Genomic DNA, 115,343 nt, shown 5'->3' on the forward strand with positions numbered 1-115,343 from the left:
TGCATGTATTAGGCCTGCCGCTAGCGTTCATCCTGAGCCAGGATCAAACTCTCCATTGTAAAGAAGTTGTTTGAGCTGACTAATTTCTCTCGAAATCAGACGTTTCAATTATTAATGTTTTCGCTAACATTACCTGTATTTACTTCGTTACCATTGCTGGTAACTTAGTGCTGTTGTTTCCAAACTTTCAAAGACCTTATTCGACCTGGTCAACACTTACTGTTGTCCGTTTGATCTAATTTGCAGATGATAAGGATCCGATCCTCCTGGCCTTGCGCCCTCATCTCTTTATTACTTTTTGAAGAACTTTTTGATCACCCCGTTTCGATGGGAGTGCAAAGGTAGCTGAGTTTTAATTCTCTTCCAAATTTTTCTGCGGAAATATTTTAATCTTTCTTCTGATTAAGTAACTCCGGAAAACCAATACTGTTAAGGCTTTGAAACCCAAGTGAGAGGAAGAAAATCGTGCAAAGAACTATGCGTTTTCCGTCGTTAGCGGGATGCAAAGGTAGATACTTTTTTCCGTTACTTCCAAATGTTTTGAAAAGAAATTTTATCTATTTTTTTGAAGAGGAATGAAACCCTTACTCAGAAAGACTTCCAGCATCAAAGGTCCCCTCCGGGTACATCACCTTCATCAAACACAAACCCTCCGGCGGCACCGCAAAATCTGCCTGCGTGCAATCCTTACTTTCTATCGCAGCCCTGAATTCCTCCAACGTCAACTTACCACGCCCCACCCGCAACATCGTGCCCACCAAGCCTCTTACCATGCCCCGCAGAAAACGGTTCGCACTCACGTTATAGACTATACGCCCTTCCTCCCGCGTCCATTGTGATGTATATATATTGCAGTTATAGGTCTTCACCTGCGTATTCCTCTTAGAGAACGTACTGAAGTCTGTATACTCCTTAAGGATCCCCGCCGCTTCCTGCAACAATCCCATGTCCATACGATACGGATAAAAATATCCGCGATCCCGCAGAAAAGGATCCTTATACGTATATAAAGTATACTCATATGCACGACCCGTGGCCGCAAAACGACTATGCAGATCATCCGGCACCGGGTACACCCCCTTCAATACAATATCCGGTGGCAGTATAGCATTCACCTTATACCGGAACTGCGGATGCAACGCAGTACCGGTATCAAAATGCAGGAAATTCTGCCGTGCATGCACTCCCGCATCCGTTCTGCTGGAACCAGTTGTAATGATCTTTTCCCGCATCAGCAACCCCACCGCACGATCTATCTCAGATTGTACGGTGATCCCGTTATCCTGCACCTGGAAGCCACTGTAACGTGCTCCCATATAAGCTACTTCTAAAAAATACCTGGCCATGATGCGCGAAAGTAAAGAAATTTAAAACGACAAATGGTGAACAACGTCTGTCATTCACCATTTGCCATATATATGATGTACATGGAATTATCGCTTGATCATCGCTTTAAAGCGGCCCTTATAGTAATCCTCCTTCAGCAGATCGCTCAGGGTAGCAAAGTTCTGCGTGTCGTACGTTCTTGCATAAGCTGCATCCAGTAATTGATACCTATTCTCTTCCGTAGCAATTAACTGTGTCAGCGCACGGATCTGTTCTGTGCTCACACAAACGGAACGTGTGCCTTTCCTGAAAGCATCCACCATATCTTCATCGCTCTTCTTGCCATTCATTGTACGCAGCAGCTTGCGGAATGCATCTACTTCCAGGATCTTCTCACAATCCGAGTTCACCATTTTTATCGTTGGCTTCTTTTCCTCAACAGTCACCGGTGCATTGAATTCAGCATTCGCAATGCTATCCTTCACAAATGCAGCCCGCTCTGCCGCTGCTCTTTCTTCCTTACGCTTCTGACGTTTGGCATCCCGTTGATCTTTTGCACTCAACCCTTCTTCCTGGGCAACATTCTCTGTTACTGCTTCCGCTGCTTTCTCCGCAACAGGCGCAGCAGCGGATGAAGTTTTATCAAAGTCTATAAACTCAGGCTCAGTCTGCCCTTTCTTCTTCTTTGGTTTACGCTCTTTCTTCACCGGCGTTGCTTCTGAAGATTCATCTGTTACAACCGCCACCGCAGAATCAACCATTGTTACAGCAGAACCACCCGCCACAATAGAATCACCCCCTGTAGCCGCAACCGCCTCATCAGCCGCTGCTTTCTTCTCATCTTCCATTACACTGCTTAACAAATGCTGTTCTTCTTCCGTCAAAGCTTCCCGCTCTTTACGGTTCTTCCTGCCTTTCGGTTTTTTTGTCGCAACCGGCGCAACATTTTCTACTACAGGAGCAGGATCAGCAGCTACCACAACCGGAACCGGTTTAGGTTTCGGAGCTTCCAGCGGCATATCCTCGGGACGGTCGTCTGTTACCACCCTGTCCAAAGCCTCCGCAAAACTGCCTTTCTTCTTAGGGATAACAGTATCGGCCTTTTTAGCCAGCGCCGCTTCCACATCCGCCTGCACATTATTGATCAGTTCTTTCTGTTCCGCTGTAGACCCTTCGCTGGAAATACGGGTAACCGTTACATTTTCCTGCAAAGGCGCGCCGCCACCGGATTTCAGCGTAGCAAATGTTTGAAGATCATACAACGCGTAATCATTGTCTCCTGTATTCTTCAGCAAAAACCCATAATCCCGCTGCCCCGTCAGCCGCAGCACATAAGATTGCTCAGGTGCTTCGCTTTTCGGAAAACCAATGGTAACAGGTACTTTGCCCTGGGGCAATTTAGGCAGGATCACATATCCTTTCACGGAAGAACTCAGCATTTTCCCCTCCAGCTTTACATAAAAGGGCAGCTGCTTCTCGTGCTGAATGTACACGAAATACGACGCATCCTGCGCTGCCAGGCCAGAACTCACCAGCAGGCAACAGAACAGGTATAATAATTTCAATTTGAATCGATCCATAATGCTTCTTCTAACAAATATTATTCCAGCACAATTAAAACCTCTCCTTTCTCAACGGCTGTGCGCTCCGTTACTTTCACTTCTTTCACCACGGCATCCACTGTTGCTTTGAACACATTCTCCATTTTCATGGCCTCCAGGATCAGCACGGGGTCTCCTTTATGGATAGCCTGGCCAGGACTCACCAACACTTTCAGTACCATCCCCGGCATGGGTGCCTTAATATCATTCACTTTCCGGGAAGAAGCTTCGCTGATGCCCATGGATGCCAGTAAACGGTCCATTGGTTCCTCCAGGGCCACTTCATACAGTGCCTGCGCAACCTGAAAGGTAAGCGTTTTGGTATCCCGGTCTGTTTTCACCACCTGTGCTACAAAACTTTTCCCGTCCATTAAGATGCTGAATCCACCGGAAGGCAGTGCCACCGCGCTCCAGTTTGTTTGCTTCCCGTTACATTCTACACCGCCGGAACCATCTCCGGCCGGGGTTATCTCAAACGGCTGGGTGCCGTTAACTGTTGCTTTGATCATAAATAACCTGTCCTGGTGCTACAAAAATAACAATTTTAACCGCTTGCGTTGTATTTGGGCCATTTGTTTAAATTTGACCCCTGCCCTCATGGGGAGGGCCTATTTTTGTCTTAAACAACAATTCATGCATCTGCAACTCAAGAACACATTCAGCATTTTGCTGGCAGGATTCGCTGTCATAGGGCTTTGCGCCCCTGTGCTGGCTCAATCCGGCGAGCAGTCGAAAGAAGACCCGGCACTACAGATCTACCGCTCATCTCCCACTAAGATCAACAACCTCGTTCACACCAAGCTGGATGTACGTTTTGATTATGCTAAGCGCCAACTCAACGGAAAGGCCTGGATCACCCTCCAGCCGCACTTTTATCCCACGGATAGCCTTACGCTCGATGCAAAAGGCATGGATATCAAACAGGTTTCCCTGGTTCAGACCAGTGGCGCCGCTGTACTGAAATTTCCCAGCGAGGCCATGCTGAAAACTGCCAAGACCAGCCCCCTCAAATATGAATATGATGGCAAAGAACTCCGCCTGAAACTCAATAAAACGTACAAAAGCAGCGAATCTTATACTGTTTTTGTTGAATACACTGCTAAACCGGACGAAGCAGAGGTAAAAGGCAGCGCAGCGATCACTGATGCCAAAGGCCTCTATTTCATCAACCCGGATGGCAAAGATCCTAAAAAGCCCATCCAGATCTGGACGCAGGGCGAAACAGAATCTTCTTCCGTATGGTTCCCTACGATCGACAAAACCAATCAGAAAACCACTTCCGAGATCAGCATGACGGTGGATAAGAAGTACGTTTCCCTCTCCAATGGTAAACTGGTTAGCCAGAAACCCAATGCAGACGGCACCCGTACGGATACCTGGCGGATGGAACTCCCCCACGCTCCCTACCTCTTCATGATGGCCGTAGGTGATTTTGCTGTTATAAAGGACCAATGGCGCGGAAAAGAAGTGAATTACTACGTGGAAAAGGAATACGCCCCTCACGCCAAAGCTATTTTCGGCAACACGCCTGAAATGATGACCTTCTACTCCAAGATCCTCGGATATGATTACCCCTGGGTGAAATACTCACAGATCATTGTACGGGATTATGTTTCAGGCGCAATGGAAAACACCACTGCCACTATCCACGGCGATTTCCTCCAGAAAACAGACCGCGAACTGCTGGACGATGACGATCGCCAGGGGGAAGCCGTGATCGCACATGAACTGTTCCACCACTGGTTTGGCGACCTCGCCACCTGTGAATCCTGGAGCAACCTCACCATGAATGAATCTTTTGCAGATTACAGTGAATACCTCTGGTTTGAGCATAAATTCGGTAAAGATGCAGCCGATGAACATGCCTACAGCGCTATGAACAATTACATGGAATCTGCCGAATACCAGGGAGATCACCACCTCGTACGTTTCCATTATCACGATAAAGAGAACATGTTTGATGCCATCACCTACCAGAAAGGTGGCCGCATCCTGAACATGCTCCGTAATTACGTGGGCGACGAAGCCTTCTTCAAAGCCCTCAATCTCTACCTGAAACAGAATGCCTTCAAATCAACAGAAGCCCACCAGCTCCGTCTTGCCATGGAAGAAGTAACCGGCCAGGATATGAACTGGTTCTTCAACCAATGGTACTTTGGCGAAGGTTATCCCACGCTGGACATCAATTATGATTATAGCCAGTCCGGCACCGCAAAAGTGATCATCTCCCAGAAAGGCGATAAAGTATGGGACCTCCCCATCGCTATTGATGTATACGCAGGTGGCAAAAAAGAACGCCACAACGTGCGCGTAACGGAAAAAGAAAACACTTTCTCTTTCCCCGTTAGCGCTAAGCCTGACTTCATCAACATCGATGCAGATAAAGTGCTGATCGTTAAAAAAACAGACCGTCGTGACCTGGGTACCTATGTGTTCCAATACAAGAACGCACCCAATTACCTCGATCGCAGAGAAGCCATAGAGGCCTGTCTGAAACAGCAAACCAGCAATCCCGCAGCCCGTGCTACGGTAATTGCCGCACTGAAAGACAAATACGAAGGCCTCCGCTCCCTCGCCATCGGTGGCCTGAAATTGGACAACAACGACATAAAAACCGCTGCCCTGCCCATCCTTACAGACCTCGCAAAATCTGATGCACACTCCCAGGTACGCGCAGCTGCTATCAAACAACTGGGCCGCCTGAAAGATGTTCAATACACTTCCCTCTTCGAAGGCGCATTAAAAGATCGCTCTTACCTCGTAGAAGGCACAGCACTCAATGCTTTGGCGGAACTGGACATTAAAAAGGCTTACCAATTGGCTAAGTCCATGGAAAAAGACGCCCGGGGCCTGTTGGGTAGTGGTATTGCCAGTGTTTATGCCAAAAACGGGGATGTAAGCGATGTACCTTTCTTTGCACAGAAACTGGAAGAATCCACCGGCCAGGATAAGATCGGCGCCGCCATCATGTACCTCAATATCCTCGGCAGCGTGGACGATACGCAGATAGTAACCAAAGGCATCGACGAAGTGGTTGCCGTTGTTGAGAATTTCAATAACAGCTGGGTGAACAATTACATTATCAACCTGCTCACGCCCATGGCCAAAAAGAAACAGGAGAAAGCCGCCACCGCTAGCGGAGATGCCAAAGCCGCGCTGAATAAGCAGGCAGCATACATCCAGCAGGCTGCGCAAAAGATCAAAGAGAATACGAAAGAAGAGTAAAACGGGGTAGCCGGCGGCGGCCATACTATCAGCCGCCGTTGTGTCACTCACTTCAACGATTAGTTCGCTATTGAGAGGCAGTTCTGAAGGGACTGCCTCTTTTTTTGCCCCTAAACGTCCCAAACCCATTCATAATCAGTGCCATAGCACTGTATTCTTATATCATTCCTATATCGCTCCTATAGCATTCCTATAGCATTGTAGGCACATAGGTATATCGAAACGATATAGGAATGCTATAAGAGTGCTATAGGAATGCGCCTTCAGCGATATAGGGATATAGGAAGAAGGTACTTTCATTGTACTGAAACAGGGGTATGCTGTGCCGTCCTTTGAAATTCGACCCACTTTTCCCTATCTTGAGAAAACCTTTATAAATTCCACCTCTGCAGCCCATGATATCACCCTTAATTCTCGTCACAGCAGCTATCCTCATCCTGATCGTACTCATTGTATGGGTAAAACTGGATACCTTCATTTCCTTCCTGGTGGTCAGCATCCTGCTTGCTTTAGCCTGTAAGATGACAGGTCCGGCAATAGGCAAATCCATAGCCGGCGGAATTGGCTCCACTCTTGGTTCCCTTGTAACCATCCTGGGTTTCGGCGCCATGTTGGGAAAATTGGTAGCGGACAGTGGCGCAGCCCAACAGATCACCTCTTCCATGGTAAAGATCTTCGGCATTAAACATATCCAATGGGGAATGGCCCTTGCCGGATTGCTGGTAGGTATCCCCATGTTCTATACTGCGGGTTTCGTAGTAGTAGTACCCCTTATTTTCGCAACGGGTATCTCTACCCGTTTACCCATGTTGTACCTGGGTATTCCCATGATCTCTGCACTGTCTACCGCTCATGGCTTTCTTCCCCCACATCCGTCTCCTGTAGCTATCAGCCAGCAATTAGGAGCAGACATGGGAAAAACTTTATTATACGGCCTCATCATTGCCATCCCTACCATTACACTGGCCGGGCCATTATTCGGCAGAACACTGAAAAAAATGCAGGTCACCCCGGAACAGGGCCTGCTGAACATCTCCTTCAAACCAGATGCAGAACTACCCGGCCTGGGCATCAGCCTGGCTACCGCCCTGCTCCCATTGATCCTGCTAACCATCACTACTTTACTGGACCCGGTTTTACAAGCCGGTACTTTCATGCATCTGCTGGTTGGTGTAATTGGCGACCCCAATATTGCCATGCTGCTTTCTGTACTGGTGGCCATCTACTTTTTAGGCATCCGCCGCCGGCAATCCATGAAAACCCTCATGAAATCTATCGAAACAGCTTTCAAAGACGTAGCACCTATCATGCTGATCATTGCAGGGGCCGGTGTTTTCATGCAGGTGATCAAAGATGGCGGCATCAATGTTTACATCGGTGAAGCCCTCAAAGGCCTTCCCGTTTCACCATTGGTATTGGGCTGGATCATCGCAGCTGTTATCAGGGTATGCGTAGGATCTGCTACTGTAGCAGGTTTAACCACGGTAGGAATTTTATTGCCCTTAATTAAAGACCAGGCTGTACATCCTGAACTGATGGTATTATCCATCGGAGCCGGCAGCCTCATGTTCTCTCATGTGAATGATGGCGGCTTCTGGCTGTTCAAAGAATATTTCAACCTCACACTGAAACAAACTTTTGCAACATGGTCCGTAATGGAAACCATTGTTTCTGTATGTGGATTGATCGGAGTGTTGGTATTACATCAATTTATTGGATAACTTTAAGGCAAAATTAAGAGATGACCAAAGAAGGGATATCATCCTGGCATCAGATAAAAGATACCGCCACCATCGCCTCCCCGGCCCTGCTGGTTTACAAGGAAAAAGTCGCAGAGAATATCAATAAGATGATTGAGATGGCCGGAGGCACAGCCAGGTTGATGCCTCACGTCAAAACCCATAAAATGGGACCGGTTATCACCATGCAACTGGCAAAGGGCATCACCCGTTTTAAATGTGCCACCTTTGCAGAAGCTAATATGTTAGCAGAAGCCGGCGCCAAAGACATTGTGGTGGCCTACCAGCTAAACTCTCCCACAGCTGAGAGCTTCGTAAAACTGGCCCGTAAATATCCGGATACCCGCTTCGCCTCTTTGGTAGATAATCTTACATCTGCTCAATTATTAAACGATCTCTTCCAGCCGCAAACGGCAGAAGTATACATAGACATCGACAATGGTATGCATCGCACAGGAATTGCACCTGAAGCGGCTTTCGCGCTTTATGAGCAATTACGGCAACTGCCCAATATTCTTTGCCGGGGCCTGCATGCATATGATGGTCACCTGCGGGAATCCGATCTTGGCATCCGCACGGAACAATGTAATGCAGCGTTCCTGCCAGTAGCCGCTTTAGCGGAAAAGATGGATAAGCCGGAGATCATTGCCGGTGGTACGCCTACTTTTCCCATTCATGCCAAACGCAAAGAGGTGATCTGCAGCCCGGGCACCTGTATCTTATGGGACGAAGGTTATGGCAGCTCCTTACCTGAGCAGGATTTCATTCCTGCAGCATTACTGCTCGCACGAGTGATCTCCAAACCACGGGAAGGCCATCTTACTTTGGACCTGGGGCACAAAGCCGTATCCGCAGAAAATCCCATTACCAAAAGGGTTTTCTTTAAAGACTTGCCGGAATACGAAGTGATCTCTCAAAGTGAAGAACACCTGGTACTGAAAACACCGCTGGCTGCACAGTTTAAAGTAGGTGATATCTTATACGGCACACCGTGGCATGTTTGCCCTACAGTGGCATTGTATAACGAAGCACAGATCATTGAAAACGGCGCCCATACAGATACCTGGACTATCGCCCGCGGCCGCCGCTTACTGAACTAAAATAATCCTTTCTAATAAATCACCTATGCAACCTTTAATCTTCGACGCGCACCTGGATCTTAGCATGAATGCACTGGAGTGGAACCGCGACCTGACTAAATCCCTGCAAGCCATACGCGATCGGGAAAAAAATATGAATGATAAACCAGACCGCGGAAATGGCACCGTGTCTTTACCTGAAATGCGCAAAGGTCGTGTAGGCATCTGCGTGGCTACGCAGATCGCAAGATATGTAGGGCTGGATAATCCTTTGCCGGGCTGGCATTCACAGGAACAGGCATGGGCACAGACCCAGGGCCAGCTGGCATGGTACCAGGCCATGGAGGCAAGAGGTGAAATGAAACAGATCACCAATGCCGCACAATTAACAGAACATCTCAAACTCTGGGAAAACGCCACTGACACAAGCTCCCTCCCGGTTGGTTTTATATTGAGCCTGGAAGGCGCTGATTCTTTCTTTGAACTGGCCTGTGTTGAAAAAGCCTACGCATCTGGTTTACGTGCTATCGGCCCTGCTCACTATGGCCCGGGTGTTTATGCATACGGCACAGATTCGAATGGTGGCTTAGGTACCAAAGGACGTGCATTACTCACAGAAATGGAACGCTTAGGCATTATCCTCGATGCTACACATCTTTGCGATGAAAGTTTCTATGAAGCCATGGATCATTTCTCCGGTCCTGTATGGGCCAGTCATCATAACAGCAGAGCGCTGGTGCCTCATAACCGCCAGTTCTCAGATGAACAATTCTCCATCCTGATTGAGCGTGGTGCTGTAATAGGTACTGCTTTTGATGCATGGATGCTGATCCCTGGCTGGGAACGTGGTGTAAGTACGCCTGCCGGAACAGGTGTTTCTCTTCAACATGTAGCAGATCATATTGATCGCATTTGCCAGATTGCAGGTAACAGCAAACATGCTGCCATCGGTTCTGACCTGGATGGTGCATTTGGAACAGAACAATCTCCTCACGACCTGGAAAGCATCGCCGGCCTGCAAAAACTGCCTGCTATCTTAAAAGCGCGCGGATATAAGGAAGAAGATATCAACAACATCCTGCACAAAAACTGGATCAGGTTTTTATTGGAGACCTGGGGTTAAGAGCGTAGCGCATCAAAAGAAAAGTGACTAACACAGGCCTGCTCACTGAAAACCTTCGGTTAAACCAGGCCTGCCAGAAGCAGCGCTATATAGCCACTGAAACATCCTGCAGTAAAAGAAAGGCGGGCACCAGAAAACACCGGCCTGCTTACTCGGCTAAACCAGGCCTGCCAGAAGCAGGGCTATACAGCCACTGCAACATCCTGCTAAACAAAAAGCGGGCTACAAGAGCCCGCTTCTGCCCGCCACGACATCGGAATGGCGGTTGGCGGATGTTGCATGTTCACTGCTTCCTGGTCTAGTAGACCAATTCTATCTGCCCACGGATCTCTCCGCCACCGTTAGCTGCGGTATGGATATTCACATACCATTTACCAGCTAACAGATCCTCCTGCGTTTGGGTAGTTCCGTTGATGACAAAACTCGTGGTAAAACTTCCTGCCGGGGTGGGCGTAAATAACGTAGCGAAATTTTGTATCACCCCTATATTAGTACCTCTTGCGGCAGGCCCGTGAATATGCATGAGCGTTGCATTACCACTCAGGTTTTGCCAGCGCACGGTGATGGTGAACTGCTTAGTGTCAGGATTATATGTGGCATCAAAACTTCCGGAACCGGTTGTAGTGACAGCGGGGTTCTCCTGTGCTCCGGACATGGGGGCATTTGTAACAGTGTATAGGTTATCATCCTTATCTTTTTTACAGGCGATCGCCAGCAGACAGAATAAGCCCATGGTGATAAACACCAAAGAATGTATGTTTTTCATAAGCGCTCGTTTTCAACTTAGTACGAGCCATTGCAGCAATTAGTTGCCTGAGGAGCGGATAACCCTTCCTTCTTCCTCATCCCACCGCCAGGGTGTATGATCTAAGGGAATTCCCCCGATCCAGATGTTCTGCTGGGAGGCAAAAGACAGGTAGTTTTCTTCATTATGGAGCACTTCTTCCCCTAAACCGGTAAGGCTCAGCATTTCATCTTCTCTTTTCACCACACCCGCTCTTTGAAGGCGCTGGGTGTAAATATCCAGTTGAAAATCCCCAAAGCCATAGATCTTCAGTTCATCCCAGAATTGATAGTAGAGGTCACGCTCCCGGAGTTTTCCCAGGGCCAGCCTGTCCAGGAAGAAATGTTCAACGGCATTAAGACCATTGGAGGAGCCGGGCAATCTTTGCAGATGGGCCTGCAGGGCATTGCTAAGATAAGGTAAGTGTGTACTGGAACGGCGGCTGAGCTGTTCTAACGCCAATGGGTCTTCCTGGCTGTAAGCCTCCCAGGCAGCATTGGCCAGTTGCCAGTCTTCTTCCTGTACATACACTCTTTTTTCAAATAAGGGAGGCAGGTGTTTGGATTTAAGCATCCCTATGCCACGGAAATTGGGTACTTCCGGGTGTTTATCTAATTGTACGATACTGATAGGAGGAAGGGGAGCTTTGAGTTGCTGCAGGTAATACAGCACAAATAATAAGTTCACCTGGCAAAAGAGGTCAAATTCAAACCAGAGAACAATCTCTTCGTAGGCAGCGGCATTATTCAGCAGCTGGTATTCATGATCAACGTCTGAAAGATAGGCTTTCTGATCAATCCCATATTCCTGCTGCAGGAATGCAGCCCTTTCTTCAAAAAAGCGGGACATATTATGAGTTGCCGGGGCTTTGCCTTCACAAAGCATTTCCCGCCAAACCATCACATCACCGGCAATGCCGGCATTCTCAAAGATCGTACGGGTCGCATCCCCATTCAATACATGCAATATCATAATGATCGAATTATCAATTATACAAGAATGATGATGATCCTCTCCCGATAATTGATAATTCGAAAAGGATCTTTTTACCAACTGCCGCTTGCACCACCGCCACCACCGGAACCGCCGCCGAAGCCACCAAAGCCGCCGCCGCCACCTCCGCCGGACCAGCCTCCGCCGCCGCCGCCAAATCCACCACCGCCACCAAGGCTGCTACCGATCATACCTCCAAGGATGCCCCCAAAGATACTGTCGCCTCTGCGGCTCATTACACGTCCACCACCTCTTCCGCCTCCGCCACCACGGCCAATAATAAAGACCAGGATCAAAATAAAGATAATGACGCCGATCACATTACCGCCACTGGGGCCACGTTTAGAGCGTGGAACACCTTTGTATTCTCCGGCTGCTGCTGCAATAATATCATCTACCGCTTCGTCCAGGCCCTGGTAATAATGTTCTGCCCGGAAGTTTGGTTTAATAACTTTGTCAATAATGCCAAAGGCTACTGCATCGGGTACAGCACCTTCCATCCCATAACCGGTTTCAATCCTTACACGCCTGTCGTTGATGGCAGCAAAGATCAATACCCCGTTATTCTTTTTTGATCCGATCCCCCAGTCCCGTAAGATCTTGAGGGTTACTTCCGCAATATCATAATCACCTACTGATTTAACCAGTACGATGGCAATCTCTGTGGAGGTACTGTCGTTGTACGCCACCAGCTTCCTTTCCAGCTCATCCACTTCAGATTTAACGAGTACGCCTGCGTAATCGTTAACCAGCCGGGGCGGATTAGGTTTAGGAGGGATGCTGATATTTTGTGCAAATACACTTGTACCAACCAGGATCAGTCCCCATAATAATAACCAGCGAGTAAACTTCATTGTTTGTTGCTTATGAATCATTGCTACTTATTTCCCGAAAATGATATCATCCGGCAGTTCGTTCTGATCGCCGGATTCATAAGGGAAATAATGATACAGGGATTCTCCGATCTCCTTCACACACACTTCTATGCCTTCCACGATCTTGTTAGAGGAAAAATGTCTTTTTAAAAGGAGGGCTTCCTGTTGCCAGAAATCCGGTCCTACCTTTTCATGTATACCCTGGTCTCCCAGGATAGCGAACTGATGGTCCAGCATGGCTATATAAAGGAGTACCCCATTACGTTGTTTGGTTTTATCCATTCCCAGGGACACGAATGCTTCCCGGGCACGGTCCATAGGATCAACATATTCGCAGCGGCTTTCCACAAATAACCGAATCTCTCCGGAAGTCAGCCTTTCCGCGTGACGGATGGCATTCACCACCCTGTTTTTTTCCTCTTCCGAGAAAAGCTCCTTCTTTTTAAAAGAAAATAGTTTCATATCAAAGGAAATAGTCAAATAAGGGTTATCCGTCCCGAAACACCTGATTCCGTGATGAATAACCCTTTAAATTATCTAGAACTGCACTTTAGGTGCTTTTTCAGCACCCTTATCTGCCTGGAAGTAGCCTTTTGCCTTAAATCCACCCAGGCCGGCAATAATATTATTCGGGAAAGTACGTACACTGCTGTTAAACTCGTTTACGGCGCCGTTAAAATCGTTCCGGGCAACCGAGATCCGGTTCTCCGTTCCTTCTATTTGCGCCATCAGCGTCTGGAACTGCTCTGTGGTACGCAATTCAGGATATTTTTCAACGGTAACGAGTAAACGACTGAGCGCTCCGGTCAATTCACCTTGCGCTGCCTGGAATTGTTGTACTTTTTCGGGGGTCAGGTCATTGGCATTGATCTGAACGGAGGAAGCTTTTGAGCGGGCTTCAATTACTTTGGTGAGTGTTTCCTGTTCAAATTTGGCAGATCCCTTTACCGTGTTCACGAGGTTGTCAATTAAGTCAGCCCTGCGCTGGTATTGCGTTTCCACATTTCCCCAAGCCTTTTGCACCGTTTCATCCTTTGCTACTAATCCATTGTACTTGCTGCAACCAAAAAAGCCCAGTAGTACCAGGACGATGACAACAATGATTCCTGTTTTCATATTCTATCTTTTTTAAATAATAATGTTAGGTTACGGGTGTAGTCAAACCTACATGAAATAACGGAAAGCGCAAAACATGGTTCAATTAGTTTAGCGGTAAACCGGAAAGTCCTGCCGTTTACGAATTAAGTAGCGGCGGTGAACCAAAAAGTAAAAGGTGAATAACAAAAAATATCTATGTTTGAAATCGAATTCCGGGTATGAGTGCATCAATTATACCGGCAATTGGGAATGCAAGCTTGTGTTTTTTGATTTATAGTTACGGCGGTTTCTGTCGTTGCTAACTCACTTATTTTTATTAACTTACATTTAGTCTACTGCGTTATAATGAGTGCACAACACATTCACATCCTCTATATCGATGATGAAATACATAACCTGAATGCATTTAAGGCATCATTCAGGAGGATTTACACCGTTCAAACGGCAGAATCCGCTGACGATGCTTACAAACTGCTGGAAGATCATGAATTTCACATCATCATATCGGATCAGCGTATGCCGAGGATGACAGGTATTGAGTTCTTCGAATCGATACTTGCTAAATACCCGGAGCCTATCCGCATTCTCCTTACAGGATATGCAGATATCAATGCAGTGATAGATGCCATCAACAAAGGCCAGGTTTATAAATATTTCTCTAAACCCTGGAACGACGAGGAGTTACGGCATAATATAGAAAAGGCATACGAAGTATATGCCCTGCGGAAAGAGAACCGGGAGCTGACAGAAAAGCTGCTGGACGTGAACGAAAAGCTGGAATTCCTGCTCAGGCAGAAATTGATCTCATAAAATCATTTTTCATAGGTGAAGAGGTTGTATCCGTAAAAGGATGCAGCCTCTTTTTTTGTTTATAGATGGTATCCATAAAAATGCAGCGCCCTCTGTGGGCTTTTTTTGCTGAACTCACCCGTTACCTTTAAATTGCGTCCATTGTGAACGTTTAATTGCTCAATCATGCAAGTTTGGAAAGATTACCAGGCACAGAACAAAGACCGTTTCCTGAACGAGTTACTGGACCTGTTGCGAATCCCCTCTGTTAGTGCGGATTCCCGACACAATGAGGATACGAAGCGCTGCGCCGAGGCGGTGAAACAAAGATTAACAGACGCAGGGGCAGACAAAGTGGAAGTTTGCCCGACAGCAGGCCATCCCATTGTATACGGAGAAAAGATCATCGACCCTTCCCTCCCTACTGTATTGGTATATGGCCACTATGATGTGCAACCTCCTGATCCCCTTGACCTCTGGACCAGCCCTCCCTTTGAGCCTGTGATCAAGGACGGAAAGATCTATGCACGTGGTTCTGCCGATGATAAAGGCCAGTTCTACATGCACGTGAAGGCTTTTGAAACCATGAACAAAACCAACACCCTCCCCTGCAATATCAAATTCATGATAGAAGGAGAGGAAGAAGTGGGTTCCAATAACCTGGGCGTTTTCCTGGAAAACAATAAAGAACGCCTGAAAGCAGACGTGGTACTGATCTCGGACACCTCCATGATCAGTATGGACAATCCTTCCATAGACACCGGTCTCCGTGGCCTGGCCTATATGGAAGTTGCTGTAACCGGTGCCAACCGCGACCTGCACAGTGGCGTGTATGGCGGAGCAGTTGCCAATCCGGCCACCATACTCGCCAAAATGATCGCTTCCCTGCATGATGAAAATAACCACATCACCATTCCAGGCTTCTATAATGGCGTACAGGAATTGAGCGTGGCAGAAAGGGAAAGCCTGAACAAAGCCCCCTTCGATGAGGCCGAATACAAAAAAGACCTCGGCGTAGATGAACTTTGGGGCGAAAAAGGATACACCACGATCGAAAGGACCGGCATCCGCCCAACTTTAGAAGTGAATGGTATCTGGGGAGGTTATACCGGCGAAGGTGCCAAAACCGTATTACCCGGAAAAGCATTTGCCAAGATCTCCATGCGCCTGGTACCAGGCCAGGATTGGGTAGCTATCTCAGATCTTTTCAAAGCACATTTCGAAAAGATCGCGCCTAAATCTGTAAAAGTATCTGTAACGGCTCACCATGGTGGTTCTCCTTATGTTACGCCAACAGACAATATCGCCTTCAAAGCAGCCAGCAAAGCCATTGCCACTACTTTCGGAAAAGATCCTATCCCTGTACGGGGAGGCGGAAGTATTCCTATCGTGGCATTGTTTGAGAAAACACTGGGGTTAAAGACAGTGCTGATGGGCTTTGGCTTAGACAGTGATAACTTACACTCGCCGAATGAGAAGTACGGACTGGAGAATTTCTACAAGGGAATTGAAACCATCCCTTACTTCCACCAGTATTTTGCTGAGATGAGTAAAAAATAAAAAAAGCCGCAGTACTTACTGCGGCTTTTTTATGCTTTATTTCTTGATAGCCGCAATACCTGGCAATTCTTTTCCTTCAAAGTATTCCAGCATAGCGCCACCGCCGGTGGACACATAGCTAACTTTCTCTGCTAAACCGAATTTATTCACTGCCGCTACAGAATCTCCGCCACCAACAAGGGAGAAAGCACCATTTTCAGTGGCCTTCACAATGGCGTCTGCGATGGCTTTTGTACCACCCTGGAATGCTTCCATTTCAAAAACGCCCATTGGCCCGTTCCATAAAATGGTTTTAGAAGCAGCGATCACTTCACTGAACTTAGCGATGGATTTCGCCCCGATATCCAATCCCATCCAGCCGGCAGGGATATTATCATTAGAAACCAGTTGTGTATTGGCATCTGCTGCAAACTTATCAGCTGCAATAGAATCTTCAGGGATCAGCAATTGCACACCCAGGGATTTTGCTTTGGCCAGGAGTTCATTCGCGAGGTCCAGCTTGTCATTTTCCACGAGGGAGTTCCCGATCTCTTTGCCTTGTGCTTTCAGGAAGGTGTAAGCCATCCCGCCACCAATGATGATATTGTTGGCTTTGTTCATAAGGTTTTCGATGATGAGGATCTTGTCGCTCACCTTTGCTCCCCCGAGAATAGCCGTGAAAGGCTTTTCAGCACTGTGTAATACTTTTTCTGCGCTAATGGTTTCAGCTTCCATGAGCAATCCGAACATCTTCTTGTCCGCCGGGTAAAAATCAGCGATAATGGCTGTGGAAGCGTGAGCGCGGTGAGCGGTACCGAAAGCATCGTTCACATATACATCGCCCAATTTGGAGAGCTTCTCTGCAAAAGCACGATCGCCTTTTTCTTCTTCTTTATAGAAACGGAGGTTTTCCAGCAGCAGCACCTCTCCCATTTGCAGGTTGAGCGCAGCTTTTTCAGCAGTTTCGCCGATGCAGTCTTCCGCAAATTTCACGGTAGTACCGTCCAGCAGGCTGATCAGGTGAAAAACCAGGTGTTTAAGCGAGTATTTATTGGTAGGTCCGTCTTTCGGGCGGCCGAGATGGCTCATGAGGATCACAGCGCCGCCGTCTTTCAGTATCTTTTTGATAGTAGGTACTGCTGCGGTCATGCGGGTATCGTCCGTGATCTCGAATTGATCGTTCAGCGGCACGTTGAAATCTACGCGGATCAAGGCTTTCTGGCCCTTGAAATTATGATCAGAGAACTTACTCATGAAGGGAGGATTTTAGGAAAGGTAAGAAAAAAACCCTCCGTGTACCGCTGGGACAGCGTTTCGCGGAGGGTTGGTAAAATTATATAATGCGAATCGCTTATTTGCTGATCAGACCGGCAAAATGCTTCACAGTACGTACAAGCTGAGACACATAGCTCATTTCGTTATCGTACCAGGAAACGGTTTTCACGAGTTGGATATCGCCCTGGGTGAGTACCCTTGTTTGGGTAGCGTCGAACAGGGAGCCATAGTTGATACCGATGATGTCTGTGCTCACGATCTCGTCTTCAGTGTAGCCGTAAGATTCGTTCGCAGCAGCCTTCATGGCGGCATTGATCTCTTCAACAGTTACCTTTTTGCTGAGGATGGTAGTGAGTTCAGTTAAGGAACCGGTGATGGTTGGAACACGTTGTGCGCTACCGTCCAGCTTACCTTTCAGTTCCGGGAGCACCAGGCCGATAGCCTTAGCAGCACCAGTACTGTTAGGAACGATGTTCGCTGCAGCAGCGCGGGCGCGGCGCAGGTCACCTTTTGGATGTGGGGCATCCAGGGTGTTCTGATCGTTCGTGTAAGCGTGGATAGTGGTCATCAGACCAGTTACGATACCGTATTTATCATTCAGCACCTTAGCCATCGGAGCGAGGCAGTTGGTAGTGCAGGATGCGCAGGAGATAACCGTTTCGCTACCGTCCAGGATATCATGATTCACGTTGAAAACCACTGTTTTCAGGTCGCCGGTGGCGGGAGCAGAGATCACAACGCGTTTAGCACCAGCTTTGATGTGGGCTTCAGCTTTATCTTTATCTGCAAAGAAACCGGTGCATTCGATCACCACATCAATACCATGGTCTTTCCAGGGAATTTGACTAGGATCCTTCTGCGCGTATATTTTAACCTCTTCTCCGTTTACAGAGATAGAGTTATCGCTATGCTTCACTTCCTGTCCAAATCTACCTTGTGCAGAGTCGTATTTCAGCAAATGCGCTAAAACAGCGGGGCTGGTAAGGTCATTGATAGCCACCACGTCGATTCCTGGCATATTGTAAATTTGGCGGTAAACCAAGCGGCCGATCCGACCGAAACCATTAATACCAATTTTGAGAGAAGTTCCCATTTTACACTGTAGTTTGTAGATGAAAAAATTGAATTGCGAAATTACAGTCTTGGCGGGGATTAATCAATAGATATTTGGGTTAAGTAAATTTATTTTGGAAAATAGACAGGAGATTATACCTTTGCAATCCCAAAACAAGGGTACGCCGCGTTGGTCAAGCGGTTAAGACGCCTCCCTTTCACGGAGGAATGACGGGTTCGATTCCCGTACGCGGTACTAAGGGAAACAAAAGAGTTGTCATTTCTGACAACTCTTTTGTTTTTTACTAACTATACATCAAGCCTAATAAATATCCCAACTAATCAATCGGAAAACCTATATAAATAACTTTTCTACTTAACAATTGATTTTCAACAAAATAACATGCCGCAAAGTCTCGTACGGTATGTTTAACAAAATGTATCTTTTTGAAGTTCATACGGATGATTGAGCAGAAACATTTAAATAATTCTGTTCATCATTTTGTTGGGGGAATATTTATTACCGTCTAAGCAATTAGATTTGCCAATCCAGACTCGACCGATAACAATTTCTCATCTTGTTTAAGTGCCAGTGGATCGTTATTAATACACGAAAGGTTTCATCAGGCCCTTGCCACATGGATCAAACGGAAGTGATCCCACACTCCACTCATAAAATCTCCTTATCAAAGTGGAATATATAGGATGTTCAAACAACCTTTCATTATAGATAAGATTTACTTCGAATATTTTTTAATCCGTTTCTCTTTCGAAGAGAATTACAATTTTTCAATACATTATCTATGAGGAATTGAGTCAGATCTCCGCACTTTCTTTTATTCAAAGAACTTACTATTAAAAACTTCAGGTATAAAATCGTCTTATTTGGCGACGTTTGGGTAAATTAGTAGTATTAACAAACATTAAAACAACTTGGAGAAATGCTTTCTTAAAATAGGAGCACAGGTTCGGGCCTGGGAGTATGGTCCACCGGCTTTTTTGCAATTTCTTTTTGCCGAGGATTCTTTCTATAAAGAGCCAGCTGGCAAAGCGATGCTTACATACAAAAAAATTGGCTATACTTCTACATGCGGTAAGGCCTTGGAACGTTTTAGCAAAGATGGATTTGATTGGCAAATAATGGAAAAAGTCTATGCCAGTTATTACGATGAATTGTATGAGAATTTTGCTAATCTATTGGAATATCATGTTACAACTAATCATACTGATTGGGAAGATGAAATCCAGAAAGATTATATTAGAAACTATTTAAATGGTCTTTCAAAGCTAAGCAAGTCGGATCAGTTGAAGGATTTCAAAGCCTTTTATGTACCTATGTTACTGGCCGAGTCTGGTGAGAAGACTTCCATAGTTAAATCAAAAGATGGGGAAAAATATACGCTGAAGAAGTATGAACACAGAAGAATGCAAAATAATTTCGACTATTTTTTACTGGATAGATATCTTGGGCTGCCTCCATGGATTTTGTTAATTGCCGGATTATTCACAAATAGAAATAACCAGAATTGGAATTTTGATGAAGTTATCTCTGCGATGGATATCAAGTTGCTTTTAGAAGGACATCCACCTGAAACTACAATTGATTTGAACCTCTCTGGAATAATCCACTATGACCATGAAATAGAAGGCCTTCATGAGCGTCTTACCAAGAGATTAGTCAATAAGCTGAACCTCTATGGCAGTCTTTTGAGAACAGTTATAGAGAAGGATGTTACTGCAAGGAACATACATTTAAAAATGCATGTCAAAGAAACTCTAGCTACAATGGCCGACAGAAAAGCTTCAAATGATTTGAAGGGAAAAATTTTGGAAGAGCTTATGAGCAATATTTTTTCTAATGTCAATGGCTTTCATGTAACTAGTACCAGAATATCGCTGGGTGATGAGGAAATAGATCTGGTATTAAGAAATAACATTAATCGGCCTTTTTGGATGGCGTTTGGTAGTCCTCTTATTTTTGCTGAGTGTAAAAATTGGTCTAAGAAAGTAGGAGCTAGTGAATTCAGGGATTTTGAGGGGAAATTAAGGAACCATAAATCAGTGATCAAATTAAGTTTTTTCATCTCTTATATGGGATTTTCTTCGGAGGTAGAGTCTGCTATTAAGCGATCGTCCCAAGATGGTGCTCATATTGTTCTAATACAAGGAAGTGATTTAAAACAATATGTGGAATCTGATGTTGAGGTTCTGGACTGGCTCGAAAACTTGGCGACAAGACTTTATTAGTTGATATATGTATGTGTGGCATACCATAATAGTTCCATCCCGGCTCTTTTCTTCTATTTGAGTAGATGGTGCCTTTATCAACAATTCTTATAATTGGACGCATTAGGTTGTTCGCCCAATTGAAAATATCAATTGGGCGAACTATAATCCCGAAAACAGGCAACGACTATAATCGTCAGGACGGCCTATTAATGTTTTCCTGATTCTATATCGATGGGAAAATCTGCAAAAACGCATTTACGGTAGATGATCCTGAAAGATGGATTGGCCGATTAGCAACCAAATTTCTATCCCATCGGCCGCTGACTTAGAAAATGATGGAATTAATTTAAGCTTAGTGATAGCCTTATAGTGGTCTAATTCCGCTATTCTCGGTCATCGGTAAAAAGGGTCACTCATTCCCGAAAATTGCAAAAAGTAATCAAATCGCGGATCAATCGGTTAGATAATTGTCCCTTTAGGGGTACTATGAAGCAGAAGCTTCAAGAGAATGAAAAGGCATTGGCTCCCGTTGATGCCTTTTTTATTTTAAATTTTTACCTGATGTAAAACCTGGCTATTCCAAATACCGTTATTAATATAAATCCCTTTAAAGCGTGGCCACCATTGTCAAATACCAACTTAGAACGATTATTCCTTCTGATCAGCTAAAGCATGTACTTTAAAAGCCTCTAAATGAATATTTATTCTTATATTCAGTTCGTTAACTAGCCTTAAGGCATTGCATTTGTTTAACCTTTTAATTGCCGTTTATGAAAACCATTTTTTCTGTGCTGGCCATTTTTTTAATAATCTGCCAGGTTTCAAAAGCTCAAACTAATTGTGACGATTTGAAAAAAGAAAATGAGTATCTTAAGAAATCATTACAAATTAATACGCCAACTAAAACTGTTACTACCGACAAAATTGATTTCAACCTGATAAAATGTGAGGGAAATACAAAAGACCAAACAGTTAATTTAATCTTAACCTTGGTTAATCATGCTGCTAACAGGCGCATTCTATTCGATCCTGCCAAAGCTATAGATATTGAAGGTAATGAGTACAGAAGTGACAGGATATCACTTGGTACTCAGGATAATAGTAATGATCTCTATACCGATGTTCCGCTTAAAACAGTGATCAGATTATCAAAGGTACTACCGGCAGCAAAAATTTTAAAAATAGTTCCTCTTAAGTTCTTTGACCCTTCTTCAGGCCATTTTGAGGTGGAGTTAAAAGATCTGACTATCAGTTGGAAGTAATTTCCGCAAGGGAAATATACGCTGAACAGGAGGCACCGCAACGCTGCCTGGCATTGAGCAGCTGACATTTTCAATTTAACACTATAATTATGAAAACGCCAGGAAACATAATACTAATAGCAGGTTTAATATTGGCCTTTAATTTAATCTCCTGCTCGTCAGCATCTTCAAAAGATCCCTTAATGATATTTTAAACAACCAATTATAAGCTCAGAATATTAGCTGAAATTGGTTAAATTACCCTCCCGTTTTGGGCACCAACATAAAAGGCTATTCAATGAATAGCCTTTTATGTTCACATCTCCATATCCAGCAAAATACATCGATCTTTCGTTTACACTAAGCATCACAATCCGTTTTCCATCTATGAAGGCTGCCGTACGGCGACATTGGTTTTTTGTCTGAAATTCATCGATGACATTTGCCATCATGAACAAACAAAATTTAAACAGGATGATCCTGTTGATCGCCCTCTCGCTTTTTTCCTGTAAAAAGAGCAACCAGGGATCAAATCCCGAAAAAAAGCCCATACCCACAGAACATGGCACCGCAGCGGGAATTGCAACAACTCAAATAATAGGTCCATCAGGTGGTATTATCCAATCGCCGGACGGGAATATAAAAATTGAAATCCCTGCCGGAGCTTTAACCTCCGAAGTCAATCTTAGCATACAGCCGGTAACCAGTACTCTTCAGTCTGCAACCGGAACAGTTTACCGCCTTGGCCCTGAAAATGTGAACTTTCAAAAGGATGTGAGGATCAGCTTCAAATACACAGATGAAAACCTTATTGGAACAACAGAAAACGATCTTTACATAGCATATCAGGATGCCGAAGGATATTGGAGAAGGGTTATTCTTACAGATATAGACAAGTCCAACAGGATTCTGTCGGTCAGCACCAGGCATTTTAGCGACTGGACGCTGGAGCGGATCTTTTACATTAAGGTTAGAGGGGAATCCACCCTTTCCGCTAATGAAAATACAAAGCTGGAAGTTCATTATGATGATATAAGTACAATTCACTCCACAGATAATGATGCTCTCCTCGCTCCGGGTGGCCCCGTGCCGGTTAAAAACATTGGTGGATGGTTTATCAATGGTGCCGGGAAAGTTGATAATCCTTCATCAAACGTTGTAGTTTATACCGCTCCTGCCAGCATACCAGCCCCGGCAACAATAGCCGTTGGCGTTAATATAAAAAACATGGTCAACAAACGCCATCCCGACAGGCCGGGCAATACTGGTTTAGTTATCGTGCAAGTTCCTATTCAGCTGGTACCGGAAGAATATTTTATCTGGGAATTTGATGGCAGCTCACATATCGCACTTTCAATCGACGGAGCATTGATAGGAACAACCACAAATATTATAGGCACAGGGCTCTCTGGTGGCGTAAGTCTTTGGTTAAATGAAGCAAAACCCGGTAGTTATGACCAGGGAAGTGCAGTGGCTGCTGGGAATTTCAGCCTCCAGCTATCTGTTTCCAACCAGCCAAGTGTAATATGGCTGGGTACCTATTATAACTGCAATGAAAGTACACCCCGTTATGGAAAAGGTAAACTAAATATTACCAACTATGGTAATATCGCCGGTTTCATTGAAGGTGATTTTACGGCAACCGTATACACGCGGGAGTCCAGCTGTACAAACAGAAGCAAACAGATTTCAGGAAGTTTTAAGATAAGAAGAAAGGCTTAGACAAAAGAAAACCCCAAAAAGGCAGGCTCAAATTGGGTCTGCCTTTGATTTTGCCCCAAAGCTGCGTATTTTTAAATGGTCATTCATCGACGAAAGCGTATGTTCGTCTACGTATCTCCATACCATAGGTACCAAATACTAACTTTGTAATCTGTATAAAAAGGAAACTTGTTGAGAGACTACCCGATATTTAAGCACTTGTTGTATTGGCTGATCGCATTCAGCCTTCTTACGTTTATTTACGGCACGGCGTTCGACAGCTTCAATCTTGGCACAAAAGTGATCCTGATCCTTTTGCCTGTGCATATGTGCTATTTCTATCTGATCACCTACTTTATCCTGCCTCGTTTTTTCTTTCGCGGCAGGTATATACAGGCATTTTTTGCCGTTTTAGCAACGATGATATTCATCGCCACCCTGTACAGGGTCACGGAGGTTTTCATTTCTGATCCTTATATCTACAAATTTTATAAAGCACAGGACGCAAACTTTACCTGGAGCAAGATGAACCACTCACTCTGGGAGCAATTAAACAACCGGTTTGATTTTGTTAATGCAATAGAACGCAGCAATTCTGTCATCTGGATCTGCGTAACGCTTCGGATGTTCATTATGTGGCAAGAACGGAAACAGGCAGCCCTCCAGGCTGAACTGAATTTCTTAAAAGCACAGTTACACCCTCATTTCCTTTTCAATGCCCTGAACAACCTTTATGCGCTCTCTCTGGACAATGCACCTCAAACACCCGAAATCATACTGGGCATTTCCAATATCCTCCGATATGTACTGTACGAATGCTCTGCTGACAAAGTACTGCTGAAAAGGGATCTTGAAGTACTAAACGATTACATCAGACTGGAAAAGCTCCGCTATGAGGAACGCCTGGAATTAAATGTGAATATTCGTAACAACGCCGGTGATCAGGAGATTTCCCCATTGCTGATGCTCCCCCTCGTGGAAAATGCGTTTAAACATGGAGCAGCGGAAACGGTGGACGCTCCGTGGATTAACATCGAAATCTATGCTTCGTCAGTTGATCTGATAGTGAAGATCAGCAATAGCAAACCTGAACAGGCTGTTGCATATCAAAAGCGATCCAATGCCCATATAGGAATGACTAATGTGGAGAAAAGACTGAAATTACTATATCCGGAAATGCACACTTTTAAATGGTACGATGAAGAAGACTGCTTCATCACCGAATTGAAGGTCCAATTAATAAAGCCATGACCATTAGAACACTGATAGTAGACGACGAGCCTCATGCGGTGGATATCATAAAGCGATATGCTGCTAATGTTCCCGGGATAGAAATTGTAGCAACCTGCAACAATGCTATTCAGGCTTTCCAGCTTATTCAAAACACCAAAATAGATTTGATCTTCCTGGATATAAAAATGCCGGGGCTTTCAGGAACAGATCTTGTACGCAGCCTCAAATCTCCTCCACTGGTCATATTCACAACTGCCTACCAGGAATATGCACTTGACGGATTCGATCTAAATGCCATTGATTACCTGGTAAAACCCATTCCCTTGAATCGGTTCCTGCGGGCAATCGATAAGGTAATGCAGTTTATTAACGGTGATAAGAACCGGACAGACACACAGGAACTTAAGCCTGCACCAATAGAACCGGCAAATCATTTTCTGTATCTGCGGATAGATCGCCGTTTAATAAAGGTCAATACGCAAGACATATTATGGATTGAAAGTGTAAAGGATTATATAAAAGTGATCACTACCGAAAAAGTACTGATCACTAAACAAAAGATCAGTGTAGTAGAAAAGCTGCTTCCTATAAGTGAGTTCATGCGGATTCACCGTTCTTATATCATTCCCATTGATTACATTGAAAGTTACCATCCCAATTATATTGTTATAGCAGGAAATAAAATCCCCATCGGCCGTAACTACAAGCAGGCATGCGCCAGAATATTCGACCAGCCAACTGGCAATCTATAATCCCTTTACCTCCCAAAACAACATTACAACGACAAAATCCGCCATATGTCGATCAAATTTGTATAGCCCGGAGAATACCACCAAACTTGCACTCTCAAACTTAAACAGACCTTATATGGATTTACAAAAAGACCAATTCAGGAGCTATCAGGGTGGATATTTCAGAACACTTATTGCTCCCGATCAAACCGGTAATGCTCTGGCATTGCTGGAACTCACTTTACCCCAAGGTGCAGAACCCCCAGCCCACATCCACAACAATGAAGATGAATCTTTTTATGTCGTAGAAGGCCAGGTATCGGTAAGCGTTGCCGGTTCAGCAACCGTGCTTAACCCAGGTGAAGCATTATTTGCACCCAGGAATGTTCCTCACTCGTTTCGTATCCTCACAGAAAAAGCAACGATCATTAACCTGATAACTCCGGGCACACTCTGGAATTATTTCATAGAATTCAGCAGCCCGATCGAAGGGATCCCCCAAATCGCTATCCCCTCAATAGCACCGCCAGAGGATATTTTAAAACAGATGATCAATGTAATCACCGACCGGTATAAAGTAAGTTTTATTTAAATCAATATATCTAAAAATGAAAGCAATTTTATATCTCTATATATCACTCTTAGTTGTATTTGCTGCCTGCTCATCCAATCAACCCAAGGCAAACAAAACATTCCGGATCGTTGAAAACCGTTCTGTCGTGGAATGGAAAGGCTCAGCTCCTACACATTTTCATAAGGGAACATTCCAGGTAACCGGCTCTTTCGAAACCAATGGCGAAGGAAATATAACCAGTGGTCAATTTGTAATCCCCATCGCCAGTATTATCAATACCGATCTTCCTGAGCCCGCGAAGAACGAGCTTATCAATCATTTAAAAAGCCCTGATTTCTTTAACCTTGCACAGCACCCGGAAGCAAGTTTTCGTATTAATAACGTGCTCTATGAGGGCGAGCAAAAACCTGATTCCAACCAGGTTACAGTAGTAGGTGATTTTTCCATGATCGGCCAGACACACCCTATCAATTTTATAGCTAGTGTAATACATGAAGGAGACAGGATTTCAGTAGAGGCAACATTTAGCATCAACCGCCTTAAATGGGGAATGACAAGTTTTAGTGATCCCAAAGCTGAACTTTATATCCTACCGGACGTTGAGCTAAAATTACATATCCAGGCAGAAAAAACAATGCACTAAAGCAGCTAAAACTGTTATCCCAAAACTAAAAAAGCCTGCCAACAAAAGTTGAGCAGGCCTTTTTGATAACTAAAGTTTCATTCAGCATTTAAACAATATTTCGCTATAAGCTTCTTGTCTACTTTCCCGATCCGCGCAAGAATATTGAAAAAGATAAGTAATGGCGACAATAATGCCAGGGCACCAGGTTGGTGCATATCACTCATTCGTGTAACAACGGCCAGATCTAATAAGCTCAGCGGTATTCCTTTGCCATTTGTTCGTTTATCCCTCGCCAGACCGTACAAGATGCAGAGCGCATTTTCAAATCCACTAAATCCTGGTTGTACAATGGTAGTGAAAACTACCGGGGCACCAAACTCATTGGCAAAACGGTGCGCCTGCCCTTTTTCTATTATAAATTTCTGGCCTGGCAGCAACTTCACCACCATATTCTTCAAGTAGAGCGTTAATTCTCCTTCAGTAACTACGAAGGTCTCTGAAAAATTCTTATGATAATGCATAGGTGTTCCCCCGCCAGGCATCAGCTTTACAACTAATGTGCTGATGCGCCCGTTAGTTTCGGCGGCAGTTTGTGTGAAAGTTATTTCGTCCTTTATGACCGGATTAATAATCGTTTTCTTCATCGGATCTTATTATGTTTAATGTCAATTTTAACCGAAGAAAACGGATCTGCAAAGACAGATCGACATAAAGCAACTTCTATATGTAAACACCAAAAATTGTCGACAGTCGTCAATTCTGGCAGAAATCTTGTACTCTACCCTATATGGAAAACCAACACACCCCCTGGTGGCAAAAAGCCATCATCTACCAAATATACCCCCGCTCCTATCAGGACAGTAACGGAGACGGCGTCGGTGACCTCCAGGGCATCCTCAACCGCCTGGATCATCTCCAGTGGCTGGGCATTGATGCCATATGGCTCTCTCCCATCTTCCCCTCTCCCATGGCTGATTTTGGCTACGATGTAAGTGATTATACAGGCGTGCATGAGATCTTCGGCAACCTGGAAGACCTCGAGGCATTAATAGACGCAGCCCACCAAAGAGGCATAAAACTGCTGTTGGACCTCGTCCCCAATCATACATCCAACGAACATCCCTGGTTCCTGGAATCCCGCTCTTCCAGAGACAACCCCAAACGCAACTGGTACATCTGGCAGGATACAATCCCGAACAACTGGCTCAGCGTATTCGGCGGTAATGCCTGGGAATGGGATGAACTTACCCAACAATATTACTACCACGCCTTCCTCAAAGAACAACCGGACCTCAACTGGAGAAACCCGGAAGTACAGGAAGCGATGTTCAACGTAATGCGTTTCTGGCTGAACAAAGGAATAGACGGATTCAGGGTAGATGTACTCTGGTTCATTTTCAAAGATGAACAACTGAGGAATAATCCACCAAATCCTGATTACACACGGTACATGCCGGATTACGACCAGCTGTTGCCTGTGTATTCCACAGACCAGCCCGAAGTACAGGACATCACACGCAAAATGAGAAGTGTACTGGAAGAATATGAAGGTGACCGTGTACTGATAGCAGAAGTATACCTTCCCATCAAAGAACTGATGGTGTATTATGGCGTAGATAACAAGGGCGCTCATCTTCCCTTTAACTTCCTCCTGCTGTCACTCCCCTGGGATGCCACGCAAATTGCCACCACTATAGATCATTATGAAGGGGCATTACCTGCTCAAAGTTGGCCAAACTGGGTGCTCAGCAACCACGACAGACCACGCATCGCCAGCCGTGTTGGTGCAGAGCAGGCGTTAATAGCCGCAATGCTGCTACTAACGCTACGTGGCACACCCACCATTTATTACGGAGATGAAATAGGCATGCGCGATGTAGCCATCCCTTTCAACGAAATAAAAGATCCGCAAGGGCTGAACATGCCGGATAAAAACCTCAGCAGAGATCCCTCACGCACACCTATGCAATGGGATAATACTAAAAACGCAGGCTTCTCGGAAAGTACCCCATGGCTAAGATTAGATAAAGCATATGCCCGCGTGAACGTCCAGGAACAAAAGAACAACCCGCATTCAACACTAAACCTCTATAAAAAACTAATAACTATAAGAAAAACAGAACCCGCCTTAGAAACAGGGAACTACATATCCGTTCATTCAGATAATCAAATGATCGCATACATCAGGAAGGACGAAAATGGCCCTGGATTCCTGATTGTCCTTAACCTCACCCACAGACCCTGTTACTTCAAATCGAATTTCAATGGCGTAATTGAAATAGCTACATCCCCTGAATTGGAAGGCTACACCGTCAGCGGCACGATCAGCCTCGATGGAGACGAAGGAGTAGTAATAAGATTAAAAGGCAACTAAAACTCTATTAACACCGTATATAAAAGAAACAACTCATAAATAACACAAACATACAACGCAACTAATTGTTGTTTACTGCTGTTGTACCACTTTTGGGGTATCACCCACCCCGCCTGGCAATTTATCTTTGATAACCACCTATACTGATAAAAACGAAGGACCATGCCATCATTTACCGACACCGAATTACAGATGAAGTTCTGCGAAGGATTTACCTTCTTTCCTTTCAAGTCTCTTGAGCAACACGGCACACTGATCTATAAATCTTATGCCGGAGACGACAACCTGAAAAAAGTATTGGAATGGAGCAGCAAGGAACATAGTCTCAGCCAATACATTACTAAAATCTCCAAAAAGATAAAACGGCAGGATCTTCCCGCAGCCTCAGAACTCCTCCAAACATTAAACGATGCAGGAGACTGGTGGGAAGCACATCCCCTGTCAAGGAACAACAGCCTCCTTGCTAAAAAGCTCCAGGAATACCACAGCCTCACAAACATCTATCACCAGAAAACGCTGCTGCCAACCATAGCCAAGCTGACGGACAAACATCGCAGCATCAGTGTGAAAGGCATCATGCAAATGGAAGAGGATATGCAGCAGTTTGTACAGGATACAGATACGCTGCTTAATTTCCTGAAAGACCAGACAGGTAAAAAGAGCAGCTACGCTCCCCGTATGCTGGATGCAGAAGACAGGGAATATCTTTCAAAAATGGCCAGCGCAATTGAGGCATTCAGGGCATTGCAGGAAAGGAATGTTTATTTGCTGGATGCCTGGAAAACGCACCAGATGATCCATAATAGTCGCAGGGCAATGAATTAATATTATTTAAAATTCCTTCCCTTATAGAACACATCTTTGATCACCGGCTGCTCGTCGTTCTCCGGAATGGTAAGCCCGCGCAATAGTTTCGTAAGATTGAAACATTGCTGAACGATCACATGCACCACCTCTCCTTCCCGCTGCACTTTGCCTTCTACCATCAGCAGCCTGGATTGCAGGATCTCTTTGCGGTACTTCTCAAACAATGCCTCAAATACTACCAGGTTAGAAAAACTGGTTTCATCTTCAATCGTAATAAAACATACTCCGCTGGCTGTTCCCGGCCTTTGCCGCACCAGCACCAATCCGGCTACTTTTACAATGGTACCGTCTTTTACTTCACTCGTTTCCTGGGTGGTCAATACATGCAGCAACTTTAATTTCTCACGCACAAAACTTACAGGATGAGCTTTCAGGGATAAAGTGGTGGCCGCATAATCCTGGATCACATGCTCTGCATCTGTCATGAATGGCAGGGAAACCTGCACCTCTTTAACTGATTGCCCTGCAAACATCTCAACCGGCCTGTCGTGCAAAGCCGTCACTTCCCATAATGCCTGTCTGCGATCCAGCGCCATCGAACGAAAGGCATCTGCATCCGCCAGTTTTTCCAGCGCTGTTTCTGATACACCGGCTTCCCGTAATGCAGTCACACTTGTATATCCTGTTCCGCGATGTGCTATCAGCACCTGCATATCTTCATCTTTCAGTCCGTTCACCTGCCGGAATCCAAGGCGTAAGGCACGGGAATGTTCTTCCAGCGTATTATCCCACATGGAACAGTTCACATCTACCGGCATTACGGTTACGCCATGTTTACGCGCATCTATCACAATCTGCGCCGGTTGATAAAAGCCCATGGGCATACTGTTCAATAATGCTGCGGCAAATACATCAGGATAAAAACATTTAAGCCAGGAGCTGATATATACCAGCAACGCAAAACTGGCAGCATGGCTTTCCGGGAAACCGTAACTACCAAAGCCTTCCAATTGACGGAAAACGCGGCGTGCAAAGGCTTCCTCATATCCTTTTGCCACCATGCCGTCCACTAATTTTTTCTGAAACTTAGTTACCTGGCCATGTGCTTTGAATGTAGCCATGCTTCGCCGCAATTCATCTGCTTCTGCCGGCGTGAACCCTGCAGCCACGATGGCAATCTTCATCGCCTGTTCCTGGAATAATGGTACCCCTAATGTCCGGTTAAGGATCTCTTCCAATTCCTTGGAAGGATAAGTAACAACTTCTTCTCCATTACGCCGCTTCAGGTAAGGATGTACCATATCTCCCTGAATAGGTCCCGGTCGTACAATGGCCACTTCTATCACCAGGTCATAAAAATTTTTAGGACGTAACCGGGGAAGCATAGACATCTGCGCCCTGCTCTCGATCTGGAATACACCAAGTGTATCAGCATGACTGATCATCTCGTACACCCTGGGGTCATCCTGTGGAATATTGGCCAGCGTAAGGTTCAGGCCATAATGCTGCTTTGCCAGATCAAACGCTTTTCGGATGCAGGTTAACATACCCAATGCCAGTACATCTATTTTCAAAAATCCAAGTACATCAATATCATCCTTATTCCATTCTATACTCGTTCTGTTTTCCATACGAGCATTCATGATCGGGCACAGGTCAGTAAGTTTTCCTCTTGTGATCACAAAGCCACCGGTATGCTGCCCCAACTGTCTTGGGAAACCCAGCATTTGTTCTGATAGTTCCAGCACTTTGCGCAGATGCGGATCAGTAGGGTCCAGCCCCTGCTCTACGATACGTGGTTCATCCAAGCCCTCATCCGTAAAATGCCATGCGCCGCTTAAACGTTCTATAATATCTACGGATAAACCCATCGCTTTCCCCACATCCCTGATGGAGCCTTTATGGCGTTGCTGCGTAACGGTAGCAACAATAGCTGCACGATCGCGGCCATACTTCTCATAAATATACTGGATCACTTCTTCGCGCCGCTCATGTTCAAAGTCCACATCAATATCCGGTGGTTCATTCCTGGCGGATGATATAAACCGTTCAAACAGCAGATCAAATTTTGTTGGGTTAACGGCAGTAATACCAAGACAAAAACAAATGGTAGAGTTTGCGGCAGAACCACGGCCCTGGCACAGGATATTCTGCTGCCGGGCAAATCTTACAATATCATGCACTGTCAGGAAATAAGAAGCATAGTTCTTCTCCTCTATGAACGCCAACTCATAATGGATAGCGGTAGAAATTTTCTCCGGGACCTCATCTCCGAAATGCTCCTTTGCGCCCTGCCAGGCAAGGTAGGTAAGTTCCTCCTGTGGCGTTCGGCCTTCAGATGTAAGCTCTTCCGGGTATATATACTTAAGGCTATCCAGCGAAAACTGGCACATCTCCGCAATCTCCTGGCTACGGCGGATAGCATCAGGATATCTCATGAACAAACGCCGCATCTCATCTATCGGTTTCAGGTATCGCTCCGCATTGCTGTGCAACAGGTATCCTGCATTATGGATCGTACATTTTTCCCGTACACAGGTGAGCACATCCTGCAATTCGCGCCGGGATGGAACATGATAGTACACATCGTTCGTGGCTACCATCGGAATGTTCATCTTCTCTCCAAGGCGGGAAAGCCGGTATATTTTTTTCTGATCATCTCCGTCATACGATCTGTTTGCCCCTAAATACAGGTGGTTACCTATTGCTTCATAATACTCCTGCAAGGCATATTTAAAATCATCATCAAAGTCAAACTGCGCATTGAGCGTGGCTGGTGGCACTACAATGAATTTCATTCCCTTGCTGTGCGCATATACATCCTTCCTGTATAAATAGCACTCACCTTTTTCTGCACGAAGATTACCAATTGTGAGCAATGTGGAAAGCCTGCTATATGCAGGTTGATCTGTGGGATAAGCTAAAAGGCTGGGGCCATCTAATAGGTCCAGCCTGCATGCAGGAATGATGCGGATGCCGTTTTCTTTTGCAGCAGCATGCCCGCGCACGATGCCGGCAAAACTGTTACGGTCGGTAATAGCGATCGCATCATAACCATACTCCACTGCCTGTAATACCAGTTCTTCAGGATGCGATGCGCCCCGTAGAAAACTGAAATTGCTGGTGATCTGTAATTCTGTATAACTCATTACGCAAAAAATCCGTGTATGAACCACTGATAACGATGATCCGCAGTATAGTGCCCCGAACGGAATAACCAGTAACGCTGGCCGGATTCATCTTCCACCATGTAATAGTCCCTGTGTTCTCCACCATCCAGCCACCATTCCCGCTCTATACGTTCAGGACCGTCTGCTTTTTTGATCTGATGTAATTTTCCCCTATACCTGAAAAGCATGGGAGGATAATCAGGAATAGGTGCTGTTACTTCAATTGCTTCCGGTGTTGGCAATAACATAACAGGGCGCGGCCTGTCTAAACGCCATCCACTTTCCGGTTTATCCTGCATAGAAGAGGCTAACTTTACAGATCGTTCCGGCCAGTAATGTTCCGCTGGTAAAAAGCGCCGGATGCTATCTGCTCCTACTTTACCCGCAATACGGTCCAGTAATTCTGCAATGCCTGCTTCTTCCAGCCCCGGAGTGGCCGCCCATAGTTTTTCCTGCTGCTGTTCCACATCTTCGGCCTTTGTTACTTCAAGCACAAAAAGCTCAATACCCAGCGCAGGTTCTATCGAAGCTATTTTTAGTTCAAAGAGTTTAAAAAGATGGGACGCATTATGTGAAGCGCGGTTTGTGCCGATCGCTGCTTCTACAATTTTATTATCTACCCGGTAACATTTGAGCACTGCTGTTCTCAATCCCTTTCCTTCAGTTTCCAGGCGTTTGCAGATCATTTCCAGTAAACGTTGGATAGCGATCTCTATCCCTGCAGCAGTCCGGATCGGCTCCAGGCAGTTCAAACGTTCCTGGTAAGGAGAGATAATATGGATAGGTTGAATAAATTCCTCTTCCTGCCCCAGTGCCTGCGCCAGTCTTGTAAGCAATGGATCTCCAAAACGCCTCCGCAACACCGAACGCGGCATATTGGCAAAGCTGGCTATCTTATGAAATCCCAGTTTATGCAGGCGTAATAATATGGGCGGGTCCAGCCGGAGCGCAGCTGGATGAAGTGGCAGCAATGCGGCTGTTTGTTCTCCCCCGGCTATAATAGGATATACATTGCCATAATGCGCAATTGCCCAGGCTGCTCCAATGGTATCGGCCATGGCAACACGTGCATCATAACCAGATGTACTGAGTTTTGTGAGGATCTCTTTTAAATAATCATGTTCACCTCCCCAGAGATGAGCGCAGCCGCTCACATCCAGCATAAGGCCATCAGGCAGGTCTACTGCTACAACGGGTGTATAACGGATACACCATTCTCCCAGCACTTTCAGCAATTTTTGTTCGAGACCAGGCCTGTTATCCAATACTTTCAGAGAAGGTAAAACAGCTTTTGCATCTGCTACCCGCATACCGGGCACTATATTCTGCGCTTCCGCAATCTTATTGGCGGCGGTGATCTCAATACGCCCATGCACAGTGGCTGCAAAAACAAAAGGGATCTCCTTTAATTCAGGCTGGCGGCGGGTTATCCAGTCCGTCACCAGGTGACGGAACCATATTGCAACATATCTCTTCCCCATCTTATCCTGCTTTTCTTTTTGGAGGATCAGATGTTACAGTGTCAACATGTTCCGGTAATACTTTAAACTGGTCAAATGACCATTCAAGCTCCCATTTCCCGGGCTGCCCGTTACGCACTTTCAGCAATTCTACTTTCCAGCGGGGGAACCCAACACCCGGTAAACCTTCTTCCAGTTGACTGGGCAAAGGTTTGATCCGCCATTGGGCAGTGCTGGCTATCTGGTTTAATTTCCTGGGATTTGTACGCAGGATAAAGGCCGTTACATTACTTTGCTCTGCTGCCAGCTGCAGCCGCCGGGATTGTGTGAAACTGATCTCTGCCAGGTCGGCGATAACAGCCACCAGCCCCCGGCATTTTAAACATTCTTCGATAGTCCAGAGTACATCTCTTTCCCGGTGAAGATCAATAAAAATAAATCTGTCCGGTTCCACACCAAATGCTTTCAATGCAGGAGGAAAAAACCTTCGCGAGGTGCTGGTCCATAAGCAAACCCCTCCTTGCTGCATCAATGAAGAAAGCAGGGCCGCCATAAAACCACCTGATGCAGCAGTATGCTCAGGCGCTTCGGTCAGCAATTCATGAATGGTACCTGTGGGAAATATGGCATTGGGAAAGGAGCGGGTGATGGGTTCTAACCCAACATTCACCACAGCCGTATCGCCTTCTGCTTTATAGCCTTGCAGGGAAAGGATCTCCTTCTGCAAAGCAGCGATAATATCTGCTTTCCCACTGGTCATGTCTAATACTGGTTATTAGCAAAAATACTAAATATTTTAGTATTTTTGCTAAATAGATCAAATGCCGGTAAGAAGAAAGAAACGTATATTTGCCGGATGCGTTGAAACGCACCATCTTGATACTTAATTAAATACATAATGTCCAGTATAGCATTACAAGTACCACATCAGCTTTCCAAAGAAGAAGCGATGCAACGTATACAAAAATTATTGAGCAATCTGAAAGAAGAACAAAAGGACATCATATCCCATGTTGACGAAGAATGGGTAGGAAATGACTGTAATTTTAATTTTTCAGCAAAGGGATTTGATGTTTCCGGTACCTTACAGGTAAACCCTGATCATGTTGCCATTACAGGTGAATTGCCTTTTGCCCTGTCTTTCTTTAAAGGCATGATCTCAGATCTTATCGAACAAAAAGCAAAAGCGCTCCTTTCAAAGTAAGTCTATTTCCTCCGCACAGAAGAAGACAAACTATCAATCTCTCTTAGCGTCATAATAGGTTTAACTGGTAAAGTTCCGCGGTTAGAAACCGCTCCCGGCAAGGCATACCAGTACACCATAGCTGAATAACCCAGGAAATCCCAGGCATTCCTGATATCAACCCCGGGCGAAGCCTCCATATCAAACACCAGGCGCCTGGTGAAAGGTATCGCATCCAAAGCCCGCACCCGTGTGCAGATATTAAATCCGCGAACATTCTGCCTTGTTTTGGTAGCAGTGCCCACTGCTATATTCGCCAGGTAAGGGTGGGAGAACACGTCATCCTTGGTGGGGTTCTCTCCGCCAGCCCAGCCATAATAATCTTCTGTGCCCGTCCCGAAATGCGTAGGGAACCTGGCATTATCCACATAGATCTTTTCATCCCCTTCTCCCCACCAGCCAAGATCAGGGTTCAATACCGTAATAGCATCTCCCACTATCACACCTTTCCCCCTGATATCAATAAAATTCATGTCCTTAAACGAAGATCCTGCAAGTATTTCATCACTCAACCAACTGGCATGGAAATGCATGGAACGTTCATTCCATACATAAGGCTGGTACTTCACAGCCAATTTAGTAACATGTGCTCCGGCACCAGTAAGATAAATTTTTGCAGAAGACTTAAACGGCATCACCCAGGTACATATCATCTGGCCAAGCGCATTCACTGTTCGCGTCCAGGTTTGAAAAGGATTTAATGCATTGGCACTGCCGAAAAAATCCCCCAGCGGCGCCCATATCGTTTGCTCACCATCAAATTCAGCAACCAGGATGGTGGAACGCAACAAAGAAGGATCTGCATTCATCAGGTGAGGATCAAGCATGATCTCTAATTGATGGATAGCGCCCCCTTTCTTAATCTGTATTTCTTTGTTACCGCTTATCAGCTCCCCTGTACTATAAACAGAATGAAGCACACGCGAAACGGAATCCATTTCATCCAGCGCATTCACCAGTTGTGCTTTCGTAAACGTCTTTACTTTAACAGAAGAGGGATACCCGCGATAATTAATGATATTGTAAAAAGGCTTTTTATTAAAAGTGATCTTACAGCTTTTGGCAAACGGAACAGGCAGGTAACTATTCCCGGCCCTTGCTGTAACAGCTGCAAACGGCGGAGGAACAGAGCCTCTGCCTGTAATAAGTTTAAAGAAATTCTCGCTGATCACGAGCTGCCCATCGAGGTAGATATTGATCATGGGGCCTTCAAGGTCATCCAGCCCGCCGTAATAAAAATAAGGCGCCCACATTTTTGTGATAGCACCAGGGCCCTGATGTTCCATCACCACCCATTCATTCCCCTCCTGCCGGATGAAACCGGTACCATCACTATCTGCAAACCATCCCGCACTGTCAGGAGAAACAGAGGCCCGGTTATAACTACTAGCCTGTAAAGAAAGGTAATTGGGAAAAGAAGCCAGCGCCTTCCGGGACGACATCTCCCGTAATAAAGAAGACAAGCTCACTTCCTGCGCATTCACAAGTAAAGAAGATAACAACAGGCAGCTGGTCACTGCCCGTTTGAAGAAGTGTACCATAACGTTTGAATTTACTGTAGTACTGTGCCTACTAAAATAAAAACATTCGGTACACTTTTCAGAAAAGGATAAAATCCGTTGCAAAACGGTTAAAATGCCACCGTAAACTCACTATCCCCATCCCTCTCCGCTACTCCCGTAACCGGAGAGAACGTCTTTACCCTGATCTCTCTACTGGCCACAGCGAATTTATACAACCGCATCATCCCGCCGCCGCCATTCGGGCGGCTCTGGTAATCAGATAAAAAGGTATGGATCGTATGCCCTTCAAATGTATCTGCGCGATAACCTTCCCCGTTGTCCCCATGATGCCCGTTGATCATCATCACAATATTCGACCGGTATTTCAACCGCTCATAAATAGAGGAACCCTGTCCACTGAAATTCCCGCGAGTGCTGTTAGATCCGGCCACAGGGTTATTGCCCATAATAGAATGGCTCACGATGATAGCTTTCCGTGAAGCATACACACCCAGCAGATCATACGCCCAGTTATTCATCGCGCCTGCATTTACCAGCTGATCATCAAACTCAAGGTAGATCACAATAAAATCCATACCGCCGGCACTGAACAGGTCATAATGACTATCATTATTCCCTCCATAGTTCCCTCCGTAATAAGGGCGGCCTTCATAATGTTTCACACCAAAATATTTATTGTAATAGTTGGTGGTAGATGTCAGCGGATTACCGGCAGGATACTGATCATGATTCCCCACAGCTAAACCATAAGGAATACTGACAGGGTTTTCCAGTCCATATATAGCATCCCTGGCCAGTTTCCATTCAGTTGCAGCATAGTTGGGATTATCTCCATGTTCTGATATATCTCCAAGATGCGCAACGTAAGCAATGTTTTCCGCCACCTGGTTATTTTTGATCCAGCTGATCTGTGCATTGAACATCGCAGGCGTTCCACCTAATTGCGGCTGGCCAAGGTAATACTGGGTATCAGGCAACACTACGATGGTGAAATCCCCCGGAGCTGTAGTTGCCGCAGTTCCCGGTGTGTTCAGTTCTGTTTCAAAATTTTCCGGCGGTGTCACTGGCCCGGGGCCGGCATCAGCGCTCTTCTTTCCACAACCGGCCAAAGCCAGTGCAGCTAAAAAAAATGCGTGTCTCATAAATATTGATTAATAGTTACAGGGCCAAGTAATCCGGAGGATAACAATGGCGCATCACTTTTAAATGGAATATTGGTACGGGTTAAACGTTGTTCTGCAGGTAAAGCAGCATCACCGATCAGCCGGTTAGGCCAGAGGTTCACTACTTCTATCTCCAGCAGGTTGGTACCCGGTTTAACGGCAGAAGTTATTTCCACTCTCCAGGGGGCCGTCCACACAATGCCTAATGACTTGCCGTTCAATTTCAAGGAAGCAATATTCTTCACAACACCAAGATCAAGGAATAAACGTCCCGTGGCAGCAACGGTGATCTCTTTCACATAAATGGCTGTACCGGAATAATATTTGATCCCGGTCTCAGGCCGCTTCGTCCAATCCTGCAAAGAAGGAAACTCTACAGACGCAGGTCCGCCCCATGCCGTATCAAACTTCACTTTCCAGGCACCTTTGATCTCCTGCACAGGAGCAAAAGAAGGGAAAGGCTCCGCCTTCAATGAACTGCTGCGTTTCGGGAATACTACAAAGAAAGACTGGAACGCTTCAAACTCCATAGGCACAGATACTCTTCCACCGGCAATGGAGAATGCAGCTCCGCGGGTTTCTCCGGATACAGGGTCCCATATCTCGGGTTTACCACTGGCCCTGAATTGACAGGCTAATTTCTCTATCCTGTTATTACGGTTCGCTAAGAAATAAACTTCTCCTTCATCTGTAGAACGATGAATGAAATCAATAAAAGCATAAGGACTATCATGTGAAAAATCCGGCGCAACACCATCGAGCATGAGAATATCCCGCAAAGGTTTATTCCAGAAAACACGGCCTTTACCATATTTATGAGAAGTCACATCCGCTCCATCACAATTACCCCAAACCTCAGCAGCGATACGGCTCACGGTAGTATCACAGGAGGGATAATCCTTCAAACCAGGATCCATCGAAGGCTTAGGCCCAACAATGGTTGCACCTTCCAGCACAAGCTGTTTGAGGCGCGTCACTACAGCTACAGGCATACGCACCGTTTCAGGTAAAACCAGCAAACGGTAACTCATACCATCCGGTAAAACAAGCCGCCCGTTCTTAACTGCCAAACGGGTAAGTAATACTTCTTCATTACAAACATCATAATCATATCCAAAGCCAAGAGAAGGATCAATATGTTTCGGCATTACAATATTGGGTGCCCAATCACCATTATAGTACAGCACATCCGCAACAAACATACCTTCCTGCAAAAGATGCTGGCAGCGGGCCATATAAGAAAGGAAACCACCTGATTTATCCCACCAGGTAACATTGGGATTAAAGTGTGTACCTGCACCATATTCATAACCCGGCTTTCCATCTTCCGGACGGGTAGAAGTGGAAGTATGGATCACCAAACGATTGATCCCTTCGCAATAAGCCCTGTCTGCTGCCTGTTTTAAATTACCGGGATAATCATTCCAGTGCCGCATTGTGGTGAACGATTCCGCAGGAATTATTTTCTTCCCATAAATATGCCCGGCAGAAGCTGCCATCTTCGTCACTTTATTCTGTCCATTTTCTAAACGGGAAACTCCATATCCTAAATTATCATCCAATCCACCAGGTTCATCATGCCGAAGCCCCAGCCAGAATTCTCCCATCGGCTGATCACTGCGGCCAAGGTTCTTCAAACCATCCATACACATCGTACCGGAACGGCTTGGCCCTGCAGATTCATTCTGCACTTTCAATCCATGCTCATGGCATAACTCTGCAAAACGTTTGTAATGCCCATCCGCCATACAGTCCGCAACCGTTTTGCGATAGTCATGCAAAAAGCGATCAGAAACTTCCGCGGAAGTAATAATGTACCCTGCTATCACTGGTAAATAAGGACGCGCATCATATCCTCTATAGAAAGAAAATTTCTCCAGGATCTTAGCCGTCCAGTTGGGAAAGCCATCTTCGAAACTATCATCACAGAAATATCTCAATGTATTCCCCTTTACTGATCCAGCCAGTTCCAGCAATACTTTTCCAAGATGTTCAAATTGTATATCTACCCCTTCACTACTTAACCAGCCAACAGATAAGCCATCCGCCTCCGGTTGTGCAATCATTAACCGGGAGCCGGTCATTCTATGACCTGTCCGCACAATGGTCCAGGAACCTGCAGGCACTTCCCATTCCAGGTGCCCATCCGCGCGCATTTTTGCAGTAAGGTCTATCACCTTTGCAACCGGCACTGGTTTATCTGAAGGAGAAGTTTCCCAATAATCTAACACCGGTTCCATCAGGTCTTTTTGCCGGATGAAATTACTGGCATCCTTACGGTTGGTTTTAGCAGGGATGAGCTTTGCACGTTCGCCATCTATTTTAGTGCTACTCGGGAAAGCCACCACAGCAGTATCGCGATAGTCCAGCTTTTCCAATGGCAGGTCTATATAATCTTTAAATCCCGGGGGATTAAATACATGATCATAACCGGAACGGTTACCGGGCAACGGCAGCGCAGCAGAGAATTGCTGTGGCCCCACAACTGTAATTTCTGATTGCAGCACCCAGCGCCCTGCCACTTCAGGTGTGATCCATGGGCCACCCATTGCCCAGCCGGAGCATAGGTTTACCCCCACATCAATATTCAATCGTTTCGCTTCCCTGATGGCATGTTTGAATAATTCCTTCCATTCATCGGAAAGGAATTTTGCACCAAGAGGCATTTGCACGCCACCTAATCCACCCGCAGAATTTACGAGTAACACATTCCCGATCCCTTTATCCCTGAACTCTTCCAGGTCTCTTGTTAATCCTTCTTTACTCACGAGCCCATTGAACCACCACCAGTAACAACCCGGCCTTGCACTATCAGGAGGGTTCACAAATAACTGCCGCATATCATTGCCTGCCATGATCGCAAAAGCATTACCAGTGCTCAGGAATCCCGCACTAACACCAAGACCTACCGTTGTGATAAATTTTCTTCTATCCATTTTTAAAGATTTATGTAGCCGGCGATAGTAATACTATCAGCCGCCGTTGTGTCACTCACTGCAGCGGATTGTCCGCTATTGGGCAAAAGCATATTCGTAATGATAAACACCTGAACCAACTGCCAGCTGCTCATCTTTACCGGGTAAAGTAATAGTTGCAGTAGTGTTACAGGGGATGGTGATATCTACCTTAATAACACCTCCTGCTATGCTCCAGGCAGATTTCACTTCTCCATACAATGTTTTGTAAGACCCGCTGGCTGTAGTAAGCCCGCCACCGGGTTTAGGAGCAATCACAATATGTTTATATCCCACCTGTGGATTGATGCCTGCCACCACTTTATACATCCAGTCGCCGATAGCACCATAGGCATAGTGATTAAAAGAGTTCATGCCCACATTCTGGAAAGAACCATCCTGTTTGATGCCGTCCCATCTCTCCCATATGGTAGTGGCACCTTTCTTTACAGGATACAACCAGGAAGGATAGGTATCCTGCAGCAATAATTTATACGCTACATCATTATATCCAAACCGCGTGAGTACATGGCAGAGATAAGGTGTACCCAAAAACCCGGTAGTGAGGTGATTCCCATATGCAGCAATATTATCCACAAGCCGTTTTGCAGCAGAAGCACGCAGCTCCTCCGGCAACAGATCAAAGTTCAATGCCAGCACATACGCCGTTTGCGAACTGGACACCAATCTGCCACTGGGAGCAACATATTCATACAGGAACGCTTTCTTCACGGTATCCAGTAAAGCGGTATATTCTTTCACATCCGCATCATGGCCTAAAACCCTTGCAGCATTAATGAGGTTCTGTGTGGAAGCAGCATAGAAAGCCTGCGCGATTAAAAATTTATCCGTGATCGCAGCCTTCCCATCCTTATCATCATTAGGGATATAGAAGAGCCAGTCGCCATAATGCGGGCCGCTGTTCCAGAGATGATCTTTACTGATGCTGCGGATATAGTTTACCCATGCCTTCATGCTCTGGTACTGTTCCTGCAACAATTGTTTATCACCATAGGTTACATAAAAGTTCCAGGGTATAATGGTAGCCACATCTCCCCATCCGGCAGAACCTGCATTCTTAGGCGTTCTTACATCGGGGATCACCACAGGTACGTTGCCATTCTTATGCTGGTCTACCCGGAGGTCTTTCAGCCATTTGGTAAAGAAGCCCGCCACATCCATATTGTATGCAGCAGTATTGAAGAACACTTGTGCATCCCCTGTCCAGCCAAGCCGTTCATCCCGCTGCGGGCAATCAGTAGGAACATCCAGGAAATTTCCTTTCTGGCCCCATTGAATATTATGCTGCAATTGATTGATCAAAGGATTAGAACATTCAAATTTGCCAGCCGGCCTCATATCAGAATACAGTGCAATGGCTGTTAGTTGTTCAGGCATTACGCCGGAAACCCTTACGTACCGGAATCCCTGGAAAGTAAAATGTGGTTCCAGCACTTCAACCTCTCCACCCTTCAGGATAAACCTGTTCTCCTGCTTCGCGCCTCTCAGGTTATCTGTATAAAAGTTGCCTTCTTTATCCAGCACTTCCGCATGATGCAATACCACGGTGTCTCCTGCTTTACCTTTCACACGCAGTCTCACCCAGCCAACAAGGTTTTGCCCGAAATCTGCTACCGCCTCACCTTTAGGCGTTGTGATCATTTTAACCGGCTGGAAATTTTCGTGCATAGTTACAGCAGGACCTGTTTCCGCTACGAGGTTATCTTTAGGGATATCCACCACACGCACTCCATCCCAAACGGAAGGAATTCCTTTCCGCGCATCATATGTTTCTCCATTATAAATATCGGAAGCCAGAACAGGCCCATCAAAACTCGACTCCCAGGTTCCATCTGAATTGATCTGCTCCGTACTACCATCTGCATAAGTCACTACCAGCTGAAACAGCAGGCCCACTTCCTTACCATAAGTATTCCGTTTATTATTGAATTCAAGATTGCCCCTGTACCAGCCATCGCCCACTGTTACAACTGCTGCGTTCTGGCCCTTTTGCAGCAAAGCAGCCACATCATAGGTCTGGTACTGTAAACGTTTACGGCTGGTCCATCCTGGCCTGAAATAATCCACCCCTACTCTTTTGCCATTCAGGTTAGCTTCATACAAACCATGCGCCGTTATATATAAACGGGCGCTCTTCACGGGTTTGGAGACGGTAAAGTTCTTACGGAACATTGGTGCAGGGCCCACCTTACCACCTGTGGTATCTTTCGCTTCAATCCATTTCGCGCGCCAGTCAGCAGAAGCGAGCAAACCCATTTCCCAGGTATTCACTTCACTCCAGTTAGACGCCTTGCCCTTATCATCCCATACCCTTACCTGCCAGGAATACTTTTTCCCGGACTGCAATGCCTCTCCTTCATAAGGAATATGCACAGATTGCGCCGAGTTCACTTTTCCCGTTTCCCATACCGCACGCCCACCTTCTTTCACTTTTATCTCATAGGCAGATTGTAATACATTCTTATCTGAGGAAACCAGTATCCAGCTAAGCTGCGGCTTTAGGTGACCGATCCCCAGGGGATTCACTTTATAGTCGCAGGTCAACTCCTTTACAACAAAGGCGGCTGATACCCCCGAAACATGAACGGTGAACAGTAGCAAAAAAAATAGTCTTTTAATCATCATTACGTTGGAATTTAATATCTGATATGCTTATTGTACAGGCTATAGGTGTATATGGGAGAATGGCCCCTTTTCCGGCTACCCCATATGCTAACGCGGAGGGGATCACTAACAACGCTTCCGTTCCTTTCGGGAACAGCAACATGGCCTGCTCAAACCCTGATAAATGAGTACCTCCTGAAATAGTTACTGCCATAGGTTTGTACGGCAATAGCGGATTATATATCTCCGCTTTCTTCGCAACCTGGCTATCCGTAGTTTCAAAAACTTTACCGCCCAGGTAACTGGCGGTATAATTCACTTCTATCGTATCTCCGGGCAAAGCCTTTTTGCCCGCTCCTTCTTTCAGCACTTTATATTGCAATCCAGCAACAGTTCCTTCCCTCACCTGATTTGCTGCAACAAAATCCGCTACCCTGGATGCTTCCCGGTCACGCGCTTTAATATTTTCCGCAGCCCTCAGTTCCTCAATTTTATTGCTGAAAGAACGATCATCCAGTTTTCCACGGGTGATCACCTGATGGACCTTCACCTTGTATATTGAATGTTTAATCCTGAACACACCCTCATCTCCTTCACCTAATAATCCCAGTGCAGCAAAAAGATCCCCTTTAAACCTGGACCGCTCCCGGAACATCAAAGCAGGCCTGTCATCAAAATCCTCAGACCTGGAGATCACCTGCCCATCCTCCGATTCTTCAATATAAGAAAATGACACAAAATCATCTATCCCTATATGTTGCCCACCCTTATCTGTCAGGACCTTATACAACATCTCCCCTTCTCCTTTCCGGAAAGGATGATCACATCCACTCAAAAGGAAAATAACTGCAAAAGCTGCCTGTAAAAAACAGGCAGCTTTTGCAGTAAAACTTATGGCATGCTTACTTTCCAAATTCCATCTTTAGTTAGTGTATCCATCATTCTGCGTCAATGCCGGGTTTAAGCTCCGCTCATTGAATGGTATCGGGAATAACAGTTTGTTCTTATCTATCTGGTAAGAATTAGCAGGCAGGTAAGGGAATTCAGCTTTCAGGGCAACAGCATGTGCCGTCATCACAGCAATAGCTTTGTCCGTCCGCACCAGGTCGTGCCAGCGGTGATTCTCAAATGCCAGCTCTACCCTTCTTTCATGTGCGATGATATCCCTCAGCAATGCCTGATCTGTTGTGGTAACAGGAGAAACACCTGCACCAAAAGCCCTGTCGCGCACTTCGGTTAAGTAAGGCAAAGCCTCTCCTGCTTTGTTCCTTTCATTCAAACATTCTGCCAGCAACAGTAATGCATCTGCATAACGGTACACAGGCCAGTTATCGTTTGTGTTATTCGCAACGGTGTGCGGGTTCAGGTATTTCTTAATGAAAGGCACCCCGATCTTTCCGGCTGGCGGAACATAGTTCACTATGCTTTTCAGCGCAGTAGGTGTAAAAACAAGGCTCGCGTTATAACTGCCTTCCGCAACAGCAATAGAAGCATCCTTCCGTTTATCCCCTGCTTCATACGCATTGATCATATCCTTTGTAGGCGTATTCCATCCACCACCGGCAGAGCTGGTGTTATTGGTAGCCACACCCGTAAGAACGGTGGTATTGGTACATTTAGGCAGAAATATATAAATGAAGTTACTCTGCTGCCCCTGGTTACCTTGCAGGTACTGCACTTCAAAGATCGATTCCCGGCTGTTCTTGTTAGCCGTCTTAAACACATCCGCATATACAGGCAGCAAAGAGTAACCCATGGTGAGGATGTTTCTCAGTAAAGGCTCTGCTTCCGGGTAATTCTTTTGCGTCATATACACTTCTGCGAGCAGCATGGTAGCAGCTCCCTTGGTGGCAACGCCACTTTGCGGGAATACAGGGTTGGCCAGTTTTGTGATAGCATCTTTTGCATCTGCAATAATGCTGGCATATACCTGGTCTGCTGTTGAACGGGTCAGGTAAGACTCTTCCCGCGTGCGCACTTCTTTCAGGAATAAAGGCACGCCGCCAAAATACCTTACCAGTTTAAAATAATACCAGGCACGCAGGAATTTCGCCTGGCCTTCAATATCTGCCTTTGCAGCATCAGATAAAGAAGATGCCGCAATCCTGTCCAGCACAATATTACAACGGGAAATACCTTTGTAAGGCTGGTAGTACAGGTTGTTGGTATAAGAGTTGGTGCTTACATCCAGGAAGTCTGCAATGTTCTCCCTTTCCAGGTAAGCAGGCCCCCTGTCAATAGAATAGAACTCATAATGTGTATTATCAGAACGCATCTCTGCGCCATAATAGTCATAACTGATCACATCCCTGAGGGGCTGATAAGCTGTAGCCAATGCCGACCGGAATTGTTCTTCTGTTCTAAAGAAAGAAGCAGAGGAAACCTGGTCTTCCGGCGTAAGGTCCAGGAATGCACTGTTACAGGAAGAAATAAGTATCGTTAATATGCTGAAAAAGCTAAGTATCCTTTTCATATCTATGGATAATTGAAATGAACTGATGTTATTTAAAGGTAGCTGTCAGGCCAAAAGAAAAAGTACGCGGAATAGGATAAGCCCATTCGTCGATACCAATACCTTTACCGGAAGAAGCTTCCCCTTCCAGGCTTACTTCCGGATTCAGGCCGGAATAGTTAGTGAGTACAAATGCCTGCTGGATAGACGCATATAAACGGATATTCTTCATCAGCAATCCTCTTACAGGGCAGTTATAACCCAGCGTGATGTTCTTTACTGTCAGATGAGAACCATCTTCGATGAACAGGCTCTGTGCAGCTCTCCATGGACCAGTTGTACCAGTGTAGGTACTGGTGTAATAACCATTACCCGGATTTTCCGGTGAACGCCAGCGGTTCTTGGCAGACTTCGCAATATTGAATGCGCCATCCAGGTTTTCTGTATACTGATGCGTGGCATTGAAAATGTCGTTCCCTACAGAGCCTGACATGGAAATAGCCAGGTCGAACTTCTTATACTCGAAAGTGTTCGTGAATCCGAAAATGAAATCAGGATTAGGATTACCGATGAAAGTACGGTCACCCACATCGATCACCCCATCTGCCTTCACATCTTTATATCTTACGGTACCGATACGGGAAGTAGGTTGAACAGCCTGGTTATCCAGGTCGTGTTGCGTCAGGTAGATCCCATCATTGATATAACCATAGAACATCCCCAAAGGATATCCTTCCTGGTTACGATAGTAGCCGGAGTTCACACTTGCACTCCTGTCTATATAACCCGGACTTACCAGTTTCACTACCTGGTTCTTATCGAAGGAAATATTAAAGTTCGAATTCCATTTCAGTTTACCGGTAAGGTTCACCGTATTGATCGTGAACTCATGCCCCCACATTTTAAAGGCACCTACGTTATATGCAATAGCAGTAAAACCGGATGCTCGGGGAATAGGTGTATCATACAATAAACCATCCGTTAGCTTGTGATAGTAGTCGTAAGTAAAGGAGATCCTGTTGTTGAGCACGGAAAGGTCTAACCCTATATCAAAGGATTTATTGCGCTCCCAGGCCAGTTCTGAGTTCTCCAGGGAACTGATGCTCTGGCCGGATACCAATGTGTTATTAAACACATAATTATAGTTGCCGATGCCGGAGATGAATTTATAGTTACCGATATCATTATTACCCGTTACACCATAGCTGGCACGCAGCTTCAGGAGATTGATCACGGGAATGCTTTTCATGAAGGCTTCATCACTCAGTACCCATCCTACAGAAACAGAAGGGAAGAACCCGTATTTGCTGGCTTTACCGAAGCGGGAAGACCCATCCTGCCGCATCGCGGCTTCCAGGAGATACTTTCCTTTGTAGTTATAGTTAACACGACCTAATACAGACAACAGCGAATAGGCATACGCGCTGCTGGAACCGGAAGAGATCAAGGTAGCCTGGTTCAGGTAAGGAATTTCATCATTGGGGAAGTTGGTGCCGTTCACAGACCCGCTGCCGGATTCAAATTTCTGTACGGAGTAACCAGCCAGCAGTTCGAGGTTATGATCTTTTGCAAATGTTTTTACATAGTTCAGGTTCGCATCTGCCGTCCAGGAATAGTTATTAACGGAAGAATAAGTACCTGTAGCTTCTGTGGTTGACGTTGTTTGGCCGGGAGCTGCTGCACCGGAAATTGATTTAGGAATGAAGCGGTTACGGCTTTCGCTGCCAAGGTCCAGCGCTATGCTTGTTTTCAGGGTCAGGCCTGTTAAAAATTCATAATTGAAATAAGCATTGCCCAGCAGCCTGGTGGTTTTATAATCATCCTTCGTCAACATCAGGATCTTGTAGGGATTGGTGTTGGCGATCATGCCCGGTGAGGAAGAAGAATAAGGCATCTCACCATTTGCATCCACCGGGGAAATTAAAGGAGATGATTTCACGGCAGCGCTCAGCAACTGGCCTACCCCTTCTGAATTGATCCGTGCATTGTGATCTATCCTGTAGCTGGGAGCTAAACCAAATCCTACTTTCACTTTGCTGCTCAGGGAAAAATCCTGGTTCATACGCAGGGAGAAACGTTTTACATCTGTGTTCTTCATCACACCTTCCTGGTTAAAAAATCCGGCTACGATGGTGGAAGAAGAATTTTCTTTAGCTGTAGAGATCGTTACATTGTAATCCTGGATAGCGGCCTCACGCATCATATAGTCGAACCAGTTAGTACCTTCTCCATAACGTTCCGGATTGGCATACACCGGGTTCAATGCGCCGGTATAGTTTTCATACTTCACCCTGTCCTGGTAGAATTCATTCTGGAATTCTGCAAACTCACGCGCGTTCATCATATCCGGCCTGCCACGCTGAGGTACAGCCTGAATACCATAATTAGCGCTCAGTTGAATTTTAGACTCTCCGGGTTTGGCATGCTTGGTAGTGATCAATACCACGCCATTTGCTGCACGGGAACCGTACAATGCACTGGCAGATGCATCTTTCAATACCGTAAATGTTTCAATCTCTGCAGGGTTAATATTATTGATGCTGCCCGTAATAGGAATACCATCAATTACATACAATGGAGAGTTACCGGCAGTCAGTGAAGCTGCTCCCCGGATCCTTACTTCCATACCTCTGCCGGGCTGACCGTTGGCTGCATTGATCTGTACACCCGCCAGTTTACCCTGTAACTGTTGTGTGAATTGTGCTACCGGATAATCCTCCATGGTAGCTGCTTTGATCGTAGCGATAGAACCTGTTACGGAACGGTTGGTTTGTGTACCGTAACTCACTACCACTACTTCATTCAGTGAACTGGAAGAGGGTTTAAGACGAACATTCAAAACAGATGCCTCTCCTGTTACGACCTGTTGCTCTTCAAATCCGATAAAGCGGAATAATAAGGTGGTACCTTTTGCTGCGTTGATGGAATAGGAACCGTCGTTGCCGGTAGAAGTACCAGTGCGGGATCCTTTAACTGATACGGAAACTCCGGGAAGCGCCAAGCCGCTTTCATCCGTAACGTTTCCGCTGATCTTGCGCTCTGTGGCTGTCTGGCTAAATGCAGATGCGGCACAGAGGAGTAGACATAAGAATAGAAGGACACGCCCCTCCTTCATAATGGAATAGTAGATTTTTGCACGCATGTTGTTCAGTTTTTTTCATTAGTGGTCCGGGCCCCTTTGGTATGAGCCGTAATGTCAAAAGGAGGTCGTGGGAGATGACTGGTCCTCTGACAATCTAGTAGCCCAAATATAAAACATTATTAAACATAATTAAACATACCAAAAAAGCATTTTTAATGCACTTTTTGACATATTTGTCCCTAAGTAAGCCCAAACGCCTGATTTCAATGCAAAGAAAGCCCTAATAGCCAGAAGTTACTAGTTAACTGCGTTAACAAAATGTAAAGTATTTAAATAGAATTAAACCGCCTTTAAAGGGAAGTAAGAAGGGGTTGGAGCTAAATGATTGTATGCCTGCGTTTTACAACAGGATGAGTATTTACAGGCGTTGGGGCGATGCCTTTAGTTGGAAAAAGTATACATCTTACCCGGTTGGATAACCACATCATATTATGCTTAGCTGGAAAAATATAACACTGAGCAATAGCATCGTATTATCTCCTTAGTTGGAAAAAGTATAGGTTTTACCTGCTTGGGTAAACACATCATATTATGCTTAGCTGGAAAAAGTATAGCGTTGAGCAATTGCATCCTATTATCTCCTTAATTGGAAAAAGTATAGGTTTTACCCGGTTGGGTAAACACATCATATAATATAGTCTCCTTCAAAACAAGCGGTGAAAGTTTCGCCTTGCTGGAAATAATTGGCTGCGGAATATTTTCTACCGCAAAGAAAGGATTAGGATTTTCTTCTTTTACTATTGCCTTCAAACCTTTTAGTGCATTCGGTACACGCAAACGGCAATTACCTCCCAGCGTTGATCTTATCACCAGCTTTTCTACCTGCCCATTCTTCCACACCAATTCCTTTATCTCAAATCCTCCACGCGTACGCAAACCACTCACACTCCCATTTTGCCATTGCCGGGGCAAAGCAGGCAACAGATGAATCGCTCCATCGTGGCTCTGCACCAGCATTTCCGCAATGCCTGCCGTACAACCAAAATTACCATCTATCTGAAAAGGAGGATGTGCATCGAACAGGTTATCATAAGTACCGCCGCCACTGTTCTCTCCTTTATTCAATCCCGTCGGCGTTAACTGGTTACGGATAAGCTGATAGGCATGATCCCCATCCAGTAATCTTGCCCAAAGGTTCACCTTCCAGCCCATAGACCAACCGGTAGATATATCTCCCCGCTGGATCAGCGAATTACGCACAGCCTGAAATAATTCCGGTGTGCGGTAAGCTGATATCAGGTTCCCGGGATGTAAGCCGAATAAATGAGATACATGCCGGTGTTTATCATCCGGGTTATCCAGATCTTCCAGCCACTCCTGCAACTGGCCATGCTGGCCTACCTGCATAGGTGGTAATCTTTTACGCGCAGCTTTCATTTCCTCCACCATTTCTTTATCCACCTGTAATACTTCTGCTGCACGAATAGTATTGGTGAACAGATCGAACACTATCTGATTATCCATGGTAACACCTGCCGCTATAGAAACCCCCGGACGGGCTTTCGGGGCATTCTCCGGAGAAATGGAAGGCGCTACTACCAGCCATTTATGCAAAGGTTCTTCTATAAGATAATCGAGATAGAATTGCGAGGCTCCTTTTAAAGCAGGATAAACTGTTTGCAGGTATTTTTTATCGCCGCTGTAACTGAACTTCTCCCAGGTATGCCTGCTCAGCCATGCACCACCCATTGGCCACATTGCATAAAAGATAGGATCTACCGGCCCTGATATACGCCAGAGGTCTGTATTGTGATGTGTTACCCATCCACGGGCACCATACATCGTTTTCGCAGTACCCTGCCCTGTTACGGATAATTCCTGCACCATCTTTACCAGTGGTTCATGCATTTCAGTAAGGTTAGTTTCCTCTGCCGGCCAGTAATTCATTTCCGTATTGATATTGATGGTGTATTTACTCCCCCATGGCGGGTCCATCTTATCATTCCAGATCCCCTGCAAATTTGCAGGTTGCCCTCCGGGCTGAGAGGCAGAGATCAGCAGATAACGGCCAAACTGAAAATACAGGGAGGCAAACTGCGGATCATTCCCATTGGCAAAATCCCTCAGCCGCACATTCGTAGGGTTCTTCGTGGAATCTGTGCTGCCAAGGTCCAGTTTCACCCTGTTGAAATATTTCTGATATGCCGCTACATGCGCCTTCAGCAAAGCAGCATAATTCTGCTGTAACGCCTTTGACAGGTAAGCTGCCGCACGTTTACCTTCATCCGCGCTAACATCATTATAATTCACAAAATTGGTGGCAATAGAAATATAGATCGTTACCGCATTCGCATTTGTAATACTTACTGCATTGCCGGCTGGTTTAACACTTCCACCCTCCGCACGTACTTTTGCCAGCGTGCGGAATTTTACCTTTCCTGCCACACCATCTTTGCTACCCGATGTACCGGTCATAATCAATTCATCATTCCCTGTCACTGAAACAGCAGATGGTTTATGCTCCGTTGCAAGTGATGCTATGAAGCTAATACTACCGGGCTTATCAGCTGTCAGCCGCACAATGATCACCTGCCCCGGTACGGTGGCAAATACACTTCGTGTGTATTGCACTCCATTCACCCGATAGGTTGTTTTTGCTGTTGCGCTTTCAAGGTCCAGCTCCCGGTAATAGTTTTCAAATATATTGTGCCCCGGAAAATCCAGTTTCAGATCTCCTGCCGGCTGATACTTCATGCCATGGATCTTTGATTGCATCTTCTCCGTGGCCAGCTTACCGGCTTCTTTGTGTTTCCCTTCAAAGATCAGCTTCCTCACTTCCGGTAAAGCAGCCAGCGCATCAGGATTATCATTGCGGTTAGGCCCTCCGCTCCAGATAGTGGATTCATTTAACCGGATCAGTTCTGAAGCAGGGTTACCATACACCATAGCGGCGAGGCGCCCATTCCCCAATGGCAATGCCGCTTCCCAAACAGTACCCGCAGGTGCGTTGTACCATAACTTATGCTGCGCAAAGGCACAGCTGGAGATCAATAATAATCCGATCAATTTTCTGAACATCAGTTTTACGGTTTAACGGGAATAGTAGAAACATTGGCGGCCTTTCCACGAACGATCTGACTGGTAGCCCCGGCCAAACGAAGATACCAATCCGGCGGCAAAGCAATACCATCCTGGTCCAGCGAAAGATATTTTGCACTTACCGGCTTCTCTGCTGCCGTAGGCGCCAGTTTATACATGGCCGTTCCTTCATCCACTTCATCATACATGGCAATGTACACCATATTCGCACCAGCACTGATCACATTATAAGATTGATGCCAGTAGAAGTTTCCACCATTCCGGGGTATCTGATTAAAAGGTGTTCTGCCATTCCGCAGGTTATACCATGAAAACCCAGGCCATATCACCGGCATATAATCGATCCTGTTCTTTTTACAATAAGCCAGGTCTGGCACCACAGCCGTATCCCTGAATTTATCCGCCCCTGCATGATCTTTATAACGCCCTACAGACCATGGGCTGATCACATCCAGTTTATCATACACCGGCTTCCATTCATTCTGATGATGCAGCCAGTTATTGTTCACCCCACCCATGATGGTTGCCTGGTATTTTTTGGGAGCACTTTTATGAAACCACTCCAGCAAAGAATCTGTTTCTGCCGCAGAAGCAAAAGTAGTATGATCAAAACCAAGCCCCCAGATAGCTACCAGCGGCCGGCCTTCATGATGAAGATAAGACTTGCCTTTGGTAATTTCCAGTGAATCCACCAGGTATTTCCAATCCCGTTCAATGATCTCTTTCCATTGCTCCCCTGCACCGGAGATATCATACATGATGCAGTACACCCGCTCATATTTTTCGCTCGCCTGTTTCACATTCCTCACCACCTGGGTAAAATGCTTCAGAGAGGCCCTGCCCTTCAGTTCCGTTACAAAGCGTTGCTGAAACACACCGTCCAGGTCGTGCTCCTGCAGCCATTTGAAATGAAGGTCTACCACACCGTAGTGATAAGCGGAATATACTTTAGCTGGCGAACCATCTGCGTATTTCATATTAGTGGCTTCCTGTGTATTTGCAGGATACTCCCGCATATCCGGCCAGAAATCAAAAGTGGCAAAACCGGAATCAGGTTTGTTGCGGAACCAGTGTTTCCAGTAACCCAGGCCAGAACCATCATTAGGGGTGCCAAACCAGCCCTGGTAACCGAACATCACTTTCTTATCCAGGGTATGGGGATCCGGTTTATACTTTTCATCTGTTCTATAACCAGCTAATGCTACCAGTACGATCAATCCAAAGAAATATTTTTTCATGGTCTGTCTGCTTTTAATTTTCCGAAATTATAATTGGGCTGCGCACCCATGAACATCTTTATCTTCCCTCCTTTCATCAGGTCTGTATGCAGGAGATAACTTTTGGTATAAGCCTTTCCATTTAGCTCTATCTTCTGTATATAGATATTCTCCGGGCTGTTATTTACTACTTCTATCACAAAATCTTTCCCGGAGGAAGTATGTATCGTTCCTTTATCAACAGAGGGGCTGCCGATCACATATACACCAGCAGCAGGATACACCGGGTAAAAACCTAAAGAAGAAAATACATTCCAGGCAGACATCTGTCCGCAATCCTCATTCCCTACAATACCATCCGGCTGATCATGATAGAATTCCTTCATGATGTATCGCGTTTTTTCCGCTACTTTCCATTGCTGCCCCACAAAAGCATAGAGGTACGGAATATGATGGCCCGGTTCATTTCCATGCGCATATTGCCCGATCAATCCTGTAAGGTCTGCCAGGTCTATATCTGCTTTCATTTTAAGGGAAAAGAAGCTATCCAGTTTACTGGCAAAAGCAGCATCACCCCCTAAGAGTTTTGAAAGCCCCGGAACGTCGTATGGCACCAGCCAGAGATACTGCCATGCATTGCCCTCCGTGTAATCATGGTCCGGCGCACGCATAGGATCAAAATCCGGTTTGAAAGAACCATCGGAAAGTTTCGCCCTGAAGAACCTGGTAGCAGGGTCAAAATACAATTGATAATTAGAAGCCCTTTTGCTGAAATACTTATAGTCTTCCTGGCGGTTCATTTTCTTTGCCATCTCAGCAATGCTCGCATCACTGATCGCATACTCCAAACCCCTTGCCACTGATTCCCGTACTTTATCCGCAGGGATCGGCTTAAGGTCCCTCACATAATCAAGGCCGCGATAATCTGTGTTAGCCGTAGCTTTCATGGCTTCGAACAATTTAGTGGCATCGAGCCCTTTTATTCCTTTCAGGTAAGCTTCGGCAATGATCTGCAAACTACTGATGCCCACCATAGTGCCTGTTTCATAGCCATACAGATGCCAGATAGGCAGTTTGCCCTGCTGTTCGTAAATAGACAACATGGTGCGGATCATGTCTGCTGCTCTTTCTGTATCTATGATCGTATACAAAGGATGCGCCGCACGATAGGTATCCCACATGGAAAAGATCGTATAGCTGGTATAAGGTGCTTTCTCATATACCTTTTTATCCGGCCCGCGGTAATCGCCATTATGATCACTGTACACGGAAGGGTTGATCATGGTATGATAGAGCGAAGTATAAAAGATGCGCTTGCTCTTTACATCCTTCGTTTCCACTTTGATCTTTGACAACTCTTTATTCCATTGTTCATCCGCGCTTTTAGCCACAGCATCAAAATCCCAGCCGGGCACTTCTGCCGCAATATTAGCCAGTGCATTGTCTGCGCTTACGGAAGATACGCTTACCTTCATCTGTAGCTGCCTGGTAGTTTCATCAAAGCTCATCAATCCTTTTTCCTTATTATAAACAGTGAACTGCTTAACGGGAAGGGAAGTACGGATAGCAAAGTACACGCGTTGATCCTTAGCCCAGCCCGTAGAAAAACGATGCCCTTTAAAAGTATGTTCATCCACCTGCTCAATAAAAGTTTCTGCGGCTTTATCCTGCGTACCTTCTTTCAGATCAACGATCACCCTTGCCGTTTTGCCACCGGGGAACTTATACCGGTGAAAGCCCACACGTGTTGTAGCGGTCAACTCCGCAAAGATGTTGTAATCCTGCAGCAGCACACTGTAATAACCGGGCTTTACTTTTTCCTGCTGATGAGAATATAAGGAAGCATAACCTGTTCTATGTTCCTTCTCTGTTCCCTTATCCGTTTTAATATCTCCTGTGTACGGCATCACGAGTATATCTCCTAGGTCGCCGATACCGGTACCATTCAAATGCAGGTGCGCAAAGCCAATGAGGATGCTATCGCCATAATTATATCCTGAATCCCAATCCCATCCCTTGAAAATATTGGTGGGGCCGGGCTGTATAGCCCCGAAAGGAACACTGGCACCAACAAATACATGGCCGTGACCACCGGAACCAATATGAGGGTCTACATAAGAAGTAAGTGATTGTGCCCTTGCCACACCGGATATAGCCATAAGTGCGCAAGTGATAATGCTCTTAAAATTCATGCTAATGCGTTATTTAATATTCTCTAATTCTGCGATCGTCCAGAAAGTATTTCTTGCGGAAGTTTTTGCCCTTACCTGTTTCACACTTTCCACATCCACCACCGGCGTTTTACTTTTCCCGTAATTGTAGCGGATATAACTTAACACGGAAGCTACCCATTCATCATTATTCGTAGCGCCGAAAGGCGCCATCACATCCGGGTAATTTTTTCCATCAACAGGCCCCGAGAGCCCGTTCATCATAATGAGGATCATCGCTACTTTATCTCCATCCACTCTTTTGGAACCTACAAAAGGAGGCGCTGCTGCAGCAGCATCCCCCACCGACAAACCTTTACCATCCGGGCCATGACAGGTAGAACATAACTGCTTATAGATATTCGCACCATTCAGGATCAGGTTGCGATGCGCCGCCGGCATATTCGCCAGTCTGCCACCAAAAAGTTTTGTATTCTTTGCTACTTCCAGGCTATTGCTCACACCATCCAATACACCCGGATATTGAGAATATGCTTTCAAACGACCTTCCACATAACGTGCTCCCTCCATTTTGCTCTGCCCTATTGTTAAAGCCAGCTGCACCTGCACCAGGGAAGAAGTATCGCTTTTCAGTTCCGCCAGTTTATCGAGCACCTGTTCATCATTTTGTTTCAGCAGCGATTCACTGATCCATACCGCAGCTTTCCTTACCTGCGGATCATTATCATCCATCGCAGCAAAGAGCGTAGGTTTATCAATGGCAGCCAAACCTTCCAATGTCCATAAAGCGTGTATACGCGCAAGATGACTGTTTGTTTTGCTTACCGCCATTTGCCGCAAAGCAGGCACCACGGATTGATCTCCTGAAACAATGATCTCTTTTTGCGCATTCTCCCGCCACCATCCATTGGGATGATCGAGGTAGGTTAGCAAAGCACTGGCAGGCTTATCCAGCAGCCGGGGTTTAGGTCCCGGTTTATATCCATCATGCACCAAACGATAGATCCGTCCTCGCCCGATATTCTTTTCCAATCCTTTTTGAAGGATGCGTGGCCGGAGGAAGCTCCCCTCTTTCGTCCAGGTGGCTTCCTGGATAATGCCGCGATGCATATCTACAATGTATAAACAGCCATCCGGCCCTGTAGTACTGTTCACCGGGCGGAAATTCATATCATAGGACGCCATGAACTCTTCTTTCTCATAAGCATTCCGCAGCGTCACCTTCCCTTCACTGGTAGAAACTTTCGCTCTGCGGATCAGCCTTCCCACCGGCTCACAGATGATGAGATCACCTTTAAGGTCTGCGGGTAATGCATCTCCCCGGAAAACGGATTGCCCGCAACCTGCTGTAAAATGATTCAGGGTAGTATCAGGGCGTAAGCGGTTCATGCCGCCTTGTACATCGGGGGTAACAATGATGGGCCATACCGCCAGGAACTCCTGGTCGTACTGGTCTTTCGGATTATACAAACCATAAGCCGGGTTGATCTGAAAACCCAGTGCCGGAATTTCCGCACCTGCGCTGGAGAAATACATGCGGCCATAATCATCATTGGCCAAGCCCCATTGCCCGCCGGGGGAGTTGGTGAGTGTATCTGCCACTAACTTCCCTTTGGTATAACGGTAACGCACAGGGTCGCAGCTCACATAGATCCAGTTGTCCATATTCCATACCAGCCCGCTTTTCTGGTGTTCCAGGTTGCGCGTGTCTGCCCTGGGGTTTTTATAAACAGGTTCTTTCCGGTCCGCTACGCCATCGCCATTTGTATCTTCGTAACTGTAAATATCGTAAGTAAAAGTTTCATTCACCAGTAGTTTATGCCCGATGCATAACATCATGCGGGGCAGCACCAGGTTGTCGATAAATACCGAAGATTTATCCATCGCCCCGTCCCCGTTCGTATCCTCCAGCAGGGAGATGCGGCAGACCGGCTCATTTTCACCCGTACCATTAATATCCTGCATATACGTGCGCATTTCTGCCACATACATCCTCGCATTGCCATCCCAGGCAATGGCCACCGGTTCTTTGATCATCGGCTCGCTGGCCACCAGTTGTAATTTATAGCCGGGAGGAAGCTGAATGGATTCCATACTTTCCTTTACAGAGAGGTAGGCAGGGTTTGGATGCGGGTTAACAACGATCTTCCCTGATCCATCCCGTTGAACAATTTGCGCCTGCTGAGACACCTTACATTTCCAGGCAAACAGGCTAAGCGCTGCCACCAGGAATACCCAGGCTCCATACTTTCTCATTTGTATCATTTTTATGATTTACATAACGTAATGCTAAGTAAGCAGGAGAGGATTAATAAAGGATTAATAAACGTTAATAAAAGGGCTAACAAATGCACTAACAGGGGTTAATGCTATATTATTTTTTAAAAAAAGCAGGTTAAACAGTTTTCTTTTCCTCTGTATTCAACTTCCTCACCAGCCAGGGTAAAGTAAGCCCCTGCCCTATGAGCGTAAACAAAACCACCACAATGGAAATAAATATAATGGCCGCCCGCTGCGGAAACGGACTTCCATCTTTCAAAGTTACCGGCAACCCGATAGCGATAGCCAGGGAAACAATTCCCCGCATACCGGACCAGCTAATGATCAGGCTGTTTTTAAAATCCAGCAGGGCATGTTCTGTGATGCGCCCCTTCCCCTTTTTAAAAGCCCGTTCCAGGTTGACCCGTTGCCCAAATACCCGCGCCACCCGGATCACCAAAGCCACTATCGTAATAATAAAACCATAACCGATATACAGGAGGATCTGGTCCCTTTCCAGGCTTTTGGCTACATAAGGAAATTGAAGGCCGATGAGGATAAAGATCAATCCGTTCAGCAAAAAGATGATCACATCCCAGAAAGACTTACTCTGCTGCCGTAAACCATCCGGTAATAATTTCCTGCTGAACCGCGAAATACCCAGGCCCAGTATTACTACTGCGATCACCCCGGATACATGCATTTCTTCTGCTACCAGGTAGGTAACAAATGGCATCAGCAACATGAAGCTGATGGTAACAAGATAATTTCGATGCACATACTGCAACACCTTTCCCAGTAGCTTCGCCATAAAAAAGCCCACTAAAAAACCGCCTGCCATTAAGATCACAAATTCCAGTGTAGCCTTCCAGAATACAAAAGCAGTACCCGTAACAGCCGCCACCGCAAACCGGTAAGCCACCAGGGCAGAGGCATCATTCACCAGGCTCTCCCCTTCCAGGATAGTATTGGTTTTGTGCGAAAGCCCCAGCCCCTTCGTAATACTCATCGCCGCCACAGCATCTGTAGCAGAAAGGATAGCCCCCAATACAAAAGACAGGGGCCAGGTCATCCCGGGGATCAGGTAATGGGCTGTAACCGCTATACCCGTTGCCGTTATAAACACCAGCGAGATCGCTAAAGTACTGATGGTATTAATGTTCGTCCGGAATTGCCGGAAGGAGATATTGAAAGCAGCGTCGTATAATAAAGGAGGAAGGAAGATCAGGAGGATCACTTCAGCATTCAGTTCTATGTTCGGCCACGCAGGAATAAAACCCACTGCAATCCCTGCACTGATCAGTAAAATAGGATATGGCAGCCTGACCTTGTCCGCAATGGCAGACAACCCGATCATAACAGCCAGGATAATAATGACTACGCTGTAATTTTCCATGCCTTCGCTTTAATGCTTATGCGTTCCGAACAACCGGTCCCAGATACTGGTGTAAAAACCAAAGTTATATTGTACATCCTGGTGGTGATCATGATGGAAAGTAGAAGTACCCAGGTACCTCACTACAGGGAGGTTGCGAACTGCTGCCGGCAATGGCTCCATCCCTAAGTGACCTGTTAGCCCGAACACCACATTTACCACCAGGTAGATCACAATGGCATATATATTGAAAGGGTAGAGCAGCAATAAAGCCAGCCACATTCCTCCAAAAGCCATTGTTTCAACAGGATGTAATATAAAAAGATCTATTGGTTTCGGGTGTACAGCCTCGTGGTGTAGTTGGTGAACTATTTTAAAGAGAAAGGTTTTGTGAATGATGAAGTGAAATACAAACATCAGCAGGTCCATGGCAAAGAACAGGAGCAGGAAATCTGTGATCACCTTCCATGAAATGTTCATCGTGATAGTGATCCATCCCTCCTTCCACATCCAGAAACCCGCATAGGTTACTACCGTGTTCAACATATTCGTGACAGCACAAATGCCCCATTCCCTACGTGTATAAACATAAGGCCTCCCCTGCACTAACCGCCCGGTATATAACACGAGGAATGTAATAGCTGCATTCTCCGCCAGAAAGAGGAGCCATAACATAGGGGAAGATAACCTTAATAATGCTTCACATAGGCTTGACATAGGCTCAAGATACAGTACTCCTTAATACATTCAATAAGGAAGGGGTCAGTTTCCCAAAGATAGACACCCCGGCGGCCCCATTCTCCAGGGCCAGCTTAATACCCTGGCGGACCTGTTCATCATCCCCCTTAAAATCCGGGAGGTACAGTCCTGCGTAGAGCGGAAAACTCCCACGTAAGGCCTTCACACCCTCCGATACCGCATCACCTATCCATTGCACACTTTCCCGGTAGAAACCATGATAGATCATGGGACAAACGGCATCCAAAGGCCAGTTCACCCAATCCTGCCGAACAATACGTTTTGCGATCTCCGGTGTGGGAAATACGGCTGCCGTAATGGGCTTTTTATGCTGATGCGCTACGGCGGACATGTTGCGGACCACATTGGTGATACTGTCGTATCGGAACTTACGCCAGGAAGGGCTTTGATCAGGATATTCTATTTCTAAAGGATCTATGCCATAGGCGGTTTTATATTTACTGCGGCAGGTTTCGCAATAGCAGAAATCGTATTCCGGCAACTCACGCGACTGGTCAATTTTATAGTTCTCCCAGAGGTTCACCGGCAGTATTACATCTACAAAACGGATATAATCAAGATGAAGGCCATCTACATAGTCTTTTGACAAGATCTCTTCCGCCTGTTTCTTCAAATGTTCCACCACCCCTTCCTTATTCGGGCAAAGGAAACGATAGTACCCAACATAGGGCGGATGTGTAGCACAGGACTCCCCTTTCCTGTTCTGCGAATACCATTCCGGATGGTTTGCCAGCAGGTCCTTATCACCTCTGTTCATGGTCCAGAACCAGCGATGGGCAGCAATGCCGGCTTCTTTAGCGGTTTTGAAATGCAGGGGACTGTCTTCTTCAAAATAGATCACACCAATCCCTGCCTGTTTATATTCCTGGTAGCGCTGTTTCAATTCAGCAGCAGTGTCCTTATGATCGGGGTTGATCCATACCCTGTGCTGCACCTTTTTAGGTGGAACAGGAACCGATGAGATCAGCGTGGCAGGTTGAATGAATGCGAGGCTTCCCAGCCCCAGCGATTTCATGAAGTCGCGTTTATTCATGGCGAGATGTGATTTTTCCTTCCTGGTTAATAATGATAATGTAACCGGCTTCCCGGATGGATGCCGAAAATTGTAAAGTAGTGCCTTCTATAACGGCGGCGGAATTGATGCCTAATGCCTCCGTATTTTTTGCATACGATCTATGTTGTTCCCAATATTGCTTCTGGCGGTAATAGATATCCCATAGCTCATTCACTGCTGCAGTTGTTACTGGTTCTTTGAAAACACCGGGGCGCTGCACGCTGAATTGAAGATACCCCCAGCGCTCAGGTGCATGCATATTGATCATGCCCTGTGGGGACCATACCCAATTATATTCAGGTGTATGGGGCCGTTTAACATACTGCCCTTCCACAATATCCATTTGCCATTGCACTCGGGAGAAGTTGATCCGCCAGGTACTGCCATCCTGTACCGGGGAGCGGCGGCCATAGAAAGCCAGTGCCCTGAAAGGGATGGCCATTTCCACTGTCCAGGAGGTATCCTTGTCTGCCGGGTTATTCAAGGTACCATTGAACCGTACTGCTGTTCGCAGCCCTTTTGCATCCCAGTTGATCATAGCCTGCCCGCCGTTGCGGTAGGGTTTTACCATGAACAGGTCCATTACCGTATTGAGGGCGTTGATCTCTATCTCGTAATATTGATGGGTGTCCCCGTCCGGGTCAATGAACACTTCAAAGTCGTTGTCATGGAAGATGATGGTATCTCTTTGACGGAGGGTGGCCCGGATATGTGGTTCTTCCAGTTCTGCCAGTATATAGAGGCAGGTATCATCCCATTGCATTTTCACGCGGGTACGGTAGAGCGGATTGGGTTTGGCGGTGCCTTCTATATCCAGGAAATCTTCTGTCCAGGGGATGTTTTGCCAGTCTAAAGTTGTGCCGGTCGTGCGGTAACAGATGTAATGACGGGGAGCCTGCGCGCTCACACTTAAAACACCTGCCAGCAACACGATCAATATTAAACAAAAACGATGCATGGGTTAAATATAACTATTCAGGCCGTTTTTTATGGGGCATTTTGCAGGAACTGTTTCAAATCATTTCACTTCATTTCACAAGGTATCAACTGAGGATTTGTGCCAAAACTTAACATTGGGTATATTATGTTATTGTTAAATTTACAGTCCTTCACTAAACGATAAATGAATAATGGCCAAGTCCAAGAAAGAACCTGTTAAGGTTAAGAAGCATGCATTACGTGAGCAGATTGCCACCACGCTCCAAACTACTTTTACTGATCTGAAAGAAACTGTTGGGGAAAAGAAATTCAACCGCCATGTAAAAAAAGCGAGTAAAGTATTAGCAGCAGGGGCTGAAAAGAAAACTGAAAAAACAGCCACTCCTGCAAAAGCCAAAACGGCAAAACCTGCCGCTATAAAATCCGCTAAAGCCAAAGCCGCAAAAAGCAAAACTGCAAAAGCCAGTGCAGCTAAAAGCGCAACGCCCAAAGTGAAAACTGCAAAACCTGCCAAGGCTAAAACAGCAAAAACCAAGAAGGCTAAGGCGGCTAAAAGCGCAACTGCCAAAGCTAAAGCAGCGAAACCAGCCAAAGCCAAAGCAGCGAAAAAGAAAGGCGCTGCTGAATAAACTCCTTGAATGCAGTAGGAAAAACTCCCAGCTTATATTGAAAAATAAGCTGGCGAGGAAAATCCTGCTCACATTACACTCAGCGCTTCTTATTAAACGCAGTAGGCCTCAGCTTATACTGAAAATAAGCTGGCAAGAAATCCTGCTCACATTACACTCAGCGCTTCCCCTTGAACGCAGTAGGAGAAACTCCCAGCTTATATTTGAACACCGTTGAAAAATAAGCCGGCGAGGAAAATCCTGTTCTATACGCCACCTCCGCCACTGAGATATCTTCATGCTGCAGAAAATACCGCGCTTTCTGCAACCGGGTATTGAGGATATATTCATTGATATTCGTACCGATCAGCGCTTTTACTTTCCGGTACAACTGCACTTTGGAAATATTCATCTGCTTGTAGATATTCTCAATGGAAAACTCTTCATTCCCGATATTACTTTCTACTATAGAAGTAAATTCGGATACAAAACGAAGATCAGACTTACGGGATAGAGTACCTCTTAACCCCGCAGGAATATCTGCCGTAAAATGCTCCTTCAGCTGATTCCTGTTCACCAGCAGACTGTTCAGGGTATGCCGCAGTATTTTAAAGTCGAAGGGTTTGGTGATGTAAGCATCCGCTTTATTCTGCAATCCTTCCACCTGTTGCTCTGCGGAAGTCAGGGCGGTTAATAATATAACAGGGATATGAGCTGTGCGTACATCCGTTTTGATCTCCTTCAGCAAAGCATGCCCGTCTTTCACCGGCATCATTACATCACAGATAATACCATCCGGCAGGTACTCAAAAGCCAGCTGCAATCCCTGCTGCCCGTTCTCTGCTTCCAGCACTTCATATTCATTAGACAAACGGTATTTGATAAAGCTCCGCATCTCTGGGTTATCTTCTACCAATAGCAGTACTCCTTTTTTCTCCTGCACCTCCTGCTCTTCCGGCAGATCGGTTACAGGCATAAGGTCCGCCATATAGAACTCCTGCTCTTCTTCTTTGCTTGCCGTAATAGCCAGCTCTTCCAACCGGAAATGCTCTTTCCCCAAAGGCAACGCCACGGTGAATACTGTACCCTTATGTTTTTCGCTGCTGGCAGTAATAGTACCATGATGCAGCTGCACCAGTTCTTTACAAAGCGCCAGCCCCAACCCCGATCCCTTGTGATTATCCACATCTCCCTGGTAAAAGATATCAAAGGCATGCTGCATCACTTCGGGAGACATCCCGATACCGGTATCCTGCACCCTGATCAAAGCCTGCCCATCCTTCTTTTCCAGGATAACCGTAATGGAACCATTGTCCATCGTAAACTTGAAGGCGTTGGACAATAGATTGAATAACACTTTATCCATCATACCTGTATCCATCCAAACCGGCAATCTTCTTTCCGAAGTCACCAGCCGGCAATCGATCCTTCTCTTCCGCGCTATCTGCTGAAAGATCTCAATGATCTCATTACTGAACTGCACCAGGTCATTCTCTGAGGCTTTCACCTGCATCTTACTGAATTCCAGTTTGCGGAAATCTATCAGCTGGTTCACCAGGTGCAACAAGCGGTTAGCATTCCTGCGAACAAGGGAGAGTTGCTGCCTGTCTGCCCCCTGTAGTTTTGAGTGTTGCAGCATTTCATCCAGTGGCCCTATGATCAGTGTCAACGGTGTTCTTATTTCATGGGAAATATTGGTGAAGAAATCGATGCGTGCTTCATTGGCTTTGGCCGCTTCCGCACTCATTTCCATGAGTTGTTTACTCTGACGGCTGATCTCATCATTCTGCAGGGCCAGCTTTTTATTGATCTTCTGGTTCAGGTTGCGGGAATACCATAACAGGCTGGCAAAGATCAGCGCAGCCGCCAGGGTGATGCCCAGTATATACAACATGGTCCGCTGACTGTTGTACACTCTTTTCTGTTCTGCCAGCATCTGCTGCTGCAGTTCTATGTCCTTTTGCTGGTTCAGGATCTTATCTGATTGCAAAGCCATCATCCGCACATTGGTGGAATCTACCACCAGCGTTTGCAGGAAGGTTTCTTTGGGAAGGGACTGATGTTGCAGGATATGCAGCGCATTACGAATAGCTTCCGTTCCACCGGTAGGATATAATAAAGATGCAGTAAGCAAACCGCCGGACACCATTTCCAAACCACCGCCTTTCCCGGATAAAGCATCCACTCCAATGATCCGGGTATGTTGAACACCGGCTTTCAGGCAGGCCTCCCTTGCCCCCAATGCCATTACATCATTATGCGCAAAGATCAGGTCTGCTAATGGCAGGCTGGCGCTGATCTTATTCAGAGCTGCCTCCGATTTCTGCTTTACCCAATCTCCATGCACCTGCGCTAAGATCTGCACGCCGGGGTACCTGCTTAATCCATCCTGGAAACCCCGTCTTCTTTCAATGGCAGGTGACGATGCCGGAAGACCTACCACTTCTATCACATTCCCTTTCCCTTTCAGCAAACCTGCCACATATTCCCCCGCTATCTTTCCTATCTCGTAATTATCTGCGCCTATATAATTGGTGTATTTCGTAGAAGCAATTTTCCTGTCTACCACAATCACCGGGATGCCTTTATTATATACCTCTTCCACTACAGGTGTAAGCGGACTGGCCTCATTCGGGGAAATAATGAGCAGGTCGATGCCTTCCGCCAGTAGTTCCTTTACCTGTTTTACCTGTACATCGCTGTTATCATCCGCCTGTTTATAGATCAGCTCCATGCCCGGATGGAAAGAAAGTTCCCGCTGCATTTCTGCCAGCATGGATTTTCTCCAATGGTCTGCATCCCCACATTGGGAGAAGCCGATCCTGAAATGACGGGGAGCAGGCGTAGGCCGGCAGCCTGCGAAAATGCCGGCCAGAAAGGTTAATATTACCAGCGTTCTCATTTCTTCGCGTGTTTATTTGGAAGATCAGTGGAATTATACCCTCAATGTAGAATTTTCTTTCATTATCCTGTAGCATAACGCTCCCCGATCCCGGGATATTTGATCCAAAAATGAAAATACGGGGTACAAAATCAAAAACCTTCAAAAAAATATCCACCTTAACGGCTTGAAATACAGCAAAATGTAAAATTGATACAATTTCAGAAGTGATTGAAACGGAGCAGCAGGTTTTCCCCTTAAAGGGCGCGTAAGTTGGAGGAAATTCCCACAACACGTTATATGAAAAACAAAGTTTTCTTCTGGAGTATTACGGTAGCCCTTGGCGGTTTTCTATTCGGCTTTGATACAGCAGTTATTTCCGGCGCTGAACAATCTATTCAACAATACTGGCAACTGAATGGCTTTGAACATGGCCTCACCGTTTCCATTGCCCTGATCGGAACTATCATAGGTTCCATGCTGGGCAGCCTGCCTTCTGAAAAACTGGGCAGGAAAAGAACACTGATCCTGATTGCCATCTTATATCTCTTTTCTTCATTAGGTACTGCGCTGGCTACCGGCTGGCCGGTTTTCCTGCTTTTCCGTTTCCTGGGAGGTATTGGTGTGGGCGCATCTTCTGTAACAGCCCCCATTTATATTTCCGAGATATCGCCTGCTGCTTCAAGAGGAAAACTGGTAGCACTTTTCCAGTTCAATATTGTGCTGGGCATCCTCATCTCCTATCTTTCCAATTACCTGATTGGCCAGGAAAGTGAAAGTTCCTGGCGCTGGATGATGGGCGTACAGGCCTTCCCTTCCCTCCTGTTCCTGGTATTATTACGTTTTGTTCCGGAAAGCCCCCGCTGGCTGATCCTGAGAAAAGGGCAGATAGCAGAAGCCCGGGAAACCTTAAAAGTGATCAATCCCAGCGGTTATGAAGAAGAGCTGTATGCTATCCGTAACGATGTACAAAATGAACACCAAAGCGAAGCCCTCTTTTCCCGGAAGAACCGTTTCCCTGTTTTCCTGGCTATTACGTTTGCCATTTTCAACCAGGTATCCGGGATCAATGCCATCATCTATTACGCGCCCCGGATCTTTGAAATGACGGGGCTTGGCAAACAATCTTCCCTGCTCTCCAGCGTAGGGATCGGTTTTGTGAACTTCCTTTTCACCCTGCTGGCCCTCAGTTTTATTGACAGGGTTGGCAGACGTACGCTAATGCTGATCGGTTCCCTCGGGCTGATCATTACCCTTGGCCTGGTATCCCGCGCTTTTTACCTAAATGAGTTCAATGGATTTATGGTCACCATTTTCCTGCTGGTATATATTGCGTTCTTTGCTTTCTCCCAGGGAGCTGTGATCTGGGTGTTCATTTCTGAGATCTTCCCCAACCAGGTAAGGGCAAAAGGTCAAACGCTGGGGAGTATGACGCATTGGGTAATGGCTGCTTTGATCGCTTTCATTTTTCCTATGTTGACAGAAAGCCTGGGTGGCGGCAACACTTTTCTATTCTTCTGTGTAATGATGGTATTGCAATTGCTGTTTGTATGGAAGATCATGCCCGAAACAAAAGGCAAATCACTGGAACAGCTGGAAGGCACACTTATCATGCATTAATACTAAGATCATGGACCACGGTATCGTTTGTTATGGAGAAATATTATGGGACCTGCTCCCTTCCGGACCACAACCTGGCGGAGCACCCATGAATGTTGCCTATCAGCTGCACAGGCTGGGAAAAAGCCCTGCCATGATCAGCCGCATAGGCAAAGATGAAAGAGGGGATGAACTGATGAAAGTATTGCAAAGCAAAGGCCTGAACACAAAATATATTCAAACCGATGAAGCAGTACCAACAGGCATTGTAAAAGCAACACAACATCCCAATGGGGATATGTCGTACGACATTGTTTCCCCCGCTGCATGGGACCATATCATTGCAGACGATACCACGGAGGCATTGGTGAAACAGGCGGAGTATTTTGTGTTTGGCAGTCTCAGTGCCCGCCATGCTACTTCCCGCAATACTCTTTTCCGGTTGCTGGAATTGGCACATACCAAAGTACTGGACATCAATCTGCGTACGCCACATTTCAGCCGCCCCCTCATTGAATCGCTTTTGCAATATGCCGATATCCTTAAACTGAATATTGACGAACTGGAACTGGTCACCAACTGGTATGGTAGTTACAACAATACAGCAGACCGCGTATCCCTTATCCGGGATAAATTCGGGATCCGCAATATGATCGTTACCATGGGAGCAAATGGTGCGCAATTACACCTGAATGGCCAATCGTATACACATCCGGGTTATAAAGTACCCGTAACAGACACTGTAGGCAGCGGAGATGCTTTCCTCGCCGCCATCATCTCCAAAACAATAGACAAAGCAGCACCAGCAGCAATGCTCGATTTCGCCAACCGGTTGGCAGCAACCATCACAACCTACAAAGGCGCAATGCCGGATTATGATATCAAAGAAGTGGATTCCATTTCACATTAAAACCACGTAGTATTATGAAATACAGTATTACAATGATGGCACTTCTGCTGATAGTGCTCAGCAGTTCTGCGCAACAAAAAAAAGTGACGGGTACCGTCACAGAAAAAAACACCGGCATCCCGCTCCCCGGTGTTAGCGTACAAAGTCCTTCCACCGCAGTGATCACAGACAGCACAGGCAAATTCTCTATCCTCTCATCCACAAATGAAAACCTTACTTTCTCCTATATTGGAATGAAAGTATTCACTGCCAAAGTACCTGCCAGCGGAAATATCATCGTTGAAATGGACCGCGATGCCAGCAACCTTAATGAAGTAGTGGTTACCGGCTACCAGGCCCAAAAGAAAGCAGACCTCACCGGCGCCGTATCTGTTGTAGATGTGGAAGCGATTAAAGATGTTCCGCTCGGAAATCCCGTAAAAGCCTTGCAGGGAAGGGTACCCGGCGTATTCATTACCACTGATGGTTCTCCTTCAGGAGGTGCTACCGTACGCATCAGGGGAATAGGTACACTGGGCAACAACGATCCCCTCTATGTGATCGATGGTGTACCCACCAAAAGAGGATTACAGGAATTGAACCAGGATGATATTGCTTCCATACAGGTATTAAAAGACGCCTCTTCTGCTACGATCTATGGCTCCCGCGCAGCAAACGGTGTGATCATCGTCACCACCAAAAAAGCACGTAAAGGTTTTACCCGTGTAGATTTTGACGCTTCCGTTTCCACGCAGGATTATACCACCAAGCAAAAAACACTGAATGCAGATGGCCGTGGCAGAGCCTACTGGCAGGCCGCTGTGAACGACAGAACAAATCCCAACAATAACCAGATCTATCAATACGACTGGAATGGCGACTACAACAATCCCGTACTCAATAAGATCATCTACCCTGAATTTATCGACGGCGCCAAAACCATGCGCCCTGCTGATACTTACTGGTATGATCAGATTGAACAAACAGCTGTTATCCAGCAGTACAATGTATCTGTAAGCACCGGCAGCGAAAGGGGAAGCGCTTTGTTTTCGCTGGGGTATTATGATAACAAGGGCATCGTGAAAGAATCCAATAACAAAAAGATCACGGCCCGCCTGAATTCAGATTACAGCTTCTTTAAGAACAAACTCAAGATCGGCGAGAACCTCAACTTCTCCTATATCCGCAATACCCTGATCCCTATCGGAGATGTATTGTTCACCTCATTGGTACAGCAACCTGTTGTACCCGTGCATACAGTTACCGGAGGATGGGGAGGCCCGGCACCTGGCATGACAGACCGCCACAATCCCGTTCGCCTCATTGAAGACAATAAGCAAAACCTCAACCATTTTTACCGTGTATTCGGTAATGTTTACGCGGAGGTAGATATCCTGCCTGACCTTCATTTCAGGAGCAGTGTGGGTGTTGACTACAATGGCAACTACCAGCGTACACTCCGTAAATCCTACGTTTCCGGTTTTCTTTCCGACCCCTCCAATCAAACATCCACTAACCAGGGTTATGATGGCAACTGGCTCTGGCAGAACACCCTCAACTATAAGCTGGAACTGGATAAACACCGCTTTGAATTCCTGGTGGGGCATGAGCAGATCAAATATATGAACCAGTCGTTCTACGCATCCAGGCAGGGATATGCACTGGAAAACATAGATTACGCTTACCTCGATGCCGGCTCTTCCAATAAAGACAATGGCGGGGGAGGTTCAGGTTATGCGCTGTTATCCTATTTCGGCAAGATCAACTATGCCTATGCAGATCGCTACCTGGCTTCTGCCACCCTTCGCAGGGATGGCTCTTCCCGCTTCGGTAAAGAGTACCGTTATGGTACCTTCCCTGCTTTCTCCCTGGGATGGCGGATCAGCGAAGAAGCCTTCATGAAAAAGCAACACACCATATCTGACCTGAAACTCAGATATGGCTGGGGTAGGTCCGGCAACCAGGAAATAGCCAACAATGCTACCTATGCCCTGTATGCTTCCATCTATGGTGTAGATCCCACCTGGGGATTCGACAATGGCAGCGCTTATGATATTGGCGGCAGCGGCTCAGGACAATTACCCTCAGGCTTCACGCGCATCCAGCAGGGGAACGATTCATTAAGATGGGAAGGGACTGAAGAAGCAAACTTTGGCCTGGACTTCGGCTTGCTGGAAAACCGCCTCACCGGTTCTGTAGATTACTTTATCAAAAAAACATCCGATATACTGATCAGTCCGGGTTACCTGGCAGTACAGGGAGAAGGTGGTAACTACTGGTTCAATGGAGCTTCCATGCAGAACAAAGGATGGGAAGTATTGCTTTCTTACAATGGCAATATTACCAAAGACCTGCACTTTACCGTTACCGGCAACTTCTCTACTTACAAGAACAAGGTAACTTACCTGCCCAAACAGGTCTTAACTTCTTACCCCGGTAACGGAACAGACAAAACCATCCTGGGCCGTTCTATCAATTCTTCTTTCGGTTACATCGCAGACGGTCTATTCACTACCCAAAAAGAACTGGACGAATCTCCTGCCCAGGTTGGTAAAGGACTCGGAAGGATCCGCTACCGCGATCTCAACGGAGATAAGATCATAGACGATAAAGACCGGGATTTCATTGCAGATGGCAACCCTGATTTCCTGTATGGGCTCAATGTTGAACTGTCCTACAAGAATTTCGATCTCAGCTTTTTCCTGCAAGGGGTACAAGGCATTGATGTGAACAACACCTTCAAAACCTTCACTGACTTTTCTTCCCTTTGGGTAGGCAGCAACTGGGGAAACAGGACCCTCAGTGCATGGACGCCCGCCAATGCAGGTTCTACCATCCCTGCACTCACATTGGTGAACAGGAATAACGAAGGGCGTTCTTCTACTTATTTCTTTGAGAACGGCTCTTACATGAAACTCCGGAATATCCAGTTAGGTTATAACCTGAAAAATGCTTTGCGCAATGTGGGTGTACAAACTGCCCGGGTATTCCTGCAAGGCAGCAACCTGATCACCATAAAGAGCAAAGGGTTCACAGCAGCCGATCCGGAAGCACCGGGTACATCCTTCCCAATTCCTGCTATCGTCACTGCTGGCTTCAACGTATCATTCTAAATAATGCATTCCATGAAAAATATCATATTCCTCATCCTCTCCGTATTGCTGATCACGGCATCCTGCAAACGGATACTGGATGAAACACCGCAGGGCGTTGTATCAGACAATGACCTGAACACACCGGAGAATGTAAACAAACTCGTGATCGCGGCTTATTCTTCTCTCGGCAATGATCATTATACTTCTCCCTACACCAGCCTCTGGCCCTATGGCAGTGTGCGTGGCGGAGATGCCTATAAAGGTGGCGATGGCCCAGGCGATATTACAGAGTTCCACTTATTGGAAACATTCTCGCTCAACAGGGCAGACAATGGATTAACGGATGAACTCTGGTTCCGTTTATATGTAGGTATCGCACGCGCCAATGATGCGCTGCGCCGGGTGAATGCTATTGACGAAGCCGTTTTCCCTGATAAAAAGAAACGCCAGGGAGAGTTGCGCTTTCTGAGAGGGCACTTCTATTTCCTGTTAAAGATCCTCTTCAAATATGTTCCGTACATAGATGAAAATGCACCCAAGAACGTGTATGATACCATCTCTAATAAAACTTATTCCAATGATGCCCTTTGGACCAAAATAGCAGACGACTTCCGTGCAGCTGTAGCCAACCTGCCGGAAACACAGCCTGAAGCAGGGCGTGCCAATCAATTGTCTGCAAAAGCCTACCTGGCTAAAACACTGTTATACCAGGCTTATATACAGGACGAAACAAATAATGTGACCAGCATTAACACAGCACTGCTCACAGAAGCGAATAAGCTCTGCGATGATATTATCATCTCCGGTAAATACATTCCAAATGCAGATTATGGCAACAACTTCCTCACGCCTTTTGAGAACAGCAAAGAATCTGTATTTGCTATTCAATATTCAAAAGATGATGGCACGCCGAAAGGCAGACTGGATTATGGCCATGCGCTGAACTACCCGATGAACACCGAGTTTGGCTGCTGCGGGTTCCATGTTCCCAGTCATGACCTGATCAATGCATTCAAAACGGATGCGAACGGCCTTCCCCTGTTTGATACTTATAATAATACAGATGTGGCAGAATCAGGTGATTATATGACCAGTTCTTTCGATCCCCGGCTGAGCCACACGGTAGCTATTCCGGGTAAGCCATTCAAATACAAAACGAACTTCATCTTTCTGCGTTCATGGGCACGTGCGCCGGAAGTATATGATGCATTTGCCAGCTTGAAAGAAGCAGTGGCACCGGATGATCCCTCCTTCCAGAAGATCCCGCCATTTATGTCCAGCTCCAAGAACTGGGATGTGATCCGTTATGCAGATGTATTGTTATTCAAAGCAGAAGCACTGATAGAACTGGGCAGGCAGAATGAAGCACTCACACTCATCAACGATCTGCGTACCCGTTCCGGAAACAGCACCGCCCGCCTGAAACAAGCAGATGGTACTCCCTCCGCTAATTACAAAATAGCTACTTACCAGCCCGGCATTAATTGCACCTGGACGCAAGCTTTTGCAAGGCAGGCGCTCCGTTGGGAACGCCGGCTGGAATTTGCAACGGAAGGATATCATTTCTTTGATCTTGTGCGCTGGGGAATTGCAGCAGAATACATCAACAAATATTTTACGGTGGAAAAAACAAGGTCTGCCCACCTCAACGATGCCTTCTTTAAAAAGAACAGGGACGAATACCTGCCGATACCTTTAAACCAGATCAATTACAGCCGCGGGCTTTATCAGCAAAATGCGGGATGGTGATCCTTTCTATTAGCAAAAATGAACACGCCGGTATTATTACTATCAGCAAAAATGCAAAACAATCACGCCGGTATTTATTAAATTGTACATCATGAAGATCTTTTGGACAGCATTAGTATGCCTCTCAACATTTTTCCAAACTGCGCACGCGCAGGAATTCAGCACTGTATTCAAAGCCGCTCAAAAGTACCTGGTCCTGCCGGTAAAGAACGGGGCCGCCAAACACAATGTGGAACTCTGGATAGATGGAGAGAAGGAACGTTATCTCAACATAGAACTGGCAGAAGGAGAACCAGACTGGTTAGCCTACCTGGATATCAGCGCCTGGAAAGGCCAGGACATTGAATTCCGCATAGATAAATGGAAAGGGAATTTTACTGTAAAACAAAGCGATGAAGACAAAAACGCCCTCCCCCTCTACAAAGAAAAACTGCGCGGTCAGTTTCATTTCTCTCCCAAACGCGGCTGGACGAATGATCCAAACGGCATGGTCTATTTCAACGGGGAATACCATCTCTTCTTCCAACATAATCCATACGGCAGGGAATGGGGAAATATGACCTGGGGCCATGCCGTAAGTAAAGACATGCTGCACTGGAAAGAAATAGGCGATGCCCTCCATCCTGATAAATTCGGCACCATGTTCAGCGGCAGTGCCGTTGTAGACAGCTTCAACACCAGCGGCCTGGGCAAAGGCGCCATGGTAATGTTCTTCACAGGTGCAGGCTCCTGGGGCCAGGGCCTTGCCTGGAGCAACGATGGCAGAACATTTAAAAAGCTGGACCGCACAGTTGTACACCGCATCAATAAAGATAACCGCGATCCCAAAGTGATCTGGCATGAGCCCACCAAAAAATGGGTAATGGTATTATATGTGGAAAGAGAGAAAGAACAGCACAGCATGCAATTCCTCACTTCTCCCGATCTGAAGAACTGGACAAAATCCAGCGTTGTCCCCGGCGGTATCGGCAACGACCGTTACCTCTTTGAATGCCCGGAGTTCTTTGAACTCCCGGTAGAAGGCCATCCCTCGGAAAAGAAATGGATCCTCATCGCAGCCAATAGCGAGTACGCCATCGGCACATTCGATGGCATCACTTTCAAACCGGAAATAGAAAGACTAAATGGCCAGCATGGCAGAGACTTCTATGCCTCCCAGACCTTTAACAACGAACCCAAAGGCAGACGTATAGAGATTGGCTGGTGGAGAACACATACCAATAAAGAGGACATGAACTTTAACCAGGCCATGAGCATCCCCCTGGAATTAAAGCTGGTAAGGACTGCCCAGGGCCTTAGGCTAACCCGCACACCGGTAAAGGAACTGGAAAGTATCCGGGAGAAAACCCTCACTGTTAAACCAACACGACTGAAAGAAGGCGGTGCAAATCCACTCTCCGGCATCCATGCGGAACTACTGGAAATAAGGACTACCATTGAACCCGGAAAAGCCAAAGAAATAACACTGGATATTCACGGCCTCCCGGTAGTGTACGATGTAAGCAAACAGCAGTTACAGATCAATGGCGTAAATGCCAATGCCCCATTAGTGAATGGCAAACTTGATCTGATCTTATATGTAGACCGTATAGGAGTAGAATTATTCACCGCGGATGGATTGTTGTTCATGCCGGTGAATGTGAACATTGATACCAGTAAGCAAACATTGTCCCTGTCTGTAAAAGGCGGCGATGCGCAGTTAAAGAAAATGACAGTATACGCATTGAAAAGCACCTGGTAAAAGAGCCATTCGCAGCAACACCCGAAGCATAAAATATCCGGAAGCGCCATTCCACGCTTCCGGATATTTTATGAAGTTCGGACTGGAATATTACCAGATAGATGCAAAAAGCGATACATGTTTGCAACGGACCTGGCGCTGATATTTATGCAGATCACGCAACGAAAGAAGGAGGAGTAAATTACCATCAGCTGCCAGGTGATAAAAAGTATTACATTAAGTTTCCTGAGCAAGGTAAATCACTTTCCAGATCAAAAAGCATATTAAAGCAGGTTCGGGATCAGAGGGTAAACCGCAGCAAGCCTACAGATTAGAAAGTATTACACTAAGTTTCCTGACTAAAAGGTAAACCCCTTTCCAGATCAGAAAAGCAGGTTTCCGAATCAAAGAACATTGGTGTTCACACCTAAAGCCCTTTCTTCCCCGGTATCCAGTAAGCCTTCGTGATGATCTGGCTACTATTGACACCTCTTTCCTTTAACAACTTCCGGAACGATTGTATAGACTCCCCATTCCCTGTAAGTACATAAGCAGCCTTTTCTTTAACCACTGCAAAAGCATTATCACCTTTACGCACAACATCCACCTGCATCCCCAACTTCTCCGGCACCCGGAAATTAGCTTCATCCAATTCGAGGATACCCGTACAAGGCACTTCCTGCATAATCGCTTTAAGTGTGCCAATAGAAGATTCATCCCCAAAGAAGAAATTCTCCACGCCTTCCCGATATAGCTTCCTACCCCTGGGGATCACCATCTTTGTTGTATCTCCCACTTGCAAACCATCTGCAAAAGCGCTTCCCGGTCCATTTCCGTGAATATGAAAAATGATCTCACAGGTATCCTTTGTAAATATAACAGGTGTATAATCCCTGTGATCCAATGCGCTCACCCTGAAGGTGACTGCATACCCTGCATCAAAATCCGCCCTGGACAGATCTCCCGTAAAACAAACGCGTTTCACTTCCGGGCTTAGGTATTCCACCTGTGTAACTGTTACCGTCAGGAACTTAGACGCCATCAGGCTCTCCACTGCATCTCCCATCCATTTAGGCATTCTTGGCATATAGCTAATTTAGCTGCAAAGCACGCGAGAAATGAAAGACATAGCAATAGCGGAATAAAAGGAAAGATTGGACTATTTGCGGTAATTCTTCCGGAAAGCCAGCGGAGGCATTCCTTCCGAACGATTAAAGACCCTGCTGAAATAAGTATGATCTTCAAAACCCAGATCATCTGCGATCTGTTTAACAGTATTGTTTGTATAGAACAACAACCGCTTCGCCTCCATCATGATCTCCTCCTGGATCCAGTGGCTCACCGGAAGACCGGTAGTTAACTTCACCGCTTCGTTTAAATAAGAGGGGGATATATTTAATGCCTCCGCATAAGCAGAAGGCCGTTTCATTTCTCTGAAGTTACCTTTCAGCAAACCTTTAAACTGGCGGGTGATAATGGTTGTTCTGGAATGCGCATCATCCCTGCTTTCTTCCGCAGCCGAAAAGATGCCCGCGAACAAACCGATCACTACATCCGTCATGGAACGCGTCACCAGTAACTGATCGGGCTCCTGGCATAATCCCCTGAGTACAAAGAAACAGGTCTCCAGCCTCTCTGCCGCTGCCAGGGAAATGTTCAGCAGACCGCTGCGCTCTTCAAAAACAGTACGGAACTGCTCCTGAACTAAAGCCCCGTCTACCGCCAGGAACCAGGCCAGGGTATCTTTCATGGAAATACCATAATGCACCTGTCCCGGAAGGATGCAGAAAACGCCTCTTCCACTGGCTTCCACTTCTTTAAAATCTATGATCATATGGGTATGCCCTTTCTTATGGAAAAGGAAAATATAGTGATCATCCCGGTGTATATGATTGATGAATGATGTTTCTTCTTCTCCCACTTCTGTCAACTGCTTCACTTCAATACCTAATGTATTGTTCCCAAGTGAATGAAGGGGTATCTTATTTCTTTTAGACATATAGCTGGCGTTGGAACAAATATAATTTATTAGCAGGAAGCTAATCCCTATAATCATTTTTAATACATTTGTCACTACATACCAATTAGTACTTTATGTCCAAAGCCGCTGCAACCCGGTTAACAATCCTGCAAAAAGCATTTGAGCTGGTCTATGCAAATGGCTACCAGGCCACGAGTATAGACGACATCCTTATAAAAACAGCAGTTACCAAAGGGGCTTTCTTTTATCATTTTAAAAATAAGGATGATATGGGGCTGGCCATGATACAAGAGGTGATGCACCCGGCCATGTATGCCGCCATGGTATTGCCACTCACTAAAGCGGAAAATCCGGTGCAGGAAATATATAAGATGATGAAGGGCCTGCTGGTAGAGAACCCGCACCTGATCCCCAAATACGGTTGCCCTGCTATTAACCTGATAGAAGAAATGTCTCCCCTGAACAGCACTTTCAATAAAGCACTTTCAAAGCTGGCCACACAATGGCAGGAAGCCATTGAACTGACTATAAAGAACGGAAAGGCCACAGGCAAGATAAGAAAGGACGTGAATGCTACACAAACTGCTTTCTTCATTATGTCCGGCTACGGCGGTATCCGCAACCTCGGAAAGCTTTACGGGAAGGACAGTTACACTGTATATCTGAAAGAACTGAAACGGTACCTTGCCAGTCTTCAATAAGCATTGAAGCATAACTCACCGCCTAAATAAAAATTGAAAGCACACCCTCCCAGCAACAGCACGATCACTTCCCTCCTCCAATAAAAATTCTCCCACTTTATCTCCTTCAATAATTTTTTTCCCTAAAACATACCAATCGGTATGTTTTAGATATATATTTGCAGCATGTACCAGATATTACTGCACTTACATTCTTTATTCCGCTGGTTAGTGCTGATCAGCCTTGTGCTTTCTATTTACCGTGCCTGGAGCGGGTATACGGGAAATAAACCATTTACCCGAACGGATAATTCTATCCGTCACTGGACAGCTACTATTGCACATATTCAATTAATACTGGGGTTTATATTATATTTTAAAAGCCCTTTTACAGGTGCTCCGTTGGAACATACGTTGCAAAGCATGGAACTCAGCTTCTTCAGCATCATCCACATCAGCCTGATGATCGTTGCCATTGTGCTTATTACTATTGGCTCCGGCTTATCCAAACGAAAACCTTTCAGCAAACAGAAATTCCGCACCATGCTGATCTGGTTCTCCATCGCCCTATTCATCATCCTCATTGCTATCCCCTGGCCATTTTCACCTTTTTCTCACAGACCATATTTCAGATCATTCTAATCATGTACCAACTGCTTAAAACCAATATCGGAAGATTACGGATCATCGGATTCCTGGAAGGTATGTCCCTTTTGCTCCTGCTGTTTGTGGCCATGCCTTTGAAGTATATCTACCATTACCCTGCCGCCACCAGCATCATGGGTGGTATCCATGGCGCCCTGTTCCTGCTGTTTATCTTTAACACCCTGAGTGTAGGTGTAGAACAGGAATGGAAGTTCAAACACACTACCTGGAAGGTTTTACTGGCCTGCATGATCCCGTTTGGCACCTTTTATATAGATAAAAAGATTTTAAGAATTTGTAAACAATAGTTTAGTATATTTATACAAATCTTTAAAACTATTTGTTTGTATGCAGCATCAAAACAGGCGGAACTTCCTGCAAAGTATTGCATTGGGCAGTCTTGCGCTTACGCCGCTCAACCAACTGGCCGCCATGCCAGTGCAACGTAAGGCTAAGATCAGGTTTGGCATCTGCACAGATGTACACCAGGATATTATGCACGATGGAGAGGCGCGTTTGAAAACCTTTATAGATGACATGAAAACGCAACAGGTGGATTTCATTATCCAACTGGGAGATTTCTGCCGCCCTTATGAAAAGAACCTTCCTTTCCTGAATATATGGAACAGCTTTCCTGGCCCTAAATACCATGTAATAGGCAATCATGATAATGATGGCGGGTTCACACACGAACAGGTGATAGCTTACTGGAAAGCAAACGGCGCTTACTATTCATTTGATCAAAATGGTTATCACTTTGTGATATTGAACGGGAACGAAAAGAATCCTTCTAAAGACAGACCTCCCGGGTATGCCCGCTACATTGGTATTGAACAGCAGGACTGGCTGGAGAAAGACCTTGCAACCACTACTCTGCCAACGATTGTCTGCTGCCATCAGGGTTTGGATAATGATATGGGAGGTATAGAAAATGCCACACAGATAAGACTGATCTTAGAACGCGCGAAGAAAGTTCAACTGGTGTTCAGCGGCCACCATCACCTGGATTATGTAAATGAGATCAATGGTATCTTTTATGTGCAGATCAACAGCATGTCCTACCAATGGCTGGGAGATGATTATGCGCGTGTACGCTATAGCAGGGAAGTAGATGAAAAATATCCCTGGATAAAATATACCGTGCCTTACAAAGACCCAATCTATACCATCGCGGAAATAGATCACCGTGGCAACTTTTATCTTAAAGGCTCCAGCACTTCATTTGTTGGGCCATCCCCAAAAGAATTGGGGATGACCAAACATGATATGCCTTATGAAATAGTGCCTTATATTTCTGAGCGTAAGTTTAAATTAGTCTAACGCATAAAACTGCAACCGCACCGGCCCGATCAATCCGGATTTCCTTAAAGGATAATCCTTATCAAACTTCTTCACATTCGTTTTAGTGAACCGCTTGTCCGCAGGCAGGTAATTATCACCAATGATCCTGTTGGGCCAGAGGTTCACTACCCGCAGCTCTAGTGTATTCTGCCCTTCTTTCACATAGGCAGAAATATCTCCCCTGAACGGATGGGTCCACCAAACGCCGGTATGTTTTCCATTGATGATCACTTCTGCGAGGTTGTACATTTCACCCAGATCAAGGAATACCTTCTTCTGTAATTGTGCTGCGCTCACGGTGAATGCCTGGTGATATACTGCGGTACCGGAGTAATATTTAATGCCGGGATCGGTATGGTCCGTCCAGGAGATCAGTTGATTGAATACCGTGCTTTCCGGGCCACCCCATTCCTTCGCAAAGTTCACTGTCCAGGGGCCGGTAACCGCTACATTTTCCGGTGTGCCCAAAGAAGGATCTATATCAAAAGTATCCATCGGCAATGCAGGAATACTGGCGTGATCGCCTGTACTGTTTTTCCGGAATACCACAAACACTGAACCGAAAGGATCTAAGAACAAAGGCAGTTCTACCGTCTGGCCTTTGGTAGCATATACCTTTTGCGGAATGATAGTACCTTTATCAGGATTCCATAACTCCGGTACCTTACCATCTACACGGAAGGTGGTATGGATATATTCAGGGCGTTCGTTCCTGTTCACAACATAATAGATCTCTGCATCCGGAGTGGTACGGTGAATGTAATCGATCAATGCTCCCGGTTTGCGGCTCTGGTAAGCAAAATCCGGCCCCTTGCCTTTATCCTGCAATACCTGGCGGATGGTTTTACCAAATACCACTTTTCCCTTTCCATAAGTATGCTCCGTAATAGTGGTACCATTAATATCGCCCCACAATGCTGCGGACAACTCTTTTACCTTTTGCTCTCCTGCTGCCCTGTCTTTCAATCCTACCGTAGTCAGTGGTTTAGGGCCAACGATCGTAGCGCCGTCTTTCACCAGTTGCGCCAGCTTCACCATCACATCTGCATTCACCACTTTCCAATCCGGTAAAGCCAGTACTTCATAACGCATGCCATCCGGCAGTACGATCTTTCCATCTGCTACTTTCATACGGGTAAGGATCACTTCCGTATTACATACATCATAATCATATCCTTCTCCCAGTTCAGGATGAATATGTTTCAGGGGCACCTGGTTGGGAACGTTATCACCGTAGTAATAACATACATCCCCTACAAACAGCCCACGTGAAAGCATGTAAGATACCCGGCTGTTCCATTTCAGGAAGGCAGGCGCCTGTTTCCACCAGGTTACATTCTGATTAAAGTGTGTGCCGGCAAAATATTCATTACCCGGTAAACCTGCACTTTTAGGAGAATGGGTGAAAGTATGGATCACCAGGCGGTTCAAGCCTTCGCAATAAGCCCTGTCCAGGGTAGGTTTCATAAATGCGAAATCCTCTTCCCAATGTGGTCCGATGCTGGTAGGGCCTTCTGCCTGCACAAAACGTTTGCCGTAAATGTGTGCGGCGGCAGCGGGTTGTTTGATAAAGATGCGGCGGAAGTCCTCCACCCTATGTGTTTTTGCCCTGATCCAGAACTCTCCCATGGGGATTGCGTTCAGGCCCAGGTTCTTCAAAGCATCGATGGGGGCAGGATGCGGGCCGCCACTTTCTGAGTGCAGGGCCATGCCGTCCTTCTTCGCCAGTTCGTCAAATCGTTTATAGTGATTTTCCCAGATCACATCAGCGATCGTTCTTCTGAAATCATAGAGGAAACGATTGGAAACATCCCTGCTTTCAATGATCTTCCCGGTTAATATGGGCAGGTACTTTTTGATATCATAGCCATTCTGTTGCTGAAATGCTTCTGTGAAAGCAGGTGTCCAGTTGGAAGCGCCGAGTTCCCAGCTATCGTCATGCAGGTATTTGAGGCTGGCGTTCTTATGATCTTTGATCAATGCGGTGACCACTTTCTCATACTGTACGTCCATGGCTTCTTTGCTCATGTAGTCAATGGCGAGACCACCACCACCCGGACTATGGGTGGATACTTCAATACCGGTGCCGCTATAACCGAACCGCATGATCTGGTAATTACCAGCTGGCACATCCCAGTTGATATTGCCTTGTGCATCTACATAACTGCTTACGTCTATAACATTATCCAAAGAAGCATTGGCTTCATGTGGCGGAGAGGCTTCTTCTTTCATGAAGAGGTTCCAGTCGTACCCCAATCCGTTTTTAGTCATGGGGATGGAATAGATACTATGCACCGCTTTGATATCCATATTCTCCAGCGGTTTGATCTGCGCACTGTTCTCATTCAGTTTCACAGCCAGTACCGCAATAGGTTTATAATACCGGGACTTATCCAGTTTACCCGGCATGGGTAAGTTCATACTTAATTTCCGCGGCCCCTGGACCATGGTATCGCTCCATACCAGTTTTTTGGATGCCAGCTCCGGCGTAACCCATGGTCCGCCGTCATTCCAGCCGCTGCCAATATTCAGGCTGATCTCCAGGTTCAGACTGTCTGCCACATCGCAGGCATAGTGGAAAAGTGCTTTCCATTCCGGCCCCAGGAATATGGGACCGCTTTCTGTTTTTTCCATTTTATTGTAAGAAGAAGAGCCTGCATCAAAAATGATCGCACCTTTGATCCCTGCTTCTTTCATTGCAACGAGGTCTGCTAAAATGCCTTCTTTTGTCTGGTAGCCTTCCAGCCACCACCAGAATACCCGGGGTTTTGCTTCATCCGGGGGATTCATGAATCCCATGGCAAGATCGCCCTGTGCTTCTGTTATATTTTTGCTATTGGTGCATCCGTTAATGAAGCAGCAAAGAGCTGCTCCCCATATCAGTAATTTTTTCATCTTTCCTGGTTAATGATTATTTCATGTTCACCACGCACATCCGGGAGAAAATATGCGCCTTTGGAGCCGGAAGGTTTGATAGCCTTACCATCCATCAGAACGGTGAACTTTTGCTGTGTAAGTTTTGCAGGTAATACTACCTGTGCAGTAGTATTGGAAGGGATGGTGATCTTCATCACCAGCCTGCCGGGAGATTGTTCATATGCTGCAAGGATGTTTCCTTTGATAGTGGGTACTTTTATTTTAGCCCAGGGCAGATCACCCAGCTGTGGTTTTATCCTGCATGCAGTCCATCCCGGCGCCACCGGCTCTATGCCCATCAGCTTACGGGGAATGATATTGGCAGGCACGGCGCCCCATGCGTGGTTCCAGTCCTGGTTAGGTTTGTATTTGTTGTCCCATGCTTCCATGGTTATAGTGCTGCCGGCACGGATCATGTTATACCAGCTGCGTAATGCCTGTGAATTCAAGAGGGAAAGTCCGTATTGATCATCTCCTGCATCATACACCGCATCCATCAGGAACTGGCTGCCATACACACTGCAAGCCATGCCACGGGAGCGGATGAAATCGCCTACTGCTTTCCGGTGCTGCTCTTCCACTAATCCGAAAACCAACGCGAACATATTGGCATGCAGGGAAGCGTGTGTGGTACCGCTTCCATCCAGTACTACTTTTCGTTTTGTGTCCCAGAACAATTTGCGGAATGCTTTTTTCACCTGCTCTGCACGTGCGGCCAACATACTTTCATCTGCTTTGTTACCCAAGGCGGCGGCCATTACCTGCATATCGCGTAATGCTTTATAATAGTATGCATTCACTACAGCGTTATGATTGGTGAACACGAAACCATCTGTTTCACCGCCTTCTTCATTACCCAATCCTAAGATGCCTTTATGCGGCCAGTCTACAATATCCCTCAGCTCCTTACCATTAAAGTGAATAGATTGCAGGAGTTCCGTGGTTTGCCTGCCCGTGCGGGTACTGATCAGTCCGCTGGAATCTTCCAGTGCCATCAGCAGCTTTGCTTTCAGCGTTGTATAATTATACCGGGCAGAACGGATATCGCCCGTATAGAGGTAATCGTTATAGGCCATTAATACAGATTGCAGGATCCACTCTGTGGGCCAGGTGGCATGATACAGGAGGTATTCATGTGAACTACGGGCCAGGCTATACTCCCGGTCTGTAGCATAATATCCCAACTGGTTGATATAAGCATCGGCCTCATAAGGGATACGCTCCCTGTCGCCATCAACAAAAACACCGGCAAAGGAAGTGGCCTTCATGCTGTATTTACATATATCCCATACTGCATTCAGGATAGTATCAGCACTTTGAAACTCAGCTGCCGCATCATTAAAAGGATAATTCACTGCGGAGCGGATAACATCGGTAGCTTGTAAAGTACCTGCATATCCTTCCACCTCGCAATACCTGAAAGGCAATACCTCTCCGATATAAGCCGGCATCTTGATAGCCTGTGCGCCGGTGTTGCGCATATCCGGCCTGATGTATACCTGGTATGTATGCGTGCCTGCACGCAAAGGCAAACGGTATGCCTGGTAACGCATACTGCCTCCTGGTTTCCGGTTAATACTGCCATCTGCATTTATTACTTCACCCAAATGCACTGTTACGGTATCTCCATCTCCTTTGGCAGACAGGCGTAATTTCAACTGCCCGAAAGCCGCTTTACCAAAATCTATGCGGCCGGCATGAACAGACACCGGGAACTGATCTGTTTTCTGCAAAGGATATTTTGCCGTAGCATAATCTACCATCACGGAATCCGTAAAAAATACAGCAGGCGTAGAAAATCTGCTCTCTTTGTCCTTTTCATCCCAGATCTGTACCATCCAGTAATAGGTCGTGTTCGGCTGCAATGCTTTACCGGCATATACAACTCCGGCAGACTGTGCGGATGTTACTTTTTTGGAGTCCCATACATTCCCCTGGTTTTCCGGGTTGTCCGAAACCAGTATCCTGTAAGCCGTCTGTTGTACCGGCGCTCCGCCAATAGCCCAGCTGAAAGCAGGCTGGCGGTTCGCGATGCGAACATACTGCCCGCCGGAAAAATTCCTGACCGGTTGCACAGGATACCCATTCACATACTGTTGATCTGTATAAGCCAGCAGATCACACATCAATCCCTCAGGAGCAGCCTGCTGGGCATAACTTTGTACTGAACTAATAATGATAAAGAGTGTAAAAAGGATCTTCCTGCGCATGGTAATAGTATAAAATGATAAGAAAGCCGGGAATGATCTCCTGGCTTTCTTATTACAATATAAAAAAAGATTATCGCTGCCAGCCCGGATTTTGCTCCAGCTTCTCATCTTTATTGGTATCGATGACGGTTTGCGGGATAGGCCACAGGTTATAATTGAAAGTAAGTGTTGCCTTTGCTTCAGGCCAGTATGCGTATTTTTTAATACGGTCAACTGCAATGGTTCCACCCATCCGCAGCAAAGTATTCCAGCGGCACTCCTCATACACCAGTTCACGGGCACGTTCGTCCAGAATAAGATTGAAGTTATCATCCATATCCGCCGCCGTTACTCTGTATGTACAGGCAGCACGGTCCCTCAGCAAATTCACGTCGTCAGCCGCCCCTTGTTTATTTCCGCTGCGTTGTTTGGCTTCCGCACGCAGGAGGATGGTTTCAGACAGGCGGATAAAATAATCGTCCCTGAACAGATTGCTCATGTTCTCTCCATCAGCTATCCCAGTGTACTTATCTGTGGCGATCTTGCAGGATACAGGATAGCAAAGGCTTCTGTTGTTCATATTAGTTACCGGGTCCGCACTGCCGTTATACATCACGTTCCAGGGAACAACCTGACCGAAGTAAGGAGAAGAAGGCACGTTGCCGATAAAGTTCCTGCGGAATACGATATCTGAATTGCGCATATCTGTTGCCCATTGCCCCGCATATATGTCATCGCGGGTGTACATGGTAGGTATCATCTGAGCAATCCCCCTTCCTCCTACATTCTCTGCTGTTCCGGTGAGGTGGTCTTTGGCACCATCACGGAAAACAGGACTATAAGTACGGGAATAAGGGAGTTTGGATTTACCATCTTCTGCTCTATACGCTGCATAATCGATCTGTATGGCCCAGATGCATTCTTTATTACCATCCTGATAGTTCACGTTCTTTTCCTGGAAAAGGTCCCAGTACACATTACCCTGCGCTTCTGTACTTCTTGCACCAAAGCGGTTCTTCATCAGGGAGAAGGTACCACCGTCTATCACCTTGTTGCCATAAGCGATGGATTGTGCAAATGCAGCATTGGCTTCTGTTGTTTTTGCCTCTGCTGCCAGTTGTGTACCCAGGGCAAGATAGAGCTCGCAAAGGTTATGCTGTGCGGCGCCTCTTACTAAACGGCCGCCTGCGGTTGTTGTAACAGGAAGGTCGTTTTCAACAGCCAGCAGTTCATCAATAGCAAACTGGTAAGTTTCTACGCGGGTAGATCTTTTAAAATTATACTGTGGCACAGTGGTTGGTTGTGTTACAATAGGTACACCACCAAAGATCTCTCCCAGGTTACGGTAGGCAAATGCGCGGAAGAACCTGGCCTGCGCTAAAGCATAAGCCTTATCAGCCGGCGTAGCCCATGAGATCTGAGGAAGGTCTGCCGCCCATATCGCCAGGTTGGCTTTGGCGATCAATTGGTACCAGGTGCTGTAAAAATTAAAGAAAGTACCGTTATCCGGATTGATGAGGCCATAGTTATTGAAAGTAGATCCTCTTCTGATACTGGCCACATCGTACATATCCGTTCCGTTTCCACGGAACACAAAGATCCAGCCTTCTTCAGCAGGGTTTGCCCAAAGGTCCCGCAGCTGGGAATAGATGGCTATTAGTGACTGGTCTATCTGGGCAGAAGTGGAGTAGGCATTTTCAACCGTGTAGAAGGTGGTCGGTTTTTCCATAAGGAAATCCTTATCGGATTTACAGCTTACGATCCCAGACAACAATAGCAACAATGCCCAGGTAGTATAATGATGATGAATGATCTTTTTCATGTTAAACTCGTTGAATTGGATTAGAAACTGATGTTGGCGCCAAAGGAATAAGAGGATGGTACGGGGAAGATATTTTGCCTTACCGTTACACCTTCTTCCGGATCTCCGCCATGCCAGTTAGTAAAAGTGGCCACATTTTTTGCACTTAAAAAGAATTTCGCAGTGTTAACATGCAGCCTTTTTAACAGCCCTGCATTCACCTTGTAAGACAGTACAATGTCCTGCACTCTTACAAATCCACGTGATTGCAATCCCAGGAAACGCCCGTCCCCTGCAAAGTAGGCAGATGGATATACGTTACTTTTGTTCTCCGGGGTCCAATAAGGCTTGGACGTCATATTATCATTAAAACGACCCGTACCTGCAGTAATGTAAGCTGCCTGGTTAGCTCTCATAAAATAGCCATTGCCGCCAAACGTACCCGAGATCATTACATAGAGATCAAAGTTTTTATAATTAAAGTTGTTGCTCATGCTCATCCTGAAATTCTCGTTCTCATTTCCCAGGATCTTACGGTCGCCGGCACTGATACCAGGCTGTTTATCAATATCCCTGTATTTAGGGGCACCGGGAGCAGCACCTGTTAAAGCGATATATTCCGCATCATCCGCCTGCACAATACCGATCTGTTCATATCCAAAGATCGGATCAAGCGGATACCCGATAAATAAATTATTCGCCAGGTCATCGTCTTCTTTACCATCTTTATTCAGATCATCTCCATACAAACTAACAACGCGGTTCCGGTTCATCCAGAAAGTAAGCGAAGTGTTCCAGCCCCAGCTACTCTCCCTTACATTCACTGATCTTACCGTTACTTCAATCCCCTTATTATTCACCTGGCCCATGGAAGTTCTCATATTCTTGAAACCTGTCATTACCGGAATGTTGCGGACGAATATCTGGTCGGTGGTTTGTGAGCTGTACAGGTCTACATCTACAAATAACCTTTCATCTAACCAGGCAGATTCAAAACCGGCGTTCCATGCAGCCGTTTTTTCCCAACCCAGATTTGAGTTACCCAATGCATTCTGAAAGAGGCCATATTGAATAGCGCTACCGGTATTTGTGAATTGATACCTTACCCCGCCTGAAGTACCATTGGCAATGGTAGAGAGTGTGCTATAAGGAGCTCCGCTCTGGTTCCCGTTCTGACCCCAGGAAAGTTTCAGCTTCAGACTGTTCAGGGACTTAATTCCTTTCATGAATTCTTCATTAGAGATCCTCCATGCAATACCGGCGGCAGAAAAGTTCGCCCATTTGTTATTCGCACCAAACACAGAAGCCCCATCCCGGCGATAAGAACCGGTGAAGAAATATTTATCATTATAGGAATAACTTAACCGGCCCAGATAACCAATATTGGCCCTTTCCTCGCCGTTCATCTCTATTCGCTGTACCGTAGCTTTAGAGAGGCCGTTCACGCCCAGTGCAGTATTACCATTAGCGGCAAAGTCCGTTCCTGTTGCCCTCGTCATTTCATATCTCCGGTAATCCCTTGTAGCCACAGCTGTAAAATCGACGCTATGTTTGCCAAAATCCTGCTTGTAGTTCAGGATATTATCTATTACATAACTGTAAGTACTATTGTTATTGATATTCCCTGTAGCACGGGCTAAAAATCCCTGGATGGCTGCAGGGGAATAACGGGCAATGCCTTCTCCTTCCGCAATAAAATTAGATTCATAGGTAAAATCCCCGGCCTGGTTCCTGTCCTGATTCAGCAAATAATTTAACCTGTAACTAAGGCCTTTTACCCATGGTGCTTTTAATACAAGATGAGAATTGAGGCGGTAGTTATTTCTGATATCCTTGTTGTCGCGCGTGCCATCATTTACACCCCATAAAGGATTAACAGCAGATTGGGTGTAAGGATACTTTTCCAGGTTTCCCTGGTCGTCGCGGAACATCACGCCGTATGGAGACATTGTTTGTGCGCTTCCAATATCAGCCGGGATACCGGAATAATCCCTCCTGGAAAAACCTCCGTCTACACCTATTTCCAGCCAGGAAGTAATGTTTGCATTCAGCTTTGCCAATACAGAGATCCTTTTAAAATCATCTCCTACTATAATACTTTTGTTTTGATCAAAGGAAGAAGAAAGGTAATAGTTCACAGTGGACGTGGCACCCGAAACAGCAGCCTGGTAACTTTGGATCAACCCTGTACGGGTAACCTCATCCAGCCAATTGGTTTCTTTTCCGGCATTCCTGTTAGCTATTTCTCCCGGTTTCAGCCAGTTGGTAGAACCAGGTGTATATTTATTACGTGCATTCACTACTTCTAACCATTCTTCTCCTTTCATCATCACCGGCCTGCGTTGCCAGGTTTGTATCCCTGTTGATGTGTTGAAAGCAATAGATGGTTTGCCGGAACGGCCCTTTTTAGTGGTAATGGCAATTACTCCATTAGCGGAACGGGAACCATATGCAGCCGCAGATGTAGCATCTTTGAGGATATCAAAACTGGCAATGTCATTTGGATTAATGTCTCCAAGGCTGCCCAGGAACACTGTTCCATCCAGCACGATCAGAGGATTATTATCGCCACTGATAGAGTTCCTCCCGCGTAATAGCATTTCCGGTTGATCTCCGGCAGTATTGCTGGCACCAATGCTCAAACCGGGTACATTTCCTTTTAATGACTCCAGTGCATTCAGGTTAGGCAGCGATGCCATGGGCGAATTCTCCATTCTCACAGAACTCACAGATCCTGTGAAGTCTTTACGCTTTGCAGTCCCATACCCTATCACCACAAAGTTCTCCAGCGTGGTGGATTCTTCTTTGAGGGCGATAATAACATTGTTCAGGTTCTCTGGTTTTAGCGTGATGGTCTTATAGCCGAGCATAGTTACCTCCAATTCCACTTCCGTGCCATCTGGCAGGGTAAAGGAAAACTCTCCTTTGGCATCCGTGGTAGCACCTTTGGTACTGTTCTTCAATCTAACGGTTGCGCCGGGTAAAGGCTCTCCCGTTTCGCTGGTCACTCTTCCTTTTATCAGTATTAGTGGCGGTGGTGTAGCATGCACTACAGGTGCCGGCTCATCCTTTTTACGCACCACTACTGTTTGTTCAACAATTACATAATTAAAAGGCTGATCCTGGAAGCATGCTTCCAGCGCTTCTTTAAAAGAGGCGTCCTTCAATTGCAGGGAAACTTTTTTGGCATCTTTCATCAACCGCTGGTTGAAGAAGAAGTGATAGCCACTTTGTTTCCCTATTTGTGCAAACACCTTTTCCAGCGAACCATTTTTAATGTTAATGGTGATCTGCTGGCTATATCCCTCTGCGCTCACCTGGAGGCACGTAATAAAGAGCAGGATGGCCGTTAGCTTCATGATCAGAAGAATTTTTCCGGTAGGCCACAGCCTGAATTGCAACAGACCGCGGAGGCCCTTAGACCTTGTGGAATTCGTAAATCTTAATTTCATAACTTCGTGGTTTGTTTGGGTTTTGCCCGTTTCAACAGTTAGCAAATTGATTGATACGCAGACGCAAGCATCCGGCCGGTTGTACCCTCATACTTCCGGCCTTTTTCCTGAATCCGATGATTAATTCTGTTAGGTTGTTTGTGTTAAGGATTTATAATGACTGTTCTTTCTTTGATTTTGGCATTTATATCACTATATACTAGTATTTCCAGGAATTTCGTAAGGCTCACATGCCTTGGTAATGACCCGCTGAAAAGGTCTTTCGGTACACCGTTCGGATAACTAACGGTAATGTCGTACCATCTTTCAGCCTGCCGCAGTATGCTGCCGATGTCGGCTTCATTGAATTTAAAATACCCTTCCTTCCATGCCGTTATCTCTTCCAGGTCATCCGGCTCCACGATCTCTATTTTCTGCCTGATCTGCGCCTGCTGGCCGGGTTTCAGGTTTATGCTGAAGTTTTCTTTCGTTATTTTCACGGAACCTTCCAGCAAGGTGGTTTTGACATCCCCCTCATTATCATATGCATTGATATTGAAATGCGTTCCCAGCACTGTTACCTGTGCCTTTTCCTCCCCTTCCCCGGACATGATCTTTACTCTGAAAGGAGTTTTATGTTCCAGCGGCGCTACTTCAAAATATGCCTCCCCCGTTACTTTCACCATCCTTTCCCCTCCGGAAAATGCGGTAGGATAAGTAATGGAAGAAGCTGCATTCAGCCATACCTGTGTACCATCCGGTAAAGTGATCCGGTATTGGCCGCCACGTGGCGTACGCATGGTATTATACATTATTTCTGATGTAGCGGCACCGGAAGTACTATATACCAGTTTACCATTGGCCAGTTTCACCACTTTGGTATTACCCTGCTGGCTCAGCATACCATTGGATGCACTGTCCAGCGTAATGGTGGTACCATCTGCCAGCGTGAGTATGGCTTTATCTCCTCCCGGCATCACCTCATTTTTTTTAATGGGGGCCGATGGCGTGGAAGCCAGCTGGACGGGTTTTTTAGGCTGTAAGAAATAAGCAACCCCGGTTGTAAGGAGTAATAAACTGGCGGCAGCAGCCCACCAGGTACGCCTGTTCATAAAAGACACCCGTTTGCGGGGAACATCTTTTAAAACAGGTTTTAGCTTTTCCAGTACGACATCTTTAGCGTCGTTGTTCTCCAACTGATGATAACGCGGATCATCCCATACCTCTTTCATGAATGCCTCCCAGGTTTGCCGGCTGCCCGGTTCCCGGAGTGCAGACCATAGCGTACGGAATTCCTCTGCGGATAACTCGCCCGCCAGGTATTTTTCCAGTAAATTTTTCAGATCTGCATGCATAATGAATAGCTCCTGTAATATGAAGACCACTGAAAGGCACAAAAGGAAGTGCCGGATTAAAAAAATATTTTAAAGGAACCTGGAAAGGAGCGCGGTAGCCAGTAAGGCATGCTCCCGGAGGTATTTTCTAAGGAAAGCGAGGGAACGTACAATATAATCTTTTACAGCCGCACGGCTAACACCCATCTGGTGACTGATCTCCTCATGGCTGAGGCCCCTTTCCCGGCTAAGGCGGAAAGCTTTTTGCTGCTGTGGGGGCAACTGGCTGATCCCTAGTTCCACCAGGGTTTGCAGTTCCTTGAATTCCGCAGACACAGAAGTATCTCCCGATTCAACCCTTGCCTGATAGGTAAGATAATGCTGATAAGCTTCCTCCAGCTTTAACCGGCTCATCTTTTTAAAGATCAGGTTACGGGCACTGATGAAAAGGAAACCATCCAGCTTTTGGATGTCTGTAGCCTTTTCCCTGTTTTGCCATAACTGAAGGAATACTTCCTGCGCAACGTCCTGCGCCATCTGTGATGACTTTGTCAATACCAGTGCAGAAGAATACACCCTGTTCCAGTAATGATCAAAAAGCCGGCAGAAAGCATCTTCGCTTCCGGCAGCCATCTCCTGTAGAGAGAATTGATCAGTATAAGGTAGACTGGACAAATGAACAGCGGCTTTTATTCAAGTAAACTTAGGAAAAATAATTACCAAAAAACAATTTTCGGAAAAGATCATTTTTAAAGGAACTGTCCTTTTTTTCTGGTTGATTGACCCATCAAATATAATACCCTGCAAGCTTACATCAAAATTAGTGTAAATGTAACACTTACGAAAGGAAACAGGACAGTACAGGACGGTTTAGGGATATTTCTGTGGCAAAGGCACAGGTAAAGCCTGTATAATAACCTGCGTTTTAGTTAATAAAAAAGGTTAAATTGAATTTTACAATTACTGCATTAATCAACGTTATGTTATTACTTAAGTCAAAGCTACCCTACACCATCCTGTTATTTATCCTTCCCCTGACTGCTTATGCCCAATCCGGTCTTCCTGTTCTGCAGGCCGGCACTGTTAGTATAAGCGGAGAAGTAACTATCCCGGAAAAACTTAAGAAAGATAGTGTATGGGTATGGTTAACAATTCCTCAACCATTTACCGGTGAAAATAAGCGGTATACAACCCTGCTCGATTCAAAAGGACGTTTCGCATTGAAGTTAAACACTGAAACAAATCTTAGTATGTGTGCCGTAACCACGGATTTAAATATGGAACACTTAGTTACTGTTCCACTAAAAAACGGGCAGAACAGTATAATAACCTTCAGTTATTCCGATGATGGAACTATTAATAAATTAAAGACCAACGATAATGCCGGATTCACTGAAGAAGAACTTATCTGGGGCGTAACCAAATTTGGCGAAATGCAGCGATATAGATCTGGTAAACCAAGAGAGGCCCTGTATAATAAAGCATTTAGTATTTTTATCGATCATGCAAATAACGTTTTACAGGAAAGGCGGGCCATTCTGAACAAGCCGCCCTTTTTATCTGACAAGATGAAGGAGATTGTATTCAAGGATTTTTCTCTGGCGATGTATTACGGGCACGTATTTGATTACTACGATGAAATGGTTTTAAACTACAGTAATACGAACGATCATAAGATGCCAGATAGTTCAGAGATAAAAATTCCTGTCCGCCAGGATTATTCATTCCTTAAAGATCTTGACCTGGATAATCCCCTAAACCTGTATTGCTTTTCTTATCCGGACTTTACGCAGAAGTTACTGCAAAATAGTACGTTAGATCTTCCCCGTATCCAGGATACGCCCATTCCTGAATGGATAAAAAATGTAAAAGGGATTTTGGCACACCTGATCGGATCGGATCAAGGCCTGTTTTATGATATGCTCATAGGCAATGCCTATGCGATGCAATATGATACTGAACTAAAACCATTGACAGTAAAGCAGATTGAAAACATCAAGAACTATTACAAGGGAGCCGATCTGGAGAAGATCCTCCTGCGAAAGAACCAGGAAATCATGCAACTGGCACGGTCAAAGGAAACGGTAGTGGTCAACAATACTCCGGATGTATCTCCTGAAGAATTGATGAGCGCTATTATTTCCAAATACAAAGGAAAAGCCGTTATTGTTGACTTCTGGGCAACGTGGTGTGCCCCTTGCCTTGAAGCCATGAGAGAATCCCGGGACTTAAAAAAACAGTTCGCCAATAAAGATGTTGCATTTATTTATATAGGTGAGCCCTCATCGCCGAGGAAATTATGGGAAAGGCATATACAAGGCATCGGAGGGGAACAGTATTACTTGACTTCAAAAGAGTGGAAGTATCTGTTAGACAGTTTCAATTTTAGCAATATCCCCACTTACCTGGTATTTGATAAGAAAGGAGTACTCAAACAGCAAATTACAGAATACCCCGGGAACGAAGTGATGCAAAAGCACATCGAAGCAGCTTTGCATTAAATTCAATGTAAATGCCCCGCTAAGGACAACATAGGATGATTCAGTTCCGTTGACTCATATTCCTCCTGTACTCAACCGGGCTAATACCATTATGCTTTTTGAACTGCCTGCTCAGATGGCTTTCATCCGTAAAGCCCAGTTCATCTGCTATCTGGCCAATCGTTAATGTACTGTATGCCAGCCGTTGCTGCACCAGTTTTATTTTATACTGTGTAATGTAATGTTGCAGGCTTTCTCCCGTGAACTTCCTGAAATATTCCCCCACATAATTAGCGGAGAGGTTAAAGCTCGCAGCCAGATGCTCCACCCGTAGCTTATCGGGCTCATTGATATGCCGGCGGATATGCACCAGCATCCTGTTGATCAGTGGTTCCGGATCCAGCCCGGTAGCTGTTGTTTCCGCATCCTCTATGTTACGTGCCAGGATGTTCAGGATCAGGGTTACAAAATGCTGCAGGTTCTCTTCGTGGTAAGATTGCTTTCCCTCGTATTCCTGTACCATATTCCCTATAAGCGCAGCGATCATCTTACAGTCTCCCGGCCTTTTGATCAGCAGTTCCTGGAAACGGTTATGATGTGCAAAGATGTGTTCGAGTTGTTTGAGCCATTGCGTGATCCTTTCCCGGTCTTGTGCATTTTTGAACTGTGCCAGGAAAACTTCTGAGAAACGGATGGAACAGAAACGTGTGGGGATGGAAATATCAAATCCCCGGCAGTCCAGCGGCGTAAAAAGAAAGATGCTTCCCTTCTGATAAGGGAACCGGTTGCGGTTCACCTCCCGGGTGCCCTCCCCTTCCAGGATCTGCACGATCTCAAAGAAATGATAGATCAGGGGCCGTTCATGCCAGCAGTCCATATCTGACACATACAACTCAAATGGCTGGTGTAACGCTTTATGCTCCATACCTGTAAAATTACAAAACAAACCCTTCTTTATCACTGTTCCGCCATGGGGGCACCGCGTAATTTTGAGGACCAAAAACAAATAGCACATGAGTTTAAAAGAAAAGCTGCTGTCTTCCCTCATTACACCTTCCATTACTTTGCGCAACCGCGTGGTAATGGCTCCTATGAGCAGGCGGCGGTCAGAGAATGGCATCCCGGGTAATTCCGTACCTGTATATTACGGGCAAAGGGCCGGCGCAGGTTTGATCATTGCAGAGAACACCGCTGTTGCGGCAAATGGAGTTGGTTATCTCCATGCACCGGGCATTTATAATACAACGCAGCAGGCAGCTTGGAAAAAGGTAGTGGAGGAAGTGCATGCCAGGAACGGAAAGATCTTTATTCAGCTGGTACATACAGGCCGTATAGGGCATCCGCTGAACCAGGAAGGAGGTGTTCCGTTAGTAGCACCTTCTGCCATTACAGCAGCAGCGATCATACGTACGCCGGGAGGTATCCATTTACCTGCCACACAACCGGAAGCCCTGAGCACCGCCGGTGCGCAAGACATGATAAAAGCACATATACAGGCCGCCATCACTGCTATAGAAGTAGGTTTTGACGGCGTGGAAATACATGGCGCACATGGTTTTCTTCCTGAACAATTCCTTCACCCCCATACCAATCAAAGAACAGATCAATACGGAGGCAGCATTGCTAACCGCAGCCGCTTTCTGTTAGAGATCATGGAAGGTGTGGCAGCAGCTATCGGTAAAGAACGTACCGGTGTGAGGCTTTCACCATTTGCTATCCTGAATGATCTGCCGGCTTATGAAGAAGAAGAAGCTACGCACCGGTATATCACAGATGCTTTGCGGGAAATGGATATCCTTTACATCCATCTCTCCAGCCAGGCTTCCTCTATATCCAGGGCATACATACAGGATGTGCGTCAACGTTTCCACAACCTGCTGATCCTGGCAGGTGATTACACAGCCGATTCCGCAGAGGCCATCTTACAGGAAGGTTTAGCTGATCTTATCGCTTTTGGCAGGCCCTTTATTTCCAACCCTGACCTGGTGGAACGTTTCAGGCACAATGCACCTTTAGCGGTTGCCAATAAAGAAACCTTTTATGAGGGAGGAGATAAGGGGTATATTGACTATCCGGTACTTCATCTATCGTGATCTTTTGATCCTGAAATTGGTCTTCACTGATTTAGTCTGATGTGTGCAACCCTGAGCGGCCTGGTGATAGCTTTACCAATCACTCAACTGCTTAAATATTATGCGCTGCTGACCGGTGCAATTCCTTCAGACGTCATGATCACGCGTTGCATGGTATCATCCTCATTGTAATGTAATACATCAATACATACCGAGCGGTGATGGCTATCCCCCTTTTCAAGACCTCCATTATGATAGAAGAAGTAAGTTTCGCCCTGAAAATCGAGAATAGCAGGTCTGTTGGTTTCACAATTACCGGCAATTTCATTAAGGATGCCTTTGAACTCCCATGGGCCATGGATGCTGCGGCTCATCATATAAGCCACTTTTTCAGGAAAACCATACCCGTAGCACAAATAATACCAGCCGTTCCTTTTGTGGATATGCGCGCCTTCCTGGAATTCCGGCAACTCAATAGTTCTGACAGGGCTTTGCAATGCTATCATGTTCTTTTTCAGCTCTGCATAATAACATTGCTGTTTGCCCCAGAAGATGTAGGCCCTGCCATCATCATCCAATAGTACTGTAGGATCAAAATTGCTGCCGTTAATAATATCCGTAGGAGTGATCAATGCAGTACCGCGTGCATCGGCAAAAGGGCCTGCCGGGTTATCTGCCTGTGCTACACCAATGGCTTTGCCTTCTATAGTGGCATGGGTTACTGCTGCATACCAGTAAAACTTCTGATCATGATGGATCACCTTTGAAGCATATGCATCTCCCTTAGCCCAGGAAAAGTCAGTGGCTTTTAAGGGGCTGGGGTGCTCCTTCCAGTTCTGCAGATCTGTGGAAGAAAAGCACAACCAATCCTTCATCACATATTCCTGCGAACCTTCCGGCGCTTCATCGTGGCCGGTATACAGATATACTGTGCCGTTATGGTTAACAACAGTAGGGTCTGCGGTGAATTTATGTTGGATGACAGGGTTCATAATAAAACAGGCCCCAAAATTCCTGCCAGACTAATCATCTACCCTATCCCTGTCTGCCTGCAACACCCATTCCTCCAATGTATCCATATCCGAAAATATAGGAGAAAGCAAATTCGCAAATTTCAACTGTGCTTCTGCTGAGGGGAAATAAGCATAAAAACCGCCGGCTTCAGGATCAAATTCTATTTCAGACAACAGGTCTTCGTCTAGTTTTTCCAATATCTGTGTAATATGTCCTTCCCAGCAGTAACCATTTCCTTCATAGTCATGCTTTTTAAAGAAAGTATAGTACCTGTTATACAGGTCATCACTTTCCAGGTCTGCGGATACGCTATACACGTCATCGTTTTTCCTTAATGTAAAAGGATAATGTTTGTTTGTTTCCATATGATCTATTTCTCTGCAATAAATTTCGAATATCAACCCTTTGCCTGCCCGGGCGCAACGCCGAACTTCTTCTTAAAAGCTTTGCTGAAATGCTGCACGGAGGAATATCCCAACTGATCCGCCACTTCTTTGATGGGCAGCTGCCGGTATAACAACATTTCCCTGGCCTCATTCAGCTTATGATCTGCCAGGTATCCAAACACGGTATTATTAAAAACTTCTTTGAATCCTCTCTTCAATTTAAACTCATTGATCCCTGCAATGCGGGAAAGTTCCATGAGAGATGGGGGTTGTAAGGAATGTTGAATTAAATAGGATTGCGCATAACGGATCCGTTCAATATCGTCCGCTGTTATACTGGAAGAGAAAGGTGTTTTGCCGGTAAGGGTTTCATATGCCTGTGCCTGTAATGCCAGCAGTTCAATACATTTGGATTGCAGGTACATCATCTTCAAACCACCGCTGAACTGGCAATGCATAATATCCTGGATGCACTGATGCATGGCCATGGTAATAGGCATATTTTCCTTGCTGACATCTATCTTACTGTCAGTAGATATTCTGTTAGCAAGGTCCATCAGCAGCGGAGAGCTGTTCTGTGCCAGTGCCAGGAATGCATCGGTGGTGAAGTGCACTTCAAAGAAACGGTACCGTGTATCCTTAGCGTACTCCCCGGCACCTGTGAACTGTGGCAGGTAATGCATATTGCAGAAGTTCTCTACAAAATCGTACCTGTCGCCGTTCCTTTCATTCTGCAGGAAGCCATAGCCGGATAAGGTGAAATGTAATTCTACCACAGAAGGTTCATCTCCCATATCCATATGCAGGTTGATCTGCTCACGCAATGCAATATCCCCATACTTTACAAAGATACCTGCAAAGGACAGCTGTACCATTTCCGCATCGCCAAAAGGGAATTTTATCTTATTCCTTCTCTCAATAACCTGCGTCTGATCGATCACAGCCGCCGTTGTTCCCTGGTTAACTTTCCCCGCACGCCCTTTAGCATCATAAACACTTACGATCATAAAAGAATCCGTTTAGTATAAAACATGCTCCGTATGGTATAAAAGTAAATATAAAATTCCGAAGGAGTTTTGCCTGTAAAATAAAAGACCAGATGTTTTACCAGATCACATTATTTCTCCACTCCTGGCTGCGCTGGCCGGTGATGTTATTATTGCTGGCCACCTTATTCATTAGTTTATACGGCTGGTTGGCTAAAAGACCCTTTTCGGACAAGCACGGGAAGCTGTTTGCATTTTACAGCGGGATGCTGGGCATACAGGGTATAACAGGCCTGGTGCTCTTCTTTGTTACCAGCCCTATCACTACCTATATCTTATATCATAACATGAAAGGTATCACCGCTGATCCGGGCATTACCTTTTTTACGTTGCGGCATCCGCTTTCTATGTTCATAGCTGTGATAATATGCAATACAGGAAAAAAGCGGGCGGGAAAAATGTTGCTTCCGGCAGTTAAGTTCCGGACCTGGTTTATTTTCACATTGATCGTGTTCCTGGTTGTGATGGCCAATATTCCCTGGCCTTCTATGGAGTTTGGCAGGCCCTTGTTCCGGTTCTAAAGGAGCAGCAGGTTCTTCCAATTGCGCTGCGGGTCCTTCCAATTGTGCTGCAGATTTTTCCAATTGCGCTGCGGGTCCTTCCAATTGTGCTGCGGTTTCATTCAATTGCGCCGCAGTTTCTTTCAACGATGCCGCGGCCAGTATTTCCTGCAATTGCAGCATTGTTTCCTCTCTTTCAATTCCCAGCTTAAGCAGTTGCATGGCCATACCCACTATCCTGCGGTACAGGCCACGCTGCTTGGGCATAATGCAGTAGATCTCAGAAGCGATCTTTGAAGCTGTACTTAAAAAAGAAGCAAATTCCATTGTTCTTTTGAACCGGGGATCCTTCTTTACCCGTTTACCGGTTAAAGAGCTTTTCAAACGGACATAGTACCCATCACCCATTTTATAAAAACAGATGTTTTCAATAGTACCTGTTATTTTTACCGGACCTGTTTGCTTTGCCATTATGCAAAGGTAGAGCAGCTGATCTTGCAGAAAATTGTGAAATCCCAATAAATTGCGCAGTGATCCCGTACCAATCCCGTATCAATCCCGGGGCCATCCCGTATCCATCCCGTAGTAAAAGCGTATGGGATAATTACAATCTGCTCCCTTTTACTTCTTTCGGGCTCAGCCCGTATTTCTTCTTAAACTCATTACTAAAGTGCTGCAGGGTACTATACCCTGTTTCATAAGCTACCGCCGTTACCGTTCTGTCTCCCTCCCGGATCATATTCCTGGCCTGCTCCAGCCGGTGATCTTTCAGGTACCCAAAAACCGTGTTCCCAAAAACATGTTTAAACCCGGCTTTCAGCTTAAAAGTATTCAGGCCTGATTGCCGGGCCAGTACTGACATGGAAGGCGGATGCTGCAGATCATGCAGCAGGATCTCCCGGGCCTGGTGTACCTTCCTGATATCTTCCGGGAATAATTTCGCCCCAGGCACCGGCCGTTTCTCCCTTTCTTCCAGTTGCGCGCATTGCAATGCCAGCAGTTCCAGCGCTTTCGATTGCAGAAAAAGCTTACGCAACCCGCCCCGGTAGCCACAGGCCTTCATGCTTTCTATCAGCATATGCATCTTTGGCGTTAAAGGAAGATTTTGACAGTCTTTATGAAAAGAGGGCTTTTTACCCGCAACATATTCCGCCAGTGCTTCCATTACCGGGCTGGTATTCTCTGCCAGCGCCAGGAATCGCTCCGGCAGAAAGCTGAGCACAAACACCTTCAGGTCCTGCTGCTTTTTATATACTGTTGCTGCCGTTGTATAAGCATTCAATAAAATATTATGTTCACCTGAAGTGAAGTGTTGTGGTTGCTCTTCCCCATGCGCCATGGTCACAATATCCCCCTGCTGCAAAAAAGCAATGCAGGGCATGGGTGCCTGTTCAACTGTAGAAACATGCAGCTCCTGATGCACATCACCATTACAATAACCAATATGGATACCATCTGAATAAAACTGGCGGAAACGCAGGTCCCAGAAAGGCTTCCGTTCTTCCTGAACGGCTTCCCAGGCGGAGCAATCCATTAATTCCTCCCTGTTGAGCAATAATTTGTCTTTGTGCAACACCTCACGGGCACTGTTCCTGAACACTACTTCCATAATTAATTTATTTTACGCAAACTTTAATCCCGATCCCGCAACATTTCCCGTTCATCATTCCTCAAATTTGCGTTGTATACTTCTATAACGGTATATTTCCTGATTACCCCCTGCATCCGGGGTACTTTGTACTTTATTTAACATACAGCATGCTCTATTTTCTTTTTCATACCATCCTGCGCTACCGATTCGCAGTAGTAATGCAAAACCTGGCCCGCTCTTTCCCGGAGAGATCATACGAAGAGATCAATCATATTGCCGGCCGGTTCTACCGGTATTTCAGTCATATGTTCCTGGAATGGCTGGAAATGGTACTGCTTTCTGAAAAACAGATGAAGAAACGCGTGCAGGTGAATAATGCCGCTTTGCTGGAGCATTATCATGCACAGCAACGGAACATCATCATTATGTTAGGGCATTATGGGAACTGGGAATATGCCAATATCCTCCCTTCTTATCTTTCATTTGATGTACACGCCGTATTCAAACCTTTATCCAACAGGCTGTTCGACAGGATCATGCGCAAGCTCCGCTCCCGCTTCGGTTTAAAATTATTATCCATGGATAAAGTGGTGCGGTACATGCATGCCAACAGGCAACGGCCGGGTGCTTACATCTTTGTATCAGACCAATCGCCTTCGCAGGAAAACCGCTTCACCATGGACTTCCTTCATCAGCCTACCAATGTTATTACAGGAGCAGAGCGGATCGCCAAAAAACTGGATGCAGTAGTGGTGTATGCCGTGATAAATAAAAGAGACGCCTCCTCTCATTGGGAGATCTCTTTCTCATTGATCACAGACCAGGCTGCTGCAACGCCCGAACATGCGATCACTAAAACATTTTCCGAATTCCTGGAACAGGACATCCGCAGATCTCCTGAGTACTGGCTGTGGAGCCACCGCCGCTGGAAAAACAACCGATCATGATCATAGCGCTTACTGCCATATTATTGCTGCTTGCGGTGTTTGCTGCACTCACAGGTATACTGATGCAATACCACCGTTCACTGGAAGATTAAACATTTTTCCTACCTTCAGGGTATGCTTAATTTACGTGTAAACTACCCTTCCATTCCCCGGGAAATGGATGTATTCAAAGAATACTGCAGTAACATTAACCCTTCCCTTGCCAGCAAATTGCTGCATGTACCTTATCAATCACTGGACGCATCCGGCGAAGCGATCGTATTTAACTGGTTGCGCGCGGCACCGGAACATTCAGACCTTATTTCCCTGCCCAGTGGCAACAATGCACTCTTTTGTGTACTCTCTTTCTTCAGGAGCATTACGGAACATATTGCCATAGAACCTACTACCTTCCCCGGTTTTAAAATGGGCGCGGCCGGTATGAATTACCAGTTCCATATCATCACCACGGATGAAGAAGGCATGCTGCCGGAAGCATTGGCAGCACATCTTAAAACCGGTAAAAGTAAACTCATCTACCTGCAACCTACTATCCACAATCCCACCTGTAACGTCATGTCTTTAAGCAGGCGGCAGGCCATTGCAGAAGTAGTAAGGGCGTATGAAGATGTATATATCCTCGAAGACGATGCCTACCGCTTCCTGCATCCTGATCCTCCGCCTTCTTTCCTCACTATCTTACCGGAGCGTACCATGCATGTGCATAGTATGTCCAAACCCTTCAACCCCATGTTGCGTGCAGCCTATCTTGCAGCACCAAAAGGACTGCTGCAGGGTATCGAAAACCTTGTACAACTTACTTCCAGCGGCACCTCCCAGCTTTTTACCGATTTCAGTCTTTACCTGATGAAAGGAGAACTGCTGAAAGGGATCATCCGGGACAAACAGCAGGCCGCACAGACCTTACAGGAAAAGATCGGGCAGATCTTTAATGGCCTTTCCTACAAAACCTTTCCCAGCTCCTATCATATCTGGCTGAAAGCAGACCCTGCTTTGGCAGATCAATGGAAGGAAATGAATATTGACATTCCTCCCGGAGCAGGATTCTCCGTCACAGATCATACAGATCATATCAGGATTGCCCTGGGAATGTCCTGGGACCAGGCGGAACTGTTGCCTGGTTTACAAGCCATTGCAGATACCCTGAAATAGTTTTTTTCCTGAACACTTGGAGAATAGGATATAAATCCTTTATTTTGTCTACAGTTTTAGTAGACTAATAGGCCAACGTATTAAAAAACCACTCCTGAATGTAAGGTAACTGTCCACCACCAGCAGCAGATCCTTATCAAAGGCGTTTCGTAAAATCAATCGGGATGAAACCTTTACACACATGTTCAATCCAACCCATGGTGGCAATGCATACATTATATTCCCCCATGCGTTTTAGTTGTTGCTGCTGATACGGCCGTAACATCCGTACCCATTTTATTCCTGCATCATAGCAAGCCACTGGTGAGGCCTCCGTGTTTCCCCAGGCCGCTGCTTTCTTCCAACCAGTAATCTATTTTATGAAACAGTTTTATGTTCTTCTCCTGTTTATCAGCTCGTACAGCTGGGCGCAGCAAGCCCCGACACTGAGCGGCACTGTTACAGATGCCGTTAGCAAACAACCCCTGGCGGGCGTCAGCATCTTTATAAAAGGTTCTAACACAGAGATCGTATCTGACGCAGATGGTAAATACACCATCCCCGGTACAGCAAAAGAATATGTGCTGTTTGTTAGTCTTGTTGGCTATCAAAGCCGGGATGTGAAGATCAGTGCAGCCAATGCACAGATCTCCCTCCAACCGGGCAATCGCACGATCGATGAAATTGTAGTGGTAGGATATGGTACACAAAAAAGAAAGACATTGACAAGCGCCATCTCTTCCATCAATGCTGCGGAAGTGAAAGATATTCCGGTGGCTGGTTTCAATGAACAACTGCAGGGAAAAGCTTCCGGTGTACAGATCAATTCCAATACCGGCATCCCCGGCGATGGTGCTTTTGTACGCGTGCGCGGCACTACTTCCATTAATGCCAGCAATGATCCCTTATACATCGTAGATGGTGTGTTCATCAACAATACCAGCCTGCAAACCGTTAACAGCGGCGGCCGTGCTACTTCTCCCATTGCAGACATCAACCCGGATGATATCCAGCATATAGAGATCCTGAAAGATGCCAGTGCCACTGCTATCTATGGTGCCCGAGGAGCAAATGGTGTAGTGATCATTACCACTAAACGCGGCAACTTCAATTCTAAACCAACCGTTAGCGTTAGCTATTCAACCGGCTGGGCAAAAGCAGCGGAACTATGGGACCTCACTACAGGCCCTGAGCATGCTACACTCATCAATGAGTTCTACGCTAACTCACTCGCAGATGCTACCAGCGCCGCAGATAAAACAAAATATGCGCTACCTCCATTCCGCCCTGTCAGCCAGGGAGGCAGAGGTTTACCGGAAGAGCAGAAAACATACGACCGCCTCAGTAAATTATTCCGCACAGCAAGGATCAGCAACTATAATGTTGCTCTCAGCGGTGGTGGTGCCAACACAAAATATTTCATTGGCGCAAGTTATACGGACCAGGAAGCTATTGTAAAACCACTGGGCTTTAACCGTGGAAGCTTCCGCCTGAATGTGGACCATAAGCTCAATAGCAAGGTACAGGTAGGTGTGAGCAATGGCCTTACCCGTTCCTACAGGAACCAGGGCAGAACAGGTGATGGCCCTGCAGGTGGCATGCTGCAATCAGCCCTCCATACGCCCACCTACCTGCCGGAAGTGAATGCAGATGGCACGCCTGCACGCTGGGCCGGGTTCGACAACCTGCAGGTACTGATCGACAACTACAATGTGAACACCACAAGCCTTCGCTATATCGGTAATCTTTATGTGGATGCTGAACTGCTTCCCGGTTTAAAATTCCGCAGCAGCTGGAGCCTGGACTATAACAATTATGATGAATCAGAATACTGGAACGACCAGATGCAGTTAGGCGCAGCACCCACTAATGGCCTTGCTACTTCCAATATCACACAGAACAGTACCTGGATCAATGAGCAAACACTTTCTTACCGTACAACGTTTGGCCGTAAACATGACCTTGGCATTCTTGTCGGTAATACCATCCAGAGCAATATCACTAAAAGCACTTTTGCGCAAGGCTCCGGTTTCCCGGGCAATGCCTTCACCCTCATTTCTGCCGCAGCTACCAGAACTGCTTCTCAAACCTGGACGAAATACAACCTCACTTCCTTCTTTTCAAGGATAGATTATAGTTATGCTGATAAATATTTTCTGGAATTCACCATCCGCGCAGACGGCTCTTCCCGCTTCGGAGAGAACAGGAAGTTCGGTTACTTTCCTGCTCTCGGAGCTGGCTGGCGCCTGAAAGAAGAACCTTTCCTGAAAGGACTGGATGCTATCAGCGACCTGAAGGTAAGGGTCAGCGCTGGGCTTACCGGTAATCAGAACGGTATCAACAATTTCGCAGCCCAGGGAAACTGGACCGGTGGCGCCGGCTATCCTGATAACAGCAGTGGAGATAAACCCGGTACGGCACCACAGCAACTGGCCAACCCTGATCTGCAATGGGAAAAAACAAGGCAACTCAATGCCGGTATTGATCTCGGCCTTTTAAAAGACCGCCTGGGTATTGAATTCAATGTCTATTCAAAATATACAACGGACAATCTGTTGCAATTACCTGTTTCCGCTATCACCGGTTATACTTCTTACTATGCCAATGCAGGTGAGATCAGTAATAAAGGATTTGAACTATCCATTAATTCCGTGAATGTAAAGTCGCGCCACTTCCGCTGGACCAGCAGTTTCAATATTTCACGGAATGTGAACAGGGTAGAAAAACTACCTATCCCCATTAATCAATACAGCAGGGATTGGGTGCGCATCCAGGAAGGATATTCACTCTATTCCTTCTGGTTATACAAACAGTTGTATGTAGATCCGCAAACAGGGAATGCCGTATTTGAAGATGTGGTAAAAGATGGCAGCATCAATGTGGCAGACCGGCAGATCCTGGGAAATGCTGCGCCTGAATTCTTTGGCGGATTGAACAATACGCTCTCCTGGAAAGGTTTTGACCTCAGCGTACTGATCAGCTACCAATATGGGAATGATATCTTCAACCTGAACCGTTTCTTCGGAGAAGGTGGCGGAACACGCGATGCGAACCGGGTACTCTTTGCCAACCAGCTCAGGAGATGGCAGAAACCGGGTGACATAACAGATGTACCACGCCTCACCGCTTTCGGCAATAACTATACACTGGAGCAGAACAGCCGCTTCCTGGAAGATGGTTCATTCCTGAAACTGCGTACGCTCACACTTGGTTACAAGCTGCCAAAGATCCCCAAACTGCAAAACGTGCGTGTTTATTTCACCGCCAGCAACCTCTTCACATTAACCAATTATTCCGGACCAGATCCCGAACTGAATGTGAGCAGTAACCAGAACATCCAGGGCCTTGATATCGGTACACCACCACAGCCCCGCTCCTTTCAATTTGGCCTTAACGTAACACTGTAATAACCATGAAAACACTACAATATATACTCCTGCTTGCAACACTCACTTCCTGCAACAAATTCCTGGAAGTAAAACCAAAGGATTCCATCCCCGATGATGTGGCAATTGTTGACAAAGCATCTGCACAGGCGGCTTTACGCGGTGTGTACAGAGGACTGGCATCGGATGGTTATTATGGTAACTCCTTTCAGTCTGTAGGTTATCTCTCCGGCGATAATATTCAATGGACGGGCTCACAATCTATCGTACAGCAATTCATTGATCACAAGGTAAAAGCAGATAATGCTACCGTTGCTGCTGTATGGGTGGCCATTTATGCCACTATCAATAAAGCCAACAATGTGATCGTGAAGGTGCCTGAACTAAAGGACGCATCGCTTACTGCTGCAGAGCGTGATCAACTGATCGGTGAAGCACGTTTCATTCGCGCACTGGCTTATTTTGATCTTGCCCGTACATGGGGTGGTGTACAGATCGTACTTACACCTACCACTTCAGCAGCTGATAAAAAAGGAATAAAACGCAGCACACTGGCACAAACCTATGCACAGGTACTGGCAGACCTTGAAGCAGCAGAACCTTTACTGGCATTACCCACCGTACAGAACCCCGTTAGAGTGAACAAAGAAACCGTGTGGGCTTTACGTGCGCGTTTTCACCTCTATCAGAAAGAATGGGCACTGGCAGAAAATTACGCGGCTAAAGTGATCAGCAACACTACCAATTACCAGTTGCTGAAACCTTTCAATTCTTTCTTTACACCAGCCAGTGCAGTGGCCACAAAAGAATCCGTATTCGAATTATCCTACAGTGCTACTTATACCAGTGCGCACAGGAGTCAATGGCAGCCACCTGCTAATGGTGGTACACGCCAGATTGCTCCCAACAATGCCGTGATCGCTTTATTAAATGACCCGCTCATTGGCGGTACACGGAACACCCTCTTAGCCAAAACCTCGGCAGGGCTCTGGTACGCAAATCTATACTACCGCAGCCCTGCCACCGATCCTGCCTATCTTATCCGGATTGCAGAATTATACCTGATCAGGGCAGAAGCACGCGCCAACCTGGAAAAAAACATTGAGGCCAAACAAGACCTGGATGCCGTGCGCGACAGGGCAGGTCTTACAGCCAGCACCGCAGCTACTAAAGCAGACCTGTTGCTGGCCATTGAAAATGAAAGGAGAGTGGAATTTGTTTTTGAACCACACCGCTGGTACGATCTTATCAGAACCGGCAGGGCAGCAACTGTACTGAACCTTACAGATGCCAAACGATATGTGCTGCCTATTCCGGCCAATGAACTGACCATAGATCCTGCCCTTGAACCAAACGATGGTTATTAAACAGTAAAAGCTTTTGCATATGCCTGAACTACATCACACAACTCCCGCCGTGGAGTGGAACAACCGGGAGAAGATCTTCTTTCGGTTCTTCTTCATTTACTTCCTGCTGCAGGTTGTACCATTAGACCCCGCGTACTTTTCTTCCGTTAACTGGACGGTGTTGCATTATGGAGATATCTTCAACATAGCGCATTATCACCCGCCGTATTTTTCTGCCTGGGGGATCATAGCATTGGTTGCACTGGTTGGCACTGCCATCTGGACTTACATAGACCGTGATAAACGTATTTCATATGACCGCCTCTATTACTGGATACGGGTAGCCCTGCGTTACCGGCTGGCCATTGCATTATTTGCCTATGGCTTTCTGAAATTCTACCCGCTGCAGGCGCCGTACCCTTCTCTCAGTAACCTCAATACCTACTATGGTGATTATACAAGGTGGAAGTTATTCTCACTGAGCCTCGGCATCGTGCCGGACTATCAGTCTTTCCTGGGCCTCGTGGAGATCATTACCGGCGGGTTATTACTATACAGGAAAACAGCCAGCGTAGGCGCCTTTATTGTATTGATCTTTACAGGGAATGTGTTTATGTCCAACATTGCTTATGAAGGTGGCGAACAGGTATACAGCTTATACCTGATCACATTGGCACTCTTTGTACTCAGCTTTGATATCAAGCGGCTGTTTCAGTTACTCATCCTGCAAAAGCCTGCTTTCCCCAACCGCTTCCATGTAACACTCACAAAGAACTGGCAGCGTTATGGCAGGCTGGCATTGAAATCATTCGTTATCTTTTTCTTTGTACCCGCTTATGCCTTTAAGCTCTCCATGAGCCAAACCTACCAGTTCCCAACCACCGCAGGTTTAACAGGTACTGAAGGGATCTACAATGTTACACAGTTCAGCAGGAACCAGGATACACTGCCCTATTCCAAAACAGATCCCGTCCGATGGCAGGATGTGGTGTTTGAAAAATGGGCCACCATCAGCATCCGTTCCAACCGCCCCGTGATCATTGATTCCAATAATACAGAAAGCGTATCTGCCCCGGAAAACAACAGGACCTATGAACTGGAAGGCACCGCCGGCAGGCACTATTATAGTTATGATGTGGACACACTCAAACAGATACTCACACTTCATAATAAAAACAAACACTACAAAGGAGAACAATTGGTACTGCATTACAGCAGGCTGAATGATTCAAAGCTCTTGCTCAGCAATGACTCACTTTATGTGGTGCTGGACAAGGTCCCTAAAAAATGGTTGCTGGAAGAAGTGGCCCGCGAAGGCCGCAGGAAATCTATCAAACTATAAATCTATTACTATGTCAGTTATTGAAACTGTCCTTGAACAGGATGCCCGTACTACCACCACAACAACCCCGGTGGATACCTGGAAACCATGGCACAAAGTGCTCTTCCGGATAGCATTTATATTCTTCATTGCCATCTGCATTCCCAACAGTACGGAATGGTACAAGCTGGTACTGAATATAGACTGGACGCATCTGCATTACCGTGATCTCTATGATATTGCCCGCTTTGGTTCCGGCATCAACTTATTTGGTGATAGCATCTTTGGCAGTAATCTCCTGGGTTATGCCAACTGGATCACCACCGCCATCATTGCCATAGCCGGAGGTTTCCTCTGGACCGCCATTGTGCAATGGAGAAAAACAGAACGGGAAGAATACAATGTGCTCTATTACTGGCTGCGGGCGATAGTACGTTACAGGGCAGGGATCGGTATCATAGGTTTCGGCTTCACTAAATTACTGCCGGTACAAATGCCCTACCCTTCCCTCGGTATCCTCAACACCAACTTTGGTGATCTTACTGCGCAGAAAATATACTGGCTGTCTGTAGGCATTGTGCCCTGGTACCAGATCTTTGCCGGTGTTGTTGAAATAACAGCAGGTTCATTATTACTCTTCAGAAAAACCACCACGCTCGGCGCCATCCTGTTATTCGCTGCATTGGGGGATATTGTGTATGTGAACTTTGCATACGATGGTGGTGTACACGTATACAGCAGTTACTTTGTATTACTGGCCGCCTTCCTGCTGATAAATGATCTGCCTAAATTATACAACCTGCTCATCCTGGAACGTTATACCGTTCCCGTTAACTTCTATCCTGATTTCTCCGGATGGAAAAAATACACCCGCTTTGGGATCAAAGCAGCAACCCTCTTTATTTTCCTCGGCTGGTTCTTCTACCTTCAATTGATCAACTTCCTGTACGACCCTTATAAACAACCATCCGTTGCCGGAGAAAAAGAATTACGCGGTAATTACACCGTAACGGAATTCCGGCTCAATAACCAGGTGATCCCTTATTCTCCTTTGGATTCCGTGCGCTGGCAGGAAGCCACTTTTGAAGACTGGACCACTTTCACCTTCCGCGTGAACCGCCCGGTATTCCTCGATCTATCCAATGGCGGCGGCGATCCGCAAAGAGACCTCAACAGGACATTTGAAGTGGCGGGTGTAGGTGGAGGCCAACGGGTTTTCCATTACTATGCAGATCCAAAGAACCATGTATTATACCTCCAGGATAAATTCAAAGCAAACCCCGAACGCAGGAACCGCGCAGCAGGCGTAGGCGGAGATGGCGGAACAGCCCGTAACCTGAAAGCAGATAGCAGCCTTACCGCTACTGCTGCATTAACGGATAACTGGATCCCTAAGGAAGTATGGCAGGATGAAGTGAACAGGATAGATCCACGCGCTGCTTCCACCCGCAGGAACAGGGAGTTTGCCACCGCAAAGAACAATGAAAAAAGGAACCGCATGATCCTGCAATACGATACAAAAGATGGTAACAGGATCATCCTGCATGGCATCAATGAAAACAAAGATTCCATTTATGTAGTGCTGGATAAAGTGCAAAGGAAATATGCCCTGTCTGAAAGCAGTTTAAAAGCCGGAAAATATTGAGATACTTATTGATCGTTTTCGCATTTGCGGCATGTAATGAACCCGTACGTTTCAACCTGGGCAGGGCAGCCACTGCCGCAGAGATCAAGGCATGGGACATAGATGTTCGCCCGGATGGAACGGGTTTGCCGGAAGGCAGCGGCACCGTTCGTACCGGCAGGGAGATCTATGCTGCAAAATGTGCGCTCTGCCATGGCAAAACAGGTATTGAAGGACCCTACAATGTACTGGTAGGCGCTATAGATGATACCACCAGGGCAAAAACCATCGGCAACTATTGGCCTTATGCCACTACCCTGTTCGACTATACGCGCAGGGCCATGCCATATAACCAGCCAGGTTCTTTAACGGATAGTGAAGTATACAGCATCACCGCCTTTTTGTTACATGCCAACAAGATCATTGATTCCACTACGGAGATGAATAAACGCACTCTTCCTGCTATCGTAATGCCCGCACGTAAACATTTTGTGAATGACGACAGGCAGGGCGGGCCGGAGGTAAAGTAAGCACATATGGAAGAAAAGAAGATCAAACGCCGCACATTATTGGCAGGAGCCGCAGCAGCAGCTTCACTGGCCTTTATGAAGATAGCTTCCGGGCAACTGGTACCCGTGCAAACTGCGGACCCTACAAAAAAACCCGGTCCACCTCCAGGGGAAATAGGTACACGTTCTCCCTTCGAGCAACCGCTGAAGATCACTTCAGATACTTCCTCCCGCACGCCGCTGCAGGACCTCTTCGGCACCATCACTCCTTCGGACCTTCATTTTGAACGGCATCACGGAGGAGTGCCTGCCATTGATCCGCATCGCTATGAACTACTGATCCATGGCATGGTAGACAAACCCATGATCTTTAAACTGGCAGACCTGAAAAGATTTCCTTCCGTGTCCCGCATTGCTTTTCTGGAATGTTCCGGTAACTTCAGATCGGGTAAAGAGAAAATGACGCCCCAGGAGATCTGCGGCTTAACCAGCCAGAGTGAATGGACAGGCGTAATGCTTTCCACACTTTTCCGGGAAGTAGGCGTACATCCTAAAGCCACCTGGTTTCTTGCAGAAGGCTCGGATGCTGCCGTGATGACGCGTAGTATTCCCGTAAAGAAAGGCTGGGACGATGCCATGATCGCCTATGGGCAAAATGGAGAAGCCCTCCGCCCGCAGCAGGGTTATCCTGCAAGGTTATTCCTCCCGGGCTGGGAAGGGAACACCAATGTGAAATGGATCAGGCGCATTGAATTATCAGATCAGCCGTTCATGACCCGTGAAGAAACATCCAAATACACAGAAGAGATCAAAGATGGCAAGATCCGCCAGTTCAGTTTTGATATGGATGCCCGTTCCATCATTACTTTCCCCGCCTATCCTGTACAACTGGAAAAAGGATGGGTGGAGATAAGAGGAATTGCCTGGAGTGGCCGCGGTAAAATAACAGCCGTAGAGATCAGTACAGATGCCGGGAAGAACTGGTACCTGGCAAAATTACAGGAGCCGGTACTGGATAAAGCACACGTAGCTTTCCGGTATCTTTGGCACTGGGATGGGAGCGAAACAGAGATCATGAGCAGGGCTATAGACGAAACCGGCTATAGCCAGCCTACTTTAAAACAACTCGTAGCCGCAAGGGGTAAAGATATGGGAGGTTATCACCTCAACCCCGTAACGGCCTGGATAATAAAAAGAGACGGACAGGTATTGTTCAAACCGGAAAAATGGAAATAGTATGGAGAAAAGGGATTATGACGCAATTGTTGTAGGCGCAGGACCAAACGGGCTTGCAGCCGCCATTACTTTACAACAGGCCGGCCTGGCCGTTTTGCTGATAGAAGGTAAAAGTACCATCGGCGGTGGCTTACGCTCTAAGGAGCTGACCCTGCCGGGTTTTGTGCACGACGTTTGTTCTGCCATTCATCCCATGGCGCTCAGCTCTCCTTTCTTTTCCGCTCTTCCCCTGAAAGATCACGGGTTACAATTCATTCAATCTCCCATTGATGCTGCCCATCCTTTCGACGATGGAACTGCCGCAGTATTACAGCATTCTATTGAAGACACTGCCCGCCTGCTGGGAGAGGATGCACAAAGTTATAAACAACTGATCACGCCGCTGGTGAAAGACTGGCCGCTGATAGCGGACGATGCATTAGGCCCCCTGCATTTCCCTGCACATCCATTTGCCATGGCACGCTTTGGCCTGAAAGCATTAACCTCCGCCACCTTCCTGGCCAAACGGTTCAAAACACAAAAAGCCCGTGGCTTGTGGGCAGGCATGGCAGCACATGCCATACAACCTTTAACGAATACTTCCACTTCTGCCATTGCACTGGCTTTAATGATTGCAGGGCACCGGCAGGGATGGCCCATTCCCAAAGGTGGTGCGCAATCCATCGCCAATGCACTCGCTTCCTATTTCCTGTCCATCGGCGGCAGGATCGAAGTGGACCAATACATACGTTCTTTAGATCAATTACCTTCTTCCCATACCGTATTGTTTGATGTAACACCCAAACAACTCCTGCAGATTGCAGGGCACCGCTTCTCTTCTATTTATAAATGGCAGCTGGAAAAATACCGTTACGGTATGGGCGTATTTAAAATAGACTGGGCACTGGACCAACCCATCCCTTTCAAAGCCCCTGAATGCAGAGCCGCCGGCACGGTACACCTGGGCAGCACACTGGAAGAGATCAGATTATCGGAGCAGCAATCTTCCAATGGCCGGCATGCAGAGAAACCATTTGTATTGCTGGCACAACAAAGCCTCTTTGATACTTCCCGCGCACCATCCGGCAAACAGGTAGCCTGGGCCTATTGCCATGTACCCAATGGTTCTGTTAAGGACATGACGGGTATTATCGAAAACCAGGTAGAACGTTTTGCGCCCGGCTTCAGGGATACCATCCTATCCAAACACGTGATGAACACGGCAGATATGGAAGCATATAATGCCAATTACATTGGGGGAGACATCAATGGCGGGATCATGGACCTTGCCCAGCTTTTCACCCGGCCGGCATTACGTTCCTCTCCTTACCGGACATCCGCCAAAGGTTTATATATATGTTCCTCATCCACTCCTCCCGGTGGCGGCGTACATGGCATGTGTGGTTATCATGCTGCCAAACGTGCCCTGAAAGATGTGTTCGGCAAATAATGTAATTTGCCGGCATGATCACTATCAGACCCATTCAGCCGGAAGACGACGCTACCATTGCACACATAGTCAGAAGTACGCTCACGGAATTCGGTGCCAATAAACCCGGTACCGCATTCGCGGATGCTGCTACCGATCATTTGTCCGTAGTTTTTGCCAAACCCCGCGCTATTTACTTTGTAGCCCTGGTAGATGGTGTGATTGCAGGAGGTGCAGGCATTCATCCATTGGATGGAGGCCCGGAGCATGTTTGCGAATTACAGAAAATGTACCTGCTGCCTGCTACCAGGGGGAAAGGCATTGCCCGCACCCTGATTGCCCAATGCCTCGACTTTGCCCGTGAGAACGGTTATACCCAATGTTACCTGGAAACAATGCCCGCACTGGAAAAGGCCCGGAAGCTATATGAACACCTGGGCTTCATTTACCTGGACGGTCCTATGGGAAATACAGGGCATTTCAGCTGTGATAACTGGATGCTGAAGGACTTATAAGGCTAAAAACCACCCGTAAAAGCCCTCTTTTCGTTCATTTTTGCAAATAAGTGTCCGCTTTTGAGAATGCCTGTTTTTACTTTTCTCCTAAATACACTCATTTTCAGCCCTCAACTACCCCTTTTTTGTCCGCTTTTGAGAATACGTGTCCGATTTCGAAAATCCTCTTTTTAACGGAACCAACCGTCCGTAACAACATTGCTTTCCCATCACTTTTTCAATCCCTCATAAACCTTTACCAGTAAGGTATTCAAGCCATTTCGCCCCACTTCCGCGATGGAACCATTCCTAACTATTAGCTTGTTGCCCCCTTCACCGCGGATTACTTTTACATCATCAACAACAACGCAAAATTTAAAACGCTAAAAACAAAATATTATGAAAAAGATCATCACTATCCTTGCTATCATGTTCACCGCCGGTGCAGCTTTCGCAAATAACGACAACGTTACGGAAAACAAAAAGGCCATGAATACTTTCACCAGGGAATTTGCAGGTGCTTCCGATGTTGCCTGGTATCATTCCGAAGAAGGCACCATTGCCAAGTTCAATCTTAAAAATTCCAAGGTAACTGCGCACTTCAATAAAGAGGGCGAATTGATCGCTACCTCCCGTTATATTACAGATGTAGAGCTGCCGGTAAATGTGATCTCTAAACTGATCAAACATTTCCCTGATCAAAATATCAGAACGATTGTAGAATACAATGTTGAAGGAGAAAATACTTATGTGATCACCCTGGAAAGCAAAACCGAATGGACCATTTTAAAGGCCCAGAACGGTAACCCGCTGACCACACTCAAGAAACTGCAAAAAGCATAGGTTTTATCACGCCATTTTTAATTCAGCACAGCTGTCTCTCTTTGCAGAGACAGCTGTTTGTTTTAACTTTAAGTATGACTAAAACCCGCATCACTGACCTGCTGATCTTCACGCACCCCACGTACAAGATATTGATAAGCCTTGCCCTGGCACTGCTCACCTTCTTTTTTGCCAGGAATGCGGAACTGAACTCCCTGTTATTATACACCTTACTTTGGGATGTATTTGCCCTGACTTACATTATCATAACCTGGACGGTTTTTTTCTTCCGCCCACCGGAACAGATCAGGAAAGTGGCCAGGGAAGATGATGGCAGCAGGTTGTATGTATTCCTGGTGATATTGGTCGCTGCCTTTTCCAGTATGTTCACGGTACTGCTGCTGATGCTCTCAGAAGATACCAGCAATACACTTTATATACCCGTGGCCGTTGGAGGGATGTTACTTTCCTGGGCAATGGTACATACTACCTTCACGGTACACTACGCACATTTATATTATGACGATGCCATAGGCGATAATACAAAACATGCGGAAGGGCTTAATTTTCCCAAAGAGAAAAAACCGGATTACCTGGATTTTGCATACTTCT

At 46.2% G+C, this 115,343-nt stretch carries 84 protein-coding genes and 1 tRNA gene (1 of these 85 running past the window's edge); 41 read left to right on the forward strand and 44 right to left on the reverse strand.

Annotation, left to right across the window (positions count from 1 at the left end; all coding sequences use genetic code 11):
- Positions 1-584 precede the first annotated feature (584 nt).
- The 3 genes from truA to BUR42_RS16975 all read right to left on the reverse strand — a co-directional run bounded on the left by truA (position 585) and on the right by BUR42_RS16975 (position 3,436).
- Entirely contained in the window at positions 585-1,346 is a 762-nt protein-coding gene (truA, locus tag BUR42_RS16965) for a tRNA pseudouridine(38-40) synthase TruA (protein ID WP_074240646.1), read from the reverse strand.
- A gap of 87 nt (positions 1,347-1,433) precedes the next feature.
- The gene (locus BUR42_RS16970) at positions 1,434-2,906 is read right to left on the reverse strand and encodes a proline and serine-rich protein 1 family protein (RefSeq protein WP_074240647.1); all 1,473 of its coding nucleotides are present in this window, start codon (positions 2,904-2,906) and stop codon (positions 1,434-1,436) included.
- A 20-nt stretch (positions 2,907-2,926) separates the two neighbouring features.
- Positions 2,927-3,436, reverse strand: a complete 510-nt coding sequence (locus tag BUR42_RS16975) for a biotin/lipoyl-containing protein (protein ID WP_074240648.1) — start codon at positions 3,434-3,436, stop codon at positions 2,927-2,929.
- Between the two features lie 124 nt (positions 3,437-3,560).
- Here BUR42_RS16975 and BUR42_RS16980 point away from each other — a divergent pair, with 124 nt between their 5' ends.
- The 4 genes from BUR42_RS16980 to BUR42_RS16995 all read left to right on the forward strand — a co-directional run bounded on the left by BUR42_RS16980 (position 3,561) and on the right by BUR42_RS16995 (position 10,093).
- Positions 3,561-6,152: a M1 family metallopeptidase gene (locus BUR42_RS16980; RefSeq protein ID WP_074240649.1), complete on the forward strand. Its 2,592-nt coding sequence runs from the start codon at positions 3,561-3,563 to the stop codon at positions 6,150-6,152.
- Between the two features lie 395 nt (positions 6,153-6,547).
- A complete protein-coding gene (locus BUR42_RS16985; protein WP_074240650.1) occupies positions 6,548-7,873 on the forward strand; it encodes a gluconate:H+ symporter in 1,326 nt (441 codons plus the stop codon).
- Between the two features lie 20 nt (positions 7,874-7,893).
- Positions 7,894-8,991, forward strand: coding sequence for a D-TA family PLP-dependent enzyme (locus BUR42_RS16990; RefSeq protein WP_074240651.1), 1,098 nt, complete (start codon positions 7,894-7,896; stop codon positions 8,989-8,991).
- A 25-nt stretch (positions 8,992-9,016) separates the two neighbouring features.
- Positions 9,017-10,093: a dipeptidase gene (locus tag BUR42_RS16995; protein WP_074240652.1), complete on the forward strand. Its 1,077-nt coding sequence runs from the start codon at positions 9,017-9,019 to the stop codon at positions 10,091-10,093.
- Positions 10,094-10,391: 298 nt separating this feature from the next.
- On the opposite strand, the gene BUR42_RS17000 is transcribed toward BUR42_RS16995, so the two are convergent.
- The 5 genes from BUR42_RS17000 to BUR42_RS17020 form a co-directional block, all read right to left on the reverse strand.
- Entirely contained in the window at positions 10,392-10,859 is a 468-nt protein-coding gene (locus BUR42_RS17000) for a CHRD domain-containing protein (protein ID WP_074240653.1), read from the reverse strand.
- A gap of 39 nt (positions 10,860-10,898) precedes the next feature.
- The gene (locus BUR42_RS17005) at positions 10,899-11,849 is read right to left on the reverse strand and encodes a DUF1835 domain-containing protein (protein WP_074240654.1); all 951 of its coding nucleotides are present in this window, start codon (positions 11,847-11,849) and stop codon (positions 10,899-10,901) included.
- A gap of 74 nt (positions 11,850-11,923) precedes the next feature.
- Complete coding sequence (locus BUR42_RS30090) at positions 11,924-12,724, reverse strand: TPM domain-containing protein (RefSeq protein WP_074243052.1); 801 nt, start codon at positions 12,722-12,724, stop codon at positions 11,924-11,926.
- Between the two features lie 27 nt (positions 12,725-12,751).
- A complete protein-coding gene (locus BUR42_RS17015; RefSeq protein ID WP_074240655.1) occupies positions 12,752-13,207 on the reverse strand; it encodes a TPM domain-containing protein in 456 nt (151 codons plus the stop codon).
- Between the two features lie 75 nt (positions 13,208-13,282).
- Positions 13,283-13,861: a LemA family protein gene (locus BUR42_RS17020; RefSeq protein ID WP_074240656.1), complete on the reverse strand. Its 579-nt coding sequence runs from the start codon at positions 13,859-13,861 to the stop codon at positions 13,283-13,285.
- Positions 13,862-14,188: 327 nt separating this feature from the next.
- Between BUR42_RS17020 and BUR42_RS17025 the strand changes: the two genes are divergently transcribed.
- Together BUR42_RS17025 and BUR42_RS17030 are read left to right on the forward strand one after the other, a co-directional pair.
- Entirely contained in the window at positions 14,189-14,653 is a 465-nt protein-coding gene (locus BUR42_RS17025; protein WP_074240657.1) for a response regulator, read from the forward strand.
- 165 nt (positions 14,654-14,818) lie between these two features.
- The gene (locus BUR42_RS17030; protein ID WP_074240658.1) at positions 14,819-16,192 is read left to right on the forward strand and encodes a dipeptidase; all 1,374 of its coding nucleotides are present in this window, start codon (positions 14,819-14,821) and stop codon (positions 16,190-16,192) included.
- A gap of 36 nt (positions 16,193-16,228) precedes the next feature.
- On the opposite strand, the gene BUR42_RS17035 is transcribed toward BUR42_RS17030, so the two are convergent.
- Together BUR42_RS17035 and gap are read right to left on the reverse strand one after the other, a co-directional pair.
- Positions 16,229-17,425: a phosphoglycerate kinase gene (locus BUR42_RS17035; RefSeq protein ID WP_074240659.1), complete on the reverse strand. Its 1,197-nt coding sequence runs from the start codon at positions 17,423-17,425 to the stop codon at positions 16,229-16,231.
- 97 nt (positions 17,426-17,522) lie between these two features.
- Positions 17,523-18,539, reverse strand: coding sequence for a type I glyceraldehyde-3-phosphate dehydrogenase (gene gap / locus BUR42_RS17040; RefSeq protein WP_074240660.1), 1,017 nt, complete (start codon positions 18,537-18,539; stop codon positions 17,523-17,525).
- A gap of 144 nt (positions 18,540-18,683) precedes the next feature.
- Between gap and BUR42_RS17045 the strand changes: the two genes are divergently transcribed.
- The 8 genes from BUR42_RS17045 (at position 18,684) to BUR42_RS17080 (ending at position 26,851) form a co-directional block, all read left to right on the forward strand.
- Positions 18,684-18,755, forward strand: a tRNA-Glu gene (locus BUR42_RS17045).
- A 677-nt stretch (positions 18,756-19,432) separates the two neighbouring features.
- Positions 19,433-20,746 (forward strand): restriction endonuclease, encoded by a 1,314-nt coding sequence (locus tag BUR42_RS17050; protein WP_074240661.1) that lies wholly within the window; start codon positions 19,433-19,435, stop codon positions 20,744-20,746.
- Positions 20,747-21,498: 752 nt separating this feature from the next.
- Positions 21,499-21,990: a hypothetical protein gene (locus tag BUR42_RS17055; protein ID WP_074240662.1), complete on the forward strand. Its 492-nt coding sequence runs from the start codon at positions 21,499-21,501 to the stop codon at positions 21,988-21,990.
- 429 nt (positions 21,991-22,419) lie between these two features.
- A complete protein-coding gene (locus tag BUR42_RS17060) occupies positions 22,420-23,691 on the forward strand; it encodes a hypothetical protein (RefSeq protein ID WP_143197499.1) in 1,272 nt (423 codons plus the stop codon).
- Positions 23,692-23,859: 168 nt separating this feature from the next.
- Positions 23,860-24,921 carry a sensor histidine kinase gene (locus BUR42_RS17065; protein ID WP_143197500.1) on the forward strand — a complete coding sequence of 354 codons (1,062 nt, stop codon included), beginning with the start codon at positions 23,860-23,862 and terminating at the stop codon, positions 24,919-24,921.
- The gene (locus BUR42_RS17070; RefSeq protein ID WP_074240665.1) at positions 24,918-25,655 is read left to right on the forward strand and encodes a LytR/AlgR family response regulator transcription factor; all 738 of its coding nucleotides are present in this window, start codon (positions 24,918-24,920) and stop codon (positions 25,653-25,655) included. Before BUR42_RS17065 ends, BUR42_RS17070 begins: the two co-directional genes overlap by 4 nt.
- A gap of 115 nt (positions 25,656-25,770) precedes the next feature.
- Positions 25,771-26,226, forward strand: coding sequence for a cupin domain-containing protein (locus tag BUR42_RS17075; protein ID WP_143197501.1), 456 nt, complete (start codon positions 25,771-25,773; stop codon positions 26,224-26,226).
- Between the two features lie 16 nt (positions 26,227-26,242).
- On the forward strand, positions 26,243-26,851 hold the full coding sequence (locus BUR42_RS17080; RefSeq protein WP_074240667.1) for a YceI family protein: 609 nt from the start codon (positions 26,243-26,245) through the stop codon (positions 26,849-26,851).
- Between the two features lie 77 nt (positions 26,852-26,928).
- On the opposite strand, the gene BUR42_RS17085 is transcribed toward BUR42_RS17080, so the two are convergent.
- A complete protein-coding gene (locus BUR42_RS17085; protein ID WP_074240668.1) occupies positions 26,929-27,477 on the reverse strand; it encodes a cupin domain-containing protein in 549 nt (182 codons plus the stop codon).
- A gap of 143 nt (positions 27,478-27,620) precedes the next feature.
- Here BUR42_RS17085 and BUR42_RS17090 point away from each other — a divergent pair, with 143 nt between their 5' ends.
- Together BUR42_RS17090 and BUR42_RS17095 are read left to right on the forward strand one after the other, a co-directional pair.
- Positions 27,621-29,207: an alpha-amylase family glycosyl hydrolase gene (locus BUR42_RS17090; RefSeq protein ID WP_074240669.1), complete on the forward strand. Its 1,587-nt coding sequence runs from the start codon at positions 27,621-27,623 to the stop codon at positions 29,205-29,207.
- A gap of 162 nt (positions 29,208-29,369) precedes the next feature.
- On the forward strand, positions 29,370-30,032 hold the full coding sequence (locus tag BUR42_RS17095) for a hypothetical protein (protein ID WP_074240670.1): 663 nt from the start codon (positions 29,370-29,372) through the stop codon (positions 30,030-30,032).
- A gap of 2 nt (positions 30,033-30,034) precedes the next feature.
- Here BUR42_RS17095 and BUR42_RS17100 read toward each other — a convergent pair whose 3' ends face one another.
- Genes BUR42_RS17100 through BUR42_RS17110 form a run of 3 tightly spaced genes read right to left on the reverse strand, consistent with a single transcriptional unit; the run spans position 30,035 to position 35,404 of the window.
- Positions 30,035-33,163 (reverse strand): error-prone DNA polymerase, encoded by a 3,129-nt coding sequence (locus BUR42_RS17100; RefSeq protein WP_074240671.1) that lies wholly within the window; start codon positions 33,161-33,163, stop codon positions 30,035-30,037.
- A complete protein-coding gene (locus BUR42_RS17105; RefSeq protein ID WP_074240672.1) occupies positions 33,163-34,665 on the reverse strand; it encodes a Y-family DNA polymerase in 1,503 nt (500 codons plus the stop codon). Before BUR42_RS17105 ends, BUR42_RS17100 begins: the two co-directional genes overlap by 1 nt.
- Before the next feature lies 1 nt (position 34,666).
- Positions 34,667-35,404, reverse strand: coding sequence for an ImuA family protein (locus tag BUR42_RS17110; protein WP_074240673.1), 738 nt, complete (start codon positions 35,402-35,404; stop codon positions 34,667-34,669).
- Between the two features lie 138 nt (positions 35,405-35,542).
- Between BUR42_RS17110 and BUR42_RS17115 the strand changes: the two genes are divergently transcribed.
- Positions 35,543-35,848 carry a polyhydroxyalkanoic acid system family protein gene (locus BUR42_RS17115; RefSeq protein ID WP_074240674.1) on the forward strand — a complete coding sequence of 102 codons (306 nt, stop codon included), beginning with the start codon at positions 35,543-35,545 and terminating at the stop codon, positions 35,846-35,848.
- A gap of 2 nt (positions 35,849-35,850) precedes the next feature.
- On the opposite strand, the gene BUR42_RS17120 is transcribed toward BUR42_RS17115, so the two are convergent.
- From BUR42_RS17120 to BUR42_RS17190, 15 genes are all read right to left on the reverse strand, one after another.
- A complete protein-coding gene (locus BUR42_RS17120) occupies positions 35,851-37,428 on the reverse strand; it encodes a glycoside hydrolase family 172 protein (RefSeq protein WP_074240675.1) in 1,578 nt (525 codons plus the stop codon).
- Positions 37,429-37,517: 89 nt separating this feature from the next.
- Entirely contained in the window at positions 37,518-38,552 is a 1,035-nt protein-coding gene (locus BUR42_RS17125; RefSeq protein WP_074240676.1) for a metallophosphoesterase, read from the reverse strand.
- Positions 38,549-41,509 (reverse strand): glycosyl hydrolase, encoded by a 2,961-nt coding sequence (locus BUR42_RS17130; RefSeq protein WP_074240677.1) that lies wholly within the window; start codon positions 41,507-41,509, stop codon positions 38,549-38,551. Before BUR42_RS17130 ends, BUR42_RS17125 begins: the two co-directional genes overlap by 4 nt.
- A gap of 75 nt (positions 41,510-41,584) precedes the next feature.
- A complete protein-coding gene (locus tag BUR42_RS17135; RefSeq protein WP_234979705.1) occupies positions 41,585-44,173 on the reverse strand; it encodes a glycoside hydrolase family 78 protein in 2,589 nt (862 codons plus the stop codon).
- The gene (locus BUR42_RS17140) at positions 44,163-45,065 is read right to left on the reverse strand and encodes an FKBP-type peptidyl-prolyl cis-trans isomerase (protein WP_074240678.1); all 903 of its coding nucleotides are present in this window, start codon (positions 45,063-45,065) and stop codon (positions 44,163-44,165) included. The genes BUR42_RS17135 and BUR42_RS17140 overlap by 11 nt, the downstream gene beginning before the upstream one ends.
- Before the next feature lie 9 nt (positions 45,066-45,074).
- A complete protein-coding gene (locus BUR42_RS17145) occupies positions 45,075-46,625 on the reverse strand; it encodes a RagB/SusD family nutrient uptake outer membrane protein (protein ID WP_074240679.1) in 1,551 nt (516 codons plus the stop codon).
- 28 nt (positions 46,626-46,653) lie between these two features.
- Positions 46,654-49,746, reverse strand: a complete 3,093-nt coding sequence (locus BUR42_RS17150) for a SusC/RagA family TonB-linked outer membrane protein (protein WP_074240680.1) — start codon at positions 49,744-49,746, stop codon at positions 46,654-46,656.
- 582 nt (positions 49,747-50,328) lie between these two features.
- Complete coding sequence (locus BUR42_RS17155; protein ID WP_074240681.1) at positions 50,329-52,764, reverse strand: glycoside hydrolase family 95 protein; 2,436 nt, start codon at positions 52,762-52,764, stop codon at positions 50,329-50,331.
- 5 nt (positions 52,765-52,769) lie between these two features.
- Positions 52,770-54,023, reverse strand: coding sequence for a glycoside hydrolase family 99 protein (locus tag BUR42_RS17160; protein WP_074240682.1), 1,254 nt, complete (start codon positions 54,021-54,023; stop codon positions 52,770-52,772).
- Positions 54,020-56,194, reverse strand: coding sequence for a GH92 family glycosyl hydrolase (locus BUR42_RS17165; RefSeq protein WP_074240683.1), 2,175 nt, complete (start codon positions 56,192-56,194; stop codon positions 54,020-54,022). Before BUR42_RS17165 ends, BUR42_RS17160 begins: the two co-directional genes overlap by 4 nt.
- A gap of 9 nt (positions 56,195-56,203) precedes the next feature.
- Positions 56,204-58,429 carry a DUF7133 domain-containing protein gene (locus BUR42_RS17170; protein WP_074240684.1) on the reverse strand — a complete coding sequence of 742 codons (2,226 nt, stop codon included), beginning with the start codon at positions 58,427-58,429 and terminating at the stop codon, positions 56,204-56,206.
- A 139-nt stretch (positions 58,430-58,568) separates the two neighbouring features.
- Complete coding sequence (locus BUR42_RS17175) at positions 58,569-59,828, reverse strand: Na+/H+ antiporter (RefSeq protein ID WP_074240685.1); 1,260 nt, start codon at positions 59,826-59,828, stop codon at positions 58,569-58,571.
- Between the two features lie 9 nt (positions 59,829-59,837).
- The gene (locus tag BUR42_RS17180) at positions 59,838-60,482 is read right to left on the reverse strand and encodes a sterol desaturase family protein (RefSeq protein WP_234979706.1); all 645 of its coding nucleotides are present in this window, start codon (positions 60,480-60,482) and stop codon (positions 59,838-59,840) included.
- A 46-nt stretch (positions 60,483-60,528) separates the two neighbouring features.
- A complete protein-coding gene (locus tag BUR42_RS17185) occupies positions 60,529-61,599 on the reverse strand; it encodes a glycoside hydrolase family protein (RefSeq protein ID WP_074240687.1) in 1,071 nt (356 codons plus the stop codon).
- The gene (locus BUR42_RS17190) at positions 61,592-62,578 is read right to left on the reverse strand and encodes a carbohydrate-binding family 9-like protein (RefSeq protein WP_084185663.1); all 987 of its coding nucleotides are present in this window, start codon (positions 62,576-62,578) and stop codon (positions 61,592-61,594) included. The genes BUR42_RS17185 and BUR42_RS17190 overlap by 8 nt, the downstream gene beginning before the upstream one ends.
- Before the next feature lie 172 nt (positions 62,579-62,750).
- On the opposite strand from BUR42_RS17190, the gene BUR42_RS17195 reads away from it, so the two are divergent.
- Positions 62,751-63,188 (forward strand): hypothetical protein, encoded by a 438-nt coding sequence (locus BUR42_RS17195; protein ID WP_074240689.1) that lies wholly within the window; start codon positions 62,751-62,753, stop codon positions 63,186-63,188.
- Positions 63,189-63,345: 157 nt separating this feature from the next.
- On the opposite strand, the gene BUR42_RS17200 is transcribed toward BUR42_RS17195, so the two are convergent.
- On the reverse strand, positions 63,346-66,069 hold the full coding sequence (locus BUR42_RS17200) for a substrate-binding domain-containing protein (protein WP_074240690.1): 2,724 nt from the start codon (positions 66,067-66,069) through the stop codon (positions 63,346-63,348).
- 279 nt (positions 66,070-66,348) lie between these two features.
- On the opposite strand from BUR42_RS17200, the gene BUR42_RS17205 reads away from it, so the two are divergent.
- The 5 genes from BUR42_RS17205 to BUR42_RS17225 all read left to right on the forward strand — a co-directional run bounded on the left by BUR42_RS17205 (position 66,349) and on the right by BUR42_RS17225 (position 75,121).
- Entirely contained in the window at positions 66,349-67,668 is a 1,320-nt protein-coding gene (locus BUR42_RS17205) for a sugar porter family MFS transporter (protein WP_074243054.1), read from the forward strand.
- Positions 67,669-67,678: 10 nt separating this feature from the next.
- Positions 67,679-68,557, forward strand: coding sequence for a carbohydrate kinase family protein (locus BUR42_RS17210; RefSeq protein ID WP_074240691.1), 879 nt, complete (start codon positions 67,679-67,681; stop codon positions 68,555-68,557).
- Between the two features lie 14 nt (positions 68,558-68,571).
- Complete coding sequence (locus BUR42_RS17215) at positions 68,572-71,649, forward strand: SusC/RagA family TonB-linked outer membrane protein (RefSeq protein ID WP_074240692.1); 3,078 nt, start codon at positions 68,572-68,574, stop codon at positions 71,647-71,649.
- Positions 71,650-71,661: 12 nt separating this feature from the next.
- Positions 71,662-73,380 (forward strand): RagB/SusD family nutrient uptake outer membrane protein, encoded by a 1,719-nt coding sequence (locus tag BUR42_RS17220; protein WP_074243055.1) that lies wholly within the window; start codon positions 71,662-71,664, stop codon positions 73,378-73,380.
- A 91-nt stretch (positions 73,381-73,471) separates the two neighbouring features.
- Complete coding sequence (locus tag BUR42_RS17225; protein ID WP_074240693.1) at positions 73,472-75,121, forward strand: glycoside hydrolase family 32 protein; 1,650 nt, start codon at positions 73,472-73,474, stop codon at positions 75,119-75,121.
- A 406-nt stretch (positions 75,122-75,527) separates the two neighbouring features.
- Here BUR42_RS17225 and BUR42_RS17235 read toward each other — a convergent pair whose 3' ends face one another.
- Positions 75,528-76,187 (reverse strand): siderophore-interacting protein, encoded by a 660-nt coding sequence (locus BUR42_RS17235; protein WP_143197503.1) that lies wholly within the window; start codon positions 76,185-76,187, stop codon positions 75,528-75,530.
- 72 nt (positions 76,188-76,259) lie between these two features.
- On the reverse strand, positions 76,260-77,099 hold the full coding sequence (locus BUR42_RS17240; RefSeq protein ID WP_074240696.1) for a helix-turn-helix domain-containing protein: 840 nt from the start codon (positions 77,097-77,099) through the stop codon (positions 76,260-76,262).
- 95 nt (positions 77,100-77,194) lie between these two features.
- Between BUR42_RS17240 and BUR42_RS17245 the strand changes: the two genes are divergently transcribed.
- From BUR42_RS17245 to BUR42_RS17260, 4 genes are all read left to right on the forward strand, one after another.
- Positions 77,195-77,782, forward strand: a complete 588-nt coding sequence (locus tag BUR42_RS17245; RefSeq protein ID WP_074240697.1) for a TetR/AcrR family transcriptional regulator — start codon at positions 77,195-77,197, stop codon at positions 77,780-77,782.
- A gap of 165 nt (positions 77,783-77,947) precedes the next feature.
- Positions 77,948-78,403: a hypothetical protein gene (locus tag BUR42_RS17250; protein WP_074240698.1), complete on the forward strand. Its 456-nt coding sequence runs from the start codon at positions 77,948-77,950 to the stop codon at positions 78,401-78,403.
- Positions 78,404-78,405: 2 nt separating this feature from the next.
- Positions 78,406-78,714 carry a DUF3817 domain-containing protein gene (locus tag BUR42_RS17255; RefSeq protein ID WP_074240699.1) on the forward strand — a complete coding sequence of 103 codons (309 nt, stop codon included), beginning with the start codon at positions 78,406-78,408 and terminating at the stop codon, positions 78,712-78,714.
- A gap of 40 nt (positions 78,715-78,754) precedes the next feature.
- A complete protein-coding gene (locus BUR42_RS17260; protein WP_074240700.1) occupies positions 78,755-79,726 on the forward strand; it encodes a metallophosphoesterase family protein in 972 nt (323 codons plus the stop codon).
- Here BUR42_RS17260 and BUR42_RS17265 read toward each other — a convergent pair.
- The 6 genes from BUR42_RS17265 to BUR42_RS17290 all read right to left on the reverse strand — a co-directional run bounded on the left by BUR42_RS17265 (position 79,718) and on the right by BUR42_RS17290 (position 92,093).
- Entirely contained in the window at positions 79,718-82,642 is a 2,925-nt protein-coding gene (locus tag BUR42_RS17265; protein ID WP_074240701.1) for a glycosyl hydrolase, read from the reverse strand. The two genes, BUR42_RS17260 and BUR42_RS17265, sit on opposite strands and share 9 nt — an antisense overlap.
- A complete protein-coding gene (locus BUR42_RS17270; RefSeq protein ID WP_074240702.1) occupies positions 82,639-84,873 on the reverse strand; it encodes a family 78 glycoside hydrolase catalytic domain in 2,235 nt (744 codons plus the stop codon). The genes BUR42_RS17265 and BUR42_RS17270 overlap by 4 nt, the downstream gene beginning before the upstream one ends.
- 70 nt (positions 84,874-84,943) lie before the next feature.
- A complete protein-coding gene (locus BUR42_RS17275; RefSeq protein WP_074240703.1) occupies positions 84,944-86,674 on the reverse strand; it encodes a RagB/SusD family nutrient uptake outer membrane protein in 1,731 nt (576 codons plus the stop codon).
- 20 nt (positions 86,675-86,694) lie between these two features.
- The gene (locus BUR42_RS17280; RefSeq protein ID WP_143197504.1) at positions 86,695-90,105 is read right to left on the reverse strand and encodes a SusC/RagA family TonB-linked outer membrane protein; all 3,411 of its coding nucleotides are present in this window, start codon (positions 90,103-90,105) and stop codon (positions 86,695-86,697) included.
- A 143-nt stretch (positions 90,106-90,248) separates the two neighbouring features.
- On the reverse strand, positions 90,249-91,439 hold the full coding sequence (locus BUR42_RS17285) for a FecR domain-containing protein (protein ID WP_084185665.1): 1,191 nt from the start codon (positions 91,437-91,439) through the stop codon (positions 90,249-90,251).
- A 69-nt stretch (positions 91,440-91,508) separates the two neighbouring features.
- Positions 91,509-92,093 carry a sigma-70 family RNA polymerase sigma factor gene (locus tag BUR42_RS17290; protein WP_143197505.1) on the reverse strand — a complete coding sequence of 195 codons (585 nt, stop codon included), beginning with the start codon at positions 92,091-92,093 and terminating at the stop codon, positions 91,509-91,511.
- Between the two features lie 305 nt (positions 92,094-92,398).
- On the opposite strand from BUR42_RS17290, the gene BUR42_RS17295 reads away from it, so the two are divergent.
- Positions 92,399-93,919, forward strand: a complete 1,521-nt coding sequence (locus BUR42_RS17295; RefSeq protein WP_074240705.1) for a TlpA family protein disulfide reductase — start codon at positions 92,399-92,401, stop codon at positions 93,917-93,919.
- Between the two features lie 40 nt (positions 93,920-93,959).
- Here the strand turns inward: BUR42_RS17295 and BUR42_RS17300 are convergent, their stop codons facing one another.
- A complete protein-coding gene (locus tag BUR42_RS17300) occupies positions 93,960-94,823 on the reverse strand; it encodes an AraC family transcriptional regulator (protein WP_074240706.1) in 864 nt (287 codons plus the stop codon).
- 88 nt (positions 94,824-94,911) lie between these two features.
- Here BUR42_RS17300 and BUR42_RS17305 point away from each other — a divergent pair, with 88 nt between their 5' ends.
- Positions 94,912-95,991 (forward strand): alkene reductase, encoded by a 1,080-nt coding sequence (locus tag BUR42_RS17305; RefSeq protein ID WP_074240707.1) that lies wholly within the window; start codon positions 94,912-94,914, stop codon positions 95,989-95,991.
- Between the two features lie 98 nt (positions 95,992-96,089).
- On the opposite strand, the gene BUR42_RS17310 is transcribed toward BUR42_RS17305, so the two are convergent.
- The 5 genes from BUR42_RS17310 to BUR42_RS17330 all read right to left on the reverse strand — a co-directional run bounded on the left by BUR42_RS17310 (position 96,090) and on the right by BUR42_RS17330 (position 100,525).
- A complete protein-coding gene (locus tag BUR42_RS17310) occupies positions 96,090-96,962 on the reverse strand; it encodes a glycoside hydrolase family 43 protein (RefSeq protein WP_084185667.1) in 873 nt (290 codons plus the stop codon).
- Between the two features lie 30 nt (positions 96,963-96,992).
- Entirely contained in the window at positions 96,993-97,349 is a 357-nt protein-coding gene (locus BUR42_RS17315; protein WP_074240709.1) for an Imm51 family immunity protein, read from the reverse strand.
- A gap of 32 nt (positions 97,350-97,381) precedes the next feature.
- The gene (locus tag BUR42_RS17320) at positions 97,382-98,377 is read right to left on the reverse strand and encodes a helix-turn-helix transcriptional regulator (RefSeq protein ID WP_074240710.1); all 996 of its coding nucleotides are present in this window, start codon (positions 98,375-98,377) and stop codon (positions 97,382-97,384) included.
- 314 nt (positions 98,378-98,691) lie between these two features.
- A complete protein-coding gene (locus BUR42_RS17325) occupies positions 98,692-99,387 on the reverse strand; it encodes a hypothetical protein (protein WP_074240711.1) in 696 nt (231 codons plus the stop codon).
- A 133-nt stretch (positions 99,388-99,520) separates the two neighbouring features.
- A complete protein-coding gene (locus BUR42_RS17330; protein WP_074240712.1) occupies positions 99,521-100,525 on the reverse strand; it encodes a helix-turn-helix transcriptional regulator in 1,005 nt (334 codons plus the stop codon).
- Positions 100,526-100,635: 110 nt separating this feature from the next.
- On the opposite strand from BUR42_RS17330, the gene BUR42_RS17335 reads away from it, so the two are divergent.
- The 12 genes from BUR42_RS17335 to BUR42_RS17390 all read left to right on the forward strand — a co-directional run.
- Entirely contained in the window at positions 100,636-101,454 is an 819-nt protein-coding gene (locus tag BUR42_RS17335; RefSeq protein ID WP_262488018.1) for a lysophospholipid acyltransferase family protein, read from the forward strand.
- Positions 101,455-101,568: 114 nt separating this feature from the next.
- On the forward strand, positions 101,569-102,606 hold the full coding sequence (locus tag BUR42_RS17340; RefSeq protein WP_074240714.1) for an aminotransferase class I/II-fold pyridoxal phosphate-dependent enzyme: 1,038 nt from the start codon (positions 101,569-101,571) through the stop codon (positions 102,604-102,606).
- Between the two features lie 359 nt (positions 102,607-102,965).
- Complete coding sequence (locus BUR42_RS17345; RefSeq protein WP_074243058.1) at positions 102,966-105,992, forward strand: SusC/RagA family TonB-linked outer membrane protein; 3,027 nt, start codon at positions 102,966-102,968, stop codon at positions 105,990-105,992.
- A gap of 5 nt (positions 105,993-105,997) precedes the next feature.
- Positions 105,998-107,338, forward strand: coding sequence for a RagB/SusD family nutrient uptake outer membrane protein (locus BUR42_RS17350; protein ID WP_074240715.1), 1,341 nt, complete (start codon positions 105,998-106,000; stop codon positions 107,336-107,338).
- A gap of 19 nt (positions 107,339-107,357) precedes the next feature.
- On the forward strand, positions 107,358-108,659 hold the full coding sequence (locus tag BUR42_RS17355) for a hypothetical protein (protein ID WP_074240716.1): 1,302 nt from the start codon (positions 107,358-107,360) through the stop codon (positions 108,657-108,659).
- 10 nt (positions 108,660-108,669) lie between these two features.
- Complete coding sequence (locus tag BUR42_RS17360; RefSeq protein ID WP_074240717.1) at positions 108,670-110,283, forward strand: hypothetical protein; 1,614 nt, start codon at positions 108,670-108,672, stop codon at positions 110,281-110,283.
- Complete coding sequence (locus BUR42_RS17365) at positions 110,280-110,792, forward strand: c-type cytochrome (protein ID WP_234979707.1); 513 nt, start codon at positions 110,280-110,282, stop codon at positions 110,790-110,792. Before BUR42_RS17360 ends, BUR42_RS17365 begins: the two co-directional genes overlap by 4 nt.
- Before the next feature lie 6 nt (positions 110,793-110,798).
- Complete coding sequence (soxC, locus tag BUR42_RS17370; RefSeq protein WP_074240718.1) at positions 110,799-112,007, forward strand: sulfite dehydrogenase; 1,209 nt, start codon at positions 110,799-110,801, stop codon at positions 112,005-112,007.
- Between the two features lies 1 nt (position 112,008).
- A complete protein-coding gene (locus BUR42_RS17375) occupies positions 112,009-113,436 on the forward strand; it encodes a phytoene desaturase family protein (RefSeq protein WP_074240719.1) in 1,428 nt (475 codons plus the stop codon).
- A 14-nt stretch (positions 113,437-113,450) separates the two neighbouring features.
- Positions 113,451-113,930: a GNAT family N-acetyltransferase gene (locus BUR42_RS17380; RefSeq protein WP_074240720.1), complete on the forward strand. Its 480-nt coding sequence runs from the start codon at positions 113,451-113,453 to the stop codon at positions 113,928-113,930.
- A gap of 378 nt (positions 113,931-114,308) precedes the next feature.
- Positions 114,309-114,752, forward strand: a complete 444-nt coding sequence (locus BUR42_RS17385) for a hypothetical protein (RefSeq protein ID WP_074240721.1) — start codon at positions 114,309-114,311, stop codon at positions 114,750-114,752.
- A gap of 74 nt (positions 114,753-114,826) precedes the next feature.
- Positions 114,827-115,343 carry the 5' portion of a DUF1345 domain-containing protein gene (locus tag BUR42_RS17390; protein ID WP_074240722.1) on the forward strand. The gene runs 155 nt beyond the window's last position, so only the first 517 of its 672 coding nucleotides appear in the window; its start codon is at positions 114,827-114,829; the stop codon falls past the right edge of the window.

It is taken from the genome of Chitinophaga niabensis (assembly GCF_900129465.1).
GTDB lineage: Bacteria > Bacteroidota > Bacteroidia > Chitinophagales > Chitinophagaceae > Chitinophaga > Chitinophaga niabensis.

Excerpts from the sequence above, each read along its gene's own strand:
- truA (WP_074240646.1), bottom strand. The coding sequence starts at position 1,346 with ATGGCCAGGTATTTTTTAGAAGTAGCTTATATGGGAGCACGTTACAGT.
- BUR42_RS16970 (WP_074240647.1), bottom strand. The coding sequence starts at position 2,906 with ATGGATCGATTCAAATTGAAATTATTATACCTGTTCTGTTGCCTGCTG.
- BUR42_RS16975 (WP_074240648.1), bottom strand. The coding sequence starts at position 3,436 with ATGATCAAAGCAACAGTTAACGGCACCCAGCCGTTTGAGATAACCCCG.
- BUR42_RS16980 (WP_074240649.1), top strand. The coding sequence starts at position 3,561 with ATGCATCTGCAACTCAAGAACACATTCAGCATTTTGCTGGCAGGATTC.
- BUR42_RS16985 (WP_074240650.1), top strand. The coding sequence starts at position 6,548 with ATGATATCACCCTTAATTCTCGTCACAGCAGCTATCCTCATCCTGATC.
- BUR42_RS16990 (WP_074240651.1), top strand. The coding sequence starts at position 7,894 with ATGACCAAAGAAGGGATATCATCCTGGCATCAGATAAAAGATACCGCC.
- BUR42_RS16995 (WP_074240652.1), top strand. The coding sequence starts at position 9,017 with ATGCAACCTTTAATCTTCGACGCGCACCTGGATCTTAGCATGAATGCA.
- BUR42_RS17000 (WP_074240653.1), bottom strand. The coding sequence starts at position 10,859 with ATGAAAAACATACATTCTTTGGTGTTTATCACCATGGGCTTATTCTGT.
- BUR42_RS17005 (WP_074240654.1), bottom strand. The coding sequence starts at position 11,849 with ATGATATTGCATGTATTGAATGGGGATGCGACCCGTACGATCTTTGAG.
- BUR42_RS30090 (WP_074243052.1), bottom strand. The coding sequence starts at position 12,724 with ATGAAGTTTACTCGCTGGTTATTATTATGGGGACTGATCCTGGTTGGT.
- BUR42_RS17015 (WP_074240655.1), bottom strand. The coding sequence starts at position 13,207 with ATGAAACTATTTTCTTTTAAAAAGAAGGAGCTTTTCTCGGAAGAGGAA.
- BUR42_RS17020 (WP_074240656.1), bottom strand. The coding sequence starts at position 13,861 with ATGAAAACAGGAATCATTGTTGTCATCGTCCTGGTACTACTGGGCTTT.
- BUR42_RS17025 (WP_074240657.1), top strand. The coding sequence starts at position 14,189 with ATGAGTGCACAACACATTCACATCCTCTATATCGATGATGAAATACAT.
- BUR42_RS17030 (WP_074240658.1), top strand. The coding sequence starts at position 14,819 with ATGCAAGTTTGGAAAGATTACCAGGCACAGAACAAAGACCGTTTCCTG.
- BUR42_RS17035 (WP_074240659.1), bottom strand. The coding sequence starts at position 17,425 with ATGAGTAAGTTCTCTGATCATAATTTCAAGGGCCAGAAAGCCTTGATC.
- gap (WP_074240660.1), bottom strand. The coding sequence starts at position 18,539 with ATGGGAACTTCTCTCAAAATTGGTATTAATGGTTTCGGTCGGATCGGC.
- BUR42_RS17055 (WP_074240662.1), top strand. The coding sequence starts at position 21,499 with ATGAAAACCATTTTTTCTGTGCTGGCCATTTTTTTAATAATCTGCCAG.
- BUR42_RS17060 (WP_143197499.1), top strand. The coding sequence starts at position 22,420 with ATGAACAAACAAAATTTAAACAGGATGATCCTGTTGATCGCCCTCTCG.
- BUR42_RS17070 (WP_074240665.1), top strand. The coding sequence starts at position 24,918 with ATGACCATTAGAACACTGATAGTAGACGACGAGCCTCATGCGGTGGAT.
- BUR42_RS17075 (WP_143197501.1), top strand. The coding sequence starts at position 25,771 with ATGGATTTACAAAAAGACCAATTCAGGAGCTATCAGGGTGGATATTTC.
- BUR42_RS17080 (WP_074240667.1), top strand. The coding sequence starts at position 26,243 with ATGAAAGCAATTTTATATCTCTATATATCACTCTTAGTTGTATTTGCT.
- BUR42_RS17085 (WP_074240668.1), bottom strand. The coding sequence starts at position 27,477 with ATGAAGAAAACGATTATTAATCCGGTCATAAAGGACGAAATAACTTTC.
- BUR42_RS17090 (WP_074240669.1), top strand. The coding sequence starts at position 27,621 with ATGGAAAACCAACACACCCCCTGGTGGCAAAAAGCCATCATCTACCAA.
- BUR42_RS17095 (WP_074240670.1), top strand. The coding sequence starts at position 29,370 with ATGCCATCATTTACCGACACCGAATTACAGATGAAGTTCTGCGAAGGA.
- BUR42_RS17100 (WP_074240671.1), bottom strand. The coding sequence starts at position 33,163 with ATGAGTTATACAGAATTACAGATCACCAGCAATTTCAGTTTTCTACGG.
- BUR42_RS17105 (WP_074240672.1), bottom strand. The coding sequence starts at position 34,665 with ATGGGGAAGAGATATGTTGCAATATGGTTCCGTCACCTGGTGACGGAC.
- BUR42_RS17110 (WP_074240673.1), bottom strand. The coding sequence starts at position 35,404 with ATGACCAGTGGGAAAGCAGATATTATCGCTGCTTTGCAGAAGGAGATC.
- BUR42_RS17115 (WP_074240674.1), top strand. The coding sequence starts at position 35,543 with ATGTCCAGTATAGCATTACAAGTACCACATCAGCTTTCCAAAGAAGAA.
- BUR42_RS17120 (WP_074240675.1), bottom strand. The coding sequence starts at position 37,428 with ATGGTACACTTCTTCAAACGGGCAGTGACCAGCTGCCTGTTGTTATCT.
- BUR42_RS17125 (WP_074240676.1), bottom strand. The coding sequence starts at position 38,552 with ATGAGACACGCATTTTTTTTAGCTGCACTGGCTTTGGCCGGTTGTGGA.
- BUR42_RS17130 (WP_074240677.1), bottom strand. The coding sequence starts at position 41,509 with ATGGATAGAAGAAAATTTATCACAACGGTAGGTCTTGGTGTTAGTGCG.
- BUR42_RS17135 (WP_234979705.1), bottom strand. The coding sequence starts at position 44,173 with ATGATGATTAAAAGACTATTTTTTTTGCTACTGTTCACCGTTCATGTT.
- BUR42_RS17145 (WP_074240679.1), bottom strand. The coding sequence starts at position 46,625 with ATGAAAAGGATACTTAGCTTTTTCAGCATATTAACGATACTTATTTCT.
- BUR42_RS17150 (WP_074240680.1), bottom strand. The coding sequence starts at position 49,746 with ATGCGTGCAAAAATCTACTATTCCATTATGAAGGAGGGGCGTGTCCTT.
- BUR42_RS17155 (WP_074240681.1), bottom strand. The coding sequence starts at position 52,764 with ATGTTCAGAAAATTGATCGGATTATTATTGATCTCCAGCTGTGCCTTT.
- BUR42_RS17160 (WP_074240682.1), bottom strand. The coding sequence starts at position 54,023 with ATGAAAAAATATTTCTTTGGATTGATCGTACTGGTAGCATTAGCTGGT.
- BUR42_RS17165 (WP_074240683.1), bottom strand. The coding sequence starts at position 56,194 with ATGAATTTTAAGAGCATTATCACTTGCGCACTTATGGCTATATCCGGT.
- BUR42_RS17170 (WP_074240684.1), bottom strand. The coding sequence starts at position 58,429 with ATGAGAAAGTATGGAGCCTGGGTATTCCTGGTGGCAGCGCTTAGCCTG.
- BUR42_RS17175 (WP_074240685.1), bottom strand. The coding sequence starts at position 59,828 with ATGGAAAATTACAGCGTAGTCATTATTATCCTGGCTGTTATGATCGGG.
- BUR42_RS17180 (WP_234979706.1), bottom strand. The coding sequence starts at position 60,482 with ATGTTATGGCTCCTCTTTCTGGCGGAGAATGCAGCTATTACATTCCTC.
- BUR42_RS17185 (WP_074240687.1), bottom strand. The coding sequence starts at position 61,599 with ATGAATAAACGCGACTTCATGAAATCGCTGGGGCTGGGAAGCCTCGCA.
- BUR42_RS17190 (WP_084185663.1), bottom strand. The coding sequence starts at position 62,578 with ATGCATCGTTTTTGTTTAATATTGATCGTGTTGCTGGCAGGTGTTTTA.
- BUR42_RS17195 (WP_074240689.1), top strand. The coding sequence starts at position 62,751 with ATGGCCAAGTCCAAGAAAGAACCTGTTAAGGTTAAGAAGCATGCATTA.
- BUR42_RS17200 (WP_074240690.1), bottom strand. The coding sequence starts at position 66,069 with ATGAGAACGCTGGTAATATTAACCTTTCTGGCCGGCATTTTCGCAGGC.
- BUR42_RS17205 (WP_074243054.1), top strand. The coding sequence starts at position 66,349 with ATGAAAAACAAAGTTTTCTTCTGGAGTATTACGGTAGCCCTTGGCGGT.
- BUR42_RS17210 (WP_074240691.1), top strand. The coding sequence starts at position 67,679 with ATGGACCACGGTATCGTTTGTTATGGAGAAATATTATGGGACCTGCTC.
- BUR42_RS17215 (WP_074240692.1), top strand. The coding sequence starts at position 68,572 with ATGAAATACAGTATTACAATGATGGCACTTCTGCTGATAGTGCTCAGC.
- BUR42_RS17220 (WP_074243055.1), top strand. The coding sequence starts at position 71,662 with ATGAAAAATATCATATTCCTCATCCTCTCCGTATTGCTGATCACGGCA.
- BUR42_RS17225 (WP_074240693.1), top strand. The coding sequence starts at position 73,472 with ATGAAGATCTTTTGGACAGCATTAGTATGCCTCTCAACATTTTTCCAA.
- BUR42_RS17235 (WP_143197503.1), bottom strand. The coding sequence starts at position 76,187 with ATGCCAAGAATGCCTAAATGGATGGGAGATGCAGTGGAGAGCCTGATG.
- BUR42_RS17240 (WP_074240696.1), bottom strand. The coding sequence starts at position 77,099 with ATGTCTAAAAGAAATAAGATACCCCTTCATTCACTTGGGAACAATACA.
- BUR42_RS17245 (WP_074240697.1), top strand. The coding sequence starts at position 77,195 with ATGTCCAAAGCCGCTGCAACCCGGTTAACAATCCTGCAAAAAGCATTT.
- BUR42_RS17250 (WP_074240698.1), top strand. The coding sequence starts at position 77,948 with ATGTACCAGATATTACTGCACTTACATTCTTTATTCCGCTGGTTAGTG.
- BUR42_RS17255 (WP_074240699.1), top strand. The coding sequence starts at position 78,406 with ATGTACCAACTGCTTAAAACCAATATCGGAAGATTACGGATCATCGGA.
- BUR42_RS17260 (WP_074240700.1), top strand. The coding sequence starts at position 78,755 with ATGCAGCATCAAAACAGGCGGAACTTCCTGCAAAGTATTGCATTGGGC.
- BUR42_RS17265 (WP_074240701.1), bottom strand. The coding sequence starts at position 82,642 with ATGAAAAAATTACTGATATGGGGAGCAGCTCTTTGCTGCTTCATTAAC.
- BUR42_RS17270 (WP_074240702.1), bottom strand. The coding sequence starts at position 84,873 with ATGCGCAGGAAGATCCTTTTTACACTCTTTATCATTATTAGTTCAGTA.
- BUR42_RS17275 (WP_074240703.1), bottom strand. The coding sequence starts at position 86,674 with ATGAAAAAGATCATTCATCATCATTATACTACCTGGGCATTGTTGCTA.
- BUR42_RS17280 (WP_143197504.1), bottom strand. The coding sequence starts at position 90,105 with ATGAAATTAAGATTTACGAATTCCACAAGGTCTAAGGGCCTCCGCGGT.
- BUR42_RS17285 (WP_084185665.1), bottom strand. The coding sequence starts at position 91,439 with ATGCATGCAGATCTGAAAAATTTACTGGAAAAATACCTGGCGGGCGAG.
- BUR42_RS17295 (WP_074240705.1), top strand. The coding sequence starts at position 92,399 with ATGTTATTACTTAAGTCAAAGCTACCCTACACCATCCTGTTATTTATC.
- BUR42_RS17300 (WP_074240706.1), bottom strand. The coding sequence starts at position 94,823 with ATGGAGCATAAAGCGTTACACCAGCCATTTGAGTTGTATGTGTCAGAT.
- BUR42_RS17305 (WP_074240707.1), top strand. The coding sequence starts at position 94,912 with ATGAGTTTAAAAGAAAAGCTGCTGTCTTCCCTCATTACACCTTCCATT.
- BUR42_RS17310 (WP_084185667.1), bottom strand. The coding sequence starts at position 96,962 with ATGAACCCTGTCATCCAACATAAATTCACCGCAGACCCTACTGTTGTT.
- BUR42_RS17315 (WP_074240709.1), bottom strand. The coding sequence starts at position 97,349 with ATGGAAACAAACAAACATTATCCTTTTACATTAAGGAAAAACGATGAC.
- BUR42_RS17320 (WP_074240710.1), bottom strand. The coding sequence starts at position 98,377 with ATGATCGTAAGTGTTTATGATGCTAAAGGGCGTGCGGGGAAAGTTAAC.
- BUR42_RS17325 (WP_074240711.1), bottom strand. The coding sequence starts at position 99,387 with ATGGCAAAGCAAACAGGTCCGGTAAAAATAACAGGTACTATTGAAAAC.
- BUR42_RS17330 (WP_074240712.1), bottom strand. The coding sequence starts at position 100,525 with ATGGAAGTAGTGTTCAGGAACAGTGCCCGTGAGGTGTTGCACAAAGAC.
- BUR42_RS17340 (WP_074240714.1), top strand. The coding sequence starts at position 101,569 with ATGCTTAATTTACGTGTAAACTACCCTTCCATTCCCCGGGAAATGGAT.
- BUR42_RS17345 (WP_074243058.1), top strand. The coding sequence starts at position 102,966 with ATGAAACAGTTTTATGTTCTTCTCCTGTTTATCAGCTCGTACAGCTGG.
- BUR42_RS17350 (WP_074240715.1), top strand. The coding sequence starts at position 105,998 with ATGAAAACACTACAATATATACTCCTGCTTGCAACACTCACTTCCTGC.
- BUR42_RS17355 (WP_074240716.1), top strand. The coding sequence starts at position 107,358 with ATGCCTGAACTACATCACACAACTCCCGCCGTGGAGTGGAACAACCGG.
- BUR42_RS17360 (WP_074240717.1), top strand. The coding sequence starts at position 108,670 with ATGTCAGTTATTGAAACTGTCCTTGAACAGGATGCCCGTACTACCACC.
- soxC (WP_074240718.1), top strand. The coding sequence starts at position 110,799 with ATGGAAGAAAAGAAGATCAAACGCCGCACATTATTGGCAGGAGCCGCA.
- BUR42_RS17375 (WP_074240719.1), top strand. The coding sequence starts at position 112,009 with ATGGAGAAAAGGGATTATGACGCAATTGTTGTAGGCGCAGGACCAAAC.
- BUR42_RS17380 (WP_074240720.1), top strand. The coding sequence starts at position 113,451 with ATGATCACTATCAGACCCATTCAGCCGGAAGACGACGCTACCATTGCA.
- BUR42_RS17385 (WP_074240721.1), top strand. The coding sequence starts at position 114,309 with ATGAAAAAGATCATCACTATCCTTGCTATCATGTTCACCGCCGGTGCA.